Here is a 115,343-nt window from a genome sequence, read left to right as displayed (position 1 = left end):
ACCTCTTAACACTTTGCGTTGAAAAAGGCATATTGCAATTTTGAGAACCAGAAGGGAATCGTCTTTTCAATCAATAAGCAGTGTCTTTAGTCTGAATATAAGGACTCGGCGGCCAAAGGCCGCCGAGTCTGTTTATCAATTATTTGTATTTAAATGTCCTTAAAAAAGCTTCATTCAAATGTATTTGAACCTTAAATTCCCTTAAAATCTTAATACGATTTAATGGTTTAAAAATTAAATCAGAAATTCTTAACCAATCCTATTCCTACTGTTTTATTCTGATAGAAAGGCATAACCATTGTAGAACTCGATAAGTTTTTATTTTTATTCTTTCCACGAAGCATCGCATCGATTCTTGGGAAAAGCCAATAGGCTAATTCTGTAGACAGAATTCCAAAACCTGCACCTGCAACAACATCGCCCAACCAATGTTTATCATTCAGCATTCGGTATACTCCAGTAAAAATTGCAAACGGATACCCGGAAAGACTGAGCCAGAAATTGGTATCCTTATATTCCCTGAACATAAATTGTGCAGAGGAAAAAGCTGTAGCAGAATGTCCTGAAGGAAATGAAAGTGTATTAGACTTATCGGGTCTCTCTTCTTTGACAAGATACTTTAAAGGCATAGTAAATGCTGCAGAAATCAATTGTGATGAAGCATAAATAATGGTACGGTCTCTCAGGTTATGTTTTCCTTTTATTCCTATGGCATTCAGACCGTATACCATTACTGCAGGAACGTATTGGGTGTAATTATCCAGATTCATCTGTGCGGGTTGATGCTCATTGATTTCTGTGCGGGTAGAAAAATTCAGTTGTTTAAGTTTATCTGTTGTTAAACCTGCTACTCCATAGGTAATGAATGCTGCAGGAATAATCAAACTTTTATAATTCAGTTTACTTGTTTGAATAGCAGACAAACTATCTTGTTTAGATTCATTGACAGTAATGCTATCATTATTCTGAGCGTTAATTTTGCTGATAGCTGAAATGAAAACCAGTAGATAGATCAGTGATTTTTGACAAGATCTTTTCATTGCACATAGTCGGTTTTATATTAAAATTTATAATTATAACCCAGCCTTACTACCTGAGTTTCATAATAATCATTGCTGGTATAAGCAAATCCCATCCCTTGAATATTTTTCTTAATAACCATAGTATTGAGAAGATCAGAGGCATTTAAGAATAGTTCTCCCTTCCCTTTCTGAATTGCTTTTTTCAATCCAACATCCATGCTAAATCTTGCCTTTATTTTTCCTTGAGGAATAACATCCGGAGCCAGATAAACTGCGGTAAGTTGAACATTAAGTCCTTTTGAAAAACGAAGGATATTATTCAGCTTTATATTTCCGGAAACAGCAGTCTGCTTGTCTGCAGAAAATGTATTGGGTTGAGGATATAAATTCTGAACGGTAAATGCATCAATTTGATTGCGATAAATATTCCCATTGATATTGAATGAATATACATCCGAAACCTTTTGATTCCAAATCGTTTCCAGTCCTGTATTATAACTTTTTCCTGCATTTTGAAAAATGGCATAAATCAGATTACTGCCCGGTACAATACTCGAGATACGGGTAATTGTACCATTGGAAAAACGATGATAGAGAGCTGAATACAAATAGCCGTTATCCCAGTTATATTTATATCCCAACTCAATAGAATTGGTAAATTGTGGTCTTAATGCAGGATTTCCTACTTTAATGATTTCAGCATCATCATATTTTGGAAATATTCTGATATCTACCTCATTTGGACGGTCTACCCTTCTGTTATAAAATACGGAAAACTTGTTATGATCATCAAGTTTATATGCTAATCTAAAATTGGGAAATGGCTGAGTATAATTATATCCGTCACTTTTATAAGTAGGATGATTAGGGTTTACATCGTATTCAATTCTTACGTATTCCAGTCTTAGTCCAAGCTCTGCTTCCCATTTTTCATTCTCAAAAATATAGTTTCCATATACGGCAGGGATAAATTCTTTATAGTCTGCTTTACCACCGGCAGATACATCGAGTACAGAATTGGCTCCCGGAATAAAGTTCATATTGGTAGGAATACTTCTGCTTCTAAGTTTAATACCCGTTTCAATTCTACCATATTTTAAAGGCTTTATATAATCTACATTGAAATCATAAACCTGCTCATCTGATAAGAGTTTAAAAGCATCAGTTCCTGTAGAAGCCGGTAAATAATTATCATAGAAGTATTTTTCATCCTCCCTGTGAAAAGTATAATTGAATCCAACATTTAATAAATGGCCTGCTTCTTTAAATTTATGCTGATAAGAGGCACTTCCCATTATGGTGGTTTTCAGCTCATCTTCCAGAAATTGCCATAGACGAAGACGCTGAGATTGATCTCCATTAAAGAATGGCTGATCTCCACGGTCGATAATTTTTTCACTTCCATACATTCCTGAAACCGTCAACGTATTTTGTGCATCAATATTCCAGTCTAACCCTGCTTTTGTGGTAAAGAAATTGGTATTTCTATTTCTTTTCAGTTGAGAATTGATAATTGTTCCGTTATCGTAAGTACGGGTTACAAATTCATTTTTATTGAGCGTTTCCGTGTATAAATTATCAGCCTGTAAAAAAAGGTTGACCTTATTTTTTCTGTAATTGAGAGAAAGAGACGGATTAATTTTTGGAGTCAGTGTATATTGAGGTCTGATGGTTGGCAAGTTTTGTTTTCTCACCCATAATGAACCCAAACCTGTTGTAAAGCCTAGTTTCCCGTTCCACCCGTTTTGCTTATTTTTCTTCATGATGATATTGATGATTCCGGCATTCCCGTTGGCATCATACTTTGAAGAAGGATTGTTGATAATCTCAATTTTCTCGATGGCTGAAGACGGAATATTATCAAGTCCTGTCTGACTTCCAAATCCGGTAAGAGCGGTTTGTTTGCCATCAATAAGAACGGTTACTTTATCATTTCCTCTTAATTGTACTTTTCCGTCCTGTACTGTAATTCCGGGAAGATTCTGCATGCTTTGCAATACTGATCCTCCGCTCTGGCTTATATTATCTGCTACAGAATACGTTTTTTTATCAAGTTTGTTATCGATTTCATTTTTTTTAGAAGCAGATACAACCACTTCTTCGATTTTCGTTTCCTGTTCCTGTTTTCGGTTTAATTCAATAGGTGGGATTTCTAAAAATTCAGAAAGACTTCCGATAAAAACAGATTGTTTATAGATATGATATCCTGGGATAGAGGCCTCCAATAGGTAGTGATCCGGCTTAATTTCACTCATAGAAAACCTTCCTTCTTCATTGGTAATTGTTCCGGCAACAAATGCTGTATCTTTTTCCTTTTTTAAAATAATATTGGAATAAGGAAGTGCTTCTTTATCCTTGGTAGTGACTCTTCCGGAAAGAGTTACTGAAGTTAATTGCGCTGTCATCATAGAAGAAATAGCAACAGTTGGAAAAAGTAAAAATTTTGATCTTTTCATATAGTGTGGACTTTAATTACTTATTATTTATCGTTAGGAATTCAATGTTGAAGAGTTGTTTTGCTATTGTGTTTTCGTTGTGAAATAAGAATCATCACGATCATTAAAGCCAGAGATACCAATGATGCATTGATTGTCCCCAGATCAAGGCCCCCTTTTGCTAAAGGTTTTGTGAGCAGATCTCCAAAAGTAGCCCCGAATGGTCGGGTAAATACAAATGCGATCCAAAACAGAAGAACATGGTTGATCTTTGTGAAATAATGAAGCAGTACAACGATCAGAATAATAAGCCCGGTAATAAGAGCTCCAGTCATATAACCCAGCCCCATATTGTCACTCAGAAAATCTCCAAATGCAGTTCCAAGGCTGTTGGAAAATAAAATAGCAGTCCAGTAATAGAACTCTTTATTTCTTTCAAAAATAGGATAGACTTCAAGATTTCCATATTTTTTGTACCACAAGAAAAGTGAAATTAATAGTCCGGAAAGAAGTACTAAACTCCCTACTAGATATCCTGCTTTTAATGTTCTGTCAATAAAATCCGAAATTTCTGTTCCTAAAGTGGTGGTGCCAATAATAACCAGCCAATAAACTGCCGGAATATACTTTTTGACTCCAAGCTGTATGGAGAGAATAAGAATGAAAAAGAATAAGGTAATGAGAATCCCTTTGGTATATCCCAAATTCAGGGTCATGGAAATAAAATCTCCAAGAGTTTCTCCTAAGGTGGTCGCTACAATTTTCATAAACCAGAAAAGTATAGTGACTGCTGCTACTTTGTTTACTGTTCTCATTATATTTTTTTTATTGGATTAAACTTTAAAAGACTAAGTCTGCACCATCGGCAAAATCTATGAAAGACTCTCTTGTATTCCGAATGATAAAATCCTGCGTCATTCTATTCTATAATGGCTAAGCTTTAAATTTTGTCAGTACATTATCTTTATAGCAATAAAACTCATGAGAGGTTCTTTTTCCTAATACATATACTTTTTCAATACGAACGTCATCGTAATGTTCCAAGAGTATATGATACTTTTCTTTCAGATTTCCAGATAACTCATCAGGGTGTATACTCTTTTCTATTTCTATTCCTTCATTTGCTTTATATTCCACAACCAAGCGGGAATCTCTCCAGGACATGGTATATACATTTTTATGGGCAGTGGATGTAGAATTAATTACAATCTGATCCTGCTGAATGATCTTACCAGAAGTACTTGTCATTAAAGTAATTCCCGAAATAACCATAGCACCATACCCTATTTTTTTAAACAGATTCTCACTTAAATGGGGAAGAATATATTTTACCGTATAAGAAGAGACAATAGTAGCCACTGCAATTGCTATTCCCAGCCAAAGAGCAGTCTTGGAGTATAATCCTAATGAGATATAAATAATAAGCTTAATAAGGTGAAGAAACACTTCATTAGCAGCTCGGGTGGCAACAATCTCTTCTTTTTTAAGCCCGAATTTTAAATAAAAACGGTTAAAAAGAAGACCAACAGCACCAGTGATTCCTGAAATAAAACCTGCTGAGAATCCAATAAGAGCCAAAGCTGATTTTGGATATTCTTTTTCCGTTTCTTCAATTTTATTTTTGGAAGTAAAAAGCTGCGGAAGATTGGCAATCAGAAAGAAAGCAACGATCAACTGTAGGTAATTCGGATTTACATATTTAATCAGATAAGCACCCAACAAAACAGCAGGAATAGAAAATGGTACAAACCATAAAAATATTTTCCAATTGATATGTTTCTTAAATACGGCAATTCGGGAAGCTGAACTTGTAAAGGTTCCGATCGTTAAGGAAAAAGGAACCAATGAAGTAGGAAGCAAAAGATTCAGGATCGGAATCAAAATAAGACTTGCACCGCCTCCACAAATAGCGCTGATCCAGAATGCAAGAATGGTTCCTGCGAATAAAAGGGCAATTTTTAAAATCATTTCTAAATAAAATTTACACTTCAGTATCTTATATTTTCAGTACAAAGGTGCAATCCGATTTAGAATAAATTTTGAATTTTTAGATCTTAAATGTTAAGAAAATGATAAACCTACAGAAAAAATATGATGTCCGTTTTCAAATCTATAACTGATTGTCCAGTGATGGAACTTGCAGATTTCCTGTATAATAGATAGCCCTAAGCCACTTCCGTTGGTATCTGCAGATAGTTTTGAAAATCTTTTAAAGAGTAAGTCTTTATTCAGTTGGTGTGTTCCAGAATTGAAAACTTCAAAAGCAGATTGAGTTAACTGAAGAGAAATTTTGCCACCGGGAGCTGTATGACGAATCGCATTAATAATGAGGTTATTAATCATAATTTCTGTCAAACTGCTATTACCATTTACTTTAATGTTAGGCATTATATCTTTCTCTACGGTAATATTTTTCTGTTCAAAATGTTCATCCAGAATATCTATGCTTTGAAGCAACATCTGATCAAAGGAAATTGTTTCAGAATTATCAAACTGATGATTATCTATTTTGGCAAGGAGTAATAAGTTTTTATTGATTCTTGAACTTCTCGTAAGCGCTTTGTTCATGTCTTCAGCAATGCGGTATTGCCTTTCCGTAAGATCCCGATCCTGTAATAAAAGATCCAGTTTGTTTTTAATGATGGCAAGCGGAGTCTGTAACTCGTGAGAGGCATTTTCTGTAAATTCTTTCTGGGTTTTATAGACAGAGACATTGCGTTCAATCAATTTATCAAGAGACTGATTAAGTTCTTCAAACTCTAAAGTATCAGAGGTAGGAAAAACGATTTTCGTCTGACTATTAAGGTTGAAAGTCTTTAATTGGTTCAAAGTATCTCTAAATGGCTTCCAGATAGATGCAGAGAGCCTTCTGTTTAAATACAAAAGCCCAATTACAATCACTGCAAAGAAGAAAACGGTGATCATAGCAATAACAGCGATGGTTTCATGAGATTCCTCAATATTGGTTTCTACGGTAAACAAGTAAGGTTTCCCCTGAATATAAACCACTTTTTTGAGACATCGGTATCGCTCTTTCTTCTGATCAGAAATAAACGGAAGCGGTTTTTCAGTAATATAAACGCTGTCACTTTTTATCTGATCAGAAGAAATCCTTTCAATATCCGTTTCTGGCTGAATATGGTTCCAAAGATCGATACTCTGCTCCAGTTTTTCTTCGGGAAGCTTTAAATGATTGAATTTATAGGCTGTTTTCTCTACAATGATCTGATTATGTTCATCCAACTCATCCTGCCATATATTGTCCACTACAAAATAATATACGGGAATACTGATCATCAGAACGATAAGAACATAGATGATAAAGGGTTTGGTGGTTTTATTTAAAAGTGGATTCAAATTAATGATTGAGGTTTAAAGTTGGTATACTTTGAAAATGATTTATTTTTACTTTTTTGCAATTTAGTATTTATTTAATTGTCATTTTTATAATTAAATATAGAGACAATTTCTCTGTTTTTATTTTTCGACTGAAGTAAGAAATTGTTTTTTTAAATATCCAAACCTATCATCTGACAATCTCGCACCCCGTACCTCGCACCCCGTAATCAGTCTAAGCCTCCCACTTGTACCCTGTTCCATAGACTGTTTTAAGATAGTGTTCACAACCTGCATCATACAACTTCTTTTTAAGGTTTTTAACATGGGCGTATACAAAGTCGTGATTGTCAAGCATATCTGCGAAATCTCCAGAAAGGTGTTCTGCCAGAGTACTTTTAGAAATAACCTTGTTTTTGTTTCCTATAAAGTAAATCAGGAGATCAAATTCTTTTTTGGTAAGTGCTATTACTTCATTATTTACGGCTACTGTTTTAGCCAAAAGATCAATCTGAAGTTCGTTTTGCTTAACTACATTGGAACTGCTGAACTGTTTTCTTCTAATAATAGAATACACCCTTGCCATAAGTTCAGAAAGGTGAAAAGGTTTGGTAAGGTAATCATCCGCTCCCAGCTTCAGACCTTCAATCTTATCATCCAAAGCATTTTTGGCAGAAATAATGATGACACCATCCTGTTTATTCTGTTTTTTCAGTTCCTCCAGGATCCTGAGACCATTTCCGTCTGGAAGCATGATATCCAATAGAATACAATCATAATCAAACATTTCTATTTTACTCATGGCTTCACTGAAGGTGGCCGCATTTTCACAGAGATAGCTTTCCTCAGATAAATATTCGGAGATGCTTTTAGCAAGTTCTGCTTCGTCTTCAACAATTAGAATTTTCATGGGATAAATCTATCATTAAATTTTGAAGAAATTTTGAACTTCAAAATAAATAATCCTAAGAATAAATGTACCAAAAAAGAATTGAATCTATTTCCAAAAAACTTTAAAAGCATATTTTGGGGAAGTTTTTATCAGATATTTCATAAATTTACACAGCAGTTTCAAATTGAGGCCTGCATTAAAATTCTTCTCAGGTGAAAATTCACAACAAAAAAAAGTACCTAAGTTTTCTAAAATTTAAAAGAGATTTCCAAAAATATGGATTGGAAAAAGCCCGCAGCTATGAACTTATTCTGCATTGGCTGAATAACAGACTGAGCCGGAATCAGTTTCTTGTGCTTTCCGGAATTCTGGTAGGATGTACAGCCGGATTAGCAGGAGTAATTCTGAAAACTTTGGTACATAACATTCACTATTTCATTACCAATAAGGTTCATTTTGAATATCAGATCTTATTCTATATCGTTTTTCCTTTTCTAGGAATTGTCCTGACTACTTTGATTGTTCTGACATTGTTTAAAGGACAAGATCGAAAAGGAATTGGGGCTATTCTCTATGAAATTGCTCAAAACTCAAGTATTGTAGCTTCTGTAAAAATGTATTCTCAGGTGATCCAAAGTGCAGTTACTGTCGGATTAGGAGGTTCCGCCGGATTAGAAAGTCCCATTGCGGTTACCGGAGCTGCTATAGGATCCAATTTTGCACAGACCTATAGGCTTAATTATAAAGAACGTACATTATTACTGGCTGCCGGAGCTACAGCCGGAATTGCATCTGCATTTAATGCACCTATTGCCGGAATTATGTTTGCTTTTGAGATTCTACTGACTGGTGTGGTTTTTACAGACTTTATTCCATTGGTGGTTGCGGCAGTCTGTGGGAGTCTTTTGTCCAGAATATTACTTCAGGAGGATGTGCTTTTCAGATTTTACACAAGAGATGCCTTTAATTATAAAAACTTACCCTATTATTTAATTTTAGGTCTTGTCACTGGATTATATGCCCGATATTTTGTCATTATCTCTCAAAAAGTAGAACATTTTATAAAAGGACTTCAGCTTTCAAAAATGCGTAAGGCTATGTTTGGAGGAGCTGTTCTTTCTTTGCTTTGTGTACTTTTTCCTCCATTATTCGGAGAGGGATATGATACCGTGAAAGCTTTCACTAACGGAAATACCCATTCCATTATTGAAAACAGTTTTTTCAGATATTTTGAAATTGGTGATTGGACGATCATTGTCTTTTTAGTACTGGTATTATTATTAAAAGCTTTTGCGACTTCATTTACCATATTCAGTGGTGGAAACGGAGGAAATTTTGCACCCTCTCTTTTTGCTGGTGGGACATTAGGATATTTGTTTGCTCTGGTTTGTCAGCATATAGGATTCACGGATGTTCCGGTAACGAATCTTGTACTGGTAGGAATGGCCGGAGCGATGAGTGGTGTTATGTATGCGCCGCTTACAGCTATATTTCTGATTGCAGAATCCAGTTTTGGATATGATTTATTTATTCCTCTGATGATTGTGTCTATTATATCTTATCTTATTGCCAAGTGGTTCTCTCCTATTTCTCCCGAACTGAAATCTCTTGCAGACGAAGGAAAGATATTCACCAATAAGCATGATAAAAACCTTCTTTTTGCTTTAAGAACTGATGATTTCATAGATAAATATTCTCAAACGATTCAGGAAAGTGCTTCTATTGCAGCGTTTTTTGAACTGGTGAAAAACGGGAATAAAAATATTTTTGCCATAGTAGATGATTCGAGAAAACTAAAAGGAGTCTTAACCCTGGATGACGTAAGACCTTACCTTTTTAACAAGGAATTTGATACTTCACAAGCGGTTGCCCAGATTATGAAAACTCCGCCAGCCATAGTTCATCCAGAAAATAAACCTTTGGAAATTCTTCAAACTTTTGATGATACCGGAGTATGGAATCTTCCGGTTGTGAGTACAGGTAATGATTTTATAGGGTTTATTTCCAAATCTTCTATTTTGATGAGTTATAGAAAGTTGTTGAAGGAGTATTCTGATTAATAGCTGTTGAATTACCTGTCAAATCCATGATTCGACACTCCTCAGAAGGAGAGGAATATCACGTATTCAAGTGATATTTGGTGGAAATTGGCAATCAAAGATTTTCAAAAACTTTTGTGCCTTTTGTGGTTAAATAATAAATCCGTTCAGTATTTGAACGGATTTTTTTAATCTAAATAATGATGATTGAAAATTAATTGCTCACTTTATTAAGCAAATCAATATCTTCCTGATCCAAAATAAGTTTTGGAGCATTGAATAATGTTTCAAGCTGTGAAGAGCTTGTAGCACTTACAATTGGAGCCGTCACCAATGGATTGGATAATAACCACGCCAATGCTACAGTTCCCTGATTGCTGTGATGCTTTTCACTTACCTGATCCAAAGCTTTTAATACTTCAAGACCTTTAGGATTTAAATATTTTCTTACACCTTCTCCTCTAGCGCTTTTGGCAAGATCTGCTTCATCACGATATTTTCCTGTTAAGAACCCTGCTGCCAATGACCAATATGAAAATACACTCAGGTCGAACTGTTCAACCAAAGGAGCATAGTTTTTCTCAAAACCTTCTCTCTCCAATAAGTTATAATGGGGTTGTAATGCTACATATTTAGGAAGATTGTTCTTTTCAGAAGCCTCAAAAGATGCCTTTAAACGTTCAGGAGAAAGATTAGAAGCTGCAATATAACGTACTTTTCCAGCTTTAATGATTTCGTCATACGCTGAGAGTGTTTCTTCTACAGGAGTTGTATGGTCATCAAAATGAGTGTAATAAAGATCAATATGATCAGTCTGAAGCCTTTGCAAAGATTCGTCTACTGATTTCAGAATATGCTTTTTACTGATATCAAACCCATGTTCTTTGGTTTCAGAACCTACTTTGGTTGCCAGAACAATATCCTTGCGGTTATTACGGCTTTTCATCCATTTTCCGATGATCTCCTCAGATTGACCTCCTTTTCCGTTTACCCACCATGAATAGGTGTCTGCGGTATCTACAAAATTGAATCCAGCCTCTGTAAACTGGTTCAGGATATCAAAGGATTGCTTTTCGTCTAGTGTCCATCCAAAAACGTTTCCTCCAAAGTTAATAGGAGCTACTTCTAAATCAGTGTTTTTGATCTTTCTTTTTTCCATAAAAATAATTTTACTAAGTGAACTCTAAGGTAAGGAATATTATACTGTATCTCTATTTAAAATAGCCATACGATCTATAGTTATTATAAATGGAAAAGCCGATGTTTACTCGTCTATTTTACTGAATGATATAATAAAAAACAGTCTTTATGAAAGACTGTTTCTATCGGAATTGTTGGATTAATGTAAAGTCATAAATGTGACCTGCATTGTGTAATGTTTTACACAAGAATGGTTCAATTTTGTTTCAACAAGATAATTTCTATATTCTTTTCTTCCTAACTCTATATACCCTTTAGTTTATAAACTTATTTCTTTTCGGCCTGAGGAATTTCAAGTACTACAAGCATCTGTTTATATTCTTGAAGTTGATGATTAATTGTCTGTAATCCCTGCTTGAAAAATGCTGATGTATTGAATAGATTTTGATAATATTCTACCCCTTCCAACATATTCTTTTTAAATGCGTTCCATTTCTTTGTCTGAGATTGGCTGATTTGGATTGAAGTATTTTCAATTTCCTTTTTTAAATAATCAACATACATTTTCAATTCATTAATGAACATATTCGGACGGTTGTTATCAGGTAAGATATTAGTATTACCATAAATATGCTTTACCATTTCCGAAAGCGATACTTCTTTATCAAAGAAGGCGATATTAGGCCCCGGACAGATCACTACGCCCTGTTTTTCACCTTTAATCTCCATTCCTTGTTCCATATAGGCGGCATTCACAAGTCCAACGCAAAGACAGGCTTTATCTGTAATTTCAGTCTTTTTCTTATGGAACTCTTCTGCAGATAGGGTACTCTTTTGAGCATTAAGTTCATTAAGCTTTATATCCTGATATTTTCTGGAAGCAGTACATGTTCCTTCAGGAGAATATTCCTTGCTGAGAGCCAGCAACTTTTTGGGGCAAGAGCTGCCATACTTTCCTTGTGCCTCTTTTTGGTATTTTAATATTTCGTTAGAAGTTCCTTTTATAGTATTGAAAGGGACACCCAGCGGCGAAATCTGACTCAGGTAAAAATCTTTTTCCTTAGCTTTCAAGAGTAGATTCCGGGTTTCTGTATCTACGGAAGTTGCTTCAGGTACTAATAAAAACGGAGATCCCCATCCTACACTGTCTACATGATAAGTATTCAATAGAAACTCATGTTCTTCAGAAGTTCCTACACCACCTTGTACGGTAATTTTCATTTCTAAAGGCTTCGAAACAGCAGGTTTTCCTTTTTGTTCTAAAGCATTGATCATTAAGGCATGGGCAGACTGTATAAGATCATTCTTTTTCTGCCTGAATTCTTCCATAATAGGCCCTAAAAGCATTCCTTCTGTAGCAAATGCATGACCTCCACAGTTCAATCCGGATTCTATTCTGTACTCAGAAACCCATAATCCCTTTTTGGCTAAAAAGTTTCCTTGAACCATAGCAGAACGGAAATCACTTACTTTTAGAATGATTTTCTTTTTCAGATATCCGTTTTTATCAGGGTAAAAGTCATCGAATTCTTCCATATAGCTATACAGACGAGGATTCATTCCTGCAGAAAGAACCATGGAAGAAGATAATTTACTCTTTGCAAATCCGCGGAGTGAAGCGTGGGCATCATTATACATCACAGGAAGCTGTTCATTCTTTTTATAATTGTCTTTATCAACTTTTGTCATGATATTGACATCAATACTTCCGGGTAGCAGATTGGTTTCTATGAAATTTTTAAGACCTTCACTCCAGTTTTCTTTTTGGGTAATAAGGTTTTGAAGGCTGTTTTTCAGGTCTGAAGTGTTGGGCAGCATGGCCACAAAATCTTTCAGAGCCTCTTTATTCTTACTGATTTCCTGTTTGAAAGATGCGAATTTTTCATTCACGATATCATCTACCATGTCCAGATAAGCAGTAATTCTTTTGGCTCTGTAATCTTCTGTTTTTGTTGAAATTCCTGAATAATTAAGATTAAACTTCTGATTATAAAAGTTTTTCATTTTTTCCAGAATTTCATCATCAATGATGGAAATCACAGAAGAAATTCCATATTGGGCAACACGGATCGGGCTGTCTATGGTATAAGCCAATCCCATCACAGGAATATGGAAATTGTGTAACGGTTTAGTTGTCATTATGTTTCAATAAAAGTTCTTTACTTAATGCAACTAAAAATTCTTTCAACTAATTCACTGCTTAAAAGTATTGCTTTTTAAATTAATTATGCATTAAATAGTATTCAGAATATTGAAAATATGTTAAAAGTCATTTTATTGATGTGTTGGAAATATGCGAAGGCGCAAAGCTTTTTAAATAATAGATTGTTTTAAGGCGCAAGAAAATCGAAGATTTTCATTAAGCGTACACTTTATTTTTTGCCACGAATACACGAATGTTTTTGAAATGATTTATAAGCTATGTGCATGTTACAATATTCTATGATTACTGTTGATACACCGGCTAATTGCATAATAATGTTTGGTATAAGACATTTCATAATTAAAAACCACCGCCCAAAGGCAGTGGTTTTTTCTTTATCTAGGTTATTGTCTAGCGACTTATTATACTGGACACGAGCAAGATGCTCGCGCCAGCGAGGGGGAAATTAGGAAGTTGACACTAACATAAAATCTTCTATTTCCCAATAATTATCATGCAATCTTAGTTTAAATACAGCATTTCTACCGTAATAATCTTTTTTTATATGATGGTCAACAAAAACTAATGCTCTTTTTTTTGAAGTATCGAATACAATCTCTGAAAAATAGACAACACCTATCTCACATTCATTTGTATGTTTATCATACTCTGCCAGATCCAGCACTTTTGCGGTACACAAATTAAATTGATTTGCTTTTATAGAACTTCGTATGCTTAAATTTTTAATAATATCTGGACTATTGGAAAAGTCTTTAAAAAAATCCTTCTTTCTTTGTATGTATTTTATATTATCTTCGGTACTACCTGTAGCAAAATCAGTATTCTTATTTTTAATAGAATCTATATACAAATTGCAAAATTTTTCAGGATGATTAAAAATTTCGTTGTGCGCTTTTGTCTTCTCTTCGATATATAAATCATCATCATGAACTCTTAAACTATCAAAATATCTTTTTTCACCTAAATAATCTTCTCTAAAAAAATAAGGTATCAACTGATCTGTTAAATCATTATATAGTTTTACATTAGTATCGGTTGATTGACTTACACATTTTTTCATTTCCTCCTTACAATTCGTAAGTAATAAAGAGGATAATAAAATCATAACTATTTTAGTTTTGAAATTCATACTATTTGGAAATTTTAGATTAATAACATCCCCCCTGCTAGCGCGAGCATCTTGCTCGTGCTGATCAAATATCTTTATAAATTTACATCTATTTTTAATATCTCCTGATAGTCATCACTTTAATTTCTGACTAAATCTCTTATTAATTTAGAAGGTTCACTTTTCTCTGATCGAAAAAGCAAATGATACTACTTTTTCATTGATGGAAGTACCTCTATTTCTATAAGGTATAATCAACCATGCACTGGTAAATAATCCTATATATTTGTGCATTCGTGGCGATACAAACAGCTTTAAGTATTCCATAAACATCTGCGTAATCCACAAAATCTGTGAGAGCCAATGCCTCTTCAAAATAGAAAAGGTTTCATTTACCACTAGTAAACAAAACCTTTCTTATATAATCTATTGTTAGAAAGCGATTATTCCGCTTTATTCTTTAACATCATCAGTAAGCTATATGCTCCTTTCTGTACAATCTTTTTATCTTTTAAAAAATCAGCTTTCAGAACTTCTGTAAACTGATCATCAGCAATTCCGGTTACTACAGGAATCATTTTATATTTTGATTGTCCTAAGTCTTCAAAAACATAACTTTTACCTTCAAAAGAAACAACTGCATCATTTGGAAGCCCCTGAGTATATCGATTGCTGATATTAACTTCGGCATTGATATACATTCCTTTTACAAATTCAGTATTCACAGATGATAGTTTGGCTACAGCCGTTGCAGAACCTCCGGTTTCAATACTGGGAACTACACTTACAATGTTAGCATTGGATTTCACATCAGGATTTTGATTATTATAGACCAAAATTTCCTGGCCGACTTTGATATCGTTAACATCGTTTTCAAAAACTTTTAATTCTAAAAGTAATCCTGCCGGATTGATCAATTCAAATAAAGTATCTGCCGGGTTAATGTACTGCCCGTTATTGACCAGGATTTTACTTACAAAGCCTGTGAAGGGAGCATAAATATTGATTTTACTTCTGATATTTCCCGTATTGAGACCTTTCGCGTTGATTCCGACGATTCTTAATTTTTCTTCAAGCCCTCTGAGTGTTGCATTTAAGGTTGAATAATCTGCCTGAGCTGTTTGCAGGGTTTTATCACTGCTTGCTTTGCTGGTGTTAAGATCTTTCTGGCGATTAAAGTTTAGCCTTGCTGCTTCGAGCTGTGCTTTTGTGACCAGATAATCCTGCTGAAGCTGAATGAATTGAGGATCTTCTACAACAGCGAGTACCTGACCTTTATTAAAGTGGCTTCCATTAATCACATTGATGGATTTGATGTGTCCACCCATAATACTTGAAACAGAACTGATATGAGAGGGAGCAATTTCTGCTTTTCCATTCAGACGAACCAGCTTTTCCATGTTTCTGTCCTGAAGAGAAGTTGTCGTAATTCCTACAGACTGAATTTGCTGATTGGTAAGATGAACGGTATTCTCGGTATCTTTAGCAAACTTTGTGTTTTCATAGACTGTTTTTTCTTCTTCTTTCTTGCCTGAGCATGATGATAAAGCAAATGCTAAAGCCAGACTGTATATTGATATTATTTTGAATTGCATGATGCTGTTATTTTGAAATTAGGAAATTAAGTTCTGCTCCAATTTGATTTAATCTTTCCAGGCTGTCAATATAATCGGCCTTGGTTTTTACGGCTTGATTGACTAGTATTACCCAGTTCAGGTAATCAATTTCTCCCACATCCATCTGTTTTTGGGCAGTTTTTAAGATCGTTTCAGATTTTGGAAGCTGTTTCTGCTCATAATTCTCAATGATTCTCTGTTGATTCATATAATTGCTCAACTGCTGCCCCAGCCTGTTTTTAAGTTCAATTTCTTTTCTTTGATATTGATTCTCAGAGATCGCAATTTTTGCCTGTGCTGCTTTTGCTAATGCTCTTTGTCCTTTGGTAAACAAAGGGATTCCTACTCCAACCTGAACCGAATTAAAACGGTTGTTGTTAATATTCTTCATGCTCTGATTGGTGTAGCCTATAAGAAGTTCGGGAAGCAACCTGCTTTTCTCAAGTTGTACTTCAGCCTCTCCCACTTTGATCTGCTGTTGCAGGTACTGAAGCTCAGGATGTTGTTTTACCATTTCTTCTGATATCTGAAGCCCTACGCTCATGGTTGGTTTATCGGCAATAGGTTGATAAGGCGTATTAGACTGAAGGAGTAATTGTAGCTGTAATTTTGCGATATTCATATCATTTTCAAGCGAATTCAGCTGTACTTTTACTTGTTCTTTTTGTATTTCAGCAGTTGATTCCTCCAGAATATTAGATTCCCCTTTCTTTAGTCTTAAACTGGCTTTATCTGCAAAACTAGTGTACATCTGACTAATATATTCCAATACTTTTTTCTTCTCCTGAAGGACTAAAATTCTGTAAAAAACATCTGTAACCTCTTTGGTGATCTGTGTTTTAGTAAGGTTCTGATTAATGACACTTGCCGTCCATTCTGCATCCAGCATCTGCTTCCTCTTTGAATACACGGTTGGAAAACTGAATCTTTGAGAGATCCCGAATGAATTATCGGTTTCTTCCCCCTGAATTTGCCCGAAGCCTCCAGTAACTTCCAATTGTGGAAGATCAAGATAGCTGGCTTTTAGTTTCTCCTGATAATCAGAGATTAATTTTGAATTTTTAAGGATTCCGTTTTGCTGGTATGCTTTTTCGAGTGCTTGCTCAAAAGTAATATTTTCCTGGGCTTGAATGCTTCCGAAAGAAATCAGCAACAAGAAAACAGATAGTTTTTTATAGTTTATTTTTTTTGAGAATTTCATTTTATCTTTATTAATATGTTCAAATAAGACGTACAGAATAGGTAGTACAAATAAGGTTAGAAGAGTTGCCAGCATAAGCCCGCCGATTACGACTGTTGCCAAAGGTCTTTGTACTTCGGCTCCTGCTCCGTTACTTATTGCCATAGGAAGGAACCCTAATGAAGCTACAAAAGCAGTCATCAGAACCGGACGAAGCCTTATTTTTGTACCCATCAAAACAATTCTGCTAGTGTTGGTTATTCCGTTGTTTTTCAATCTGTTAAATTCTGATATTAAAACAATTCCGTTAAGTACAGCTACTCCGAATAAAGCAATGAATCCTACTCCTGCACTGATACTGAAAGGCATCCCTCTTAATGCAAGAAAATAAACTCCTCCAATAGCAGATAACGGAATGGCAGTGTAAATTAGCAAACTGTGTTTTACAGAGCCGAAAGCGAAAAATAGCAGCAAGAAAATCATTACTAAAGATATTGGAACAGCAATCCCCAGTCTTGCTTTGGCTTCATTCAGGTTTTCAAAAGTTCCTCCATAAGCAATGGTATATCCTGGTGAGAATTTCAGGTTTTTACCCACTTTCTGCTGAAGCTCTTCCACAAGACTCTGCACATCTCTGTCTCTTGCATTAAATCCTACAATAATTCTTCTTTTGGTATCTTCTCTCTGAATTTGATTTGGACTTTCTTTAAGTTCTACTTTTGCCAGTTGAGATAAAGGAATCTGTTCTCCGGTTGCAGTAGGCACCAATAGATTTTGAATGCTGGTAATATCTTTTTTGTGCTCATTATCCATACGGACAACGATATCAAACTTTTTCTCCCCTTCATATAAAGCTCCTGCGGTTTGTCCTGCAAAAGCCATATTAATCACACGGTTGATCTCTGCAACAGAAATATTGTATCTTGATAATTCTGAACGATTATAATCAATAACAACTTGCGGTGCTCCTTCAACAGGTTCTATATAAAGATCCTGTGCTCCTTTAACGGTATTGATGATACTTCCCAGTTTCTTAGCATATGTAGTAAGGCTATCCAGATCCTCACCATAGATTTTACATACGATATCCTGTCTGGCTCCTGTCATTAATTCGTTAAAACGCATTTGTACAGGAAACTGAAAACTAGTCGTTAGTCCTGGAATAACCTTTAGTGCCTTATTCATTTTTGCAGATAGTTCCGGAAATGAGTGAGCGGAAGTCCATTCTTTTTTAGGTTTTAAAACAATAATCATATCTCCGGCATCCATTGGCATAGGCTCCGTAGGGATTTCTGCACTTCCGATCTTTACAACGATCTTTTGTATTTCAGGGAACTGCTTTAAAAGAATATTTGACGCTTGTGTGGTGACCTTTTTGGTCTCATTGATATTACTTCCCTGAAGAATCCTCATTTCGACAGCAAAATCCCCTTCTTCCAATGAGGGAATAAACTCCCCTCCCATTCTTGACAATGTGAAAACGGCACCCACAAAAAGAACAAGAACTCCCAAGATGATTGTTTTTCTATATTTTAAGGCTTTCATCAGGAACTTTTGATGTCCTGCTTCTACTTTAGCCATAACACGGTCAGAAATATTGTCTTTTTCCTTTTTCTTTCTGCTTAATACCAGTGAACTCATCATGGGAATATAAGTAAGAGAAAGAATAAACGCTCCAATCAATGCAAAGGCAACGGTTTGTGCCATTGGTTTGAACATTTTCCCTTCAATTCCTTGTAAGGTAAAGATCGGAAGGTATACGATAAGGATAATAATCTGTCCGAAAACGGCACTGTTTACCATTTTGGTCGCAGAATTTGAAACCTGGTCATCCATTTCCTTTTTACTGAGCATATTGTCTTTACCAAAATGCTTTTTATGGGCTAGTTGATGTAAAACTGCTTCTACAATGATTACAGCTCCATCTACAATAAGACCAAAATCTAAGGCTCCAAGACTCATCAGATTTCCACCCACGCCGAAAATATTCATCATGATAATGGCAAATAGCATAGCCAAAGGAATGACGGAGGCTACTAATAATCCGGCTCTGAAGTTTCCAAGGAATAAAACCAGGATGAATACTACAATTAATGCTCCTTCCATTAGATTGGTTTTTACAGTACTAATGGTATTATTCACCATCTTAGCACGATCTAGGAAAGGTTCAATAACAACGCCTTCGGGTAAAGATTCCTGGATCTTTTCAAGTCTTTGCTTAATATTACCGATCACCTCATTGGCATTTTCTCCTTTAAGCATCAATACAATAGCTCCTGATACTTCTCCGGTGTCATTATAGGTCATAGCGCCATATCGTGTCGCATATCCGATTTTTACAGAAGCTACATCTTTAATGTGAACCGGAATACCTTCTTTAGTTTCTGCGACCTGAGTATTTCCTATATCTTCTTTTGTTCCCAAAAGACCTTCACTTCGGATAAAAAGAACGGTTTCTTTCTTTTCGATATAAGCTCCGCCGGTATTCTGATTATTCTTTTCCAATGCTGCAAAAACATCGTTGATATTGATATTAAAAGCTTGAAGTTTATTAGGATTAATAGCTATTTCATATTGTTTCAGCTTTCCGCCAAAACTGCTGACATCTGCTACACCCTTGGTTCCCAGTAATTGTCGTCTCACGACCCAATCCTGAATGGTTCTCAGTTCTGTTTCATCATATACGTTTTCATAGCCTTTCTTGGCTCTTACAACATATTGAAAGATTTCTCCTAATCCGGTTGAAATAGGCCCTAGTTCTGGCTTTCCAATCCCGGAAGGAATGTTATCCTGAACGAGTTGTAAACGTTCCTGAACCTGCTGGCGCGCCCAATATACATCCGTTTTATCATCGAAAACTACCGTTACCAATGACAATCCAAATCTGGAGAGGCTTCTGAGTTCCGTAATTCCGCTGATATTGCTGGTAGCCTGCTCGATAGGAAATGTGACAAGACGTTCAATATCTGCTGCTCCATAAGATGGAGCTGTGGTAATAATCTGTACCTGATTGTTGGTGATATCAGGTTGAGCATCAATGGGAAGTCTGGTGGTTTCATATACCCCGAAAAGAACCAAACCTATGGTGAACAGAGCAATGATGAGTTTATTCTTTACAGAAAACTCAATAATTTTGTTTAACATGAAAAAATTATTTATTGATAACCCATAGCATTTGTAGGTATCTGATTATTCCGGAAGGAGAAGAAAATTCTCAGCTTTTATCGGTCATGTTTTGAAAATATGAAAATCTTCATCCTGCTTGAAATTATTGACTTGTTGACGATGTCAATAGTTCAAGTATTTTACAACATAAGCGATGCAGAAAAAGAAACGAACAAAATGTTATAGGTTAATTGATAGGCAATAAGAATCGATTACTTTAAGTAAATTTTAAAGTATTAATTTTTAATTTAAATCAATTAAGAAAGCCGTGGAGGCTGGAAAATATTGGAAAGGTAAAGATTTGAGAAGTCTTTTTCCTGGTAAATACTGTTTTTTTGAGGTATTTTAATTTCCTTAGGTTTCTTGATTTCAAAAGTATAATCAGGAAGCTGAGCATGTACAGTGAGTACAATTGGTGGATTGATGAATGGTAACTTTTGATCCAGATCCCAGTCTGAATCTTTTTTATGGTTGTCATAGTGTTCCATGACAAATTCCGAAAGGTTTCCCTGATATTCCATAAAGTGTTCCACAAACATAGGCACCTTCAGTACTTCCCCCGCATTGGTGGTAGCCAGCACATACATCATTGAACATATTATGGAGAACCATTTTAACATCCTTGCAAATATAGGGCTTAAATTTTTCCTGAGAAAAAAGAGAAAGATTAATTTTTGTTTAATAAAGAGGTTTTCTTTGTTTCTTAATGATATGAAAAGTCCTCAATCATTAAAACTGAGGACTTTTATTTTGGCGTATTTGCTACATTTTTATTTTTTGGTGGCTTCCAGCATAAAAAGACCTTCTGTTTCTTCAGGCAGTCCTAAAATGTGATTTTGTGCATTCATATCAACATTGATCGAATTGAATCCAATGGCACGAAGCACTTCTACATCTTTTGAGGGACGTTCATGTTTGCTGATTTCCAATTCAGATTTAATATCATTCACCTCTTGGATGGCTCCGGATGGGCATTCGTCGTGACGGTCTGTGCTAAAAACTGTTTTTCCGAAATCGGCATCAAAGTTTAGCAATGTTCCTCCCGGTTTCAGAACACGCTCCATTTCCAGATAGCACTTTTCTAAATCTGGAACCGTCCATGTCATAAGTCGTGTAAATACTATGTCAAAGGTATTGTCTTCCAATTGCAGGGAGTGAGCATCCATTACAGCATATTCTACAGGTATTTGTAGTACTTCACTGACTTGTTTGGCAGCTTCAATCATTTGTGGTGAAAGATCCACAGCAGTTACTTCAAAACCTGCTAAGGTCATAATATGGGCAAAATATCCTGTGGCTGTACCCACTTCAAGGACTTTATTCCCTTTTGTACGGTTTTTCACCGATTTAAAAAAATCTAACCATTTTTCCGTTTCAGGACGAGACCAGGCTTCATCTTTTTCCTTGCGCCATGATTCACTTCTATCATCCCAATAGGTTGCTATTCTTTCAATCATTACAATAGATTTAATGACTGCAAATTTACATTTTATCCTGAACGTTGAAAAAACATAGCTGCTTTTTTATCATATAATAATTCACCATTTAAAACCTAAAAAGGATACGCCCTGATAGGAGAATAGCTTTACTAATGATTCATGCGAGGCTGATAAGAATTTCTTCGAGGTTATAAATATGTTACAGAATTAACAATTAAAAAATATTCATTTTTTAATCCATTATTTTTTTTTACTAACTTAGAAATCATTAAGTAGTGAATAATAATCACCAATAAACATTTATTAATATAAAAATAGAAATATGGCGCTAACAAACAATCCAATGGCTGAACCCTACAAAATTAAAATGGTAGAGCCTGTAAAAATTACTACAAAAGAGTATAGAGAAAAAGTGGCTAAAGAAGCTGGGTATAATACTTTTTTGCTTCGAAGCGAAGATGTTTATATTGATTTGTTGACAGATTCCGGGACAAATGCAATGAGCGAATATCAATGGGCAGGAATGATGCTTGGGGATGAAGCGTATGCGGGCAGCAAAAATTATTATTTCCTTGAAAATGCAATGTACGAATGTTTTGGCTACAAACATTTAGTACCAACACACCAAGGACGTGGTGCAGAAAATCTGGTTTCGCAGACGTTAATCAAGCCTGGTCAATATGTTCCCGGTAATATGTATTTCACAACAACAAGAGCCCATCAAGAATTGCAAGGTGGAAATTTTGTGGATGTGATTGTTGATGCTGCACATGATCCTTATAATACTGATCCTTTCAAAGGGAACGTAGATTTGCAAAAGTTCGAAGATCTGATTAAAAAAGTTGGTGCTGAAAATATTGCGTATATCACGGTAGGTGTTACTGTAAATCTTGCAGGTGGACAACCCGTTTCAATGGCGAATCTCAAAGCAACAGGCGAACTCGCACGCAAGCATGGGATTAAAGTAATTCTTGATGCGACTCGTGCAATGGAAAATGCTTATTACATCAAGGTTCGCGAAAATGGATATGAAAACAAGTCTGTAAAAGAAATTTTGAAAGAAATGTGTTCGCATACTGATGGTGCAACTTGTTCTGGCAAGAAGGATTTTCATACCAATATTGGTGGTTTTGCGGCTTGTAATGACGATGAGATGGCATTAAAAATGCGTAATATGGTTGTTCTTTATGAGGGACTGCAAACTTATGGTGGAATGGCAGGGCGTGATATGGAAGCGATGGCACGAGGCATGTTGGAGTCATGCCAAGACCATGTAATGGCTCATAGAATTGCGCAATCTGAATATCTTGGAAATAAATTAATAGCTGCGGGAATCCCGATCGTTCTGCCAATTGGTGGGCATGGAGTATTTATTGATGCTCTTAAATTCTATCCTCATATTCCGCAAGAACAATATACTGCTCAGTCGTTAGCCAATGATTTATATGTTCATGCAGGGGTTCGTTCTGTGGAGCGCGGAACTGTATCTGCGGGGCGCAACAAAGATACTGGTGAAGAAATTCGTCCTAAATTAGAGACTGTTCGTTTAGCAATTCCTCGTCGTGTTTATACACAATCCCATTTTGATGTTGTTGCTGAGGCTGTTATAGATTTGTATAAAAACAGAGATCAGGCAAGAGGTTTGAAGATGGTTTATGAACCAAAATATTTACGTTTCTTTCAAGCGAGATTTGAAAAATTATAATTTTTATAATAATGATTTATTTTATACTAATATCTAAGCAAGTTTAAAGAACTTGCTTTTTTGTGCCTTTAACTACGGTTGAAAATTAAGATAAAGGAATCAGGAATTACTTTAAACCATTAAAGTAGATTAAGTTTCTAAGAGCTTTCAGAATAATGACCTAAAGTCTAGATTTGAGCCTGCTTAGTGTTTCCTGAGAAATATTAAGATAAGAAGCTACCATTTTGTTGGAAAGTCTGCGTACTATGATTGGATTTTCAGCCAATAACTGGCGATATTTTTCTAATGCATCCTGTACGAGAAAAGACATCAGTCGCTTGGTATTCGTTACATAGGCAATTTCAAGATAGATTCTGTAGAATTTTTCCCATTGTGGAATGATTTCCAGTAAATGATAAAAGTCTTTATGAGTGATATAATAGACCTGAGTCTCTTCTACTGCCTGAATAAATTCTTCGGAAGGTTCTGCAGTAATAAAACTCACTAAGGCTGTAGCAAATTGATTTTCAAAAGCAAAATAACGGGTAGAATCCTGTCCTTCTTCATTGATGAAAAAAATTCTAAGGCATCCATTCACCACAAAGAATGTTCTTTGGCTGGATTGTCCGTTCATAAGAAGCAGTTCATTCTTTTTTAGTTGAATGGGTTTAAAATAAGACAGAATAGTATCCATCTCCTGCTCTGTTACCGATATTTTATTTTTAATATATGAAACTAATTGTTCCTCCATGTATGTCAATAAATCATTACAAATGTAGTGATAAATGCTTTATTTGCTTATGTTTTGTTGGCTTAGTGCTCTAATATCACTTCGAAAGCAGCCCTCTTATTTTAATCAAAGTCAAGAAACCCGTCTGCCAGTTTCTTCCATTGAATTTTGGCAATCCCTGCCATCCCTCCTACCGCTACAGCTATGTTTCTGAGGATATCAACAAAGCCAGCATTATAATTTGGAGATTCATTTCGTCCATATACAGCCGCTTTTAAATGAGAAGGATATCTTTTAATCATAAAGGTAAAAGTAGCTTTTGAACTGTAAAAATGAGCAATATGATGGTTTTTCTCCAGAGGGTTTATGGATGGGCTACAGGTCATTGTAATACTTTCTGAAGTGGCATTTTCATAATAACAAATGTCTGTTACTTTTACCCAATCATAGCCTTTGGCTTCTATTTCTCCCGGACCGGGAATATTAATGCGGATATAGTCTCCTTTTTGATGTTCCCGCTGTACGGGATTTCCTGAATAATCATAGAGCTTAAAGTCCGCAAATGCTTCTCCACAGTAGCTTTTCCATTTATTAATTGAAAAAAATCTTTCTTTTAATACCTCAAATTTAAGCGGGATCATCACTTTGGCAAACTGCCTCTCACTTTCGGTATCATGGAATCCGCCTGAATTTTGTCGGGGAACTCCCTTAATCTCTTTTGGTTTCATGCCTCTTTTTATTCAAATTAAAGGAATTAATGTCTCTTATTTTATGAGCAGCATCACAATGAGAGGTATTTCATTGAATAAAATTACTCCGTTATACGGACTATTTATTCCGTTTTAAGGATCTTGATTTACTGTCGGGGCTAGTAAGTTTGTCTAAAATTTTAATATCAGCATCCTTAATGCTAAAGTGAGTGTTCATGGGAAGCCGGCAAAAAGCAGCTGGAAATTTATTTTTGTGGTAATGTGTAATGTAGATTTAATGAATCATTAGGATTCTTATAATTTCTTTCTTCTTAGTCCGGCCTCCTTTATGACTCCTCTATTCAAAAATTTACGATATACAATGGAAAAACAAAGAGAGCTTATTTTAAATGGGAATCTGCGAAATGTAATGTGGCAGATGTCCTGGCCGGCAGTAATAGCCATGGTATTATATGGGCTGAATAATTTTCTGGATGGGATTTTTGTAGGTCATCTTATCAGTAATACGGCGTTAGCTGCAGTGGGTGTAGCCTATCCTTTAGCACAGTTTGCACAGGGATTTGGAACGTTAATAGGAACAGGTGTGGGATCTGCAGTGAGTATTTGGATTGGTGCAGGAGATAAAGATAAACTCAACAGCGCTATGGGAACAGTTAATTTCCTTACATTACTATTTTCTCTAGCCATTACCATTCCCTGTTATGTCTTTGCTAAGGAACTGGTTTATATGATGGGTGGACGAGGGGAAATTCTGACTTTAGGAGTAGAATATTTCCGATCAACGATTTTGGGGAGTTTCTTTTGGATTCATGGGCTGGCACTGAACATGTTGATTCGTGCTGAAGGGCGTATGAAAACTGCGGCTTGGATGATTGCTGTAGGATTGATTGTAGATGTAGCATTAAAACCTTTGTTTATTGATTCTTTTGGTGGTGGAGTAAGCGGAGCAGCTTGGGCTACTAATATTTCCATGATCATTTATATGGTGTTGGGAATTTGGTATTATGCATCCGGAAAATCTTCCTTTAAAACTCATTTTTGGTCGTTAAAGTATGATAAAGCTATTATTAAAGAGGCTATTTCATTGGGAATGCCCGGTTTTATCATGATGGTGATGATTGTGGTTCAAAATATTGTTGTTTTTAATGTGATTGCTAAATATGGAAAAGAAACGGATGTTACCTTTTTTACTGCAGTCAATAGGTTTTATATTTTATTAAATACTCCTTTGTGGGGACTTATGAGGGCATTGCAGCCTGTATCGGGAATGAATTTCGGAGCAGAGAAATACGAACGAAGCATGAAAGCTTATCGGCTTTTTTCTCTTACAGGATTGGTTATTTTACTTCCTTTCTGGTTCTTTGTAATGTATTTTCCTGCAGAAGTACTTTCTGTAATGATCCCCAATGTCTCTTTTCAGGCTAGTCAGCTTACTGATTTCAGGATTTATATGAGTGTTTTACCTGCTTTACCTTTTATTTTTATGGCAATGGTTTGGTTTCCTTCTGTGGAAAATGCCCGGCCTGCTACTGTGATCAGTATATTAAGACAGCTGGTATTATATATTCCTGCCCTTCTTATCGTTCCTATGTTGTATGGAATCCGAAGTATTTATGTGGTAAGTGCCATTATAGAATGGGTTGTGTTTGGTGGAGTAATTTACATGATACGGTTAAATTTCAAAATGTTAAGAAAAATCCCAATATTTTAATAAAAGATAATTTTTAATTAAAATAAATAATTTTTAAAGAAATTACGTGTATAATGCGATGCATAATATAAATTTTGCTTATATTTGTGAATCGAAATAATTTTTTTTCATCATTTGTGTTTTTTTAAGGTCTCCTCTCTGGAGGCCTTTTTGCTTTAATTGGTTTTATATTTGGTAATTTGCTATAAATATAATAAATGATCAAAATGGGAATTATTTACTTAGTAATGAATTTGTAATAACTTGCTATAGCTGGATACAGTGATTTTTCAATGTTAATAAATCCCTTTTTCTAGACCTAGATTAATGTTTTTAATAAAATCCGTGGGCCTGAACTGCATCACAGCCTGAAAACTTCGGGTATAAGCCTGTACACTTTTGTAACCGATTTTATAAGCAGTTTCTGATATTGTTAAATTTCCGGAGCTCAAAAATTCCAGACTTTTAATAATACGAAGCATTTGCTGGTATTTACTTAATGTAAGACCGGTTTCTTTTTTAAAGATTCTCTCCAGGCTTCGGGAAGAAAGCAGAGCCAATTCACCAAGATCGTCTATTTTGATTTCTGTATTGTAATAATCATGAAGGTGTTCAATGACTTTTTCCAATCGTTTATCTTTGGGAAGGCAGAGGTGAAGCTTCAAAGAATGTTCTACAAAATGAGGAAGTTCATTAAAAAGAGCTTTTAAAAATAGGGTTTCATCAGAATCCTTTTTCATGAGCTTAGACCATTTTTCAGCATATTTTATCATTTCTCTCAATACAGGAGGAACAGAAAACACTGTCACCTCATCATAAAAGGAATTTTTCTGATCTGTATCCGCAAACATAATCATCAGTTTGATCTTTTCAGAATGAGAATTGGTTTTATGAATCACATTCGATGGAATCCAGGCGGCATAATTCTGAGGAAGAAGATAAATCCTTTCTTCAATGGTAATATATTGGAACCCGCTTTCTACATACACCAATTGTCCCTTTTGGTGCTTGTGGAGAACATCATCATGGATCCAGTTTTCTTCAAACCAGACAAAATAAGGCTTATTAAGCGCATCTATTTTTATACTGTCGTTGGCATTCATGTCGTTTTAGGTTAAAACTTTGGCAAAATTAAACAAAATTACTACACTAATTTTGTGTAAAAGTTTTTACTATGATGAAGAACGAAGTGAAAAAGAATGCTTCTTATGTTTTAATGATTTTAAATGTACTGGTGGTTATTCTGATATCCAGTAATCTCCGCTCTCCAATTGTTGCGGTATCTCCGGTGCTAGGCGATGTGAGGGATGCTTTACACCTAGATAATTTTCAGGTAAGTCTCCTTACCTCTATTCCACTCTTTATGTTTGCTGTCTGTTCGGTTTTGGTAAGTCGGTTTTCTAATACACTTGGAATCAGTAAACTGTTGATGTATTCATTAATTATTCTAAGTTTTGGATTATTTCTAAGGATTACAGGCTCTCTATGGTTACTGTTTATCGGTTCAGTATTTATTGGCTTAGGTATCTGCATCGGAAATGTAGTGACACCGGGATATGTGAAAAATAATTTTCCGAAACAGATTGGTCTGATGACGGGTATTTTTGCTGTTTCTATGAACCTTACTGCGGCTCTGGCTTCTGGTTTCAGTGTGAGTATCGGAGAATGGACAGGTTTTGGATGGCGTGGCTCTTTGGGAATCTGGCTGGTGATTGCAGCTTTGGGATTCCTGGTGCTGATTCTTGAAATGATATTTAATAAAAAGAATTCCGATCAGCCTAAGCCTGCTTTAGGAACTTCTGATTTTAATATGTTTAAATCCTCTCAGGCATGGAATATCAGTGTTTTTATGGGATTACAATCTCTATTTTACTATTGCATGGTGGCTTGGCTGCCTTCTTTCCTGACGGATTATCATATGCCTGGCGAAAGTTCAGGTTGGGTACTTTTTGTTATTCAGATTACTATGATTCCTATCACCTTCTGCTGCCCGATTATTGCCAGCAAAATGAAAGATCAAAGAATTATGATCCTTTTTATATGTGCCTTGATGTTTGGAAGTACAATGATGTTTGTTTTCCTGAAATCTCAATGGATCTATGTAAATGCTGTTATTATTGGAATTTCTAACGGTCTTTCTTTCAGTTTGTCGATCCTGTTTTTCTCTACGAGAACGAAAAGCAGTATTAATGCAGTGAAGATTTCCGGAATGGCACAGTCTGTAGGGTATTTGATTGCTGCATTTGGGCCTCCTGTATTTGGAAAATTACATGATTGGGATGTTTCGTGGAATACTTCATTTTATTTTCTGAGTATTGCTGTATTGATCATGCTTTTCTTTGGATTAAGAGCTGCAAGAAATAAATATGTAGAAGATTAATGCTACTGAGTTTTATTTTAAAATATAATGAGGTCTTTTCTGTTTGAAAGGCCTCATTTTTTTGGAATGTGATATATTGTGCTAATGTATAAACCTTATAGATTTTCGAAAGCTATAAGGTTTAAGAGATGGAAAAATTTTGAATGAACTCCTTGATATTTTAGTCAAAAGACAGATTTATCGTTTCCCCATCTTTAGGAATTAAGCATTGATTGGAATATCCTTTTTGATCAATTTTTTTCTGAGTATATTGTCTGTCTTCTTTGCAATGGCTTACAGTCTCCAGATGAGTTATTATAATGTTAGATTTCGGAGCATATTCACAGACTTTGATAATATCTTCACTCGTCATAATAATAGGGTCTCCTACAGAAAATGTAGCGGCTCCGCCTGCTACAACAATGTATTGTGGCTGATGGCGATCTATTTCTTTAGCAATATCATCATTCCAAATGCTGTCTCCCACAATATAAATAGACTGTTTTTCTTTTTTAAAAACAAATCCATTGACTGTTCCCATTTTATCGCCAATTTCTCCGGTGCCATGTTGTCCTTTTGTAGTAGAGATTTCAATATCATTCCAAACAATGTGCTCTCCTATCACAATAACGTTATGAAATCCTTGTTCTCTAATTTGCTCTGAAATAGCTTGCGGACATAAAATTGTTGTTTTCTTATCAATAAACTCTATGGCAGTAGAATCCCAATGATCTGGATGTAAATGAGTAATAGCTACTGCATCTATCATCCTCAGTTTTTCTGTTAAACTTTCCCGATTAAAAGGTAAATCAACTAAAGGGTTTAGTAATTCATTATCAGTCATGGGGAATTTTCCTAAAGATCCTTTTTCTCCAAGCATAGGATCAATTAAAATAGAGATATCATCAATATTTAATAGCAATGTTGCATTGCGCCATAATTGTAATTTCATTTGATTAAGTTTGTAGAACAAATCTATTGGTTCCCTTTTAAACAACAATCGAAGGTTACCAAAAGGTTATCCATTTACATTAAAGTAACCTATGAATTTTGAAGAATTTAAAAACTGTGGTTTGAGGAAAAGTCTGGACATTCTTTCAGGAAAATGGAAACCCTTAATTCTGCATAATCTTTTTGAAGAAGATGAGATACGTTTTGTGGAATTATGGCGGAATATGCCAAAGGTATCAAAAAAAGTTCTTTCAGAGCAGCTTAAACAACTGGAGGAAGATCATATTATCCAACGGATTGAAGTCTATAATTTTCCTCCGGAAGTTTATTATAAGCTTACTGAAAAAGGAAAAAAGCTGGGGCCTATCCTTTCGAAGCTGCATGTATGGGGAAATGAACTAAGTTCTTAGATTATTGTACTGCATTTAGTTTTTAAACTGATCCAAGATCTCCAAAATATTCTGGTATACTATATCCAGTTCTTCAGAAGAAATACAATATGGCGGAACCAGGTAAAGGACATTTCCTAATGGGCGCATGATAATTCCACGCTCTAAAAATTCATTATACAATTTCTTTCCGATTTCATTGAAATAAGAAGTGCCATGTCCGGTTTTAAAATCAAAAGCCAGAATGGTTCCGATCTGACGAGGATTTTCGACCTGAGGATGTTGTGATAAAGCTTTTAAAAACTCTGAGTGCTGTTGAGAAATACGTTTGATATTCATTTGAGTGTCTTTTTTAAGTAGTAATTCCATACTTGCTAGTGCTGCAACACAGGCTAAGGGATTGGCTGTAAAAGAATGTCCGTGAAATAAAGTTTTATGCTTATCATCAGACCAAAATGCTTCATAAATTTCTTTGGAGCATGTAGTAACTCCCATTGGCATTGTTCCGCCAGTTAAACCTTTTGAAAAGCACATAATATCTGGCTGTTCGGTAAGGTAATGGGCTGCAAAGAGCTTTCCGGTTCTTCCAAATCCTGTAAAGACTTCATCCTGAATCATCAAAATTCCCTGCTGTCTGCAGAATGTCATCAGATTATTTAGGTCTTCGGCTTTGTACATTAACATGCCTGCTGCTCCCTGAACTAATGGCTCATAAATGAAGCAAGCTACCTCATCTGTCATCTCATTAATCTGCAGCTGTAAGCTTTCCAGATTTTCAGCGTTAGGAGTATCAATGAAAATAACTTCAAATAACCTGCTTTCAAAAGGCTTAGTCCAATAGCTTTTTCCACTTACAGACATTGCTCCAAATGTATCACCATGGTATGCATTTTTAAAGGCAAGAATTTTTGTTTTTTCTTTTCCTTGATTGTGTGCATATTGAATACACATTTTCAATGCTACCTCCACTGCTGTAGAACCGTTATCAGAATAAAAAACCTTGTTCTGATTATGGGGTAAAAGTTTCAATAGGTTTTCAGAAAGCTGTGTAGCTGGCTCATGGGTGAATCCTGCAAAGATGACTTGTTCTAAGGTGTTGAGCTGCTCAAATATACGTTGAGCGATATAGGGATGAGAATGCCCATGAAGTGTTACCCACCAGGAAGATACAACATCCATGTATTGTTTTCCTTCCGTATCATAAAGATAAAGTCCTTTGCCTTTTACAATAGGAATAATGTTGTCTGCAGTTTTCATCTGGGTATAAGGATGCCAGTTGACTGCCTTGTCCCTTTCTTGGAGGTTGATTGGTGTTATTGTATTCATGTATTGATATAAAAGTATTTGACTTTTGAAGTCAGGTGAAAGTTTTTGTTTTTAACGAAATGTTCGCTAGGACTTTATAATCTGACAATATGATTTTTAAGATCGCAAAGGCGTTTCACTCAGCTAAGGCTAATTAATGTGCTTTTCTCTACTGAATGCAATGCCCTTGCGAACGAAAAAATCTGCAATTTTATATGCTTCTTTAGCGATCTTGGCGATTAAATTATTTTAGTCTTCAGACCTGGATTAAGAACTAAACAACCAGACAAGCAATTCTTAAATACAAGTCAAAATGCCTAATATTAAAATCCAGAAACTCATATTATATATAATTTTTTAGCAGCAGCTTTCTTTTTTCATCATTGGCTTTAATCCAAGGGTTTGCAGCATTTGCATATCTTCAGAAACTCCGGGGTTAGGAGTTACCAATAATGTTTCTCTTTCTCCGGTGAAAATAGAATTAGCTCCTGCCATAAAACACCAAGCTTGTTCGGTTTCTGTCATCTCTATTCGTCCGGCACTTAGTCTTACCATAGAAGAAGGCATAACAATTCTTGCTGTAGCGATCATTCTTACCATTTCCCAGGTGTCCACTTTTTCATTATCTTCTAATGGAGTTCCTTCTACCCTTGCTAATGCATTGATAGGAACAGATTCTGGATGTTTAGGCATTGTAGCTAATGTTAACAACATAGATATTCTGTCTCTGTGAGTTTCTCCAAGTCCAATAATTCCACCAGAACAAACTGTAATTCCTGCTTTTCGGACATTGTTGATGGTGTTGATTCTATTATCAAAAGTTCTTGTTGAGATGATCTCTTCATAATACTGTTCGGAAGTGTCAAGGTTATGATTATAAGCATATAAGCCTGCTTCCTGTAATCGTACAGCCTGTTCTTCGGTAAGCATTCCTAAAGTACAGCATACTTCCAGTCCAAGTTCATTAACTCCCTTTACCATGTCGATCACTCTGTCGAAATCGCGATTGTTACGAACCTCACGCCATGCTGCAGCCATACAGAAACGGGATGAACCGCTGTCTTTCGCTTTTTGTGCATGGGCAATAACTGTTTCAGTAGGCAATAAAGCCTGTACTTTAATATTGGTATGATATCGTGCTGCCTGTCCACAGTATGAGCAGTCTTCCGGACAGCCTCCGGTTTTAATGGATAATAAAGTAGAGATTTGTACCTCTGAAGGATCATGCCATTCACGGTGTACAGTTGCTGCTTTGTAGATAAGCTCCATAAGAGGTAAATGATAGATCTCTTCTATTTCTTCCTTAGTCCAGTTGTTTCTGATTGTTGTTGTATCCATTATCATAGTTTTGTTATTATTAATTGTTTGGCAATAGTTGTGATGTGTTCTTTATCCGTACTTTGTATTTCCGGAATTTTGATAATTTTTGTATCTTTTGTAATATAATTGGAGATTACTCTTTCTGTATCTTCGGGAAATTCTCCATTAAGAATTAGGTATTCCAAGGGAATGTTTTTTTGCTGCAGAGCCATGATTGAGAGTAAGGTATGGTTGATGCATCCTAAATAATTTCGTACCACAAGAGCAGCAGGAAGTTTGAGTCTTTCAATCAGGTCGATCATAAAAGTATCATCTGAAAGAGGGACCATAAGCCCTCCGGCTCCTTCTATGATTAATGTATTTTGTGTTTCCGGGAGTTGAAAATCATCAAGATTGATCTGTATATTTTCTGCTCTTGCGGATTGATGTGGAGATGCTGCCAATTGTAGGCGGTATGTTTCAGGATGACAGATCGTATGATCAGTCCAGTTTGCAATTTTATGACTATCTGTAAAATGAAGATCTCCTGATTGTACGGGCTTCCAATAATCGGCTCTAAAATATTGTACTAAAATGGCAGAACATACGGTTTTTCCAATTTCTGTTCCTATGCCTGTTATAAATAATTTCATTCGAAGTATTGAGTTATGTGATGCGTGGTGTTTTTACTTATATAAAATCTTTAATAATTTTTGTAAGCCTGATAATCTCTTCTTTTGTATTAAAGCTGTGAAGACAGATTCTAAGTCTTTCGGTTTCCTGTTTTACTGTAGGACTGTATATCGCATAGGTCAAAAGCTCTGCTTCTGATAAGACATTTTGTAAAGACTTTAACTTTAGGTTATCAGGAATGATAATGGCCTGAACTGGGCTAGTTTCGGAAGATGGAGATGGAATGCCTTCACTTCTGAATGTTTTTATATTCTCCTGAAGCTGTTTGGATAATTCCGAGTGATCTTCCAAAAAGTGATACCCCGTTTTTATGCTCATCCATTGAAAATCCTGGGCAGAAGTAGAATAAATAAAAGGAGAAGCAAAATTGACCAAATAAGACTTTATCATTTCATTACAAAGGATGGCAGCACCATGAGCTCCTAATGCTTTTCCATAGGTGATTACATTCGCGAAAACCAAATCCTGTAAACTATACTCATCAACTAAACCTTTTCCAAAAACACCAAATGCATGGGCTTCATCAACAATTAAATCAGCGTTGTATTGCTTTGCCAGTTCAGCGATTTTTCTGATTGGAGCAAAATCTCCTTCCATGGAGTAAAGGCTTTCTATAGCAATATAGCAATGTCCTTCCTGTCTTTTTAAAATGCTTTCCAGATGTTCAGTGTCGTTATGCTTACATTTTAATTTTTTAGCATTTGACATTTTACATGCATCATGTACAGAACGATGAATTTGCTCATCTACAATAATGGTATCATGACGGTTGGGAAGTGTTGAAAATAAAGCTAAGTTGGCATTATAACCGGAAGGGAAAAGCAAAGCGGAGGGAAACCGATGTCTTTCTGCAATAAAGTCTTCCACAGATGTTGCTACTCTGCTGTTTCCGCTGATCAGCCTGGAACCTGTACTTCCTGAAATTAATTGAGGATTTGCATTGATCTCCTTCAATAGCCTATTTTGAAGATCTTTGTTCTTGGCAAGTCCCAAGTAATCGTTGGAGTAAAAATCAATTCCTTCGGTTTTTGGTTTTAAGGTTCTGAGCGTACCGTCTTGCTTTCTTTTTTGGAGGGCTTCCTGAAAATAGTTCATCCTTTTAAGCATAGTTCAGCTGTGCTACTTCTTCTGCAATGACATTGATCCATTGTTCGTGAAGTTCTTTTTCTATTTGCAGAATATGATCTGCATGGAGCTGCCAATCTTTAGAGAATTCATTAAGCTGATTAATCATTTCTTCCAGATGGCCTTCTTCTTCCAGGATAATAGATTTTACCATGATTTTTGAAGATTCTTCTGTAAGGATCTGCTGATAAACAGGGTAAAGTTCATCAGCACGAACTTCAATAGCATAGGTAACAAATAGATAAGCGGCATACTTGAGATCTTCTTTTGTTAATTGAAATACATCCTGGAGATACCTGCAAGCTTTAATATCTAATGAATGAAGATATTGTCGGGTTGCTATAGGAGCCAGTAATTCCTGACTTTCGTAAGTTTTACAAAGCTCAGGATCTATTTTTCCAATCTGTTTTTTCAGATAATAAGCATGACGGTGTTCTTCGGCAGCATGTTTAAGCTGAATTTGAGTAACCAAAACCGGATGTTCACACTTTGATATTTTTCTTGCACCGGCATTTTCCATAAAAGAAAGGGTGTTCAGCCATTTGGCATGAGTGCTGCCATCTTTTACTATTCTTTCGAGCAGATGATGAAATTCCATAGATTTTTATTTTGATGTCAAAAGTAGTATATTGCCGGATGGTTATATGGTGCCAGTTTTTATATTATGGATAGTCCGGTTAAGATTCCTTATGAAAGTTTTATTAAAATAGATAGAAAATCAGAGACTTCTATCTATTTACAAATTGCTAATCAATTGGTGAACGCTATTCAAAGGGGATTTTTACCTTTTGGAACAAAGCTTCCGGGAACGAGAGCCTTTAGTGAGATACTGGAAGTTCATAGAAATACGGCAGTAGCAGTTTATGATGAATTATCTGCTCAGGGTTGGGTAGAAAGCTTTCCGAATAAAGGGACTTTTGTTATTGGAAAAGATCAGGAAAAGCCTGTTCAGGTGAGAGATTTTAAGAATAATAACCTTCAAAACTATCCTAAAACAACAGGCTTTACTTTTAAAACCTCTAATATTCTGGATAATCCATTTGAGCATTCGGATTGTGAATATGTCTTTAATGATGGAGTTCCGGATATCAGATTGACACAAATTGGGCAGCACTCAAGATTTTACAGTTCTATTCTTAAGCGTAAATCTAATCAGAAAGGGCTCGGTCATTATAATCAGGATGGAAGTGAGTTTTTCAAAGAGCATTTGTCTCAGTATCTTAATTTATCCCGGGGTCTCCCAATTTCCAAGAGCAATCTTCTGATTACCAGAAGTACGGAAATGAGTATTTATGTTGTTTCCGAAATCCTTTTATCCCCAGGAGATACGGTTTTGGTAGGTGATCTGAGTTATTTTTCTGTAAATATGATTTTCCAGAAAGCAGGGGTCAATATTGTTACTCTTCCCATTGATGAAGATGGAATTATTGTGGAAAATGTCCGAGAAGCTTGTAAGAAACAGAGAATAAGGATGCTTTATCTTACACCACATCATCATTATCCTACAACAGTAGCGCTGAGTGCCCAACGGAGATTGGAATTACTGGAGTTAGCGAATGAATATGGGTTTGTTATTCTGGAAGATGACTATGATTATGAATTTCATTATGATAAAAGTCCGATTCTTCCTTTGGCCAGTGCTGATACCAATGGAATGGTGATTTATATCGGATCTTTTGGAAAATCACTAGCTCCGGGATTCAGAACCGGATTTATTGTTGCCCCTGAGAATTTGATGGTGGAAATGCGAAAACACCTTGGGATCATTGATAGGCAAGGTGACATTTTGATGGAAAGAACATTGGGAGAAATGATTGAAGAAGGTGAAATCAATCGATATTTGAAAAAATCTTTAAAGGTTTATCAGGAAAGAAGAGATCTGTTCAATATTTTGCTTAGGGAGAACCTTGGAGATATTATTACTTTTGAGAAACCTTCAGGAGGCCTTGCCATCTGGATGGAATGGGAAATTCCTATTAATCTGATGCAACTGAGTAGAAAATGCGCTCAGGATAATTTATTTATCCCCAAAACCCTGCTCTATCAGAATAAGGGTCTTACTGCAATGAGGCTGGGTTTTGGGGATTTAAATGTTGATGAAATGGAAAAAAGCATTGAGATCCTTTCTAAAAATGTAAGATCTTTCGTGTAAAGAAACTATTTTTTGAAAAACTTATCAAACAAAGTCAGTTGATTGGATAAAGATTGGCTCCAATAGGCAGTATCATGAAGCCCCAGAGATTCCGTATACCAATGTTCTATTTTCATTTCAGTAAGTTTGGTGTGAAATTTCCTGTTTTGCCCGATCATTTGAACATCTTCTGTTCCACAATCGAAGATATAGTGTTGTCCGGCTGTTGCCATTACCTTAATCTTGCTGTCTGTAAGAAAATTAGGGTTTATGGAGTCTAGAGGCCCCAATACTTTATTTACCATATATTTATTATACCCTTCTCCAAATGAATTAAAGTCTAAAGCTCCACAAGAGCTTCCTACAATTCCAAATGTTTTATTATAGGTTACCCCAATATTTGTTGCTCCATAGCCTCCCATACTCCATCCCAGGATTCCTCTGAACTTCTTTTCAGCTTTTACAGGATAGTTTTTATCCATAAAATCAACAAGTTCTTTTCCAATAAATGTCTGGTACTGGGAATCTTTAGCTACCGGACTATCCACATACCATGAACTGTAATTTCCATCAGGTAATACATAGATGGTTTTATACTCCTGGGCCTTTTTAACGATATCCGGAATATCTTCTTTAATGATCCTGTCCGGATTACCACTGAAACCGTGAAGAATATATACCGATGGATACTTTGTATTGGGCTCTACATTGGGAGTGATGATAATCGTTTTGATCTTTTTATTCATCTTAGGACTGAAAACTTCCTGATGAATGATCTTCTGTGCTGAAAACTGTGCAAAGGCAGTCAGAACAACAACGATGTTGATTAGCTTTTTCATGCTTTAAAAATGTTTAATTAATACTAGAGATCATCAGTACCTGTTGTATAAATGTAAGGTCTTTTATTCAAATAATCTAAGAATACCGATGATCTTATGACAAAGCAAAATTGCACTGAAAAAAAAGGAAAAGCCTCAACAAATGTTGAAGCTTTTGTTCATTTATTTTTTTATACATTTCTATGATTAATATTTCCATAGCATCAATCCTGCCTGATATCCCGCGCCGAGTGTCCATATCAGGATGTGTTCTCCTTGTTGAAGTTTCCTTACATTCTTTTGATACTGATGTAATGCAAGAAATGGACTTGATGAACCCGTATATCCGACTTCTCTTGAATAGAATGGAACTTTTTCAGGAGGCAAATTAAAATGTTCACTGATGATATTGATATTTTTGATGGATAATTGAGAGAATAAGAACAGATCGATATTATCAAGGCTCAAATGATTACGTTCTAAAAACTGAGCCATATCATTTAAAGCAAAATCTACACTGCCGCTTCCGTCAAAAGAGGTATCCCAGAGGGTTACATCATTTTCCTGACGACAGGAATGTCCTTGTGGCGGAAATAAAACAGAATTATGGAAATTGCTGTCTGTATGATACATTACATCCATTAATCCGGATTCAGAAGACTCTTTTTCTACGATGAAAGCAAATGAAGAATCAGAAAAACAAAATGCTGTAACCGGATTTTTTGGATCCAGAATACTTGAAAGCCTTTCTGAACAAACTACTAATGCTTTTTGTGCTGTAGCAGATCCTTCCAGATATTTTGCAACCTGATCTAAAGCCACAAATGCCCCAATACAATTGACATTGATATCATAGCATAAAGTAGCAAGTTTCCCGCCTAATGCCTGATGTATTTTAATAGCATCACAAGGAATATGATGTTCCGGTGTGGAAGTTACAAATACAATCACATCAATATCCTGAATAGAAATATGACTTTCTCTAAGCACTCCTTTTGCAGCTTCTATTCCCATAGAAAGTGTGTTTTCTTCTGCATCTTCGGTTAAGATAAACCGATTATTTCGTCCCAGTGCATTCTGGATCTTTTGCATGGACACGTTTTGCAATTCAAATTGTTCAATTACAAATTCATTGGTTTCCGCATTGTCCGGATGATAAAAATAAGTGTGATGAAGTTTCATAGTGATTTTGTATAATTTGTTTTATTATTTCTCTAATTAGAGATTTATTTGTAAATTTAGAAAATTATACAATACAAAATCTTAATTTCATGAAAAAAATTCTCACTTCAATTCTTCTCTTAGGAACATTCTCAATGCAACCTCAATAACAAGAACTTATAATGTGAAATCAAGGATTAACTATGCCGGAGGAACAACTACCAATGATATCCGGGCTATAAATGATCCTTACGGTCGTGGGGATTATTCCCAATTAAGGGTTTCCATTCTTTCTTTTTAAAGTGTTTTTATTAGTAGAGGTCATCCGGATAGGGTAATCTCTACTAATAAAAAAAGCTTCAGTTTGCTCAATAATATTATCCTGTAATTTCTTTTCTTATTCTGCTGAGCTGAGTGGGGGTAATTCCTAAATAAGAGGCAATATGATGCTGTTTTAATCTGACATACAGAGATTTGTTTTCAAGCAATAATAGATACCTTTGTTTTGCAGTTTCAAATTTTAAAGAAACTTCAAGAGGTTCCTTTTTTACGACCCAGTTTTTTTCCAGATACCGAAGATGAAACAGAGCAAGATCGTGGTGTTTTTCCAACAGTTCACGAAAGGCTTTCACCGGATATTTAATGACTGAGCAATCTTCAAGAGCAATGATACTAAAATCACTGGGTTCGTTCTTAATAATGGCTGCTGTAGAGGCTACAAAGCTATTTTCTTCAAAGAAGATTTTATAGATATTATTTCCTTCTTCATCCGTTGTATAATATCCTATAAGTCCGGATTTTATGAAATAATAGAACCTTGCCATATTCCCCGCTTCCAGTAACAATTCATTTTTTTTGTACCGTTCTTCACTGCATATATCCATTAAAGCTTCAGAGGTTTCTTCTGATAGTGGGTAATAGCTGTTGATTTGCTTTAGAAATTCGGAATTATTCATTGCTAGGATTGTTTGTGGATCATATAATGTTTTTTCTATGTATAATTATACTTATTTGTGGCCATTAAAAATATGTCAAAAATATATAGCAATCTTTACTCCAATATTTTCTTCATCATCAGATCCGTCTGCTCTTCATCGCCAAGTCTGAAAATATGCTTATCAAATTCAACGAAGCCATTTTTTCTATAGAAATGTAAGGCTCTCAGATTTTCTTCCCAAACACCCAACCATAAATATGATTTTTTGAAGTGTTGAGCGGTTTTCAAAGCCTGATCATAGAGAAGCTGACCGACTTTCTGACCGTGATGACTTTTCTTGACATAAATTCTTTCAATTTCAAGACTGGTATCATCTTGTAGCTCAGTCTGTGCATTTCCACTATTAACTTTCAGATAACCCACCGGATTGTCTTCTTCCCAGGCAATATAAAAGTGCGAATCCGGATTATTGAGTTCAGATTTTACTTTTTCGGAATTAAAACTTTCCTTCAGGTACTTTTCCATGGCTTCTTCAGTATTGTCTTTTGCAAATGTCTCAGAAAAAGTCTGAATACCCAGTTTCTGTATAATATCCGTATCTTCAACAGATGCTTTGTTGATAATAATTGATGCCATTTTTATTATGTTTTATGAAAATAATATCTTTTTGAATGCTTCAGAAGCTAAATGTACCTGTACACTCCAGTCATCGGCAGCATCACTTCCGGCATCATCAGAGATGTATTTTAAACATAGAAACGGGATGTTTTCTTTTTGTGCAATCAGAGCTAGAGGATAAGCTTCCATATCTACAATATTGTAATCGGTTTCTGAATGATTCATCTCAAAACTATCACCACTTCCGCAGATCCCTTCTTTCAATGTGTCCATTTTTAAGCCGTATTCCAGAACAGGTGGTACTCCGGATAATGGAGTTTCATACATTTTAAACCCTAAACCTCTTACATCCATATCTCTCTGGATAAACTTTGTACAACAAACCACTTCTCCTTTATGGAATCCTTTGCTTCCTGCAGACCCAAGATTGACAATCAATTTCGGTTTTCTGGTGTGAATTTCTTTAGTAAGCTCTATGGCTGCATTCACCTTTCCGATTCCCGTGATCAATTTATTTTTACCGTCAAATACCGTTCCTGCTTCAGAATCCAGCGCAAAAACAAAGAGTGTATCTGCTATAGGATAATGAAGTTCATTATTAATTTTTATCATTGAAAAATATAGATTTATTCTGTTTTACAAAGATACAAGAGTTTTGTTTTATTTCAGAAAGATTATAAAACTTGTGATTTTCTATTTCTGGCATTAAGTACAATGAATACAAGGTATCCTGTTATAAAAATAAATAAAGGAACTTTAAATGCTGCGTAATTAAACATTGCCAGAGGAATTTGAATCATTCTGCTAAATAATGGTGAAAGTATTAGAAGAAAACTTAAAATGGTTATTAAATCTTTGTTTCTCCATTTGGTAAAGTTCAGTGCTATACCTAAAAGCCCAAGAACGGCAAAAGACTGTTCTGTATTTCCGAAATCAAAAGTTGTAAATAACAACCAACCAATAAAAGGAATACCAATCATTTGTCCTGCTAAAATAATCAGTGTATAAGAAAGGATTGAAAAATATCTTAGAAAGTTAATGCTTTTCATATTCATCTTTTACGTCGTACCATGAATTTTCATTAATGGACTGGCTTTAATAATTTGACATTTAAATATAAAACGATTTCCATTATTTTTAAAAAAAATTAAACTATTAAAAAACCCCAAACTAAAAAGCTTGGGGTTAAGATTTATTAGATGCTGCATCCATCTGCATCGCAGGAAGCTCCGTTGTTTCCTGAGAGATCTTTAAAAGGACTCACTGTTTCTTTATAAGTCTGTTGCAGTGCATTTTCAAAAACTTCTACCGGTTGGGCTCCTGAAACGGCATATTTTCCATTCAAAACGAAGAAAGGAACTCCGGAAACGCCATTGTTTCTTGCTTCCATAATATCCTGGTTCACTTCATAATCCAATTGTTCAGAGGTTACCGCTTCTTTGGCTTCCTCTTTATCAATCCCTAAGTTTTCAGCAATAGATATTAATACTTCAGCATCACCTACATTTTTACCATCAATGAAATGAGCAATAAATAATGCTTCTTCCATTTCATTTGATTTATTGTATTTCTTAGCTAAATGAAGCAGTCTATGAGCACTGAATGTATTGGTAATTAATGCTTTTTCAAAGTTGAAATCAATCCCAGCACCCTTTCCCATTTGAGTAACTTGGGTAAGCATCTGTGAAGCCTGAGCTTCCTGTACCCCTTTTTTCTCTCTGAAGTACTGAATGGTATTCTGAGTTTTATTCGGATCTAAGGTAGGATCCAACTGGAAACTCTTCCACTCTACCTCTACCTCATCTTTAAATGGCAATTTTTCAAGTGCTTGTTCAAAGTTATTTTTTCCAATATAGCAAAACGGACACATTACATCCGACCAGATTTCTATTTTCATTTTATTTATTTTTAATACGAATTTAGTTCTGCAAAGATACGAATTTATTTTAATGTAATAAAATTTGTTACAGTTGTTCTGGACAGCTTGCTAATACCTGTTTCTTTCTTTCGATTAGATTTCTCAATATCATCATTATAAAGGCTAGAATCCCAAATATAAAACCTATCCAGGGTGTATATTCTACCCCTTTAGTGACGATGATCCAGCCTCCGATGGTTGTTCCTAACGTAACTCCTAAATTTCCAAATGAAGTAGCCAGACTGTTGGCAAACTCTAAAGCATTTGGAGCGGCAGAGATCATATAGGTAGATGCATTCAGAAAGCTTGGTGAATAAAGAAATCCCCAAACTCCTATAACGATGATAGTCGCGAGCAGGTTACCATCCGAAAGGGATAATAATACCGGAATCAAAACCGTTCCGGAAAGAAAAAATGCAAGGGTTGCTGTTACATTCTTATTGAGCATTTTACCTGCAATCCTGTTGGCCATAATCCCAATGATTCCAAATAAAAATAACATATAACTTATCATTGAAGTATTCATTCCTTTTGCTTTACCAAGATAATCTGCAAAATAACTGTAGGTAGAAAACCAGGCTGTAATCATAAAAAAATTGGTAAGTGTACTCAATATAAATGACGGCTGTTTCAGTATTTTAACCTGGCTTCCAAATGATTTTTTCTCATTTACAGGCATTGCTGGAAGAAGAAAATGAATAATCATCAGAGCTATTAAACTTATTATCGCTTGTATCATAAATGAATATTCCCAGGAATAAAGCCCTGAAATCCACGTGGCAAAAGGTACTGTAGTTACCATTGCAATGGCTACCCCACTGAAAACAATACTCATCAATTCATTTTTCTTAGTATTATCTGCCCCGTTTACGGCTACAGAAAGAGCGGTCGCAATATATACAGGTTGTAAAAATGCAGGAAGAATCCGTACGATCATCAACAGCCAGAAAGGAGGTGAAAATGAAGAGATAATTCCTGTAATCAGAAACATAATAATGGCGGCAGTCATTATTTTTTTACGGTCTATTCCCGAAGTAAGCAATGTCATAAAAGGCCCTGTAAGAGCAATAACCAAAGCAAAAGCACTTAAAAGATATCCTGCTTTATCTATACTGATCTTATAATATTCTGCTATTTGCGGTAAAATTCCAATGATTCCGAATTCTGTAGTAATTACAGCAATAAAACCTAAAGATCCAATGTAAGCATACTTTTTCATTGTTTCCTTTGGATTATTTATTTAAAATGCTGTTGGGCAAAATCTGCCATTTCATTTACCGCCAGTTGAGTTTCTTCCAGAATTTCTCCCATATGCATAAAACCATGAACGGTATCTTTATAAAAGCTTGTGATAAGAGACACTCCGGCAGTTTTCATATTTTCAGCAAGGTTTCTCGCATCATCAGCTAAAGGATCATGTTCGGCAATGAGGATTAAAGTAGAAGGGGTATTTTTAAAATCCTTTATTAAAATAGGAATAGCCAGTGGATTATGAGCTTCTTCTTTGGGAAGGTACCCGTTCCATGCTTCTACTCCGCCTTGTTTATTCAATACGGGGCCGTTTTCATATATTTCCCAGGTTTTTGTATTAAGCTGATTATCTACTGCCGGATAAATCAAAACCTGAAACTTAAAGTGCTCTCCAATTTGAGTAGAAACAGCGGTTGATAAAGCTCCTCCGGCACTATCTCCTATGATTCCAATTTGATCTTTGTCAATTCCTAACGCTTCAGCATTTTCTAATACCCATTGTACAGCATCAAGACAATCATTCAATCCGGCAGGAAAAGGATGTTCAGGAGCAAGACGATAATCGATGAAAATTACAATAGCCTTTGTTTTATTGGCTAGTTTACGAACAACAGCATCATGAGTTTCATAGCCACCGGCAATGAACCATCCACCATGGATATAGATAATAGCTGGTGATTTTTTGTCTGTTTTTCCTTTGGGGCGATAGATCCTTGCTGGAATCTGGTGATTTTCAGCGGGAATATTCAGTTCTTCAATCATCGCAACAGTTTCCTTTTTTCCACTGAGTTGGAATGACATCACTTCAAGGTATTTACGGGTATCGTCTAACGGGTTTTGTGGATTAAAAGACTGTATTTTTTCTAAATGGTTTAAAATCTGATTGATTTTTGGAGTCAACTGCATTTTGTTGTATTTTAAATTAATATTGTTTTGCAGTGAACAGTAGCGCTATTGTTATTTTATCTGCTTTTATACTGGCAAATTTAGTTAGCATCCCTTACATTTGCACTATACACAGTTCAATGTATGGTACTAACAAATTTGTAAGTAATGGGGAAGATAAAAGAAAACTCAACCAATAATATCAATAAACAATATATCCACGAATGTGATTTGAGCTATGCCGTATGTAAAATTGGCGGAAGGTGGAAGTTGTTTATTTTGAGTAAATTAAAGGAGGAGAAGTTACGTTTCAGTGAACTCAAAAGATCGATTTCAGGAATTACAGAAAGGATGCTTACGCTTCAGTTAAGAGAACTTGAAAAAGAAGGATTGATAAAAAGGACAGTATATGCGGAAGTTCCGCCAAGAGTAGATTATGAGCTTACAGAAATTGCTAGAGAATTGATTCCTATATGGGATGCACTGAATGAATGGGGCGGAAAACACCGAAAATTTATTGAAGAGCAGGAAAATTGCGGTGAATAGCCGGATTTTTTATTACCAGAAATATCTTATATATACCCAAAAAACGATGTGTCTATGCGGTTTAAAAGATTTTTACAACATAGACACATAGAAATATATTATGTGAAAATAGTTTGTTGTTCAGTAAATATCTGAATTTAACTATTGAATTGAATTTTAATGGGCTATCAACAGTCTGAAAAAGAAAGCTCACGTCCTTGCGCTTGCCAACAGAATTTACGGCTTATTGACTTTATTACAAAACAAAACATGAGCAATTAAAGCTAATACTCCAAAGGCGGTTCCTACAGCACAAACTCCTGTCCATTGTGCTTTTTGCCATGCTAAAGAAGCCAGCCAGGTTCCCAGTGAACCTCCAATAAAATAGGAAACCATATACACGGTATTCAATCTGTTTACTGCATTGGATTTGATTAAAAAATAATTGGTCTGATTCATGATGTGGCTTGATTGTACTCCAAGATCCACAAGAATTACGCCCACAATCAAACCCCAATAGGTTTCTCCTGCAAAATAAGTAAATCCCCAACTCCCGATCAGGATCAGTAATGAGTATAATATAATGCGGTTGATATCCAGGTATTTTTGAAACTTTCCTACTTTTGCAGCAGCCAGCGCTCCTACAGCTCCTGCTAATCCAAAACTTCCCACAACGGATGAGCCAGCATTAAAAGGTGGCTTTTCCATGTGAAAAACCAATGTTGTGAATAATGCACACATAGATCCAAAAGCCATTGCTCCACGGAATGATGCCAGCTGAAGAATAGGTTGCGTTTTGGCAAGATGAGCTACAGAGCGCATCAATTCTTTGTAAGTACCTTTAAAATTTGGATGTAGCTCCGGAAGCATTTTGTAAACAGCCAGCCAGACTAAGATCATTAATCCTGCTGCAATTCCAAACATGGCTCTCCATCCCCATACTTCTCCTACAATTCCTCCAATAAAACGAGAAAGTAGAATTCCCAATAAAAGACCTGACATCACCAGACCGATATTAGCCGATTTTTCTTTATCTGATGAAAGTTCTGCGGCAATGGGAACAAACAGCTGCGGAATTACAGAAGTAGCTCCAATCAATAAACTGGCAGCATAGAGCATCCATAATTGATTGGCAAAAGTCATCCAAAGCAGCGAACCAAAAACCAGAAATAGATCGATCAGGATTAGTTTTTTACGATAAAATTTATCACCAAGTGGTACAATCAGTAATAATCCGAGTGCATAACCAATTTGGGTAAGCACAGAAATTTTGCTGGCTGCGGCTTCAGAAACGTGAAGATCCTCCGATATTAATGCCAACAAAGGCTGGTTATAATAATTATTAGCCACTACAAGCCCTGAAATAATAGCCATTAGCCAGACTACTGTTCTGGAAATACCGTTGGTAGAATTCACCTGCATCTTAAAATTTTTTTGAATGGTAATATATCCTGATGATTACCTGTTTTGGATATATTTTTAACGTTTTCAAAGGTAAGGAATTTCATAAAAAAGACCGATTGTTATCATTGATTTCACCTTTAGGTGTTATAGATGATTTACTTGTAGCCTGCTCTGATAAAGAGTTTTTTTTAAGGATTATCCGATTTTATTTTTACATTTGTAATTGCACACATTTTATTTTATGGATTCTAAGGAACAGATCTTACAGAAATCGGCAGAAGCAAAGGAACTTTATCTTCCTCATATTTCAGTGGATCCGGTTGTTTTCGGTTTTGATCAAAACGAACTGAAGGTATTGCTGGTAAGGATGAAGTACAGAAATAAATGGCTGTTGCCCGGAGGTTATGTAAGAAGAGATGAAGATTTGGATGAAGCTGTGGTAAGGGTTTTGGGAGATCGGGCGGGCGTTCATAATGTATTTCTGGAAGAATTTGCTGTTTTTGGAAGAAAAAACAGAAGTCAGCTCTATTTTGAGGAGTTTGACGAAACTCTTTTTCAAAAGCAAAGATTTATTTCCGTAGGATACTATGCGCTTTATAATTCTTCTGAGATCAATCCTGTAGCTGATGATGTGAGTGAAGCATGCGAATGGGTGTATGTGCGCCAGCTGCCTGAAATTGATTTTGCTATGGATCATCGTGAAATCATTGAAAAAGCCCTCCTTACTTTACGGGAAAAGATTTCTTCCAAACCCATCGGTTCCAATCTTATGCCTGAAAAATTCACACTTCCCGAACTGCAGAAACTCTATGAAGCGATATTGGATAAATCGCTCAACCGCGGAAACTTCTATAGAAAAATTAAAAACCTGAATGTTTTAAAAAAGCTTGATGAACAGAGATATGTGGGAGCTCACAGGTCGCCGGATCTTTATTCGTTTGACATGGAAAACTATGAGAAAGCGTTGAATGAGAGTCAAAACGGCTGGTAGAAACATTTCCATTGTTTTTGCCGATCATGGATATTGATGAAAAACCTTTCGGATGTTGGAAATATTCAGGAAATTTGCAACATGAAAATCATTCCACTCAAAGAAGGCAATTTCTCAACAAGCAAAACCAAAGATTTTACGCTTTTAACAGAAGAAAACTTTGATACTGTTTCCGGGATCAAAATGTCTGTTCAGCCTTTTCTTATCATTACTGAAAATGATTATATTCTTTTAGATGCTGGAATTGGCTGGGAAAATGAGGCGGGTAAAACTGTTATCTCAACAATTCTTGAGAAAGAAAATATACGTCCTGAGCAGATCACCAAACTCCTTCTCTCCCATCTTCATAAAGATCATATTGATGGAGCTCTACAGCTTACAGATCAAGGGTATGAAGCAACATTTCCTAATGCACAGATCTATATTCAAAAACGAGAGTTGGATTTTGCCCTGGAAAATAAAGGAAACCCTTCTTTTGATTTTGATATTCTTGACCAATTGATCCAATTACCCAATATTATTTGGATGAATGAAGACAAAGGGCAGATTACTGATGAAATCTCGTATGAAGTGGTAGGCGGTCATACTCCATTTATGCAGGTATTCTGGATTAGAGAAAATGGAGAGACCGTTTTCTACGGAGCGGATGATCTTCCACAGGCTTCCTATTTGAAATACCATCTTGCCTACAAAAGTGATTTCGATGGCAGAAAAGCAATGGAACTAAGACTTTTATGGGAAAAGGAAGCCAGGGAGAATGATTGGAAAATACTTCTTTATCATGATCTGGATAAGGCCGTGATTAAAGCTTAAAAAATGGCTTAAATTTCATTAAACCATTTGTAGATATCAAACTCAGAAGGAATATTAAGTTTCTTTCTGATTCGGTTTTTCCGGTTTTGTATAGCTTTTGGGGTAACAAAGATACAGGTTGCTATTTCTTTGGTTGTCATATTAAGCTTTAGGTAAATACAGAAGATCAGTTCAGAATTTTTAAGGCCAGGCTGTATAGCAGATAACTTTTCGAAAAAATCCGGATAGACCAATCTGAATTTATTAAGCAGGCGGGGTGAATTTGCTTTGGCTAATGCCATTATTTCATCTTGTACAAGAATCTTTTGATTCAAATCCTCTAAGTTCAGTTCAGTTTTTTTATTTTTCATAATACTTTTTCATCTCTACTTGTTTCTGATGGGCATCTTTTGCCTACCAGTACAAAATCTTTTTCTCTTATCAATCTTGTGCTTGATCGTTTTATTGGAATAGAATTAATTTTATATATTCAAAATATATTTAATTTTATTTAATAATATTTAACCAATTTGGGTTTGTATATTATATTTGGCAAATGATTGAATTAAAAAATTCATACCTCTTAATTTTTATTCATTTTTGTATAGGACAAAGAAATAAAAAATGATTAAAATTTTATTAAAACAGAGTACCACATACATACCACGTTATGTTTTTCAATAAAATATCTTAACAGCTTTTATCACACCGTTTACCATCTTTTTTTGCTAGGCTTAAATGTAAGAGGTTCGTCTCTTCACTTTTTATGATTGTAGTCAATAGTTTTTAAAAGAATTGACTATATAATGTAATATTTTGTGGTATGTGAATGGTACCCTATTCCATGGTCAGTGATTGAAATAATTGTTTCTTTATTCTTTTAGAGTTTTGAAACAACTTGATATGAAATGATGAAAAAGATTGTATTAAGATTTGTAAGATGATAACGAAGTCACAGATATGATCACTGAAGATTTATTACTTTCATTTAATGCAGAAATAAAGCATTATAAAGCAGGCGAAACCATTTTTTGGGAAGAAGATATTCCTTTATACTATTACCAGATAGAAAAAGGGAAAATTAAACTCAATAATTATACTGAGGATGGAAAAGAGTTTATTCAAAATATATTTTCCGATGGCCACAGTTTTGGAGAGTCTCTTTTGTTCGTAGAACGCCCTTATCCTATGAATGCAGTAACGATAGCAGATTCTTCTGTTTTCAGATTGCCTAAAGCCAGCTTTCTAAATCTGATACAAAGTAATCCGGAAATTTCTTTGAACATCTATCAATGCCTGGCAGAAAGGATGTATTATAAATATATTATGTTTTATAATCTTTCGTTTCAAAATCCGGTATCCAAGCTCAAATTACTGCTTGATTACCTGAAAAGTTATCATGATAATAATAAAGCACCTTATTCTTTCCTTATCCCACTTACCAGACAACAGCTGGCTTCATTGATTGGTCTTCGTGTGGAAACTGTAATACGAACTATCAAACAGATGGAAAAAGATAAAATTGTAAAACTTGAGAAAAGAAAGATTTACTATTAAAGTATTAAATTCCGGATATTTAGATAAATATCCGGAATATTTTTAAGGGAGTTGTTCCAGCTGATTTTCTACGAATTTTAACTGCTGGAGATAAGTGTAGCAGCCTTCAAAATCAAAATATTTTTCTTTTAATAGTGCCACTTTGTATTGGATAGGCAGATATTTTCCCCATTTTGAAAAATCTATCATTTCAGGAGTGTTCTCTAGTAAATTGGTAAGTATTGAATCAATATCCTGATCTCTGTTAACCCCATTTAAAATAGCTGTCAGCTCACTACTGTTACAATTCTCTATTTCAAATAGGCTTTCATTATCGTGGAGAATACTTTTAACGTCCAATGTTTTCAGAATAAACTGCAAGGTTCTGTTGATTTTAGAACTGCTAAAGGAATAAAAAGAAAGATGTTCATTACTGGTTAATAAAGGCCTGTCCGTTTTACAATCGTGAATCATAAATACAGAAAACTCTTTTCTTAAAGCATGAATGGCTTCAATACTCATTTCATCCAAAAAGTCATACGTTTCTTTTGAGATAAGTATTTCAAGCATTTTTTCCCGAATACGGTAAGCAGTATCAGCTGAGTTACCAAAGAATGTAGGTTTTTTACCATCGTTGGCGGGTATTACTTCTATTTTTTTTGTTTTAAAATCAATATCAATAATGCTCCAGATCTTTGCTGACAGGTAAATATTTTCATTTTCTCTTATTTGTGGTGATAATGGCAACTCTCCAATTTTAACAGCATTACTGGAAACTTTAAAGAAAACCTGAGTCTCAAAAAGGCTGTAAAAATCCCTGCTATTCACAACTTCTTCTCCTTCTATTCCGATGATCAGCTCATTCCCCAGCTTTTCTAAAAACTCAAGGGTAATAAGATGAGTGATAATCTCTTCTACCTCTTCTTTTTTAAGGGGTGCGAAAACAGAATTGGTCATTATTTCCTCCAAAAGTTTGGATAAAGAGATTCCTGATGTGCCTTTAACAATAGATAAAATTTGATGGACTAAAACATCATAAGGCTTTTCATTGATAGAAATAGGTTCTATATACTGCTCTTGATATAGTAGCCAGCATGCTAAGGATTGTAATAAACTCCATTCATCCGTAGCATATAAAAACAGGTTACTTGCTCTGCCTTCACGTCTTCCGCTCCTTCCTACCCTTTGAATCAGAGAGGCAATACTATGAGTGGCATCAATCTGTACGACTTCATCTACATTACCGATATCAATTCCCAGTTCCAGGGTTGAAGTACAGGAAATACAAAAATTTTGAAGAGTGGAATTTTTAGCAAAAAATTCTACATATTCGCGAACTTCCTTATCTACAGAGGAATGATGGGAAAAATAGTTTGAATGGCCGCCTACTCTTTCTGAAATTTGTTTTAATTTCACTGCAACTTCTTCTACCCGACCTCTTGCATTGGGAAAAATAAGAACTTTACTTTCTCGTGTTCTTACATATAAATCCTTTAATAAGGGTAATGGGAGTTCATTGGCAGAACCTGCAAAGTATTTGAAAACTGCATTAATCGGTTTAGGCGTTGTATCTCTGATGATTTTGGTACGTTCAGGATCTCCAAGAAAGTTTTTAAGCTCCATATATTGGTTGGCATCACTTACAGTGGCAGAAAGTCCTACAATACTGAATCTTCTTGTATTTACTTTTTGAAGACGATTCAGTAGAGATTGTAAATGAGTACCACGATCTGATCCCAGAAACGAATGAATTTCATCAATCACAATATAATCCAATGTTGAAAACAAGTGTTTAATATCGTAAGGTTTATTCACAAACATGGCCTCCAAAGATTCCGGAGTAATAAGAACGATCCCTTCCGGATTTTTTAACACCCTGTCTTTGGCTCCTTTAGCGGCTTCTCCGTGCCATTTGGTGACCGGAACATCCATATATTCACAAAGGCTTTCAACACGAACAAACTGATCATTAATTAAGGCAATTAAAGGAGAAATATACAGTACCTTTACACCGGGTTCTTTAAAATTCACCTTCGATAAAATAGGCAGAAAAGCAGCCTCAGTTTTACCTGAAGCTGTTCTGGATATTAAAACATAATTGTTATCCGTGGTCATAATCCTTTGAATGGCAGCTTCCTGAATATTCCTCAGGCTCTCCCATTTCTTATCCCGGATATATTTTCTGATCGGCTCAGAAAGCAGGTCGAATGCTGTCATAGTTCCTCAATACTATCTAAAATAATCAGATCATTGGGTCTTTCATCGGAAATTTCAATATCTCCGAAAAGTCTGTTTTTATCAACATCGGGATTTTGTCTGATAATATTCAGGATATTCAGGAAATCTCTGATTACTTCTCTTGGAGTAAGAAACTCTGCAGCTCCGGGTTTATTGAACATCTCTTCCATAAAAGCAGAAATCTCTTCATCAGTAATATTCAGTTCAGTTTTGTAATTGAAATCGAAGATCAGCTTTAGCTTTTTAAGCAATACAAAGACTTCATTATGATTCAATGGCATCAGTTTGATAACCGGTTGTGCAAAATCACGGAATTCAGAAGTTTCAAATTTATTCCCTTCTAGCCTCGATTTTAAAGCCTGATAACTGAAAAGTCCTCTTCGTTCATTTTCCAAGAACTCTTTTGTTCCGGCAAAATTGATGAAAAGATTAGACACTTTTCCCTGGAAACAGTCATTATAAATGGATAAGATCTTCTCATAATTTTTTTCACGGGAAGCTGAAACGGATATTTTGTAAAGGTTGATTGCTTCATCCAGATTAATCATAAACCCGCTATAGCCCATGCTTACAAAAAGCTTACAGAAATTCTTCAGCATATCATAATAATTGGAATCATTGATGATTTCCCTTATTCCCAGATCCTGTCGGGCTTCTGTTTTGGTAGTATATTCTCCTTTCAGCCATTTTAAAGCATTTCGGCGCAGTAATTCATCGCCTTTGATATAGCCTTCGTAGTATTTTACAATCGCAGAGCCAAAATCGAAACCGCCCACCTCGGTAATTTCATTCACCGTTTTCATGATAGAATTCTGAATCAGGTTTAAATACTGATCATTTCTTATTTCTATTAAAGAAATTTGGTTTTCCTCTGCTGTTTTTGAGATCACCTGCTCAATCCATTTTTCCAACAGTGTTTGCAAAGCGCCTCCTTCCGGTTTGGTCTGGATAGCAATATTATCCATAATAGCAGAATAGAGAATAACACTCTTCCCATCATTGGCATACAATCTGTTATCCGGAGTAAAATCGGCATTGGCTACGACAAACTTTTGCTTTAAAGCTACCGTATTTAAAAGATGAAGCATAAAAGATTTTCCGCTTCCAAAATCTCCAATCCAGAATTTTACAAGACTAAGTCCGTTTTTAATGTCTTCAAGAGAACCGATGAATGCATTCACTTCATCAGATCTTCCTACTGTAATATGTTGTACTCCAATTTTAGGAACCACACCGCTTATCAGTGAATTGATAATGGAGGTTGCTTCTTTGGGTTTAATATTGTCAATCATTATTTAAAAGTTTTTTATAGTAATCGGTGTTTATAATAAAGTAATCGTCTTCTTCTTCAATGAGAATATCATCAAGGGCTTCATAGCAGCATTCGTTGATAGTATCTATGGTAGACCCCATAAATAAGCCTTTGGCTTTGATAAAATCTCCAAGATCGGTTTGAAGCATATTAAAACTTTGCTTCTCAAACAGATCCAGAATTTCTTTTTGAATAGGTGATAAACTTAATTCTGTAAGATATTTTATAGTTTGATTTTCCTGAACTTGAGGAATCGTAATGGTTTCCTGCTGTTCATAGGAAATATCCTCTGTTTTTACAGGAATATCTTCATCTTCTTCATTGAGAATTTGCCCTAAAATATCGGCTGTTTCAGAATCTAAAGCCTGAATGCTTTTAATCGCTTCAGGATCAATGGTAATTCTTTTTCTTTTAGGAGCATAAAGCATATTCGCCTTTTCAATAGCTTGTTCCAGATCTCTGTCTGTCATAAACTCACTAAGGATCTTTTCAAAATCAGACAGCTGTTCTTTTGTAGAAAATAAGCTTTTTTGAACGGTCTTATTCAGCTGCCTCTGATCGAACTTTGGTGAATTCAGATCTTTATCAAGATAATGAATATAAAGTCTTAATGCACAGGTTTTATCATACCCCGCGACAAACTTTGAAGCTTCGAAAAAGATGGCATCAACAGATGGGTTTTTACTATTTACTTCTGTAAGTCTGAAAATTTCTCTTTCAAAAGCCAAGGGATTGGAATAATCTTCTTTGATTTCATCGAATTTGGTTTTCCAACGGTTTGTATTATTCTCATTGAGGATAATATTTGTTTTATAGTCGGCATCCAGAACCTGATGTTGATTTTCAGCCAGAAAAGCCTCCAACTTAGAAACGACTTTTCGATTATACTGATGAAGAATATCCGGATGGTTGTAATTGAAATCGACATTGATTTTTCTTTTGATACCATATATCTCACGAACATTATTCTCACATAATTTCAGAATATGATTGAAAATCTCGGTCTGTACAGAATCATAGGTATAACTATAGTTAAGACTATCTTTCCTATAGTTGTAACGAAGGCATACAATGATTTCTGAAAGTTCATCAATGACTGTAGCATAAGATTTATTGATAGGAATACAGTACTGATAGAGGTATTCAACAGCCCTTAGGAACTGTTTTAATATCTGGATTTTACAATATTCTATTTCGTTGAAAACATTGCCGGAAAAAGACATTTTATCCAGCATTTTGACCTGATCCTCGTTAAGAGATAATTTGCGGACATATTTTTGTCCTATTTTCCATGAACCGGGATCATAAGTCATAGTTGGCTCATTCGGAACAGAAGATATACTTCCAAAATTAATCGGAGTTTCTGTATTTCCCGAAACATCTATTATGGAATCATCAATAGTGTTATCATTCAGCATGATGGTGTCTTAGTAAAATTGAGTTATCGAGTAATTAGCTTTCTTGATTATGAAATCAATGTTCTAATATAGCAATATAATATCTCAAATTTACTTAAGTTTTGAAAATATTCTTTACGGTTTTCCGTAATACGAGAGCATTTTCACCTTAACATACTCCGACTCTCAACCTTATAAATCAAGCTGTCTTTGAAACTCTTCCAAATATTTAGCAATGTGGATACCATCTGCCAATCCATGATGAGCTTCAATAGAAACAGGAAGGTATTTTTTTCCATCACGGATATTGAACTTGCCAAAGGAAATCTTTGGAATCGATTCTCCTGTATTAAAATCCGTAGGATGAACAAGAGCACTGAAAGAAATCCATGGAATGGTAGTATGTCTTATATGATCTTTTCCCAGTCTATCATTGCTCAGTCTAAGTCCTGTAGACTCGTGTACACCTTTAATTTCTTCCTGTAATGCGGCATTAAAGGTTTCAAAATCTTCTGAAAAATGCGTGAATGAAAAGCCAAAGGTTCCATCCGGTCGGCCAATTGTACTTCCGGCATGAACTGTATCAAATAAAATCACCTGACCATCAATGATTCTGAGCTTTAATTCATCAATTTTATTCACAGCAACCATAGACTTGTGATAATAATAGGCAAAAAAAGAATATCCTTTCTCTTTGGCAGTATCAAATGCTTTTGTACAATCTACCTCTGTTGTAAATCCAAAATATGGGTTTGCCATTTTAGAGAAAAATTCAAAATGCTCCTTTCTATTCCATTGCTCAAGGTCTATAATTTTCATTGATTTTAATTTACTGCAAATTTCTATAAATTTTCCCGGTTTTAAACAGTAAATAGGATATTAATTTTTTCTGAATAACATTTTATATACTATAATTTTAGATGTCAATCCGGTTTAAAATACCTTTCATGTACGTACATAATTTTTTTGTATAAATATTTTATTCGTGTATTGGCAGTAAAAAAACAATTGATACACTTGCTATAAATTTTCTTATGACTTTAAAACATTCTCATTCCAAATAAATTAAGGATATAGAAACCGGAATTAACTTCTATGATTTTGAAAAATAAGGTTTCAGTTCTTATTGAAAACAGTATTTTTGATGAAATATTTGTCGGATGTTTGAGGTGTTACTTTCCCATATTCAGAATAAGGTTGATATCAATGATGAGCAGAAAAGTCTGATTCAGAAATTTTTTACAATAAAAAAGCTGAAGAAGAAACAGTATCTGTTGCAAGAAGGAGATATCTGTAAATGCCTTTCATTTGTCAGCAATGGATTGCTAAAGTCTTATTATCCTGACGAAAAAGGAAATGAACACATCAATATGTTTGCCTTTGAAGGCTGGTGGATTTCCGATTTTAATAGCTTTATACATCAGGAAAAAGCAGTGTTAAATATTGATGCTGTAGAAGATACCGAAGTATTGATGATTACTTTGGACGATTATGAAAAAATGATGCTGGAAATTCCTGTAATGGATCGTTATTTCAGAATTCTCTATCAAAACAGCCTTGTTACCAAAGACTACAGGCTTATTGTTTCCAATGGATATACTGCTGAAGAAAAATACCTGCAGCTGGCACAGAAAAACCCTGAAATGATTAAGCGGGTTCCTCATAATCTTATAGCCTCTTATCTGGGGCTGGCTCCTGAAACCATAAGTAGGATTCGTAAAAAGAATTTACTCAATAATACTTGATCCAGATCAATTCAAACGTATGATCTACATCAAGCGTCTGTGCCTGTAAATCACCATAATTTTGCTAAAGAAATTTTACAATATTTATGGAAAATACGAAAAAAATTGCGCTGGTAGTTGGAGCTACCGGAATTACAGGAAGTAATCTTGCCGAAGAACTTATTGCACAAGGCTGGACAACTTATGGACTATCAAGAAACCCCAATCATAACATTGTTGGCCTACATTCCGTGAAAGCAAATTTATTGGATGAACAGAATCTTATAGAAGCATTGGCAGACCTCTCTCCCACTCATGTTTATTTTACAACCTGGATGCGTAATGATACTGAAGAGGAAAATATTCGGGTTAACAGTATGCTCGTAAAAAATCTGTTAAACGTTTTATCTCCTAAAAAATCGGTTCAGCATGTAGCTCTAGTGACTGGGTTGAAGCATTATTTGGGGCCATTTGAAACCTATGCTAAAGAAGGAAAACTTCCTGAAACACCAGTTCGTGAAGAGCATCCAAGACTCTCACTTCCCAATTTCTATTATGCACAAGAAGATGAAGTTTATAAAGCCTCAGAAAGAGATGGCTTTACATGGAGTATTCACCGTCCTCATACTGTTGTAGGATATGCTGTTGGAAATTTAATGAATATTGCGGCTACTTTAGCCGTTTATGCCAGTATTTGTAAAGAAACAGGAAGAAAATTTATCTGGCCTGGATCAGAAGCACAATGGAATGGCATTTCCGACATCACTGATGCAGGAATACTGGCCAAGCAATTGGTATGGGCATCTACCACAGAATTCGCAAAAAATCAGGCTTTCAACATTACAAATGGAGATGTCTTCCGATGGAAATGGCTTTGGGAAAGGTTGGCCAACTGGTTTGAAATAGAAGCAGAAGGCTTCAACGGAACCATAAGACCACTGGAAAAGGAAATGGAAAACGATCTGGAAACTTGGAGTGCTATTGCAGAAAAATATTCATTGAAAGAAAACAATTTAACTCGTTTATCATCAGCATGGCACACGGATCTGGATCTTGGAAGACCCCTGGAAGTGATGTGCGACATGTCAAAGAGCAGAAATCTTGGATTTACGTCTTATAAAAGCACAGAAACCTCTTTCACAGAAGTATTTGAAAGATTAAGGACTGAAAATATAATTCCATAATAAATAATTACCACGAGTGCACGAATAATTTTATAAAGTTTTAAATTATTCGTGCACTCGTGGCAAAAAATAAGAAACCTGTTTCCAGTAAATCCTGGATTTTAAAAACCTATGTGCCTAATTTGCTACCATAGACACATAGATTTAAAACTGTTTTAATGCTAATGATTATTCTCACTGCATATTCATTGTGTTTTTACCTTATACTTCTGTCGTTGTAACGCCGAATTTCTGTTTAAATGAAAAATAAAAATGAGACAGATTTTCAAATCCCAGATCCAAATAAATATCAGAAGGACGTTTATCCTTATTCTTAATTAGATAGTATGCTTCCTTTAATCTCCTTTCTTTCAGCCATTGCTTCGGGCTCATATTAAAAACCTTATTAAAATCACGCTTAAAGCCTGAAAGACTACGTCCTGTAAGTCTGGCAAAAGCTTCTATGGATACATTAAACATAAAATTTTTATTCATAAACTCTTTCAAATCAATTTTATGAGGCTCTGAAAAGTCAAACAAAAGATTTTTAATATCTGGATGGCTTTGAAGAAGAAGTTCTATAGCCTCCTTTACTTTTAAGGCAGCCAGTCGCGGCGGAATATCTTTTGTCTTGTTAACGTAAGGAATAAGGGAGCTGAAATAAGTTTTTAAAAAATCATCCGGTTCAAAAAAAAGTTTTTGGTCATCAGGAAATGGGCGATCCGTAGTCATTTTATTTTCGGCAGCATATTGTCTGAGAGTTTCATCATCCAGTGTAATGGAAAGAAACTGATATTTTTCTTGTTTTGAAGGATATTTCATCGTTCTGATCAATTGATTTTTTCTGACCACAACCACTGTGTTTTCTTTAATAATTGTTTTCCCCTGTTCATGAAAAGCATGTGTTTCCCCAGATAGCTGAAATCCTAAAAAATGATCAGGAATAAACTCTTCATGTCCTTTATACGATTCAAAAGCACATGAATACACTAATTTATCAAATATGATATCAGAAGTATTTTCCATGACACAAATATCTGAAATTTAAACAATAACAGAAGCTCCTGTTTCTGCAATTTCTTTATCTTGTTCAGGTGTTCCGCCGGAGGAAGCAATAGCCCCCATAATCTTGCCTTCAGCATCTTTAATCACTACACCTCCTGCAATTGTTAGCAGTCCCTCATTTGAATTGAGCATACCATATCCATGCATTTCCGCTCCTGAAATGATAGTCCCCATGACCTCACTATCAACACCAAACATTACAGCTGTCCGTGCTTTTTTGACTGCGAATTCGATCACTCCATATACACTCTCAAGCCTTGCGAAAGAAAGCAGGTGCCCTCCCGAATCTACAATGGCAATACTTACAGGAATATTCAATGACTTTGCTTTTTGTATAGCTGCCTGTAGTGCTTTTTCAGCTATATGATAACTTAATTCCATACGATTAACTTTTTGCAGTCCAGGCTTCTGCCTGTAATTGTTTTACAAAATCTTCCGTTTCCTTTGGGTGTACATTTCTGAAGTTGGAATTGTCATCCAGAATTACATCTACAATACAATCAGCCATTGACTGAGGATCAAGCTGATGAGCTAATGACTCTGATGCCCCATCAAATGCAGACAAAGGGGTAAAATTGTTATCCGGATTATACCAGCGGAAAATAGAATCTACTCCACGATCATTGAACCCTGTCCCAAATATCCCCGGATTGCAGGTCGCTATTTTGATATTGAAGGGAGCCAATTCAGTTCTTAAACCTTCAGCAATAGATCCCATAGCGTGTTTTGAAGCACAATAAGCCGCAACATAAGGAACTGTCCATAGCTCACCCATGGATGTTGTAAATACAATCTTTCCTGGTTTCTTTTGATTGATAAACTTTTTAATAAATCCTTGTGCTAACTCAAGTCCGCCAAATACATTCACATCAAACATTGATCGAATAAGATCAACAGGCTGCTCTGCAATAGGCCCACCTTCCATTATTCCTGCATTGCTCACCAGAATATCAATATCATATTTTTGGTGTATATAGGCCAGATCTCTGGCGTTGGTGACATCCAGTTTATCAACAGTTAAATCTATTCCCTGTTCTTTTGCTTCACGAATCAAATCACTCATTTGAGGATAAACCTGTGTAGTAGCGATTACATGATGTCCTTTTCTAGCAAGATCGAATGCGGCAATCTTTCCAAATCCACTTGCTGCTCCTGTAATTAAAATTGTTTTACTCATTGTATTTTCTTTTTTAATGATGATACAAATTTCAAAGATTTTCAGCAGGTTGATATTGGTGTGCAGTTCATTGTTTTATTGCTCAGAAGTTCAGTTGTTGAAGATAATAATCAAATTAGGATACAGTCTTTCAAAGAGTTTCCGTATTCCGGATATGGCTATCGATGGAAAAGGAATTCAACCGGATTATTTTATAGACCAAACCATTCCTGATCATCAATGGATTGATTACGTAAACGAAGTATTGAATACAAAATAATAGAATAAGCTGTTTCTCAACCGAAGCAGCTTATTTTTATCTCTCTTTTACGAATTAGACCTTCGTAAATATTAAAAAAATCAATAGAAATGGATTTAATTCGTTTGTTTTTGCAATTTCCAACAACAAAATGCAGAGCAGTCTAATTTATCCCTCATCAACTACAAAAAATCAACACTTTATTGTAATTTGGTTAAGTTTTTGAAGCATTTTACACAAACGAATCACACCATTGAAATTAATAACATTTACAAAAAAAGGAATTTACTGTCCTCAGGGCAAATTTTATATAGATCCCTGGAGACCTGTAGATATGGCGGTCATTACTCATGGGCACGCCGATCATGCCCGTTGGGGAATGAAGAAATACCTTTGCCATCATTTTACCAAACCTATTTTATACCAAAGAATTGGCACTGATATAGAATGCCAGAGTGTGGAATATGGTGAGAAAATTAATATCAATGGAGTAAATGTTTCGCTTCATCCTGCAGGTCATATTATTGGTTCTGCCCAGATAAGATTGGAATATAAAGGATTTGTTACGGTTGTCTCCGGAGATTATAAAGTTCAGAATGACGGTCTTAGTACACCTTTTGAATTGGTAAGATGCAATGAGTTTGTTACGGAAAGTACCTTTGGATTGCCCATTTACAATTGGCTCGAAGTGGATGATTTAAACAGAAAACTTCAGAATTGGGTGCTAAAAAATCAGGAAAATAGTAAGACATCTGTGTTTATTGGATATTCTTTAGGCAAAGCTCAGCGTATTATGAAAGCTGTGGAAGGAATTGGTAAAATATATGTTCACTACTCTATCGGAAAGCTTAATGAAGCCTTTGAAGCTGTTGGAATTGCGCTCCCGGAATACACGATTGGAGATTTCAGAGAACATCCGAAAGAAATGGAACATGAAATTGTGATTGTTCCTCCGGCTTTACTCGATAGCAATATCATTAAAAAGATTCCTGATCCGGCTACAGCTATATGTTCAGGCTGGATGCAGGTGCGTGGAGCCAGAAGATGGCGAAGCGCAGATGCAGGATTTGCCATGAGCGATCATGCAGACTGGAAAGGCTTACTGCAAACGGTAAAAGCAACGGAAGCAGAGCTGGTACATGTTACCCATGGGCAGACTGAGATTTTTTCAAAATATCTGAATGAAATTGGTATTAAAGCAGATGTCATAGAAACCTTATTCGGTGAAGATGAAGAAGTGTCGGAACAGGAAACCATTGAAAATCCGGAATCATGAGATATTTTGCAGATCTTATCAACGCATTGGAAACCACCAATAAAACCAATGCTAAAATTGATGCCATTATCGATTATCTGGAACGTACTCCGGATGAAGATAAAGTATGGTTTATTGCTTTATTTACAGGGAAAAGACCCAAAAGAAATGTCAATACCAATCTGATGAAAGATTGGGCTTTAGAAATTACAGGACTTCCTGTATGGCTTTTTCAGGAAAGCTACTCTTCCGTGGGAGATCTTGGAGAAACTCTTTCATTGATTCTCCCGCCACCAGAGGAAAAGATTGAACAAAGTCTTTCTCAATGGATGAGGGATATCGTTCATTTAAAAGATAAAAATGAAACCGAAAAGAAAAATTTTGTTCTTCATACTTGGAATGGCCTAGATTATACAGAACGTTTGATTTTCAATAAATTAATCGGTGGTAGTTTTAGAATTGGAGTATCAGATAAAACTTTGATTAATGCACTTACCAAATTCTCCGGTGAAGAATCCAGTACATTAACACATAGCCTTATGGGAAAATGGTTACCGGATGAAGTCTCTTTTAAAGAATTAATTTCAGCAGAACATATCAATCCGGATAACTCCAAACCGTATCCGTTTTGTCTGGCTTATCCTTTAGAAAAAGATCTTGAAAATTTGGGAAAACCCAATGAATGGCTGATTGAATACAAATGGGATGGCATCCGTGGACAGATTATCCGAAGAAATGATGAAGTATTTATTTGGTCGAGAGGTGAAGAACTTGTTACAGAACAATTTCCTGAAATTACAGAAGCTGTAAAAGCGATGAAAGGAAACTTTGTTTTAGATGGAGAAATACTTGCAGTGAAAGAGGGTAAGGTTTTAAATTTTAACGAATTACAGAAAAGATTAAACAGAAAAACTTTAACCAGAAAAATGCTCTTGGAAATTCCAATTGAAGTATTTGCTTATGACTTATTGGAACTTGAAGAAAATGATCTAAGGGATAAACCTATTTCGTCAAGAAGAGCCATGCTGCAGGAATTATTACTGAATGAAGCCCCGGAAAATATAAGGCTTTCCCAAAGTATAGATTTTGAAAAATGGGAAGAGTTGAATGAAATTCGAGAAAACTCCAGAAATATAAATAGCGAAGGGCTGATGTTAAAACAAAAAAGCTCACCTTACCATGCCGGAAGAAAAAAAGGCGACTGGTGGAAATGGAAAATCAATCCATTTACCATTGATGCTGTTCTTATTTATGCTCAAAAAGGAAGCGGCAGACGAAGTGCTTACTATACCGACTATACCTTTGCTGTAAAAAATGAAGACAAATTGGTCACCATTGCCAAAGCCTATTCAGGGTTAACGGATAAAGAAATTATGGAGGTCAGTAAATTCGTAACGAAAAACGCTATTGAAAAGTTTGGCCCTGTGCGAACAGTAAAAGCAGAACTGGTCTTTGAAATTGCTTTTGAAGGTATTGGCTTCAGTAACCGTCATAAAAGTGGTGTAGCTCTTCGCTTTCCAAGAATTGTAAGATGGCGGAAAGATAAAACAGTAGATGAAATTGACAACCTGGAAGAAATTAAAAAATTAATACAATAATATGACTGCCTTTGAAGATACCCACGGATTTACCCTTATTCAGCAATGGATGAAGGATAAAGGTATATCTCCTTTTAAATTTCAGATCGATACCTGGCGGAAATTTGGAAGCGGATATAGTGGTATGGTAGTCGCTCCTACTGGATTTGGGAAAACTTTTTCTGTTTTTTTAGCATTGATTTCAGACTTTTTAAACCATCCTGAAAGCTATAAAAAAGGATTAAAAATGATCTGGATAACTCCTCTTAGATCCTTGTCAAAAGATATTGCTAAAGCGATGCAGGAAGCCATGGATGAAATCGGATTAGATTGGGTGGTAGGAGTAAGAAATGGCGATACAGATCCTAAAGTAAGACAGCAGCAGGTAAAAAAGATGCCTGAAATTCTTGTGGTAACTCCAGAGAGTCTTCACCTTCTTCTGGCTCAGAAAAATCATGAATCCTTTTTCCGGGATTTGAAATGTGTGGTTGTGGATGAATGGCATGAATTATTAGGTTCAAAACGTGGGGTCATGGTAGAACTGGGCATCTCGCAACTTAGAAAATATGTTCCAATACTAAAAATTTGGGGAATTACCGCAACCATAGGAAATCTGGAAGAAGCCATGGACGTTTTGATTCCTTATACTATTAAAAAAACAAAAATCACAGCCAAAGAACATAAAAAGATTGATATCATCCCTGTTTTTCCTGATGAAGTTGAAATACTGCCCTGGGCAGGTCATCTTGGACATAAGCTTGCCGATAAAGTGGTTCCTATTATTCTCAATTCAAAATCCACGATTGTTTTTACCAATACACGCAGTCAAAGTGAAATGTGGTATCAGCTGCTGCTGGATGCTTATCCTGATTTTGCAGGGCAAATTGCTATTCATCACAGTTCCATTGATGCCCATTTAAGAATCTGGATTGAAGAAAATCTAAGTTCCGGTAAATTGAAAGCAGTTGTTTCCACATCATCGCTAGATCTTGGAATAGATTTCAAACCAGTTGATACAGTTATTCAGATTGGTTCTGCAAAAGGAGTTGCAAGATTTCTTCAAAGAGCTGGCCGTAGCGGACACTCCCCTTTTGAGGTTTCAAAAATTTATTGCGTTCCGACTCATTCTCTGGAATTAATAGAAGTTGCGGCCTTAAAAGAAGCTGTAAAACAAAAAGTTGTAGAACCCAGAGAACCGCAAGTCTTATGTTTTGATGTCTTGGTTCAGTTTTTAATGACTTTAGCTGTGGGTAATGGATTTTATCCTGAAGAAACTTACGAAAGAATTAAGAAAACGTATGCTTTCCGGGAAATGATGAAAGAAGAATGGAAAAGTATTCTTGAATTTCTTACGATTGGCGGTAGTGTCTTAAAAAACTACGAAGAATTTCATAAAATTGTCATTATGAAAGATGGCTTGTACAAAGTAACTTCCCGGAAAATAGCGATGCTGCATCGGATGAATATGGGAGTGATCGTTAGTGATGCCATGCTGAAAGTCAAGTTTATTTCCGGCGGTTATGTAGGAATGATTGAAGAATACTTTATTTCCAAACTAAAAAAAGAAGAAAAATTTATTCTGGCAGGCCGAACGCTTGAAGTTGCTATGATTAAAGATATGACGGTCTATGTACGGTCAGCAAAGGGAAAAGCTTTGGTTCCAAGTTATCTTGGTGGCAGACTTCCTTTAAGTTCTAATTTGGGACATTTTCTAAGAGAAAAGCTTTCACATGCTTTAAATCCTAAAGCTTCAGAAAAAGAACTGAAATTCCTTCATCCACTTCTGGTGAATCAGGAAGAAAACTCACATATTCCGAAAGAAAATGAATTTCTGGTGGAAATGATTAAAAATCGTGAAGGATATCATCTATTTATGTATCCTTTTGAAGGCCGTTTGGTACACGAAGTAATGGCTGCATTGGTTGCCTATCGTATTTCAAAGCTAGCACCCATCTCCTTTTCAATGGCAATGAACGATTACGGATTCGAATTATTCAGTGATAAAGAAATACCTTTGAACGATAATAATCTTCATCAAATATTGACAAGAGATAATCTGATGAATGATGTGATTGCCAGCATCAATTCTGCTGAAATGGCCAGAAGGAAGTTCAGAGATATTGCCGTAATTTCCGGAATGGTTATTCAAAATTATGCAGGCCAGCAACGTTCCAATAAATCATTACAGAGCTCGGCAGGACTTATTTTTAAAGTATTGGAAGATTATGATTCCAACCATTTTTTAATCAGACAGTCCTATACTGAAGTCTTTAATATGCAGCTTCAGGAACAACGCCTGATAGAAGCTTTTAAAAGGATCGAAAAGTCCAGCATTATTCTTAAATCCGCCAACTCCTTTACTCCACTCAGTTTTCCTATCAAAGTGGATAGTCTGAGACAATCTCTTTCCAGTGAAGGATTGGATGCGAGAATCAAAAGAATGCTGAAACTTTGAATATAATGAAAGCTATAAATGATTTTCATTCAAATCATAAAAAATATCACTTTTTATAGCGAAAGATTTTTAACAAGTTCGTAACTTAGATTATCTTCTTTGAAGATTAAATAACACTCAAATAATGGCAAAACTATTTTTAGTCCGTCACGGACAGTCACTCTGGAACTTGGAAAATAGGTTTACAGGATGGCAAGATATCGATATTACAGAGGCAGGAATTGAAGAAGCAAAAAATGCAGGAATAGCCTTAAAAAAAGAAAAAATAGACATTGCCTTTACTTCAGTCCTAATCAGAGCTAAACATACCCTCTCTATTATTCTTGATGAAATAGGAAAACCCAATATCCCTATCATTATGGATAAAGCTTTGAATGAACGTTCTTATGGGAATCTTGAAGGACTTAATAAAGCAGAAACGGCATTGAAATATGGTGAAGAACAGGTTCATACCTGGCGTAGATCTTATGATGTGGTTCCTCCTGGTGGTGAAAGCCTTAAAGATACTTATAATAGGGTGATTCCTTATTTTGAAAAAGAGATAGCTCCTCTGCTGAAGAAAGGTGAAAATGTATTGATTGTTGCCCATGGAAATAGCCTCCGTGCGCTCATCATGTACCTGGAACACTTATCTCCAGAAGAAATTCTGGAAAGAGAAATTGCTACCGGAGTACCTATTACTTATATTTTTGATGAACATTTTCACGTAAGCAGAAGAGAAGAATAATGATCGTGAAATGTTTTAAAAATCTAGTATACAGTATCTTTAACCCAAAATCCTGAATTTTCACTTGTGTTGATAGCCACTAAAGAAATTACCATTCAAAATGAAACTTTTACGTTGACTAATCAGCGTGCTCTATTTCTGGAAAAGGAAAAAGCTTTAATCCTTTCTGATCTGCATGTTGGAAAAACAGCTCATTTTCGTAAGAATGGGATTGCATTGGCCAACCATATTATGAAAAGCGATCTGGAAAGACTATCAGCACTCATCGAATATTTTCAGCCGGAAAAATGTATGGTGGTGGGCGATCTGCTTCATGCCGGTGACAATTCTGATGTAGATGAGTTCTGCCAATGGAGAAATCAATATCCCGATTTGAAGTTTTACCTTATTGAGGGAAATCACGACCGCATTTCAGAGCATTTGGAAAAAAAACTTTGCCTGGATTTTAAAGAATCCTTATTGGAAATAGGCTCATTTACATTTATTCATGATTTTGATAAAGAAAGACAAGGTTTCCAAATTACGGGGCATATTCATCCTGGAATCGTTTTGAATTCTGCCGTAAAAAGTATCAGACTTCCCTGTTTTGCATTAAGTGAAAACCAATTATTGTTACCTGCTTTTAGTGAGTTTACAGGATTGGATACTAAAAACCTTCCTAAGAAAAGTAAGTTTTTTGTGTTTACGGATGAGGGGATTTATGAGGTTTGAGGTTTTTGATATCAAGAACTCAATTACAACACCTTTTCTTTTCTTCGCACTTAAAGGAAAAGAATTAACAATAAAAAGTTAGTTTTATGACCATCCGTAATTTTTCTGTTCGATATCTTACTTTCTTTGGTCAAATTTTATGAAATGAAAAAAATAATATTGTTCTTAGGATTTACTTGCTACTCCTGCGGAGATAAATATGAAGGTGAAATTATGTATAGAACAACAATGCTTTCATATATGATTAATAGTATTAAAACAACACATGTTGATATTGAGGCAACATCAGATCAACAGGTAAAGATTAAGTTTCTTACGCAAGCCACTATTTACAATAACATTTCCCCTTATACCCAAACCCAATTTATTAAAGGAACTTTATTTAAAAACAAAAAGAGGATTGATTATTCTTTGGATCAATACACAATTGACGGAATTAACCAATCAATAAAGAGAATTACAGGATACAGGAATGGATACTTTAATCCATATATACAAAAGAAAAGCCCCAATTAAGGGGCTGTTTTATTTAATTAGATCCAAATGCCTTCTCTGCGTAAAAACTAGTTATATGCGCACTTAGTAGCTGCTTAGGATTTAAATTATTTAATAGTGCATAGTCTTCCACTAAAGGTTTAAATTTCTTTTCACCATTCGCATGTAAACAATTATAAAATAGCAATACTTGTTCTGCATTAGATAGTTGAGATCTCGCAATTGATGCATATTGCTGCTTATCCTTAATATCTGAGGAATCTATTAATTTTATAATATGATAAAAAGTCCTGAAATAATGCCCTAAAATATCGTTATATTCCTCATACTTTTTTTGATATATTTCTTGCAAGTCTTCTAATTCTAGATGTTTAAACTTTGTTTTGGCCGAATCGTAACTATTGACTTTATGCTTTGAGCAATATTGTGTCGTTGAACAATGTTGTGTTGCTTTGTATTCAAGTTCAGACAAAATTTGATTTATGGCAGATTTTCCTTCATCGTAATGATCCCTACCGGAGTCAACGCGTATACTGCCTGTTATTGTATTAAAAAGCGATAGCATTTGGAAGAATGTATTTTCAAACCTTTGAACCCTGCTTGTTTCATTCTGAGCTATAAATTCTTCTCTCGTCAATTCCATTTCATTTCTTGTCAACTCAAGTTCTTTTCGTTGCAATTTCAATTCTTGCCTTTGTAGTAAAATCGCAATAATAACACCAACAAAAGAAAGCCCGGTAAACAGCGCATTTGATGCTCCAAACATATCACCAAATAACCCCTGTCTTTCAGTTCCTAAATCTACTGCATATTTGTAGTTAAAGTATAATGTAACTCCCATAAAAATAACAGAACCTAATCCAAAAGTCCAAAATACCCAATTGCCATTTTTCATATTTTATTAGTTTTCCGGCAAATATAACAAAAAAGCCCTCTCAAAGAGAAGGCTGTTAATTATAATCCTGGTAAATTTGATGGCTTTCCATACTCTTCGCCAAGTACTAATTTTTCAAGTTTGGCGATATTTGAGGCATTTCTACTTATGTGTGTTTCCAATCTTGCCGTTTGAAATCCTTGAGAATTTAATAATCTTACTAATTCATTGAAAATAGTCTGATTCTGTTTTGCTACTTTAAGAACCTCATGTGTAATTTCTTTTTCGTTACTCATCATATTAGTTATATTAATCAATTATCTCTAATATAATGAATTAATCCTAATCTTCAAATAGTTAGACATTTTTTTTACAATTTCTTTTGGTGGAGTTGGCATTTCTTTCTTAATCTCCTCTTGCATCTTATCTACCTCTTTGATTCCTGCTTTTTCCATTATTGCCTTTTGGCTGAATAATCGTTGATTTCCGTTTACTGACATTAGCATTTCATAGAATTTAGTTTCGGTGTTTTAATGAAAGGAGCAATTTTTGTTTCTTTACCCACTTTTTAGATCCTACAAAACTTGATAAATTACACATTATTATACCATCCGCTTATTGTTGATTTCTTCTTACCCTCTTAAAACAGAGCAGCATAATCATAAAAACTTTGTGTCAAATTAAAATAGAAAAGAGCAGATCATTGATCTACCCTTTTCATAAAGCCTTACTTCAATCTAACATTCTGGCTTTATATATTCTTGCTATTCTCCTAAGAGAGGAAAATGTTCACTCCTCCAATTGAGATATTGAATAAAGTTGAATATTAGTTTGCTTTTTTGCTTAAACGAATGCTGATGATGGTTATCAGAACCGTAACCACTAAGAACAATGCACCAATCCATGGGGTACTTCCTAATCCTAAAGATGATGTTACAATAAGTCCGCCCGCATAAGATCCAATTGCAATCCCAATATTAAAAGCTGCAATATTAATTCCAGAGGCTACATCTTCAGTTCCGGGAAGTTCCTTTTCAGCAATCTGTACCACCAACAGCTGAAGACCGGGAACTGTTGCAAAAGAAAGTGCGCCTAAAAAGAACAACGTAATAATACTCAGAACCGGGCTACTTACGGTAAAATAAAATGCCAATAAGGTTAATCCCTGAGCCGTAAACATCCATAAAAGAGCCTTCAAAGGGTTTTTATTCGCTACTTTTCCACCAATCAGGTTTCCTAGTGCAATCGCAATACCATATACCAACAGGATAAAAGTAACCGTAGATTCCTGAAATCCTGTTATTTTCTGTAAAATTGGAGATAGATAAGTGAATACAACAAATGTTCCTCCGTATCCCATAGCGGTCATTAAAAAGGCAAAAATTAACCGTTTATTACCCAATACTTTGAACTGGCTTTTGATGGATGCCGTTTTTCCGTTTTTTAAATTATTGGGAACCAATAATAAACTGGCCAACAAGCCTATCATTCCAAGAATAGAAACTCCGATGAAAGTAGCTCTCCATCCAAAATGCTGTCCTATAAAAGTTCCCAATGGTACTCCTGTGACAATAGCCAGCGTAAGTCCGGCAAACATAATGGAAATAGCAGTTGCTCTTTTCTCCTCAGGAACCAATGATGCTGCAATAGTGGATCCAATGGAAAAATAAACCCCATGAGCAAATCCTGTTAATATTCTGGCCAGAACCAGCGTGATAAATCCTGGAGCAATGGAAGCCAGTCCGTTTCCAATCACAAATAGTAACATAATGGAAACCAAAAGCATTTTACGGGGAACTTTCCCTGTTAATGCTGTTAAAATAGGAGCTCCTATAGCAACTCCTATTGCATAAAGGCTTACCAGTAAACCTGCCGACGGAATAGTGATCCCAAGATCTCCGGCCACAGTAGGAAGAAGACCTACAATAACAAATTCTGTAGTTCCGATTCCAAAAGCACTGATCGTAAGTGCCCATAAAGCTGCAGGAAGCCCTTTGCTTTTTACACTTCCTGATACAGCATTGATTTGTATTTCTTTTTGATAATTCATTGCATTGTAATTTTGTTGATGTTGACAATGCAAATTTCCAACGAATAATTGTATTATAAAAATTATTTAAATTGCATTAAATTATCAGAATAATAATAGATTAGTTTTCTTTCTCATTCAGCCACACTACTTTCTGAACAGATGAATGACTTTGGCCTATAATATCTCTGTAAAGTTCCGGTCTTCTTGCTTGTAAATATCGATATCCACCAGCCTGAGTGAGCTTTTCCGGAGTTAAAACAGCCGATTCAAAACTATCCTCGAACGAGTTACACTCTGCAATAACATCTCCAAAAGGATCAATAATCATGGAACATCCATTTTTAAGCTGATCATCATCCATTCCAATGGGATTGGAAAAGACAATATAAGCACCATTATCATAAGCCCTCGCCGGAAGCCACTTCATCAGCCAGTCTCTTCCTTTCATTCCCTTAAATTCCAGGCGTAAAGAAGTAGGATCTGCAACTCTGTTTTCCCAAAGTTTTGGGTCTACAAAACCAGCTCCTGGTCTTGTGGAAGGCGTACACATAGTAACATGAGGCATGAAAATAATATCAGCTCCCAAAAGCTTAGTGGCTCTCACATTTTCAATAATATTGTTATCATAACAGATCAGAATACCACATTTCCATCCCAAAATTTCAAATACACAGTATTCATTACCTGGCAGAAGATGGGGATTGATAAAAGGATGCAGCTTTCTGTATTTCGCTTTTAAACCTGTATGGTCTACACATACATAAGCCTTGAATAAATTATTATTATCATCTTTTTCAAAAAGGCCAGCCAGAATCACAATATTATTTTGTTTTGCAATACTCTGGAGCCTTTTGATACTTTCTCCATCGGGAATACGCTCTGCAATATCCAGAAGTTCATCCTTGGAAAGATTTCGGGCAAAAGTATATCCTGTAATGGAGCATTCGTGAAAAACAATAACATCGGAGCCTTGTGCAGAAGCCTGTTGAGCCAGTCTTTCTATGACAGATAGATTATAATCCTTATCTCCACTTCTGTTTTCAAATTGTGCGGTTGAAATTTTAATATTCATTATTTTTTTTCAGCAAATCTATGGCAGCCTGCTAAAGAAAAATTGTATAAATCCGACATCAAAATTACAGTTCAATAAAGTTAACGGCCATTTTATTTTCCGTATTGGCATATTGTCTGGGAGTAAGTCCTACATTCTTTTTGAACTCCCTGATCAGATGCGATTGATCGGAATATCCGGCATGATAAGAAAGTATAGTCATATTTTCATCTATAATTCCTTTATTAATAAGGCTTAAAAAATAATGAAGTCGGATAATATTGCTGTATTTTTTAGGAGAAATTCCCATATAATCTTCGAACTTCCTTTCCAGGTGTCTTTCAGAATATCCGGTAAACTTTTCCAGATCTTTTGAAAGAACTGTTCCTCTATTTTGAAGGATATATTGCTGAACCGCTGCTATCAATTGATAATCATGCCCAATTTCTTCGGCAAGGAACTTAGTGAAAAAGAGATTCAAATCATTAATGATAATCTTCGGATCCGATTGATAAAAAAGCTTGTCCTGGAATGGGACAAGTTTCTCTTTTAAGATGTCTTCAGCAGAAATAATCTGATTTTTAATTTCTTTAGCCGATGTTTTTAAAACAATATTTAAAAAGTAAGGTTGAAAAACCACCGCTATAAAAGAAAATTTCCCCTTTGTATAAAAGTCTTTATAACTATTCAGGGTACCGTAAAAAAAAGAAGTTGGCATATTTGCCTCAGAAAGATGAGAATGAAGGCCCATCGTTGCAGATAAAATCAATCCGGTACTGCCATCAGTAAATAACCTGACACTCTTGATCTCTTCTGTATTGTTTTCCAAAAAGATATAATGCCGGATAAAAGGTGCCAGATGTTTAGGAGGTGAAATCTGCATTTTCAAATGTACATAAAATTTTACCTCAGATTACTCATTTTTTAATGATAATATCACTTAAAATATTATAAAATTTTAATAATATACCACACTTTTTCTCCAGTTGGTCAGGTATTTGAATATTTTATTCCATACTATTGATTCTATAATTTTCTGTAGAATTTCTTATCATTCAACCATCACTTAAATATAATATTATGTCTACACAAAATCTTACCCACCTGGAAGCGATCAAAAAGATCAAAGAACTATCTGAAAATGCCAAAATATGTATGTTCTGTACAGAATTGGAAACGGTTCCTGTGAATTCAAGACCAATGACTTTACAGGAAACTGATGACAGCGGAAATTTATGGTTCATCAGCAGTGGAAACAGCAACAAGAATTTTGAAATCAAAGAAGATCGAAGAGTACAGTTGTTTTTTATGAACAATAAAGAGGCACAATATCTTTCAGTATATGGAAAGGCTTCTGTCTATAAAGATAAAGCCACTATAGAAGAAAAATGGTCTCCCCTTGCAAAGGCCTGGTTCGACGGAAAAGATGATCCCAATGTTACAATTATCCGTGTAGAACCAAAAGAAACGTATTACTGGGATACCCAAGCCGGAAAACTAGTCAGTCTCTTTAGTTTTGTTGCATCAGCGATAACAGGTCATAAAACTAATAATGCTGACGGTGTAGAAGGAAATGCTATCATCTAAAAATTAAAAAACGGCTCAAGAAATTGAGCCGTTGATACAAGAATACTAATTTTTCACATCTTCTATAGATGCTCCAAAGTTAATATGAAGAACGTTCCCGCTAGGCGTGACTAGAGCAGGTACAGATATTACTCCTACCTTTTCAGCATCTTCAATTTTATCTTTTTCATTACCCAGATGGATGATTTCAACATTTTCCAACCCTATAAGGCTGACAATATCATGTTCTGCACTGATGCATACAGGACATCCTGCATGATAAAAAACGGATTTTTTCATAAGAAGGTATTAATTAATAAGAGCTTGAATAATATTTTTTAATTCTTCAGCTTCTTTTTCATGCAAAGGTTTTAAAGGGCTTCTTAGATTTCCGCCATCTTCGCCCAGAATATTCAGACCTGATTTCACTGCTCTAGGCAATCCTTTGTTAACAATGAATTTTAAAAGATCAAACTGCTGATAGAAAATAGTTTTTGCTTTCTCTAAATTCCCTTCTTCAACCGCATTGTAAAGACTGATTGTAAGTTCAGGAATAAGATTAGGTGCAGCAGTACACCAGCCTCTTGCTCCAGCAGAAAATGCAGCTAGAGCCAAAGGATTTGAACCATTATAAAAAGCTACCTCTTCTCCCAGTTCTCTTCTCAGATAATGCATTCTCTGAATATCTCCTGTACTTTCTTTAATCATGGTTACATTAGGAATTTCAAGCAGTCTTTTCAAGAGAGATGGTGACATATCTACTCCACTCGTTGCCGGATTATTGTAAGCCATAATCGGAATAGCAATTTTATTTGCTACAGCATCATAATGCGCTACAATTTCGTCATCTGTAAGTTTCCAGTAGCTCATCGGAATGATCATCACCGCATCTGCCCCTGCTTTCTCTGCAAATTGAGCATGATGAATTGTTTTCTCTGTGGTAAGATTAGAAACTCCTACAAGAGTTGGGATTCTTCCTTTTACTTGTTGTAATGTAGCTTCGGTAACCTCTTCTTTTTCTTCATCAGACAGATAAGGCATTACTCCTGTACTTCCCAAAGGAGCAATACCATGACTTCCAGAAGAGATCAACCTTTCTACCAAGTGTTTGAAAAGAGGAATATCTACTTTTTCATTTTCATCAAAAGGTGTTATGGGATAGGATATAATCCCTTTAAATGGTATATTTTTCATGTATTGTTGGTTTAAATTATTGGAATTAAAGATCTCTACCCTCTTCTTCTCTTAGAGCAACTCCTAAATTTTGTAACTGAGGAGCATTTTCACAGGCTATATATTTGGCGGGTTCCGTATCGCTGAGATTTTGGTGTTTATGCCATGCCCATGATGGAATATAAACGGCATCTCCAGCTTCCCAATGTACTTTTTCTCCTTCTACTTCCGTCCATCCTTTTCCTTCAATGACGAATAAAACCGTTTCATAGGTATGGCGGTGTTTGTTGGTTTGTTGGGATGGCAATAGTCCGCCAATTGTCATACTTACATTTTTGCTGGGAAGATCAACAAAGAAAACCGGATGCTTCCTTTCTGTTGAGAATTGATTGTGCTCGCCCGCATTTTCCACATTTTTATGAAGCAAATGGCTTGGTCTTACATACTTTGGTCTTGCATAAGTTTCGTGGAAGTCTTTTGAACTGAATTGTTTTTTGTCCATGATTTTTAAAATTTAATGGTTCTGTGCTTAATTGCATGGCAAAATTATTTTATATTTGGACTGTTTAAATGATTCAGTTTTTATATAAATAGATAGTCCAGATGTTGAGACCTTGGAAATTAGAATTCGAAATTGATAAAAAGCTTGATAAAGCAGTGTATTTACAAATAGCGGATACCATTATTACAGATATCCGTTCAGGAAGATTGAAGTCTGGTGATGCACTTCCCGGAAGTCGAAACTTGGCAACCATGTTGAAAATCAATAGAAATACGGTAGTAGAAGCCTATCAAGTACTGCTTAATGAAGAATGGGTAATTTCTAAGGAAAGAAAAGGGATTTTTGTATCAGATCAGCTTCCCTCTTTACATGAAAACAGAATGGATAAGATCGCAGATACGTTGAATCTTCCTATGACGAATCGGGGTTCCATAATTAATTTTGATGATGGGCATCCGGATAGTAAAATAGCACCTGTCACTGAACTGGCAAGAGCCTATCGACAGATTTTCGGGATAAAAGCAAAGTGGCAGATGATGGGATACGGAGATGAGCATGGAGATATAGAATTCCGAAAAATGATCTCTCAGATGCTGAATCATCAAAGAGGCATGCAGGTTCATGAACATGAAATATCCATTACAAGGGGAAGTCAGATGGCTATGTTTTTAACAGCGCAGAATCTTTTAACCTCAGGGGACTGTGTCATTGTTGAAGATCCGGGATACCAGCCGGCATGGCAGGCCATTGAGTACTCAGGAGCTCAGCTTCTCCCTGTTTCTGTGGATGAAGAAGGCATCAATGTACAGGTTGTAGAAGAGCTTTTATCAGCACATAAAAATATCAAAGCGATCTATATTACTCCTCACAGACAGTATCCCACCATGGTTACATTAAGCTTATCAAGGCGTTTAAGATTAATTGAGCTTGCCAATCAACATAATATCACAATTATTGAGGATGATTATGATAATGAATTTCATTTTGGTTATCGTCCTATTCTGCCTATTTCCAGCTTTCCTGAGCTTAATAACTACGTTTATATCGGAACATTAAGTAAGGTAGTTGCACCTGCATTAAGGATTGGATATCTGGCCACTAAAAATCGGGATTTATTACAAAAGATCGGCAGTTTAAGAAAAATAATAGATGTACATGGCGATGTAATCATGGAACAGGCTGTGTTGCAGCTTATCAAGGAAGGAGCCGTGAAAAAACATATCAGAAAAGCGACTGCACATTATAAAAACAAAAGAGATTTTGTCTACAATCTTTTGAATCAGTACATCAAAGAATTTGCTCATTTTACCTTGCCTGAAGGAGGATTAGCTTTTTGGATCGTTCCAAAAGTAACATTAGATTGGGATCAGGTAACTTCTGCTTTATTGGAGAAAAACATTAAGATCATTCATCCCAAACAATACAGTAGAAATAAGGTTAATGGTTTCAGGCTAAGTTATGGATCAGTCTCAGAAGAACAACTGGAACAAAGTATACCGATTATTGCGGAAATTTTTAATCAGTATTTGTAATAAGGTTCTCGCAGATTTCGCAAATAACGCAGATTTATATAGTTATTATCAGTCAGACCTGCTCAATCCGCAAAATCTGCGAGATATTAAAATAAAAATAGCGCAAATGGTAAATGATTTGCGCTATAAATTATCTATATTTCCCAGTCTCTTTCGTGAGAGCCATAGAAAAAACTATTCTACTTCAAAAACAGCCTGAATTTCAACCGAAGAATTTACAGGAATAGAAGATGCTCCAAATGTAGCTCTTGCATGTTTTCCTTTATCTCCAAAAACCTCAGCCGTAAGATCAGAAGCTACATTCATCAAGGCTGCATGTTGGATATAATCATCTTTTGTATTGAATATTCCGGTAAGCTGCACACATTGCTTCACTTTGCTCAAATCACCGCCAACAGCTTCATTAAGTACTGATAAAACATTCAGCATGGTAACTTTGGTAGCATCCTTCACTTGCTGTTCATTTACATCTATTCCTAATTTTCCGGGATTAAATATCTTTCCATCCTTTAAAGCAACCTGATTGATGAAAACAAGACTTCCGGAACGTACAAAAGGCTGATAATTTCCCGCCGGTTTAGGAACTTGAGGAAGAACAATATTTTTTTGTTTTAAAATTTCATTAAAATTCTGGTGATTTTCAACAATAGCAGTTGTTTTTTTAGGACGTGTATCTTTCAGAGCTAATGATACTTTTGCAAAATTTCTCCCTTGAAGCTCAGCCAGAGATCTTTCCCCTTTTGTAGGCCGTTCTACATCTTTTAAAGAAGCCATCGTAGTGATTCCCAGTACTGAATTTCCTTGTGGGATGGCTTTGTTAAGTTCTTCAGTTCCACGAATACCATTGGATACCAGAATCATTCCATGTACAGCAAGACTATTCCAGAATGCCTGAAGAGCCAATTCCTTTCCTGCACCACTTCCTGCAGACATAAAAACGGTTGCCGGAACTCCTTCCAAGCCATGGTTTGTCCAAAGCTGAACGGTTTTTGATAAAAATTCACTCATTCCGGTGCTGATATTCCCGAAATAAACAGGCGATCCGAAAGCAATTCCGTCATAACTCGTAAGCTCATCTACTGTCGCAACAGGAAGGCTTTTCAGATTAGGATTCTGTGAAGGCTTCACCAACTTAATATAAGAAGTAGCATTGTTTTCACTCTCAATGCCTTTCGCAATTTCTTTGGCCAGCTCATAGGTTCCTCCATTATCTGAATGGATAAGAACCAATATTTTAGCCTTATTCTGTGCCATTATCTGTGTGGTGTTAAATAGTAAAATTAAAATAAGAAAAGAACATATTTTTTTCATTCTGAACAGGATATAAATTAATCGTACAAAATTAATGTTGGTGTTTTTATTAAATTTGCCAAAAAACATATCCAAAACGACAGTGCAAAATGTGGACTGATTGAAAAAACACAAAGCCAATTTGTAGATGTCATTGAAAAAGTAGCCTATATCTGGTGTGAAAAAAACTGGAAACATGATGATTATGAACATGTTCATAACCGGGCTCAATTAACCTTTGCAGAAGAGGGATATCAGTATTTTCATATTGATCAGAAAATTTACCTTGTCCCCCAGCATCACGTCATTTGGATTCCTTTCGGGAAAGCCCATAAAATTACTTCTGAAGCCAAGACAGTCAATCTGAGGGTATTTCTATTTAAAATGGTTTTCGAAGAAGAATTTTATCAGAATATTCATGTATTTGCTGTTCCTCCATTCTAAAATAAAACATAAAGTGAATAGAAACTAAAGAATTGGTATAATAATTTTATCGCTTTTGAAAAGGAAAAATTTTAGGCAAGTCTTGCGTAGAGGGCCCTGTAAGCCGTTTACCATTGACATTGAATCTTGATCCATGACACGGACAATCCCAACTCAATTCCGCACTATTCCATCTTACCTCACAGGAAGCGTGTGGACATGTACTTCTCAGAAGATGGAAGGTGCCGTTAATTTCTTTATACAAAGCATAGGTTTCAGATTCATAGCGGAAAACTTTTGCTTCACCGGGTTTGATTTCTGAGAGAGAATCAATTCTTTCAACAAAGATTTTATCTTTTACATAATCAAAAGCGACTGTCGCATTTTCCTTTACAAAATCAGCGAATCCGGCTATAGGTTTTATTCTCGCCGGGCTAAAAAGATGTTCATACTTGTTTTTTCCTGTCATAATGAGATCATGAAAAATCTGCGAAGAAAGAGTCCCAAAGATCATCCCATTTCCTCTGAATCCAGTAGCAACATATATTCTATTTTGACTTCCAGGTAGTTTTCCTATGTAAGGAAAACCATCTATAGGCTCATAATATTGACTGGACCAGCTGTAATAAGCTGTTTCTACATTGAAATGTTTCCGAACATAGTTTTCAAGCCTTGAAAAACATGCTCCTGTATCATCAGAATGCCCTGTTTTATGATCTTCACCACCCGCGATCAATAGGTTTTCGCCTTCAAATTCCTGAATCCGGTAATAATGATAGGGATCACAAAGATCATATCCCAATTCTCTAGGATAATCATCATCTTTTAAACTAAATGCCATCGCATAACTTCGATAGGGAGCATTGGTAAAATGAAGAAGATTAATTCCAGGAGGAATATGGGTGGCATATATTACATTCCTTGCCTTTATTTCTCCTTTCGATGTGGTAAGGATAATATCATCATCATGTTCTTTATGGTCTTCACAGATGCAGTTTTCTTCGATAGAACCACCTAATTGAATAAAGGCCTCACAAAGTGCTTTAATGTATTTTATAGGATGGAAATATCCTTGTGCAGGAATAAGTACAGCTTCTCTAAAAGGGATTGGAAATGATATTTCATTTACATAAAGCATTTCGTGTCCTACCTGAGCTGCTCCTGTTACAATATCTTTCAGTCGCTTTTCCTGATCTTCATCTAAAGCAAAGAGATAAGCTGACCTTCTAATAAAATCACAGCTAATATTATACTTTTTAATGTTGCTATCAATAATATGAATAGCATCTTTACCAGATTCTGCGTACAATTTAGCATTTTCTAGTCCAAAATCCCGGATGGCTTGGGCATAAGTAGTATCAAAGAAGTCATTTAAGTGAGCTGTTGTCCCTCCTGTTGTTCCAAATCCGATATTTGCAGCTTCAATAATAATACATTTCTGTCCGGATTCTTGTAATTTCAAAGCGGTAGAAATTCCGGTAATTCCACCGCCAATTATAGCGGTATCAAACCATTGATGAAGATCATTTTCTGTTGAAAATCTTTTTATCTCATCTTGCCATATACTTTTTCGCGCTCCATCTCTGTACATAACCAATTATTTTTCGGGTTAATTTATTTCTTATCCGTTGACAATGATTCCTCCATTGGGATGAATAACCTGTCCTGTGATCTGTGTAGCATCATTGCTGGCAAGGAATAGAAAACTATAAGCAACTTCTTCAGGAGTTGCATTCCTTTCTAATGGTGGTTTATCTGTATTTTCTTTCTTCTCATCAAAAGTTTCTTGGGTAAGAGGTGTCGCAACAGGCCCAGGTGCTACAGCATTGATGCGGATTCCTTTAGGTTTAGCCTGCAATGCCAACGAACGGGTAAATGATACAATAGCACCCTTTGTTGCAGAATAATCCAATAATTCGGGGTGGCCTTCATATGCTGAAACAGAGGTTGTATTGATGATAGAGCTTCCTTCTTCCAGATACGGAAATACTACTTTCGTTAGCAGTATCATTCCAACAATATTAGCATTAAAGGTATGTCTGATATTTTTTTCTTCAAGCTCTTCAATACGATCGGCAGGAAATTGTACACCTGCATTATTGATGAGAATATCAATTTTTCCAAAAGCTTCAATTACCTTTTGGGCAGTCTCTTCACAGAATTCATAATCATTAATGTCTCCCTGAAAAATGATGCATTTTTTACTCAGATTTTCAATTTCAGCTTTTGTCTTTTCAGCATCATGATTACTCGAATGGTAAATGATTCCGATATCTGCTCCTTCCAAAGCAAAAAGAAGCGCTATTGCCCTACCAATCCCGCTGTCAGCTCCTGTAATAAGAACAGATTTGTTTTCCAGCTTTCCCATGGCTTTTATTTTTTGTTATTGATTTTTTTCTTATTTCAAAATTAAAAGCCTGTTGAGTTCACTTTTAAAGCATCCCAAAATGAACTCTGTATAATATAGTTGGGCATTCAGAGCTTGTGTTTTGGGATGTAGTTCCAGTTTTTTAGTAAGGATAATTTCGCCTTTATATGAAAATGAGAAATAGGCAAAAATCTTATAGGAAGAATTACGGATGGGAGTACAATACCCTGTAGTAGAAATAGACCAATCGGATTCAAAGAGATCTGCAACTTGTAATGCCATGGCTTCTGCAATATTCTCCGAAACACAGTCACATTCCTCTGCTTCTTTTTTATTTACATTTAATAATCTTACTTTCTCTGGTAAAGTATAAGCCGTTATTCCGCCTTTATATAGTAAAGAAGCATTTGGCATTTGCGAAAAAGCCAGTTGTAAACATCCTGAAGTTACACTTTCAGCGATAGAGATGGTTTCATCTGTGGTAATCAAACAATGGCTTATATATTCAAGGAGATTTTTTTGAAATTCCATAACATTATTATTTAAGAAATTTTGATTAATATGGGTAATAACACATTGATAGCTGATGAGATCATTGGCTATCCTTGCACACTTATCATTATTGAAGATCTCTTTTTACAGATAAATGCGTATATATAGTTTTAAGCTCAGAAATTCCGGGATCTTTAACAGTTCGGAAAAACGGTTGCTTTCATAATAGTATATTCGTGTGATTGGTGTGAAGGCATTTTATTGTTAGTTATGATTGAGCGTTTCTCTCCATTTCGAGATCCCAAACTCTATGTTGGGCTATGGCTTTAATGAATTGAGATGTAGCTTCATAAGTTTCCCATATAATGATGCCAGGATCCTCATGCTTTTTTGAAGCTACATTACTGTTTTCGTATAGAGGTTCTGTATCTGCTCCAAAATAGATAGCTTTACAATGCTTATATGCTTCATTGATAAAATGTAATACCAAATGTCTGTTTTCAGGGATCATAAGTTCTCTTACCGAGTTTTCTCCGGAACATAAGACAAGAGCATCAAAACAGACACTGCTTGTACTGGTCAAAGAATGTTTTGGTGTGAGCTCTGACCCTTCATCAGTTCTTACTTTAGCCAGACTTGGAGCGATGATCTCAACATGTGCTCCTTCTATTTCCAGTTTTGCTTTAAGATCATTAACATCTTTGGCTTTTGTTCCACTGGCCATCATAAATCCTATTTTTCTGCTTTTAATCGTATTTTTTATAGTGTTTTTCATACTAAGCGCCTCAGAAACTTTTGTTTCAGGCTCTTTTTCCTCACTTTGTAATTCTACGATATTATTGTCAGCAGGTAAACTTTGATTCGGCCAATCGAGTTTTTTAACTTCTACACCCAGCTTTTCTGCTACACGCCACGCCAAGAAAGTATCAATATAAGCCAGCTGTCCTACCAACCTTTCTCTTACAGAAGGAAGTGTTACTTTTGACAATTCAAAAATCAAAGCATTTTGAAGATGTTCTTTTTCCGGTATAGACTGGCTATTATAGAAGAGTTTAGCCTGCGAATAATGGTCTACAAAACTTTTACTTCTTTCACGGATTTTGGTTCCCGAAACTCTTTCCTGTTGAGATGCAAATCCTTCTTCAGACATCATAGCCTGGAAAGGACATCCACCACCTATAGTATTGGGGTCATAACTGCTTTTTCCTTTTACGATCTGTTGTCTCATATGCCCATCCCGTTGATTATTATGAACGGGATTGATCGAACGGTTAATCGGGATCTCATGGAAGTTGGGAGATCCTAATCTTGATAATTGGGTATCGGTATATGAAAACAGTCTTCCTTGCAGTAATGGATCATTAGTAAAGTCGATTCCAGGAATAATGTGCCCCGGATGAAAGGCAACCTGTTCCGTTTCTGCAAAGAAATTATCAGGATTTTTGTTTAATGTTAATATGCCTACGATTTCCACAGGGACTTCTTCTTCAGGAACAAGCTTAGTAGGATCAAGAAGATCAAAATCAAAGCGGTCTTCATCTTCTTCAGGAATCAACTGTACTCCAAAATCCCATTCAGGGTAATCGCCGTTTTCAATGGCTTCCCAAAGATCTCTTTTATGAAAATCAGAATCCACTCCCGAGATAACCTGAGCTTCATTCCAGGCTACAGAATGTACCCCAAGTTTGGGTTTAAAATGAAACTTTACAAAATGAGCTTTCCCTTGTTCATTAATGAATTTAAAAGAATGCACTCCAAATCCTTCCATCATCCTGAGGCTTCTGGGAATAGCTCTGTCACTCATGAGCCACATAATCATATGCATACTTTCCGGCATTAAGGAAATAAAATCCCAAAAAGTATCGTGGGCTGAAGCGGCCTGCGGAATTTCGTTATCTGGTTCCGGCTTTACTGCGTGGATGAGATCCGGAAATTTAATAGCATCCTGAATAAAAAATACAGGCATATTATTCGCTACCAGATCATAGTTCCCTTCTTCAGTATAAAATTTAATCGCAAAACCTCGCACATCTCTGGCCAGATCAGTACTTCCCTTACTTCCAGCTACGGTAGAAAACCTTACAAAAACAGGAGTTTCTTTTCCCAATTCGGTTAAGAATTTTGCCTTTGTATATGCTGCAAGACTTTTGGTAAGTTTAAAAACGCCATGAGCACCGGATCCACGGGCATGAACCACTCTTTCAGGGATTCTTTCATGATCGAAATGAGTAATTTTTTCCCTCAGAATAAAGTCTTCAAGCAATGAAGGTCCTCTTTCTCCAGCCTTTAATGAATCTTGATTATTATTAATCTTCAATCCCTGATTTGTAGTAAGCTTCTCATTTTCATTAGAAGTGCTGTGTTGCTTCAGTTGGTCTACTTTTTCATTATAATCTTCAGATTTCATATTGTATTCATTTTGTGGTGTTGGTGTATATTTTAAAGCAGTCGGATAAGGAAATAGGTTCTAATCTTTATCGTTTTCTAGTATATTGAGCAGTTTGCTAATACATTCCTCTTCTTTTAATACTTTATAATAAGCGGTTTTCGCATACAATATGAAAGAAGGGGTATCAATTCTTATTTCCGTATTCATTTCAGAATAATCTATTACGGTTTTGGTATGAAATTCACGGATATGAAGGATATATTCTTCAATATAACTGTCTATAACCTTTTTAAAGGTTTCACATTGTGCATTACTTTTGATCTTTTCCAATGATTTGATCAGAAAGGCAGTTACTCCATACGAATTGATGATACCAGGAAATAAGGATTCATTTTCAATGGCATTATTTTTATCATTTAACCCAGACTGTTGTAAAGTGTCGTTTTCAAATACCATATATAAAAAGTTATTAGTTGTTGGAAGCTTTTAAATACTGCTCAAAATAATGGAGGTCATCTTTATCTTTGATGGACAAATAGAACATAATCTGTTCCGGTTCTTTTAATCCTATGCTGTTGAAACAGTCAAAATGAGCAATTAATGCCTGAATGTTTTCAATATCAATATCTTTCAGAATGACGAATAAGAGAAAAATATTGTCCTTTATTTCTTTGGCATAAACAGCCGCTCCATCTTCAAAGCATTGGCCATTGTTGCTGACTTTTATGAAGTTCTTATACTTCAGAGTCTTTATTATTTTCTGACAGTCCATATACATTTTGAGTTCATGATTTAAAATAAGCCATATAGGATAAAATAAGCTATATGGCTTACTATGTAGGTGGGTTTAGTCTTCCTGTTCAGCATCAAAATTGATGGCTGTTTCTGCTATTTCAGTAAGATCCGCATCAGTATCTTCTTCTTCCTGCAAGGTTCTTTCCAAAAGATCTGCTGCTTTATCATGTCCCATGGTGATGGCAAGCTGAGCCAAACCTCCATAGGTAGCAATTTCGTAGTGCTCTACTTTTTGGGCTGCAATGATAAGGGCAGCATCTCTTGTTGAGGATCCGTCTTCTGTAGATTTAATGATTTCTTCACCTTCTTCAATGATTCCTTTTATCGCTTTACATTCTTTCTTTTCAGGGGTTTCATCTATAAGTTTAAATACTTTCTCCAAACGTTTTACATGTTTCTGGGTCTGTAGATGATGATCTTCAAAAGCATCTTTTAAGTCCTCACTGGTAGCTGCTTCCTGCATTTTTTCCAACGCTTCAAGAATCGCATTTTCAGCGTAATAAATATCTTTAAGAGCGCTTACGAAAAATTTATGAAGTGGTGCGTTTTTCATTTCATCTTTATTGATGGTTGTCTTGTCTGTCATTCCTTTTTTGGTGGCAGAAACCGAAGTATCTGTTTCTAAAATTTTATTTGGCATGGTGTGAAGTGGTGTTTTAAAGTTGAAAAGATTGCCTCCTTATCATCAGATAAAGAGGCAATCTGGAAAAAGAATTATGAATTACGTCTGCCTCCGAATCCGGATCTTCCAGAAGATCGTCCGCCTCCGTGAGATGCCTGTCCGCCCATTCTGGCTATTCTGGTACGGTCAGCTTTGCTCATTGCAGCAAAACCTCTTCTTGATGTCCCTGAACCTGAGTTTGAATTCGAGCTACGGCTTGAAGAATTATTGCTGCCCGAACTGTAAGATTCTCTTGAACTTCCAGAAGATCTTCCAGCACCATGAGATGCCTGTCCGCCCATTCTGGCTATTCTTGTTCTGTCTGCCTTACTCATAGAAGCAAAACCTCTTCTTGAGGATCCATCTTTATTATCTGATCTAGAGCCTGATCGTCCTCGGGAACTGTTACTACGGGAAGAGCTTCCTCTTTCCGTAGTAAATCTTCCCATGTTGTCTCTTTGTTGGTTACTATTTCCTTGTCTACCTCTGGAATTTCTTCCGTTATGGCCTCTCTGATCATAGTTATTGTTGTCTTCATCCTCATCCTCGTCGTCATCGTAATCATTATCATAATCATCATCATAATCGTCATTGTCTTCATCAAAGTAATTTTCATACTCTGAAAAATCATCGTCATAATCTTCATCTCTCGATGCATCGTTAAAACCATGATCATATCCTAATTGATAGACCTCTTCCAGATTTTCCGGTGAGTGTGAATGTCCTCTTGAGCTACGATTTCTTGAATTTTTAGTGTTCATAACTGAATTTTTTATATTAATATTTAGTGATGCGCTACCACCCGTGACTAGTATAAGACGGCAACGAATTGGAGTCGGTGATTGTAATTTGAATATAAATAGCCTAATGATTTTTATGGCTACATGAAGGGCTTAATAGATTGTATTGTAATTTGGTATATCAAATGTACGCTCAAATAATTCACTTTTTTATGACCTGGATCATGTTCGGGAATATTAATATAAAATTTTTCTGTCTTTAAAGGTGATATCTCCTTCTTTCTCCATTTTTTTTAAAGTTCGAATCACCGTTTCTACACGTAATCCGGTGAGATTGGCAAGTTGTTGCCTTGTGAATTCTACAGTAAAGCAGTGATTGCAATCACCATCATGATAGCTTTTCAGATAATTCAGAAGTCCTTTCAGTCGCAGTATGGGGTTTTGAGCAGATAAGCTTTGCATCATGATTAGTTTATAATATACCTGTTGAGAAAAGCAGGCATTCATTTCCAGAGAAAGATTGGGATGCTTCTTAATCATTTCTATAAAATTACCTTTGGGTAGTCTTATAATTTCAGAAACTTCCAGACATACTGCATTCATGGGATAAGGATAGGTATGATCTAAAAAAAGAAGAGGGTCTCCAAAACTTTGATTTTTACCTAAAATATTATGAATAAATTCTTTTCCACTTTCATCATAATTGTTAAGTTTTACTTTTCCTTTAGATATTTGAAAATAATATTGTGCATGATCACCTTCTTTAAAAACTATTTCGCGTTTTTTATAGGTTCTGGCTTCTGCTCCAAATGAATGCAGAAGTTCCTCGTCAATATTCATACAGCTTATTGTTTTCATATCAATCTGATTTTAATAGAAAAAAATCGTAAAACTTAGTATCGTAAATGTTTTTTTAATACAAAATTTTACGATTTTCAATTTTTAAGATTTTATCTCTTTCCATATGTTTAATGGTACGTATGGCAGTTTCTACACAAAGCCCTGTAAGGCTTGCCATCTGCTGCCTCGTCAACGGAATCATAAAAGAATATGGACTTTCATCATCCTGAAAACTTTTAAGATAGTCCATCAATCCTTTTAATCTGATTGATGGATTTTGAGACGATATATTCAGCATCATAACGAATTTATAATAAAGACGTTGAGATAAAAAACTGCTTACTTCCATGCATAACTTGGGAGACTGATGTAATAATTTGAAAAAAGCTGACTTATGAAGTCGCAGAATACTACAATCTGTAATAGCTTCTGCATTCATGGGGTATGGTTTGTCTATAAAAAGAATAGATTCTCCACAGCTCTGCCCTTCTGATAAAAAGTTCTGTATAAACTCTTTTCCCTCTTCATTATAATTATTCAGCTTTACCTCTCCTGTAATAATCTGGTAATAATAATGAGGTGTATCACCCTCAGAAAAAATATTTTCTGTAGGCTTATAATTTCTTATTTCCGCTCCCGCTGAAAATAGAATGTTTTCGTCAATAACCATAATAGTTGTTTTTTGGTGTTGTTTTCTTCTTCTTTCTAATCTTAGTAAAAATATCAGTGGAATTGACAATAAATACATGCAAATATTGAGCCTTACAAATTGAATAAAACGTTAAAAAAGGTTAAAAATATTATTTGTTTTATAAAATCAAACTCTTATTATTTAATATTTTATACTTAAACGAATGTATTGTTAATTCTTTAAAAAAATAAAAATTAATATACATAGACTTAAAAACCCGTTTTCATAAAATTGAAAACGGGTTTTTAAGTCTATGGTGGTAATTATTATTTTTGGATAGCCTTCTTTTTTATAGCTTTGGCAGTATCCATTCGTTTTTGTTGAGCAATACTGTCTGCAACACGAATGGAGTCTGGTGTCCTGACAGAACCCGCTGTATCCGCTTTTATAGTATCAGTAATGATACTGTCCGCAGTAAGAGGTCTTTCTGTACGGGGTTCTTTTTTACAACTCATTACCATGAGCCCTGTAAGTATGAATAAGGTAAGTTTCATAATATTATATTTTGTGGAGTGGTCATTCAAAAGTAGACTATTATGAAACCAATTGTTTATGACTCAAGTCATAATGCTTTATTTTTAATTATTTTGCAAATTTCTTAGTTCCTACAACACACAGAATAACGCCAACAGTAATCCCCAACATGCCTATACTTACCTGCTCATGAAGAAGGTATGCTGCCAGAGCAAGTCCGAAGAATGGCTGTAACAGCTGAAGTTGTCCTACTGTGGTAATTCCGCCCTGTGCCAATCCTTTATACCAGAAAATAAATCCTATAAACATACTGAACAGGGAAATATACCCTAGCCCAAACCAGCCTTTAAAACTTATCGTTTCCAGATTGGATGGAAAATAAACGAAAAATAATGGCAGCATAACTGGCAAAGATAAAACAAGTGCCCATGAGATTACCTGCCAGCCGCCTAATGTTTTAGAAAGTTTGGCACCCTCCGCATATCCCATTCCACATAATATAATCGCTACAAGCATCAGAATGTCGCCAATAGGAGATGCTGAAATTCCCTGAGAAAAAGCATAACCAATTACTAAAAGGCTTCCAATCACTGAAAATATCCAAAATACAGGATGTGGCCTTTCTCCCCCGCGAAATACACCAAAAATAGCGGTAGCTAAAGGAAGCATTCCCAAAAATACGATGGAATGAGCAGAAGTAATATATTGTAATGCTATTGATGAAAGCAAAGGAAATCCTATGACACAGCCGATAGCAACAAGTGCTAATGGAAATATCTGATTCTTAGCAGGACGTTTTTCTTTATATATTAATAGAACTGAAAGTGCAAGAATTCCGGCAATCACAGCACGGGCAATCGTTGCAAATATAGGATTCATTTCCATAACGGCAAGTTTAGTAGCAGGCATAGAACCGCTAAAAAGCAATACTCCTATGAAACCGTTGATCCAGCCATTTAGAGCCTGATCTTTAGATATTGTTTCTGTCATCATTTTGATAAGCTTTAATTATTATAGCAAATTTAAAAAGGATAATTTGACAAACACAGTATCAGTTTTGTATATTTGCATGAGCACAGTTTAAGAAAATGAGTAAGGAATTTTTATATACAGAAATTGCAGACGGTATTGCTGCCCAGATTAAAAATGGAGTTCTAAAGGCGGGAGATAAACTGCCTTCCGTAAGAATGTTATGTAGTGAACATCAGGTGAGCATGAACACGGCAAAGCGTGTTTTTCTTGAGTTAGAATCACAATCCCTTGTAGAATCGAAACCACAGTCCGGATATTTTGTAAGTCAGTTGTTATCTGTAAAACTTCCGTTGCCTGAAGTGAGCCGCCCTTCTTTGATTGCCAATAATGATGAACCCGATGAGTTGATCAGTAAGGTATATGAAAATATGGGAAAGAAAGATATTACGTTCTTCTCGATTGGAATTCCATCCGGAGATCTTCTTCCACAGGCTAAACTGAAAAAAGAAATTGTAAACGCCATCAGAGAACTTAAGGAAGGAGGAACAGAATATGAAGAGCTGCAGGGAAACCTCAAGTTGAGAAGAATGATCGCAGTTCGTTCATTACAATGGGGCGGAAACCTTCATGAAAATGATATCATCACAACCAATGGCGGGATGAACGCTCTGTCATTCTGTTTAATGGCTTTGGGAAAGCCGGGAGATACCATTGCCATTGAAAGCCCTTGCTATCCGGGAATTCTTCAGCTTGCTAACGGATTAGGATTAAAAGTATTGGAACTTCCTACCCATCCTACTACCGGAATAGAAATTGATGCCCTCAAAAAATTAATTCCAAAGATCGATATATGCCTGTTGATCCCTAATTTTAATTCTCCTTTGGGAAGCTGTATGCCTGATGAGAATAAGAAAGAAATTGTACGAATCCTTTCGGAAAATAATATCCCTTTGATTGAAGATGATGTGTATGGAGACCTTTATTTTGGCTCTGTTCGCCCAAAGTGCTGCAAATCTTTTGATAAGGATGGAAGTGTACTTTATTGCAATTCTATTTCAAAAACACTCGCACCTGGATATCGTGTAGGTTGGATTGCGCCCGGAAAATATAAAGATAAAATATTAAAACTTAAATTGTTGCACTCAACGTCTTCTATTTCGATTGTGAATGAGGCTGTTGCCAATTTTCTAAAATCAGGAAGGTACGAAAAACATCTTCAGCAGCTTAGAAAAACATTACAAAGCAATTATCAGAATTATGTACAAACTATCGCCGAATATTTTCCGGAAGGAACTAAAACCAGCCGGCCACAGGGAGGATTATCACTATGGGTAGAGTTTGATAAGAAAATCCGGACAACAGAACTTTATGATCTTGCGATTAAACAGAATATAAGTATTGCTCCGGGAAGAATGTTTACTTTTCAGGATCAGTTCGAAAACTGTATGAGGCTTTGTTTCGGGCTTCCATGGTCTGAAGAAACGCAGGCAAAACTCAGACAGGTAGGACAAATGGCTAAAAGAATTTATATAAAGTAAGGAAGTTGGAAGATGGAAGATGGAAGTTATTGTGATTTTTAAGAATAACTTATGTCAATTTTTATTGATAAATATTTTTAAACAATAGCAGAGAAAGTTCCTTTGTGTTCAATAGAACTTCCATCTTCCAGCCTTTTATTTATTATCTGGAACAAAGTTCTTTCTTGCTAATTCTTTTCTTACACGGCTTAAGCTTTCAGGAGTAATGCCAAGATAAGACGCAATCATCCATTGGGGAACCCTCAGAAGCAAATCCGGATACATTTTAATAAACTTCATATATCTTTCCTCAGCAGTCTCACCAAGCAAAGAATTGATCCTGTTTTGAAGGCTTCTGATGTGTTTCTGAAGAAGGAAATCACTACGCTCAATACTATTAGGAAATTGTTCCACCAACTTATTGAAAAAATCAGGATGTAGAAATAGTACTTCAGAATCTTCTACAGCTTCTATATAATAATTGGATTTTTCATTGAAATAAAGGCTGCTTCGGTCGGAAATCAGCCAACTTTCAGGAGCAAACTGTATAATATGCTCTTTTCCGTTCTTATCAATGGAATACATTTTTAAAAGTCCTTTCTCTACAAAAAATATATGTCTGCATATCTCTCCATATTGAAGAAGAAACTGGTTTTTGGGAATCTTTTTTACTTCATAATGCAGGCTGCAGGTATTTACACTTTGAAGGGGAACGTTTAAAACTTTGGCTAAATAATTATTAATATTCTTCATTATACGATCTGGCTTAAAGAAATGTCTTGGTGCGAAGCGCTGTTAACGGGCTTTCCGTTTTCTAAAACAATCAGCTGCGGACTTTCATGTCTTATTCCAAAATCCTCCGCAATTTTATTTGAAAGAGGACGGTGAGCCAACAGGTCCAGGTAATATACTTCCACCTCTTTTTCTGAGCCTTCCACTTCCTTTTCAAAGTTTCTTATTACAGTCTTGCTGATAAAACAGCTCGTTGAATGTTTGAATATTGCTATTCTCTGCTGATAAGAAGCCTCAATGGCTTTTGCCAGGTCTTCCTCAGATTCAATTTTTTTCCAGAAAGGTTTTTGATCAGAGGATTGATTACTTCCACCGAATATTTTTTCAAAAAAACTCATACATTAAATTGTTTTAAATGATGATCAAGATGTTTGTATTCTAAAAATGTCCAATCTTTTTCAGCCATATTCCCGAATAATCTGTGGCTGTCCGGAAGCTTTTTATTTGTACAAGCTTCGCGGAATTTCCCCAAAGTTTTCAGAAGATTGGCTTTTGATTCATCAAAATCACACTCAAAATTAACGATTAGTTTTTGAAAAGTAGGCATGTTTCTGGGAATTCCGTTATTGAAAACATACATTTCTACTTTTGTAACGATTCCAATGGTCTTAAAAATAATATTAATGGAGGGAAGTTCTATTTTTTGCAAGGCAACCTGAAGAACTAGATCACAATGCGTTAGCATCTGACAAACATCCATTTTCCCCCATTTCCCTTGGCTGTCTGCAGATAATTTGGAAATTCTGTCTGTAATTTCCTTATAATATATTGAATTGTTAAGGTGCTTTTTTACCAACCTTTTTCTTTCTTCAGATTTTCAATATGGGCAAAATGGTGATTACAATGCCATACATACAAGGCAAGACTATCTCTTAAATTATAATTTCTGTTATGCTCAGGATGATGAAAAGTCCTTTCAAACTGCTTATTTGTAAGACTTTTCAGAAGTGTTGTCCAGCGTTGGTGCGTTCCTTTTATCATTCTCATCGCTGGTTTTACAGGCATATGAATGCTATCCTGAAGCTCAGCCCATTTGGCTTCATCATAAGGTTTAATCGTTGGATTATCTTCAGTAAGCGCTAGTTTAAAACGGATAAAACTGTTGGCATGGCTGTCTGCAAGATGATTAACCACCTGTCTCACCGTCCATCCTCCATCTCTGTAAGGGGTATCAAGCTGTTCATCAGTAAGATGCTCAATGAGGTTCTTTAGCCTGCCAGGAAAGTCTTTAATCACTTTAATATAGGTATCTAAGGTCGTATCACAGATATTCTCCGGTACTTCAAACTGTCCTATCGGAAATTTTTTATTCTCAAGATCGCTCATTGTTCAGGTTTTTAACTTTTAATTATGGTTGGTTTGCATGGTTCATTGTATTTTGGCAAACCTTTCTCCAATCCTGTAAATTTATCAAAAATCAAGAAATATAAATATGAAAAAAATGTTAATTGTAAGAATTATGATTGCGATATGGAAAATAAAAACGCTTCACGTTGAATTGAAGCGTTTTTATGTAAAATTTATAGGCTAGTAACCGTGGAGATTAATTCCTTCAGTTCTTTCTAAAGTCACTTTTTTACCCATTTTCTTTTGAATCACTCTGAAATGCTGCAGTTCATCATCTGTCAGAATGTTAATAGCAATCCCTTTTTCGTTGGCACGGCCTGTTCTACCAATACGGTGAATGTAATCTAAAGGAGAACGTGGCAATTCGTAATTGATCACACAAGGTAAATAGTCGATATGGATTCCACGCCCAATTAAGTCTGTAGCCACTAGAATTTGAGCTCCATTGGATTTAAACTCTTCTAAATTATTTCTTCGGGCACCTTGGGATTTCTGACTGTGAATAGCGACCGCTTTAATTTTATTCTTTTTAAGTTTTTCTACCAAGTTATCTGCAGATCTCGTAGATGAAACAAATATCAATGCTTTTTCAACTTTCTTTTCCTTAATCAGATATCGTAAAAAAGGTCCTTTATTTTCGGGAGAGACATGATAAGCAAATTGCTCAATATTATCAATCTCAACTTCCTCTTTTTTTATTTCAATAATCGTTGGATTGATCGATAGACGTTCTTTCATTTCAGCGACTTTGTCATTTAAAGTAGCTGAGAATAAAGTAGTTTGCTTCACTACAGGCATTAAAGCGAAAAGCTTATTCATTTCTTCACCAAAACCTAGCTGAAACATCTTATCTGCTTCATCAATCACCAAATGTTGAATTTCTGAAATACTCAATGCATTATGATCAATCAAATCTAACAAACGCCCGGGAGTTGCTATAAGAACTTCCACTCCAAATAGTCCTTTCATCTGAGGATTAATAGAAACCCCTCCATAAACTGCCATTGTACGGATTTCACGCTTCAGATTTTCAGTGAAGGCTCTAAAAACCTCATCAATCTGAATAGCTAATTCACGGGTAGGAACCAATATTAAAACCTGAATATTACGACCTTTCTTAGCTTCTGTATTTTGTAATTTTTCTAAAATCGGCATTACAAAACAAGCCGTTTTTCCGGAACCTGTCTGTGCAATTCCCATAAGATCTTTTCCCTGTAAAATAACAGGTACAGCCTGTTCCTGAATGGGAAAAGGTTTTAAGTATCCTAACTTTTTAACAGAACGAATAATATTGTGTGATAATCCTAGCGATTCAAATGACATAAAAACTATTTATTTACTGCAAAGATACGCTAAAAGGAAGTAATGATGCTCCTCTTAAAGATGACAGTTGGTAGTTATAAAACTAAAAGTAACTTCTCTCCTCCTTCTTCCCGCTTCCCTCCTTTAACTTTTTATTGCCGATTTGTCCGATAATTTAGTTTTGGAAAAGTTTTTGCCAATTAGTTTTTATAAATTTATCAAAAATTCGAGAAATCAAAATATGAAAAAAGCGTTAATAATAGTCGATGTACAGAATGATTTTTGTGAAGGCGGAGCACTTGCAGTACCGGGAGCTAATGAAATCATTCCTTATATCAACCTCCTGATGGAAGAAAATGAATATGATCAGATCGTTTTGACACAAGACTGGCATCCGGTAGGACATAAAAGCTTTGCAAGCAGCAATGGACGTGAAGTGGGAGAAAGTATTATTCTAAATGGAGTTCCTCAATTCATGTGGCCAGATCACTGTGTACAAGGAACATTCGGTGCTGAATTCCATAAAGATTTAAACCAAAGCAAAGTTACCCATATCATACAAAAAGGTAAAAATATTGAAATTGACAGCTATAGCGGTTTCCAAGACAACAACCATTTTATGAAAACCGGTTTAGATGATTTCTTAAAATATCATGATATTCAATTGGTAGAAATTGTAGGCTTGGCAATGGATTATTGTGTGAAATTTACCGCTCAGGATGCGGTAGCCAATGGATATATTACCTGCCTTCATTTCAATGGTACTCGTGCTGTAAACGTAAAACCGAATAATGGAAAAGATGCCATCTATGAAATGCTTGAAAAAGGCGTGACTATTCTTGGATAAAATAATAGTATATACTAGCATTTATTAAAATAAAACAGCATCATTATTGGTGCTGTTTTATTTTGATATGTTAATTTCCATTCAGGATAGCTAATTTCGATAGAAAATCTTGAGGTTCAATATTTCCAACTGCAAATTGATGTTCCAACAGTTTGATTTTTTCTGTTTTGGTATAAGGACGATTATAGATTGTTGCTAATATACTTTCCTCATCATAATAAGGACCAATAACATGTTTTAAATCACGGAAAGCTCCATAATATCTGACACCAAATAATCTTTGTGATAATGCATTGAAATGAATACTGTCAGCATTAGCTGTAAGCCCTTTGGCCGTAACAAAATAACAGTTTGCATGAGTGTTGGCAAAATCTTCCAATGCTTGATTAATTAAAAGATATGAAGTAAAATATTGTCCGAAGATTCCATTCGGGAGAAAATCTCCTAAACCACCAATAATAAGAGGGATTTCCGGAACATCTAATTCATGACGTAATGTCTCAATAATTACAGCAAATTTTTCCCCATATTGTTCAGCTTTTTCAGGAGAGCAGTCGTTTTCACCCTGATGCCATAGAATACCTGAGAGCTGGCTCGTTCGCTGTGCAAGTTTAGCTTGTGATACAGCATTTTCAAATAAAGCACCGCCTACAGCCCAATCATCAAGGCTTGTTCCTCCATCAGCACACGGAATTAATCCTATTTCTTTCTGTTGATTGTCAAGTCTCCAGGACGCTGCAAAAGAAGCAGCAAGTCCTACTCCTGCACTGGGCCGATCAAAATTAATAGGTTCAGACATAATTTGCCATAGTCCGTTTCTTTGCATTTTAATATGTTCATTATAGATTGACGGAACTTCGCTAGCGTAGCCACGACCAGCCATATTTGACTGTCCTATCATTAAAAAGGAATGTATCATTTTTTATTTATTTGTATACCAATACTTCTTCTGAATGAAGACCAGGCCAGTTTTTTTACTTCATTTTGAGCAATGTCACCTGATCTGAATGCCATAATTGTTGCCGTAATCGCACTGGTAAAAAGAATTCTTATCCAAGGTAGCGGAAACTGGTCATCAACTACTTTCTGTTTTTGTAATTCATGAATAGCATCAAATAATTGATCTCTTTTTTGAAAATATGCTGAACTTAGCTTGTTTTCGTAAGCTATTGAAGAAAATTTATTATTCTCATTCAGTTTTATGAGAAAAGCGTACTTGGTTCCACTGTCAATTCCTGCATATAATAAATATTCAAGTTGTACTAAAGGATTTTCTGAGCTATTACAAGCTTTAATCGTTGCGAGCTCCCATGCCTCCAACATATTCTGATTGCATGCTTCCAATAGTTCATTTCGATTTTTAAAATATCTATGAAGTGTTCTTCTACTAATACCACAACTCACAGCAATATCCTCAAATGTTGCTGAAAAATTTTCATTTAAAACTGATATCGCTGCATCAATAATCCTTTGCTGAGTATTCATAATTTTTAATTGACGCTAAATTACGACAAATGTCTCATTTTTGAGACATTTATTTATTTGGTAATACAAAAAAAGCGCAGAAAATAAATTCTGCGCTTTTTTATTTGCATTAACCTTAAACTTCTTTTAAAGCATTTTAAGGTTGTTTACTTCCAGTTCTGAAAGGATTCTCCAGTGTCCTCTCTTAATGTTTTTCTTCGTTAATCCGGCAAACATTACTCTGTCTAAAGACTCTACTTCGTACCCTAATCTTTGGAAAATTCTTCTGATAACACGGTTCCAACCGATGTGAATCTCAATTCCGATTTCATTTTTAGGCTTACCTTCAATGTATGAAATTTGATCAACCACTGCTACTCCTTCATCAAGACGGATTCCTTCTGCAATAAGACGTAAATCTTCACCTGTTAATTTTTTGTCTAATGTTACATGATAGATTTTCTTAGCATCAAAAGATGGATGCGTCAGTTTTTTGGTCATGTGTCCGTCATTAGTCAATAAGATAACTCCTGTAGTGGAGCGGTCTAATCTTCCAACCGGGAACAATCTGTAAGGCGAAGCGTTGGCTACAAGATCCATTACTGTTTTTCTTGCTTTATCATCCTTCGTTGTAGAGATATACCCTTTTGGTTTGTTCAGAAGTACATATACAGGTTTTTCCGGCGTAATGCTTTGTCCATCAAAAACAACTCTGTCGGTTTTCTGTACCTGATAACCCATTTCAGTTACAGCTTTTCCGTTTACCTCTACAAGCCCCTGAGTGATAAGCTCATCAGCTTCTCTCCTGCTGCAGATTCCAGAGTTAGCAATATACTTATTAAGACGGATGCTGTCTTTATGAATGTCTTTATCAATCTTGTTCAGCCTTCTTTTCTGTACAAAAGATCTTGTTTTATCATCTTTTCTCTCCTCTCCATTAGCAGAAGGTCTTCTACCATATTTCAGGCTGCCTCTTTCGTACTTATCTCTTGTGTCAAAGTTTTTGCCACCTCTCTTAGGTTTTCCAAAAGATTTTCTTTCGTAGCTTTCACTTTTATTCGTGATATAAGCTCTACTTTCAGATTTTGATTCAGAATCATCACTTGAGCTGTTAAAACTCCCAGTATTTTTCTTAAACGGTTTCTTTTCAAATCTTGAGTTGGATCCTGAATGTTCGGGGCCTTTTCTTGCTCCGTCTTTAGAGAACGGCTTTTTAAAAGGTTTTGATCCTGAAGAATTTCCAGATCTGGAAGCACGAGAATCATCAGAACTTTTCTTGGTTGAAATTCTTGGTCTCTTTGATCTGTCTGAATTATTATTATCTCTGCTCATTCTAAAAATTTTTGCAAAGATAGTAATTTAGTTACGAGTTAAAAATTAAGAATCATAACTTTGCAGAATAGTTTACATTTTAACCTTACATATTTTCGAAGATGATAACAATATTAAACGATAATTTTTCGCAACTCAACGACTTTCTTCATGAGAAAACATTCAGTAAAATTTTTATTTTGGTGGATGAAAACACTCATGAATACTGCCTTCCTGTTCTGTTAGGTAATATGGAAACAGATCTTGGGTTTGAAATTCTGGAGATTGAAGCAGGAGAAGAAATGAAGAATATCCAGACTGCGAATCAGCTTTGGGAAATTCTTACCGAAATGCAGGCAGACCGAAAAGCATTGGTCATTAACCTTGGTGGCGGTGTTATAACAGATATGGGAGGTTTTGTGGCTTCTACTTATAAAAGAGGAATCCAGTTCATCAATATTCCTACTACCCTTTTATCTATGTGTGATGCCTCGATTGGTGGGAAAACAGGGATAGATTTAATGCATTATAAGAATATGGTTGGAACATTTGCATTCCCGGAACAGATTTTTATTTACCCTCAATTTTTAGAAACATTACCTTTTAAAGAATTAAGAAGTGGTTTTGCTGAAATGCTAAAACACGGATTAATCGCTGACAAAGCACACTGGAATCAATTGATTCAGATTCATAAGCTTAATGTAGAATCAGTAACTCCTTATATCCAGAATTCTATGGATATCAAGCAAGATGTTGTAGAAAAAGATTTCCATGAAAGCAATATCAGAAAAACCCTGAACTTCGGACATACCATAGGACATGCTGTTGAAAGTCTTTGTTTACAACAGGGAAATCCTATTCTTCACGGAGAAGCTGTTGCGATGGGAATGATTAGTGAAGCTCACCTGGCATTTCTTGAAAACCTTATTTCAGAAGAAGATTCAAGAATCATTATTGAAAATATCCAACGATATTATCCTTATTTAGATATCAGCGATTTTAAAGATGAAGATATTACAGCTTTATTATTGAATGATAAAAAGAATGTGGACAGTAAAATTAATTTTTCTTTACTTACAGGAATCGGAGCATGTAATTATGACCACCAATGCAGCCAGAAAAATATCCTGGAAGCAATTCATTTCTATAGAAAATTGAATGATCTTTAAATCATCTTTTCTTTGTTTTAAAGAATGATAATGGAATATTCTAATTTGTAAAATAGACCTTAAAATAGATAAAGCCTGATTATTTACAATCAGGCTTATTTTATTTCGAAAAAGAAGATTCCAGCTGTTTTAAACGGTCTTCAAAAATAGACTGCTTATGCTGCATTTCAATATTCGATTTTTTTAAAGCTTCATTTTCATTTTCTAAGATTTCTATCCTTCTTGCTAATTCTTGAGTGGCAGAGATATTCAGCATCGACAAAGCATCATAGTCTACCGTTCTCATATCAGATACTTCAGTTCCATAAACAAACAATTTTCCTTTAAGTTTTTTATCTGCTACATTAGCTGTGATACTATTAGGGGTGCTGTCCTGTATTTCCAAAATAATTTCTCCTGTTTCATCATATACTTTAAGAAATTTATCCCTTTTAGCAATATCAATAGGCTTTTCAAAAATAAAAACATCTCCATTTTGTTTTGCCAACTGATAAATATTAGGAATAAAAGTTTTTACACCACTTCTACTGACTGCTTGCGGATATACAGTCTCTACCTCCTGAGCGATTATCTTTTTAAATTTCTGCTTACCATACACAGATTCATCTTTCATAAGATAATTGGTAATACTGAGCTTTTTTAAGAGTTCCAAATCCTTTGAGCTATCTGATTTTCCTATGATATTTTTGATTCTTTTATCTGAAAAGAGAGAGGTTTGTGCTACACTCAATTTCCCTACTGAGATAATATTTCCATCCGCATAAATAGAAGTGTTGGTATTGAAAGTACCTATATCATTGGTATAATTAGAATAAGTAGTTGATGTTCCGTCAAAAGAGCCCGAATCAGGACTTATTCCATAATAAGTAAGGCTTGATGCAGCCAGAGGCCATACCGTAGTTTTTAGCCTGATGTCCAGTGGAAACTTTGGGGTATTTGTTCCAATACCAATATTTCCGTTCTGATCAATATTAATTCTTCTGTTTCCGTCACCATCAGCAATGATGATATTATTTGAAAGCGAAGCCGGTAAACTACTTACATTAGCTCCAATAATCGTATTTGATTTTCCGGAAACAAGCCCGGCTCCTGCCCGGAAGCCAATAAACGTATTATAATTATTTACAGTATTTAAATTATATCCTGCAGATCCGCCAATTGCAGTATTTCCTCTTCCACCAGGAATCATTCGAAAAGAGTCACCTCCAATTCCTATATTGTCATCTCCTGAAATCAGCTCACGAAGAGAACTGGCACCGATACCAACATTTCCTATTGTACTTTTAGCTGAAAAAAGTGAAAAATAACCATTTGCAACATTATTATTCCCGTCCAGATTCGAATATAAAGCCCGATATCCATAGCCAGTATTTTGTATCCCCGATTTGTTATTGCTCAACACCTCTGATCCTATTGCCGTATTCATGCTTCCTATGGTATTGGAAATTAAATTATTTACCCCTACCGCAGTATTGTTAAGTCCTGTTGTATTAGCAGTCAAGCTATTAACGCCAAAGATGGTATTGGTGGTGTTTAAAACTCCGGATACAATATTATTTCTTTTAAAAATAACATCTACATTATCAGATGTCCCGATAAAATTGACCCCGTTTACCATACCCGAGTTCCCAGTCAGACTCCATCCCGTCATCACAATGGGAGTTAAATCATCCAATACTTTTGTCCATCGTCCAGCACCTGTACTCCAATAATAATATCCGGGATGAACATCGTTTACAGAAGCTATATTATAAATCATTAAAGAATTGGCAGCTAAAGGTACTGTAGTCGTATCAGAACTTCCAGTTAATGCCACTCTGGGAATTAAGATCCCTTTATTAGAACCCGCAACTTCTAATGCTGAGGATGGATTAGGTGTTGTTGTATTGATCCCGATCTGAGCTTGTATGTTGTTTTCAAAAAAAAGAAGCAGCAGCATCAATGTGCATTTTTTCATGTTGTAAAGATTAATGAATTCTTACAAATTTCAATGAGCCATTTTGTAAGAGCATCAGGTTATCATCATATAAGAAACACAAAATTAATAAAGCAAAATGGTTTGGTAATGATCTTTTGTCGAAACTTAGGCTTATATAAAGGTTCTCTCATGAGTTGGTAATTTGATAGTAAGGGTCGTTTTATCAAATAATTTTAATGGGGAGTATGATGGAAAGATATCCTTGAGCTTATTTTCAACTCTATTTTTGACAAAACCGTCAATTTAGCCTCATTCTAAACAAATGTTTATTTAATTACTCATGACACTGAAGACCAATTAATTAAATTGAAAATAAATACAGAAAAGCCTATTTTTTTATTGATTTTAACCCGTTAAAATATTTTTTGGCAAGCAATTTGAAAGATCTCCAGCGTTCTACAGAAATGAGAACAAGTAGTAAAATTTAAAATTAAGAAAGAGTAAAAATTTAAAATTTAAAGTTATGAAAAAGTTAATTTTAGGATTAGCAGTAACTGCAAGCACGTTGGCGTTCGCTCAAACAACTTCTTCTAGTCCGGTAGCATTTGGTGTAAAAGGAGGAATGAACGTTTCTTCACTTTCAAAAAATAACGGTCTGGATGATCAAAAATCTAAAATAGGATTTAATGCAGGTGTATTTGCCAACATTCCAGTGGCTACTTCATTAAGCATTCAGCCAGAGGTATTATATTCACAATATGGTAATAAATCAGATTATACTTTAGCAGGAACTAAATATTCTGCTTCTACTAAACTAGATTATATTACGGTACCGGTAATGTTCCAGTACAATGCCCTACCTAACCTTTATTTAGAAGCAGGTCCGGAATTCGGATTCATGGTAAGTGCTAAGAATAAATTCAAAAATGAATCTTCAGGGCAATCTTCTACAACAGATAACTTCAAAGATAATTTGAATACATTCAACTTTGGTATCGGTTTAGGAGCTGGATATTACTTCACGCCTAATTTGGGAATTACAGCAAGATATGTAGCTGGTTTAACAGACATTGCTAAAGACAGACCTAGTGGATCTGATGCAGTAAGAAATAATGTATTCCAAGTAGGATTAGCTTATAAATTTAGATAAGCTTCTTAAACATTCAGTAACAAATTTTATATTCAATAAAAGATCAGATTATTTTATAGTCTGGTCTTTTTTTATTTAGAATCTTAAATTATGTTAACTAAATATATGCTTTTTTAGTAGATTTTTTATATAAATTTAGCTGCAATGACCTGTTAGAAAGACAAATAAACTTATTTTGATTTTTTGGCATACAATTTGATAATAAAGAAAGTGTTAAACAAAACTTAAAAACTATTAAATAAATACTTATGAAAAAGATTTTTTTAGGCCTAGCATTAGTAGTAGGTACTTTCTCTTTCGCACAAAAAACTTCAAGCAATACAGCTTCATCTCCAGTTAGATTTGGATTAAAAGCTGGTCTTAACATTTCTAGCCTTTCAGGTAATGATACTAAATCTAAAGCAGGATTCTATGGTGGTGTATTCGCTAACATTCCTGTAGCTCAAGATTTCAGCGTTCAACCGGAAGTTCTATATAGCGGTATGGGAGCAAAAGATAAAAATAACAGTGATGTTAAACTTAACTTAGATTACCTAGCTGTACCGGTAATGTTCCAGTACAATGCTCTTCCTAACCTTTATGTAGAAGCAGGTCCTCAATTCAGTTTCCTTTTAAGCTCAAAAGTGAAAACTAACAATGGATCTTACGATGCAAAAGACGGAATGAAAACTTTCGATTTCGGTCTAGGACTTGGTGCTGGATATTACTTTACTCCAAACATTGGTGTTAATGTAAGATATGTAGCTGGTTTATCTGATATCTTTAAAGATAGACCTAGTGGTTCTGATTCTACTAAGAACGGAGCGTTCCAAGTTGGTTTAGCTTATAAATTCTAAGCCTACCCTTAGGTTTAATAACAAATTAGAAACCGGATTATGTATTTAATCCGGTTTTTTTATATCTAAATCTCTTTTTCATTTTTTTGGCAAGGAATTTGCGTATAGAGTATTAATTGTATCTGTTTTGAAAGTATCTTTACATTACAGTTTTTACTTTATGATTTTAAATTCAAAAATTAGTTTAAAAATCAAATAAAAAATTCTGTTACATATTGATTAAAGTTTGAAAAATAGATAACGGAAATATAGGTTTATATTTCCATAATAGATAGAATACATTTTGATTTCAATAGAAAAAGTCAGGTTTACTTGTTTAAACCTGACTTTTTCGCCTTATATGACTTTTGTCACTTTTCTTCACTTTGGCGGGAATTTTGCTGCCGTCTGGGAGTTAATTTAAAATTATAATCATGAAGAAATTATTCGTAGGATTGGCTTTCGCAGGAAGCCTTTTTATCAATGCACAGGAAAAAGCAAAGTCATCTTCCCCAATTAAATTTGGAGTTAAAGCGGGAATCAATGCAACTACTATGTCAAGAAGTGACTATAGCTTTTCTAATGGTTATCAGAATAATGATGAGAAGCTAAAAGTAGGTTTTAATGCCGGAGTATTCGTAAATATACCAGTAGCAGAAAAATTCAGTGTTCAGCCGGAACTTCTTTTTAGCCAATTAGGTTCGAAATCTGAAATAAGAAATAAGACATCTTATGGAAATCAAACCTCTACAATGGAAGCCAATTACAAAACAAACTTAAATTATATTGTTCTACCTCTTATGGTACAGTATAATATCCTTCCTCAGCTTTATGTAGAGGCAGGTCCTGAATTTGGATTATTATTGGGAGGTAAAGTAAAAGGAGATATGACCATTACTGAAAGAAGTGGAAATTATACATTCTCTGAGAGTGGAAATTTTTCAGAAAAAATAGATATGGATCAATTTAACAGATTCAATTTTGGTATTGGTATTGGTGCAGGATATTATTTTACGCCACAATTTGGGGTAACTGCTAGATTTGTTGCCGGACTTACAGATGTAATAAAGAACAGCAATAGTGATTATAAATCAAGAAACAACGCTTTTCAGGTGGGAGTAGCTTATAAATTCAAATAGAAATTTATTATTTTTCGATGTACTGGCCAGATGTTTTTATCATCTGGCTTTTTATTTTTGCTTATTTACATCTGTGTTATTTTTTTAAGCAAATTTTAATAATTAGCAGATCCTTTTATATGTGATAAAATTAACATAAAATTTATCATAAATATTCCATATATGTTGAAATATTTTATACAAAACGTGACTTCATGGATCTTTTTTTTAATCAAAAACCCTTTAAAAAAGTCCTGTACGTCTGGTTTTTTTGAGTTTGGCAAGCATTTTGCAAAATAAATCGCGAATGGTTGAAAGACCATCACAAGTAGTAAAAATTAAAAAATAAAAATTATGAAGAAGTTATTTTTAGGACTTGCATTAACTGCGGGTACATTAGCATTTGCTCAGGAATCAACAACTGTAAATACATCACCTCTAAAAAAAGACGCTCAACCTATTAGATTTGGTATTAAAGCCGGAGGAAACTCAGCGTATTTCAGCGCTCAGAAATTCGGAATGAACAGCCAGAAATTAGGATTCCATGCTGGTGCTTTTGTGAACATTCCAATCTCTAAGCAATTCAGCTTACAACCTGAGGTTTTATATAATCAAATGGGAGCAAGAGATGTCATCTCTTCTGAAACGGTTTATGACAAAACTACAACAGTTCAGGATAAAGTAACCTTGAACTATATTTCAGTTCCTTTGATGATTCAGATGAGACCTATGGATAATTTTTATGTAGAAGCAGGTCCTGAATTCAGTTATTTCATCAATGGAAAAATGAAAGGTGACATAACTACTAAAAATACTGTAGGAGGTGTTACCACTACTGTAAGCCAATCTCACTCTGAAGACATTAACAAAGATGAGATCAATAAATTTAACTTTGGTTTAGCCCTTGGTGTAGGATATGATATCACTAATAATATCGGAATCAGTGCAAGATATACTAATAGCTTAACGAAGATCGATAAAATGAGTACTGCTGCTGAAAATAACAACAGAGTATTCCAATTAGGTCTGAACTATAAGTTCTAATACATACTAACCAATTTTTTAACTCCAGATGCATGCAAGTGCATTGTATAAAATAGCCGGAAGAATTTCTTCCGGCTATTTATATTTTGGTGAAGTAGCTTTTATAATATGATATATCATTTTGAATGAAACAGAATGAAATGAAGAATCTCATTCAACCTTTTGAAAATACTTATTCAAATATTCTCGGATCATCACTGAATACAGGAATATTAAGATTGTACTGCATTTCATCATATTAAAGCTAGGAGCCTATTCAATAACAAAAAAAAGAGCCAGATATTTACTATCTGACTCCCTATCTTTAAGGAAGAAATATTAATTAAATAGTTCTACCTCCTCTCCTTTTCCTACCGGATATTCTTCTGTAAAGCATCCGAAACAATGGTTAGAAGATCCTAAAATATCTTTCAGATTGTCTATGCTTAAAAACTCTAAAGAATCTACTCCTAAATAGTTTTTAAGTTCTTCTGTAGTCATATTGGCTGAGATCAAATCATCTTTTGATGGAGTATCAATTCCTAAATAACATGGAGCAATGATTGGTGGAGAAACACTTCTGAAATGAATCTCTTTTACGCCTGCATCTTTTAGAATTTTAACCAGTCTCTTTGAGGTTGTTCCACGAACGATAGAGTCATCAATGATTACTACTCTTTTGTCTTTCATTTCTGAAATAATAGGATTCAGTTTAAGGTTTACTACCCTTTCTCTCATTTCTTGTGTAGGAACGATGAAACTTCTTCCGATGTATCTGTTTTTAATCAAAACAGGGCGGAAAGGTATTCCTGAAGCTTTTGAGAATCCAATGGCAGCAGGAACTCCTGAATCCGGAACTCCAATAACTAAGTCTGCATCTACAGGTGCCTGTTCCCAGATCTTTTCTCCTGATTTTTCTCTGATCTCATACACATTGATGTTTTCTAAGGTGGAGTCAGGTCTTGCGAAATAGATATATTCAAAAGAACAGATTCTTTGTTTTCCTTTGGCTTCATCCATCATATAAGAATGAAGTTTTCCAGGTTCGTTTTCATTGGTGTAAATGATTTCTCCAGGAAGAATATCACGTACATACTGAGCTCCTACAGCATCTAATGCTACCGATTCGGAAGCTACTACATAAGAGTTCTCATTAATAGCTCCTAAAACCAGCGGACGGATTCCGTTGAAGTCTCTGAAAGCAAAGAATTTATTTCTTGTCATTCCTACTACGGAATAAGCGCCTTCAATTTTCTCCATGGTAGCTTTGATCGCTCCGCGAAGTCCAAGGTCAAGATTTTTTTGGATCAATCTCAAGATCACCTCAGAATCGGAAGTTGCTCTGAAAACTACACCTTCAGCTTCCAGCTCCGCTTTTAATTCTTTCGCATTGGTAAGATTACCGTTGTGCGCTATAGAAAGTATAATCTGGTCATATTCGTTTTTGGCGAAAAATGGCTGGAAGTTATATTTCTTTTTATCTCCTGCAGTGGTATAACGGGTATGACCGATTGCAGAATTTCCCATAAAAGTTTCAGGTTCCTGAATGTCTTTATAAACGTCTAAAACCAATCCTTCATCTTTCATATTGGTAATTTTACCGTCTTTTAAAACGGAAATACCACAAGCTTCCTGACCTCTGTGCTGTAATGCAAAAAGCCCGAACTGTGAAAGAGAAAACGTATCCAGATCATTATCTGAATAGAGTCCGAAGATTCCACATTCCTCATTAGGAGCGTCTAATCTTTCCTCCTCCTGAGTTCTGAAAAGGTTTCTTCCGTAAACCTGGTTTTCAAACTGTTTTAAATATTCACTTTTATGAATGTCTAAACTTTTCATTTCTATTTTTTCTAAATTAAAAGATTAAAAAATTTAATGATTAAAAGATTACTGACAGTTTAATTTTTAAATGATTCAATCTTTAAATAAATTAAATCTTATTTTACCAAAAGGTTTTTAAGACGGTTGTAGATTTCAACATACGCCTCCGTTACTTCTCCTAAGTCTCTTCTGAATCTGTCTTTGTCTAGTTTCTTCATTGTATCTTTATCCCAAAGTCTGCAAGTATCAGGAGAAATTTCGTCTGCAAGGATGATCTCCCCTGAAGAAGTTTTCCCTAATTCGATTTTGAAATCTACAAGGATGATGTTAATTTTATCAAACAGTTCAATAAGGATGTCATTGATGTCTGAAGATAATTCATACATTTCATCAAGCTCTTCGTAAGTAGCAGCTCCTAAGAATACTGCGTGGTGATCGTTGATAAGCGGATCTCCTAACTCGTCTTTTTTATAGCAGATATCGAAGATGGTTACAGGAGATTTAATTCCTTCTTCAACACCTAATCTTTGTGCCATACTTCCTGCAGAGTAGTTTCTTACGACCATTTCTAAAGGAATGATAGAAACTTTTTTTACCAATTGCTCTCTTTCGTCTAATTTTTTAATGAAATGAGTTTTAATCCCTTTTTCATTTAAATATTCAAAAATAAGAGTAGTGATGGCGTTGTTCATTTCCCCTTTCAGGTCAACCTGCCCTTTCTTTTGAGCGTTAAATGCTGTAGCATCGTCTTTGAAACGTACTACTACTTCATCTGGATTATCGGTAGCAAATACTTGTTTCGCTTTCCCCTCGTACAACATTTCTTTCTTTTGACTCATAATTTTACTTTCTAAATTGTAGTTAGATTTATTTATTTTATTATTATTCCTGTTAAGACAGCCAGTCCAAAACTTAGCAGTGTACCAATTAATACATATTCTGTAAGTTTTCTCTGTTTTGCCTGTGCAAGGTCGCTGAACCTGAAAACAGATTTGGCAGCCACCATGAAACCTACGCCTTCCCAGTGGTTCACCATAATAAAGGTAAACACCAGCAGGCGTTCTAAAATTCCGATATATTTTCCGGCACTTGATAAAGATTCGGTTTGAATAGAGTTAGCACCCTCCGGAGCAGGTGTCCAGGATGATAGAAGGATTTTGATAAAAATAGAAGCTGGTGTTGTTAGAAACAAAGCAGCCATAATGATCTTTAAAAATTCCTGATTTTGTAAAAAACTGAATTGAAATTCACCAAAATAAAAAGATACTCCTGCAATCACTATAATATGCAGCAGTTGATCGATGAAAAACCATGCTTTTTTTGTTTTTATAGTCTGGAAACTCAGTTTAGCAGCATCAATAAAGAAATGGGTAATTCCCACCAAAACAGAGACCCACCAAAGCCGTAAATCCCAAAGAAAAATAAGACTTAAAGCGGTATGAATCAGAATATGAAAGTATAAATACTTACTTTTTAGTTTATAGTTCTCCTTATCAGCAACCCATGAATTTGGCTGAAGTATAAAATCTCCGAGTAGATGTGCCAATATGAGTTTGATAAAGATCATGCCTATAGTTCTGAGATTTTCTTTCTGAAATACTGATTGGTTTCCACGATGAGCTCATAGTTGGCTCGTTTCAGTCTCTGGCTGATAGAAGACTGTGATATAGCAAATCTTTTCGCAAGATCCTCCTGAGTAATATCCTGATTCATGATCATCTCATGAATAATTTCTGAGGTTGCCATCGTCCAGTTATCAAAATCTTTGGACGACCATTTCAATAAAATATTAAGATCCCTGTCTACTGAATCGCTGGACGTTTTAATTGCAACAGTGTGCCCATCATTCTTCAGATCATTCAGAAGTCTTCCGGAATGTACATAAGCCGTACCATTGGATTCGGTGATCTTTTCAGAAGAAAAGCTTTCTTCACCAATGCCTATAGCCATTCTTACATCCAGGTTTTCCTGGCTTTTAATAAGGGATTTTATGGCTAGAAAATGCCAAAAAACAGAGTCTATACTACATTTAAACTGAAACTCATCTCCCCTGTAGATTTCCCATGTGCCGGGAGCGCTTCCCCAGGTTTCGAGAAGATTTTTAAGCTTGGTAATCCAAACTTCAGTGTCCGCATGCTGTGAATTTATAATATCACCAGTAATGACCGCTATCATACTGCAAATATAAGCATAATTACTTATAAATAAAAAATATAAGCACAAACACTTATAGATATTGATTATTAGCGAATCTGCTTATATCGATTATATAGTAACCATAAGGTTTTTAACGCTTTAAGCAAAATTAAAAAATTAGAAAAAGACAAAATAAATTGAAAATTTTCATGAGAATTTGAATATTAACTCAACTTTTTTACTGTTTTTTATTTCAGAAGCTGTTTCCTGCTATCCGCTCATACTCCTCGCCCCTTCCGATCCCGCTGCTTGCTGTGGGGTAACCGCTCCTATCAGGGCTAATACCCTTAAACCCTATTAGGTTAAAGACGATGATCTCTAAAAAAATAAACCTAACAGGTTTTTGAAACCTGTTAGGTTGGCTATCATTAAAATATGAGTTATGTCCTTTTTTACTATTTTTTTATAAACTGTTGAGTATACTCATCCAGTCTTAAAATATAAGTTCCCGTAGGAATTCCCTGTACAGAAATATCTTTCTTGTTTCTGAACGGATCTTTCTCTGTGAGGATCACTTTTCCTGAGAAATCAATGATCTGTGCTGTTTTGATCTTTTCAATTTCCCCATTTACAAAAAGACGATCATATACAGGATTTGGATAGATCCCTAATTTTTTATCCTTGGCTGCAATAAGCTCATTTGTAGATAACGTTCCTAAGTTTTGACAATAGTTAGATGGATAAGAATCCCATTCCCCGATACTAAATGTGCTATTGGGCTGATAGATTGAGCTCTTTCTATATAAAGAAACATTCCCATTGGTGTTAGCTACGTATTTTGTTCCGATAGCATCCACGGTAACAAATTGGTTATAGGCAAGTTCCACATAATTATCTCCTTGAAAAGTCATAGGATCTGAAGCCGTTACAAATTTTGCCTGGCTGTTGCTGTAACATGATAATGTTGATTTAGGATTCAAAATAACGAAAGTTTCGTTATTACTTACTTTTCCTTCCAGTTCATAAGTATCAGCACGATAATAGTTACCTTGGGAATTCTTAAGCAGAATATTGATTCTATAACTATTAAGATTCACCTCATGTCCCGTTCTATTGGTAATTTCGAGAGCATTATTACTTACAATCAGATTATTGGTTCCTGAAATATACTTTGTAATGATAAGATCCTTAGCATAGGAGTCTGAAGCAACAGTAGAAGCTGTTACTGTATTGCTGAATGGAGACTCAAGATAACCTTTATCATAAGCTTTTACCGTAAAAGTATAGGTAGTAGACGGATCTAAGTGATCTATACTTATAGATGTGCCTTTAGTCGTTGCAATAGGAGTAGCTCCACCATTCATATAAATTCTGTAACCTAAAACATCTGATTCCGGTGAAGCTGTCCAGTTCAAATTAACAAAATAGGCATTCTGTTGAGTTGAAGTTAATGATCCCGGTGCCGAAGGTGCTATAGCGTCTGGAGTTTCTGACCAGATCATATTCACCCACTCCGGGTGATCAATAAATGGGTTCCTATTATTTTGTATTGCATATATTGCATTATTCCTGTCAATTTCCCTTTGTGAAACCGGATCTGCAGTACTCCATTGTTTCAGCATTTCAACATAAGGAAGATCAATCGCTCTTTCTTCCGTTCCGTCAAGCGGACACTGATCTGTTGTAGGGTTTATATTTGCAGATGTACTGTATGCCGTATTAAACGAACCTAATTTACCTTCATATCTTACAACAAAATACAATAAAGATCTCGCAACATCTCCTTTAAATTCATCAATAGGTTCATACACTCTTCCTACATAAGGGTAATTAGGAATGGCCGCCTTAGATATTTTCGAAGTATTAGTAAAAGTATAATAATTAGTAGTACCTGCTATACCGTAAGGATAATTGTTTCTTAATTGATTGATTCTGGCATCAGCAGGTATAATGAAATTCAAATCTGAAAACATAGGATAATCACTAATAGTCTTCTTCTTATTTGCTTCGTACCAAATAGTGGTAAATGTACTCTGCGGCATCATATGTTCCTTATTATATCCGGAACCTTCAGCACTTCCTCCGCCTAACTGAGTGATGACATATTCATAAGCATCGGCTCCGGTAGGAATTTCGGAATAAATATCCAGCAAATATTCTGTATTACTGGCATCATGATCATAATATTTATCCAGATCGGTTTGTTTATAGAAGAGTTGAAGCCCATCATAATTCCAGCTGATATTTTTCTGAGAAATAATATCATGAATCTTAGTTTTCAGGGCATAGCCTGTGAGTCCCTCTGTTCCGTCATAATATCCTGCAGGAATTTGTGCAGAAATATATGTGGAAATCAAAATAATAGGAAGTAGAATTTTTTTCATGCCTTAAAAATTGGGCGACTAAATTAGTAAAATAAAATATGTAAAACTTTGAATATTTTATTAAGAATACATTAATTCTTAAAATATAAAAAATTGGAAATTAAAATATTGACATGATATATATTATGGATGTGATAATTTTTTTTAGCATTCCGTCAATTTGGTTATCTTTGGGAACTAACTATTATCAATATGAATACAGAGACAATTGACAACATCAAAATGATAGCGGAGACAGCTAGAGAATTTGCAGAGAAGAATATCCGACCGAATATTATGGAGTGGGATGAGAGCCAGACTTTTCCAAAAGACTTATTCCACCAATTAGGAGAAATGGGCTTTATGGGAATTGTAGTTCCTGAGCAATACGGAGGTTCCGGTTTAGGCTATCACGAATATGTTACTATCCTTGATGAAATTTCTCAGGTAGACCCGTCTATTGGTCTTTCTGTAGCAGCACATAATTCTCTTTGTACCAATCATATTTACGAGTTTGGAAATGAAGAACAGAGACATAAATGGCTGCCTCAGTTAGCTTCCGGAAAAGTAATCGGAGCTTGGGGATTAACTGAACACAACACGGGTTCGGATTCAGGAGGGATGTCTACTACTGCTGTAAAAGACGGTGATGAGTGGATCATTAGCGGAGCTAAAAACTTTATTACTCACGCTATTTCAGGGGACATTGCAGTAGTAATGACCAGAACAGGTGAAAAAGGTGCTAAAAATAACTCAACAGCTTTTGTTTTAGAAAAAGGAATGCCTGGATTTACTTCAGGTAAAAAGGAAAATAAATTAGGAATGCGTGCTTCTGAAACTGCAGAATTGATTTTCGATAATGTACGTGTACCGGATTCTCACCGTTTAGGAGAAGTAGGTGAAGGCTTCAAACAAGCGATGAAAATCCTTGACGGAGGTAGAATTTCTATTGCTGCATTAAGTCTAGGAACAGCAAGAGGTGCTTACAAGGCTGCTTTAAAATATGCTAAAGAAAGACATCAGTTTGGAAAATCAATCTCTGAATTCCAGGCGATCAACTTCATGCTTGCTGATATGGCTACTGAAATTGATGCTGCAGAATTATTGATTCAAAGAGCTGCAACATTGAAAAATGCTAAGCAAAAAATGACCAAAGAAGGAGCAATGGCAAAATTATATGCTTCTGAAGCTTGTGTAAGAATTGCCAACAATGCGGTTCAGATCTTCGGAGGATACGGATATACAAAGGACTTCCCTGCTGAGAAATTCTACAGAGATTCTAAACTTTGTACTATTGGTGAAGGAACTTCTGAAATCCAGAGACTGGTGATCGGAAGAGATATTACAAAATAACTTTAACCCTCATACAAATGATTAAACAGGCTCTTTTAGGTGAGTTTTTGCATGAAGCAGAAAACACCAGAAAAATCTTAAAAGCAATTCCTGATAGCGCTTTAGACTGGAAACCATCTGAAAAAAACTGGACAACCGGTCAGCTAGCCTCTCATATTGCTGAAGTGTATAATTGGTACGATCCTACCTTTAATCAGGATGTCTTTGACATGGGAAAATACCAGTACGATAAAGGTGATATTTCTAGAGCCGAAAATATTGTAGCGAAATTTGAAGAAAATGTAGCGAGAGCACAAAAAGTTTTGGAAGAGTCTGATGAAAATACTTATTTCAATGAATGGAAAATGGAAATCAATGGCCATGCTATTTTTCCTGCTTCCCCAAGAGTTCAGGTAGTAAGAGGTTTTCTTTATAATCATTTATACCATCACAGAGGTGAACTGGTGGTTTATTTAAGATCAACCGGAAATAAAGTTCCAGGACTTTATGGTCCAACTGCTGATGACATGAGATAATCGATAATTATTTTAATAAAAATGAATGACATACGTGGTTTGCGTATGTCATTTTTTCATTTTGAGACATTGTCATTTAAGATATATCTAATGTATTACATAATATATTAAATGGATATTCTAAAATTTTCTTAAAAATTTTTGTTTTTCGTAATATAATTTTTATTAATTTCGATTTACCATAATAAAAACAAATATTTAATATGAAAAGACAATTAACCCTACTTGGGATGCTTCTTATTACTGGAGTTTCCTTTGCACAGACTGACCGCCTTTGGTCTCAAGAGTTTTCAAAATCATCTTCAGAACCTTTTGAAAACAAATCTGGGATCCGAAATCCAAAATTATTCAGCCTGAATATTAATGGTTTGAAAAATGCTCTGGCTAAGGCCCCAAAGAGATTGGCAGCTGGCGAAAAATCAGAAATCATCATTTCCTTCCCGAATTCTGATGGCAAAATGGAAAACTTTAAAGTAAAAGAAAATTCCAACTTCACTCCTGAACTGGCAGCAAAATATCCGGATATCAAATCCTATATTGGCCAGGGACTTGAAGACCCTAATTCAACGGTGTACTTCAGTGTTTCTCCTCTAGGATTATCGTCCATGGAAATTTACGGTGACAAGTCTGCAGTATTCATTGAACCTTATGCTAAAGATCTTTCTACATATGTTGTTTACAAAAAATCTGACAAAAAAGATGATCTTAATAAGTTTGAATGTACAGTAATTGATGTTGCTAAAAAAGGAACATCCAACGCAGGCCTCGCAGCAAGACCTAATGCTGATGATGCCAAACTAAGAACATTCAGATTAGCATTATCTTGTACAGGAGAATACACTGCTTATTTTGGCGGAACAAAAGCTCAGGCTTTGGCAGCCATGAACAATACAATGACTCGTGTAAACGGTGTTTTTGAAAAAGATTTTGCAGCGAGAATGGTACTAATCCCTAACAATGATGCCGTTATTTACACCAACGCTTCTACAGATCCATATTCTGCAGCATCCGGAATGAGCAGCTGGAATTCCCAATTACAGAGCACACTGACTTCTATTATTGGAGAAGCTAATTACGATATCGGTCACTTATTCGGAGCTACCGGTGGTGGTGGAAACGCAGGCTGTATTGGCTGTATCTGTACCAATGGCTCAAAAGGAAGCGGTTATACTTCTCCTGCAGATGCCATTCCGTCGGGAGATAATTTCGACATCGATTATGTAGCTCATGAAATGGGACATCAGTTCGGAGGAAACCATACTTTCTCTATGAATAACGAAGGTACCGGAGCTAACATGGAACCAGGTTCAGGATCAACAATTATGGGATATGCCGGAATTACCAGCCAGGATGTTCAGCCTCATTCTGATGCGTTTTTCCATGCCATAAGCATTCAACAGATTACCAATAATATTAAAGCTAAAACCTGTTCGGTAAATACCAACACAGGAAATACTATTCCAACAGCTAACGCAGGTTTAGATTATACAATTCCAAAAGGAACTCCATTTGTACTTACCGGAAGTGGTACTGATGCAGATGGTGATTCTTTAACTTACATCTGGGAACAAATGGATAATGCTTCTTCTTCACAAACAGGAGCAAGTTCTGCGGCAAGTGCTACAAAAGCTTCAGGGCCTAATTTCAGATCATGGACACCTACAACCATACCTACAAGATACTTCCCTAGAATGGCTTCTATTCTAGCTGGAGCTACCACTACTGCAGGTTCCGAAATTACAGTAGAAGCACTTTCTTCTGTAGCAAGAACATTAAACTTCAGATTTACTGTTCGTGATAACAGAGCCGGAGGTTCAGGGAACAATTCGGACGACGCGGTTATTACAGTAAATAGTACTGCAGGGCCATTTGCTGTCACTTCTCAGAATTCAGCAACTACTTATACAGGCGGAAGCTCACAAACTGTAACCTGGGATGTAGCAGGAACTACTGCCAATGGAGTAAATACGGCAAATGTAGATATTCTTTGGTCTACAGACAGCGGAAATACCTGGACTATTCTATTATCAGCAACACCTAATGATGGTTCACAAGCAGTAACAATTCCTAATGTTTCTACAACTACAGGAAGAATTATGGTAAAAGGTTCCAATCATATTTTCTTTGATGTAAACAATGCTAACATTTCTGTAAATGCAGGATCCGGAACACCTGATACAGTTGCACCTACTGCACCTACCCTTGCTGCTTCAGGAACTACTTCTACGAGCACCAATCTTTCATGGTCTGGCGCTACAGATAACGTAGGAGTTACAGGATATGATTTATATATGGGAGCTTCATTAATTGGCTCAACAGCATCTACTACTTACACAGTAACAGGTTTAACGCCATCTACTACTTACAGCTTATCTGTAAAAGCAAAAGATGCTGCCGGTAATGCTTCACCATCAAGTAATACAGTGAATGTAACTACCCTTGCAGGAGGTGGAAATGTTACTTACTGTTCTTCTTCTGCATCTAATACTGCTGATGAGAGAATTGGCAATGTATCATTTGGAACAATTAATAACACTTCAACAGGAACAGCTGGTTATGAAGACTTTACTTCTGTTTCTACTAATGTAACAAAAGGAAGTACTTATACCCTTTCTATTACTCCTACCTGGACTTCTACGAAGTACAATGAGGCTTACGCTGTGTATATTGACTATAACGGAAACGGAAGCTTTGCAGACAGTGGTGAGCTAGTTTGGTCTAAGGCAGGCTCTACAACAAGCCCGGTTACAGGATCCGTTACTATCCCATCAACAGCAGCTGCTGGTTCTACAAGAATGAGAGTAATGATGAAATATAGCACAATTCCTACTTCATCTTGTGAAGCGTACACTTATGGACAAGTTGAAGACTATACCGTAAACATAGTTTCTTCAGGAAGAGGGGACCTTTCTAATACGAAAGATCTTATTACAGATATTAAGTTATACCCTAACCCGGTAAAAGATATCATGTATATCTCCAATACAACATCTGAAGACTATAAAATCTTCGATATGAGTGGAAAAGTTGTTGACGCAGGAAAGATCCAAAGAGGCTCAGTTAATGTAAGTAACCTTATCAAAGGAGCTTATATGATCCAAATTGGAGAAATCTCAAAACGATTTGTTAAAAACTAATCACCAAAAAATTTAAACGATGTGAAACTGCCCTGTAAATGGGCAGTTTTTTTATTTATTTATATTCAGAGGGTTATATATTTTTAAATCTTTATTTTTAATTATTCTAAAAAAGAATAATTAATTGCTGATATTTTTCATTAATTTTGATCCAGACAAAAAAATTCACGGCAACATGAAAAAACAATTATTAATGATGGGGATGCTGGTATTATCTGGCGTTTCTTCTGCGCAAACAGATCGTTTATGGTCAAGAAGATCTCAGGAGAACTCTACTTCACTTCATGAGAATATGAAAAATATCAAGAATCCAAGAATTTTTCATTTGGATCTTAATGGTTTAAAAAATGCGTTGGCAAGAACCCCCAAAAGAGCAACAGAAAAATCTCAGGTTATCATTTCCTTACC

109 protein-coding genes (1 of these 109 only partly in view) are annotated in these 115,343 nt (G+C 35.4%); 33 read left to right on the top strand and 76 right to left on the bottom strand.

What is annotated here, in order from left to right; all coding sequences use genetic code 11:
• Window positions 1-239: 239 nt before the first annotated feature.
• The 6 genes from GTR01_RS10675 to GTR01_RS10650 all read right to left on the bottom strand — a co-directional run bounded on the left by GTR01_RS10675 (window position 240) and on the right by GTR01_RS10650 (window position 7,703).
• Window positions 240-1,040, bottom strand: coding sequence for a phosphatase PAP2 family protein (locus GTR01_RS10675; protein ID WP_160137825.1), 801 nt, complete (start codon window positions 1,038-1,040; stop codon window positions 240-242).
• Between the two features lie 20 nt (window positions 1,041-1,060).
• A complete protein-coding gene (locus tag GTR01_RS10670; protein WP_160137824.1) occupies window positions 1,061-3,478 on the bottom strand; it encodes a TonB-dependent receptor in 2,418 nt (805 codons plus the stop codon).
• Window positions 3,479-3,519: 41 nt separating this feature from the next.
• On the bottom strand, window positions 3,520-4,272 hold the full coding sequence (locus tag GTR01_RS10665; protein WP_160137823.1) for a hypothetical protein: 753 nt from the start codon (window positions 4,270-4,272) through the stop codon (window positions 3,520-3,522).
• Between the two features lie 118 nt (window positions 4,273-4,390).
• The gene (locus tag GTR01_RS10660; RefSeq protein WP_160137822.1) at window positions 4,391-5,425 is read right to left on the bottom strand and encodes a sulfite exporter TauE/SafE family protein; all 1,035 of its coding nucleotides are present in this window, start codon (window positions 5,423-5,425) and stop codon (window positions 4,391-4,393) included.
• Between the two features lie 93 nt (window positions 5,426-5,518).
• Window positions 5,519-6,814: a sensor histidine kinase gene (locus GTR01_RS10655; protein ID WP_160137821.1), complete on the bottom strand. Its 1,296-nt coding sequence runs from the start codon at window positions 6,812-6,814 to the stop codon at window positions 5,519-5,521.
• A gap of 214 nt (window positions 6,815-7,028) precedes the next feature.
• On the bottom strand, window positions 7,029-7,703 hold the full coding sequence (locus GTR01_RS10650) for a response regulator transcription factor (protein WP_160137820.1): 675 nt from the start codon (window positions 7,701-7,703) through the stop codon (window positions 7,029-7,031).
• A 194-nt stretch (window positions 7,704-7,897) separates the two neighbouring features.
• On the opposite strand from GTR01_RS10650, the gene GTR01_RS10645 reads away from it, so the two are divergent.
• The gene (locus GTR01_RS10645) at window positions 7,898-9,745 is read left to right on the top strand and encodes a chloride channel protein (protein WP_160137819.1); all 1,848 of its coding nucleotides are present in this window, start codon (window positions 7,898-7,900) and stop codon (window positions 9,743-9,745) included.
• 193 nt (window positions 9,746-9,938) lie between these two features.
• On the opposite strand, the gene GTR01_RS10640 is transcribed toward GTR01_RS10645, so the two are convergent.
• From GTR01_RS10640 to GTR01_RS10610, 7 genes are all read right to left on the bottom strand, one after another.
• Window positions 9,939-10,883: an aldo/keto reductase gene (locus GTR01_RS10640; protein WP_160137818.1), complete on the bottom strand. Its 945-nt coding sequence runs from the start codon at window positions 10,881-10,883 to the stop codon at window positions 9,939-9,941.
• A 308-nt stretch (window positions 10,884-11,191) separates the two neighbouring features.
• A complete protein-coding gene (locus GTR01_RS10635; RefSeq protein WP_160137817.1) occupies window positions 11,192-13,003 on the bottom strand; it encodes a hypothetical protein in 1,812 nt (603 codons plus the stop codon).
• A gap of 470 nt (window positions 13,004-13,473) precedes the next feature.
• Entirely contained in the window at window positions 13,474-14,157 is a 684-nt protein-coding gene (locus tag GTR01_RS10630) for a hypothetical protein (RefSeq protein WP_160137816.1), read from the bottom strand.
• 422 nt (window positions 14,158-14,579) lie between these two features.
• Window positions 14,580-15,731, bottom strand: a complete 1,152-nt coding sequence (locus GTR01_RS10625) for an efflux RND transporter periplasmic adaptor subunit (protein WP_160137815.1) — start codon at window positions 15,729-15,731, stop codon at window positions 14,580-14,582.
• A 7-nt stretch (window positions 15,732-15,738) separates the two neighbouring features.
• A complete protein-coding gene (locus GTR01_RS10620) occupies window positions 15,739-20,076 on the bottom strand; it encodes a CusA/CzcA family heavy metal efflux RND transporter (RefSeq protein WP_160137814.1) in 4,338 nt (1,445 codons plus the stop codon).
• A gap of 278 nt (window positions 20,077-20,354) precedes the next feature.
• The gene (locus GTR01_RS10615) at window positions 20,355-20,687 is read right to left on the bottom strand and encodes a hypothetical protein (protein WP_160137813.1); all 333 of its coding nucleotides are present in this window, start codon (window positions 20,685-20,687) and stop codon (window positions 20,355-20,357) included.
• Between the two features lie 180 nt (window positions 20,688-20,867).
• Entirely contained in the window at window positions 20,868-21,554 is a 687-nt protein-coding gene (locus GTR01_RS10610; protein ID WP_160137812.1) for a class I SAM-dependent methyltransferase, read from the bottom strand.
• 304 nt (window positions 21,555-21,858) lie between these two features.
• Between GTR01_RS10610 and GTR01_RS10605 the strand changes: the two genes are divergently transcribed.
• Window positions 21,859-23,241, top strand: a complete 1,383-nt coding sequence (locus GTR01_RS10605; protein ID WP_160137811.1) for a tyrosine phenol-lyase — start codon at window positions 21,859-21,861, stop codon at window positions 23,239-23,241.
• A gap of 160 nt (window positions 23,242-23,401) precedes the next feature.
• Here the strand turns inward: GTR01_RS10605 and GTR01_RS10600 are convergent, their stop codons facing one another.
• Entirely contained in the window at window positions 23,402-23,971 is a 570-nt protein-coding gene (locus tag GTR01_RS10600; RefSeq protein ID WP_160137810.1) for a Crp/Fnr family transcriptional regulator, read from the bottom strand.
• A gap of 101 nt (window positions 23,972-24,072) precedes the next feature.
• A complete protein-coding gene (locus tag GTR01_RS10595) occupies window positions 24,073-24,678 on the bottom strand; it encodes a hypothetical protein (RefSeq protein WP_160137809.1) in 606 nt (201 codons plus the stop codon).
• 343 nt (window positions 24,679-25,021) lie between these two features.
• On the opposite strand from GTR01_RS10595, the gene GTR01_RS10590 reads away from it, so the two are divergent.
• Complete coding sequence (locus GTR01_RS10590) at window positions 25,022-26,371, top strand: MATE family efflux transporter (protein ID WP_160137808.1); 1,350 nt, start codon at window positions 25,022-25,024, stop codon at window positions 26,369-26,371.
• 275 nt (window positions 26,372-26,646) lie between these two features.
• Here GTR01_RS10590 and GTR01_RS10585 read toward each other — a convergent pair whose 3' ends face one another.
• Window positions 26,647-27,453 carry an AraC family transcriptional regulator gene (locus tag GTR01_RS10585; protein ID WP_160137807.1) on the bottom strand — a complete coding sequence of 269 codons (807 nt, stop codon included), beginning with the start codon at window positions 27,451-27,453 and terminating at the stop codon, window positions 26,647-26,649.
• Between the two features lie 71 nt (window positions 27,454-27,524).
• On the opposite strand from GTR01_RS10585, the gene GTR01_RS10580 reads away from it, so the two are divergent.
• Window positions 27,525-28,730, top strand: coding sequence for a CynX/NimT family MFS transporter (locus GTR01_RS10580; protein ID WP_228452211.1), 1,206 nt, complete (start codon window positions 27,525-27,527; stop codon window positions 28,728-28,730).
• Between the two features lie 160 nt (window positions 28,731-28,890).
• On the opposite strand, the gene GTR01_RS10575 is transcribed toward GTR01_RS10580, so the two are convergent.
• A complete protein-coding gene (locus GTR01_RS10575) occupies window positions 28,891-29,661 on the bottom strand; it encodes an MBL fold metallo-hydrolase (protein ID WP_160137806.1) in 771 nt (256 codons plus the stop codon).
• 91 nt (window positions 29,662-29,752) lie between these two features.
• On the opposite strand from GTR01_RS10575, the gene GTR01_RS10570 reads away from it, so the two are divergent.
• Entirely contained in the window at window positions 29,753-30,070 is a 318-nt protein-coding gene (locus GTR01_RS10570) for a winged helix-turn-helix transcriptional regulator (RefSeq protein ID WP_160137805.1), read from the top strand.
• 15 nt (window positions 30,071-30,085) lie between these two features.
• On the opposite strand, the gene bioA is transcribed toward GTR01_RS10570, so the two are convergent.
• The 5 genes from bioA to GTR01_RS10545 all read right to left on the bottom strand — a co-directional run bounded on the left by bioA (window position 30,086) and on the right by GTR01_RS10545 (window position 35,069).
• Entirely contained in the window at window positions 30,086-31,375 is a 1,290-nt protein-coding gene (gene bioA / locus GTR01_RS10565; protein WP_160137804.1) for an adenosylmethionine--8-amino-7-oxononanoate transaminase, read from the bottom strand.
• Window positions 31,376-31,711: 336 nt separating this feature from the next.
• Window positions 31,712-32,692, bottom strand: coding sequence for a biotin synthase BioB (gene bioB / locus GTR01_RS10560; RefSeq protein WP_410492576.1), 981 nt, complete (start codon window positions 32,690-32,692; stop codon window positions 31,712-31,714).
• 2 nt (window positions 32,693-32,694) lie between these two features.
• Window positions 32,695-33,306 (bottom strand): dethiobiotin synthase, encoded by a 612-nt coding sequence (bioD, locus tag GTR01_RS10555; protein WP_160137802.1) that lies wholly within the window; start codon window positions 33,304-33,306, stop codon window positions 32,695-32,697.
• Between the two features lie 37 nt (window positions 33,307-33,343).
• Window positions 33,344-34,441: an aminotransferase class I/II-fold pyridoxal phosphate-dependent enzyme gene (locus GTR01_RS10550; protein ID WP_228452210.1), complete on the bottom strand. Its 1,098-nt coding sequence runs from the start codon at window positions 34,439-34,441 to the stop codon at window positions 33,344-33,346.
• A 4-nt stretch (window positions 34,442-34,445) separates the two neighbouring features.
• Window positions 34,446-35,069, bottom strand: coding sequence for a hypothetical protein (locus tag GTR01_RS10545; protein ID WP_160137800.1), 624 nt, complete (start codon window positions 35,067-35,069; stop codon window positions 34,446-34,448).
• 66 nt (window positions 35,070-35,135) lie between these two features.
• On the opposite strand from GTR01_RS10545, the gene GTR01_RS10540 reads away from it, so the two are divergent.
• Window positions 35,136-36,623, top strand: a complete 1,488-nt coding sequence (locus GTR01_RS10540) for a PLP-dependent aminotransferase family protein (protein WP_160137799.1) — start codon at window positions 35,136-35,138, stop codon at window positions 36,621-36,623.
• Window positions 36,624-36,628: 5 nt separating this feature from the next.
• Here the strand turns inward: GTR01_RS10540 and GTR01_RS10535 are convergent, their stop codons facing one another.
• The 9 genes from GTR01_RS10535 to GTR01_RS10495 form a co-directional block, all read right to left on the bottom strand.
• Window positions 36,629-37,441 carry an alpha/beta hydrolase gene (locus GTR01_RS10535; protein ID WP_160137798.1) on the bottom strand — a complete coding sequence of 271 codons (813 nt, stop codon included), beginning with the start codon at window positions 37,439-37,441 and terminating at the stop codon, window positions 36,629-36,631.
• A 186-nt stretch (window positions 37,442-37,627) separates the two neighbouring features.
• Window positions 37,628-38,602 carry a 3-oxoacyl-[acyl-carrier-protein] synthase III C-terminal domain-containing protein gene (locus GTR01_RS10530; RefSeq protein WP_160137797.1) on the bottom strand — a complete coding sequence of 325 codons (975 nt, stop codon included), beginning with the start codon at window positions 38,600-38,602 and terminating at the stop codon, window positions 37,628-37,630.
• Window positions 38,603-38,958: 356 nt separating this feature from the next.
• Window positions 38,959-39,537 (bottom strand): Crp/Fnr family transcriptional regulator, encoded by a 579-nt coding sequence (locus GTR01_RS10525; RefSeq protein ID WP_160137796.1) that lies wholly within the window; start codon window positions 39,535-39,537, stop codon window positions 38,959-38,961.
• Window positions 39,538-39,632: 95 nt separating this feature from the next.
• Window positions 39,633-40,154 (bottom strand): GNAT family N-acetyltransferase, encoded by a 522-nt coding sequence (locus GTR01_RS10520; RefSeq protein WP_160137795.1) that lies wholly within the window; start codon window positions 40,152-40,154, stop codon window positions 39,633-39,635.
• 12 nt (window positions 40,155-40,166) lie between these two features.
• Window positions 40,167-40,748 carry a nucleosidase gene (locus tag GTR01_RS10515; RefSeq protein WP_160137794.1) on the bottom strand — a complete coding sequence of 194 codons (582 nt, stop codon included), beginning with the start codon at window positions 40,746-40,748 and terminating at the stop codon, window positions 40,167-40,169.
• A 62-nt stretch (window positions 40,749-40,810) separates the two neighbouring features.
• On the bottom strand, window positions 40,811-41,185 hold the full coding sequence (locus GTR01_RS10510; RefSeq protein ID WP_160137793.1) for a hypothetical protein: 375 nt from the start codon (window positions 41,183-41,185) through the stop codon (window positions 40,811-40,813).
• A gap of 146 nt (window positions 41,186-41,331) precedes the next feature.
• Window positions 41,332-42,033, bottom strand: a complete 702-nt coding sequence (locus GTR01_RS10505) for a DsbA family protein (RefSeq protein WP_160137792.1) — start codon at window positions 42,031-42,033, stop codon at window positions 41,332-41,334.
• A 67-nt stretch (window positions 42,034-42,100) separates the two neighbouring features.
• The gene (locus GTR01_RS10500) at window positions 42,101-43,273 is read right to left on the bottom strand and encodes an MFS transporter (RefSeq protein ID WP_160137791.1); all 1,173 of its coding nucleotides are present in this window, start codon (window positions 43,271-43,273) and stop codon (window positions 42,101-42,103) included.
• Between the two features lie 17 nt (window positions 43,274-43,290).
• Window positions 43,291-44,211 carry an alpha/beta hydrolase gene (locus GTR01_RS10495; RefSeq protein WP_160137790.1) on the bottom strand — a complete coding sequence of 307 codons (921 nt, stop codon included), beginning with the start codon at window positions 44,209-44,211 and terminating at the stop codon, window positions 43,291-43,293.
• A gap of 147 nt (window positions 44,212-44,358) precedes the next feature.
• Here GTR01_RS10495 and GTR01_RS10490 point away from each other — a divergent pair, with 147 nt between their 5' ends.
• Window positions 44,359-44,736, top strand: a complete 378-nt coding sequence (locus GTR01_RS10490) for a winged helix-turn-helix transcriptional regulator (protein ID WP_160137789.1) — start codon at window positions 44,359-44,361, stop codon at window positions 44,734-44,736.
• A gap of 216 nt (window positions 44,737-44,952) precedes the next feature.
• Here GTR01_RS10490 and GTR01_RS10485 read toward each other — a convergent pair whose 3' ends face one another.
• Entirely contained in the window at window positions 44,953-46,137 is a 1,185-nt protein-coding gene (locus tag GTR01_RS10485) for an MFS transporter (RefSeq protein WP_160137788.1), read from the bottom strand.
• 223 nt (window positions 46,138-46,360) lie between these two features.
• Between GTR01_RS10485 and GTR01_RS10480 the strand changes: the two genes are divergently transcribed.
• Window positions 46,361-47,110: an NUDIX hydrolase gene (locus GTR01_RS10480; RefSeq protein ID WP_160137787.1), complete on the top strand. Its 750-nt coding sequence runs from the start codon at window positions 46,361-46,363 to the stop codon at window positions 47,108-47,110.
• Between the two features lie 36 nt (window positions 47,111-47,146).
• A complete protein-coding gene (locus GTR01_RS10475; RefSeq protein ID WP_228452209.1) occupies window positions 47,147-47,923 on the top strand; it encodes an MBL fold metallo-hydrolase in 777 nt (258 codons plus the stop codon).
• Window positions 47,924-47,931: 8 nt separating this feature from the next.
• Here GTR01_RS10475 and GTR01_RS10470 read toward each other — a convergent pair whose 3' ends face one another.
• Window positions 47,932-48,273, bottom strand: coding sequence for a helix-turn-helix transcriptional regulator (locus GTR01_RS10470; protein ID WP_160137786.1), 342 nt, complete (start codon window positions 48,271-48,273; stop codon window positions 47,932-47,934).
• Between the two features lie 589 nt (window positions 48,274-48,862).
• On the opposite strand from GTR01_RS10470, the gene GTR01_RS10465 reads away from it, so the two are divergent.
• Window positions 48,863-49,459 carry a Crp/Fnr family transcriptional regulator gene (locus GTR01_RS10465; protein ID WP_160137785.1) on the top strand — a complete coding sequence of 199 codons (597 nt, stop codon included), beginning with the start codon at window positions 48,863-48,865 and terminating at the stop codon, window positions 49,457-49,459.
• A 42-nt stretch (window positions 49,460-49,501) separates the two neighbouring features.
• On the opposite strand, the gene GTR01_RS10460 is transcribed toward GTR01_RS10465, so the two are convergent.
• The 4 genes from GTR01_RS10460 to GTR01_RS10445 all read right to left on the bottom strand — a co-directional run bounded on the left by GTR01_RS10460 (window position 49,502) and on the right by GTR01_RS10445 (window position 55,204).
• A complete protein-coding gene (locus tag GTR01_RS10460) occupies window positions 49,502-51,655 on the bottom strand; it encodes a DEAD/DEAH box helicase (protein ID WP_160137784.1) in 2,154 nt (717 codons plus the stop codon).
• A complete protein-coding gene (locus tag GTR01_RS10455; protein ID WP_160137783.1) occupies window positions 51,652-52,968 on the bottom strand; it encodes an ATP-binding protein in 1,317 nt (438 codons plus the stop codon). The genes GTR01_RS10460 and GTR01_RS10455 overlap by 4 nt, the downstream gene beginning before the upstream one ends.
• Window positions 52,961-54,406, bottom strand: a complete 1,446-nt coding sequence (locus tag GTR01_RS10450; RefSeq protein WP_160137782.1) for a tellurite resistance TerB C-terminal domain-containing protein — start codon at window positions 54,404-54,406, stop codon at window positions 52,961-52,963. The genes GTR01_RS10455 and GTR01_RS10450 overlap by 8 nt, the downstream gene beginning before the upstream one ends.
• A 171-nt stretch (window positions 54,407-54,577) precedes the next feature.
• A complete protein-coding gene (locus GTR01_RS10445; protein WP_160137781.1) occupies window positions 54,578-55,204 on the bottom strand; it encodes a chloramphenicol acetyltransferase in 627 nt (208 codons plus the stop codon).
• A 341-nt stretch (window positions 55,205-55,545) separates the two neighbouring features.
• Between GTR01_RS10445 and GTR01_RS10440 the strand changes: the two genes are divergently transcribed.
• Together GTR01_RS10440 and GTR01_RS10435 are read left to right on the top strand one after the other, a co-directional pair.
• On the top strand, window positions 55,546-56,130 hold the full coding sequence (locus GTR01_RS10440) for a Crp/Fnr family transcriptional regulator (RefSeq protein WP_160137780.1): 585 nt from the start codon (window positions 55,546-55,548) through the stop codon (window positions 56,128-56,130).
• An 86-nt stretch (window positions 56,131-56,216) separates the two neighbouring features.
• Complete coding sequence (locus tag GTR01_RS10435; protein ID WP_160137779.1) at window positions 56,217-57,293, top strand: SDR family oxidoreductase; 1,077 nt, start codon at window positions 56,217-56,219, stop codon at window positions 57,291-57,293.
• Window positions 57,294-57,494: 201 nt separating this feature from the next.
• Here the strand turns inward: GTR01_RS10435 and GTR01_RS10430 are convergent, their stop codons facing one another.
• From GTR01_RS10430 to GTR01_RS10420, 3 genes are read right to left on the bottom strand one after another with little or no spacing between them, the layout of a single operon-like run.
• Window positions 57,495-58,298, bottom strand: a complete 804-nt coding sequence (locus tag GTR01_RS10430; protein ID WP_160137778.1) for a helix-turn-helix domain-containing protein — start codon at window positions 58,296-58,298, stop codon at window positions 57,495-57,497.
• 18 nt (window positions 58,299-58,316) lie between these two features.
• The gene (locus GTR01_RS10425; RefSeq protein WP_160137777.1) at window positions 58,317-58,718 is read right to left on the bottom strand and encodes a GlcG/HbpS family heme-binding protein; all 402 of its coding nucleotides are present in this window, start codon (window positions 58,716-58,718) and stop codon (window positions 58,317-58,319) included.
• A 4-nt stretch (window positions 58,719-58,722) separates the two neighbouring features.
• A complete protein-coding gene (locus GTR01_RS10420; protein WP_160137776.1) occupies window positions 58,723-59,514 on the bottom strand; it encodes an SDR family oxidoreductase in 792 nt (263 codons plus the stop codon).
• Between the two features lie 97 nt (window positions 59,515-59,611).
• On the opposite strand from GTR01_RS10420, the gene GTR01_RS10415 reads away from it, so the two are divergent.
• The 7 genes from GTR01_RS10415 (at window position 59,612) to GTR01_RS10385 (ending at window position 66,993) form a co-directional block, all read left to right on the top strand.
• Complete coding sequence (locus tag GTR01_RS10415) at window positions 59,612-59,773, top strand: hypothetical protein (RefSeq protein WP_160137775.1); 162 nt, start codon at window positions 59,612-59,614, stop codon at window positions 59,771-59,773.
• Between the two features lie 232 nt (window positions 59,774-60,005).
• A complete protein-coding gene (locus GTR01_RS10410) occupies window positions 60,006-61,028 on the top strand; it encodes a ligase-associated DNA damage response exonuclease (protein ID WP_160137774.1) in 1,023 nt (340 codons plus the stop codon).
• Window positions 61,025-62,605 carry an ATP-dependent DNA ligase gene (locus GTR01_RS10405; RefSeq protein ID WP_160137773.1) on the top strand — a complete coding sequence of 527 codons (1,581 nt, stop codon included), beginning with the start codon at window positions 61,025-61,027 and terminating at the stop codon, window positions 62,603-62,605. Before GTR01_RS10410 ends, GTR01_RS10405 begins: the two co-directional genes overlap by 4 nt.
• 1 nt (window position 62,606) lies before the next feature.
• Window positions 62,607-65,039, top strand: coding sequence for a ligase-associated DNA damage response DEXH box helicase (locus GTR01_RS10400; RefSeq protein ID WP_160137772.1), 2,433 nt, complete (start codon window positions 62,607-62,609; stop codon window positions 65,037-65,039).
• Window positions 65,040-65,163: 124 nt separating this feature from the next.
• The gene (locus GTR01_RS10395; protein ID WP_160137771.1) at window positions 65,164-65,766 is read left to right on the top strand and encodes a 2,3-bisphosphoglycerate-dependent phosphoglycerate mutase; all 603 of its coding nucleotides are present in this window, start codon (window positions 65,164-65,166) and stop codon (window positions 65,764-65,766) included.
• Window positions 65,767-65,832: 66 nt separating this feature from the next.
• Window positions 65,833-66,477 carry a ligase-associated DNA damage response endonuclease PdeM gene (pdeM, locus tag GTR01_RS10390; RefSeq protein WP_160137770.1) on the top strand — a complete coding sequence of 215 codons (645 nt, stop codon included), beginning with the start codon at window positions 65,833-65,835 and terminating at the stop codon, window positions 66,475-66,477.
• Window positions 66,478-66,621: 144 nt separating this feature from the next.
• The gene (locus GTR01_RS10385) at window positions 66,622-66,993 is read left to right on the top strand and encodes a hypothetical protein (RefSeq protein ID WP_160137769.1); all 372 of its coding nucleotides are present in this window, start codon (window positions 66,622-66,624) and stop codon (window positions 66,991-66,993) included.
• Window positions 66,994-67,006: 13 nt separating this feature from the next.
• Here GTR01_RS10385 and GTR01_RS10380 read toward each other — a convergent pair whose 3' ends face one another.
• From GTR01_RS10380 to GTR01_RS10360, 6 genes are all read right to left on the bottom strand, one after another.
• Complete coding sequence (locus tag GTR01_RS10380; RefSeq protein WP_160137768.1) at window positions 67,007-67,867, bottom strand: putative phage abortive infection protein; 861 nt, start codon at window positions 67,865-67,867, stop codon at window positions 67,007-67,009.
• A 59-nt stretch (window positions 67,868-67,926) separates the two neighbouring features.
• Window positions 67,927-68,145 (bottom strand): hypothetical protein, encoded by a 219-nt coding sequence (locus GTR01_RS10375; protein WP_160137767.1) that lies wholly within the window; start codon window positions 68,143-68,145, stop codon window positions 67,927-67,929.
• Window positions 68,146-68,169: 24 nt separating this feature from the next.
• Window positions 68,170-68,301, bottom strand: a complete 132-nt coding sequence (locus GTR01_RS24770) for a hypothetical protein (protein ID WP_262885749.1) — start codon at window positions 68,299-68,301, stop codon at window positions 68,170-68,172.
• Between the two features lie 371 nt (window positions 68,302-68,672).
• The gene (locus GTR01_RS10370; protein ID WP_160137766.1) at window positions 68,673-69,896 is read right to left on the bottom strand and encodes an MFS transporter; all 1,224 of its coding nucleotides are present in this window, start codon (window positions 69,894-69,896) and stop codon (window positions 68,673-68,675) included.
• 100 nt (window positions 69,897-69,996) lie between these two features.
• The gene (locus tag GTR01_RS10365; RefSeq protein ID WP_185155117.1) at window positions 69,997-70,950 is read right to left on the bottom strand and encodes a nitrilase family protein; all 954 of its coding nucleotides are present in this window, start codon (window positions 70,948-70,950) and stop codon (window positions 69,997-69,999) included.
• A 64-nt stretch (window positions 70,951-71,014) separates the two neighbouring features.
• Entirely contained in the window at window positions 71,015-71,812 is a 798-nt protein-coding gene (locus GTR01_RS10360; protein ID WP_160137765.1) for a helix-turn-helix domain-containing protein, read from the bottom strand.
• A gap of 197 nt (window positions 71,813-72,009) precedes the next feature.
• Here GTR01_RS10360 and GTR01_RS10355 point away from each other — a divergent pair, with 197 nt between their 5' ends.
• Window positions 72,010-72,516, top strand: coding sequence for a pyridoxamine 5'-phosphate oxidase family protein (locus GTR01_RS10355; RefSeq protein WP_160137764.1), 507 nt, complete (start codon window positions 72,010-72,012; stop codon window positions 72,514-72,516).
• A gap of 45 nt (window positions 72,517-72,561) precedes the next feature.
• Here GTR01_RS10355 and GTR01_RS10350 read toward each other — a convergent pair whose 3' ends face one another.
• From GTR01_RS10350 to GTR01_RS10340, 3 genes are read right to left on the bottom strand one after another with little or no spacing between them, the layout of a single operon-like run.
• Window positions 72,562-72,795, bottom strand: coding sequence for a thioredoxin family protein (locus GTR01_RS10350; RefSeq protein ID WP_160137763.1), 234 nt, complete (start codon window positions 72,793-72,795; stop codon window positions 72,562-72,564).
• A gap of 9 nt (window positions 72,796-72,804) precedes the next feature.
• Window positions 72,805-73,689 carry a dihydrodipicolinate synthase family protein gene (locus GTR01_RS10345; RefSeq protein ID WP_160137762.1) on the bottom strand — a complete coding sequence of 295 codons (885 nt, stop codon included), beginning with the start codon at window positions 73,687-73,689 and terminating at the stop codon, window positions 72,805-72,807.
• Window positions 73,690-73,714: 25 nt separating this feature from the next.
• On the bottom strand, window positions 73,715-74,170 hold the full coding sequence (locus GTR01_RS10340; RefSeq protein WP_160137761.1) for a cupin domain-containing protein: 456 nt from the start codon (window positions 74,168-74,170) through the stop codon (window positions 73,715-73,717).
• 101 nt (window positions 74,171-74,271) lie between these two features.
• Between GTR01_RS10340 and GTR01_RS10335 the strand changes: the two genes are divergently transcribed.
• Window positions 74,272-75,702 carry a PLP-dependent aminotransferase family protein gene (locus GTR01_RS10335; RefSeq protein ID WP_160137760.1) on the top strand — a complete coding sequence of 477 codons (1,431 nt, stop codon included), beginning with the start codon at window positions 74,272-74,274 and terminating at the stop codon, window positions 75,700-75,702.
• A 174-nt stretch (window positions 75,703-75,876) separates the two neighbouring features.
• Here GTR01_RS10335 and GTR01_RS10330 read toward each other — a convergent pair whose 3' ends face one another.
• Window positions 75,877-77,013: an Atu1372/SO_1960 family protein gene (locus GTR01_RS10330; protein ID WP_160137759.1), complete on the bottom strand. Its 1,137-nt coding sequence runs from the start codon at window positions 77,011-77,013 to the stop codon at window positions 75,877-75,879.
• 30 nt (window positions 77,014-77,043) lie between these two features.
• On the opposite strand from GTR01_RS10330, the gene GTR01_RS10325 reads away from it, so the two are divergent.
• Window positions 77,044-77,436 carry an AraC family ligand binding domain-containing protein gene (locus GTR01_RS10325; protein ID WP_317167594.1) on the top strand — a complete coding sequence of 131 codons (393 nt, stop codon included), beginning with the start codon at window positions 77,044-77,046 and terminating at the stop codon, window positions 77,434-77,436.
• 46 nt (window positions 77,437-77,482) lie between these two features.
• Here GTR01_RS10325 and GTR01_RS10320 read toward each other — a convergent pair whose 3' ends face one another.
• From GTR01_RS10320 to GTR01_RS10265, 12 genes are all read right to left on the bottom strand, one after another.
• Window positions 77,483-79,006, bottom strand: coding sequence for an FAD-dependent oxidoreductase (locus tag GTR01_RS10320; protein ID WP_160137758.1), 1,524 nt, complete (start codon window positions 79,004-79,006; stop codon window positions 77,483-77,485).
• 30 nt (window positions 79,007-79,036) lie between these two features.
• Window positions 79,037-79,783, bottom strand: a complete 747-nt coding sequence (locus GTR01_RS10315) for an SDR family oxidoreductase (RefSeq protein WP_160137757.1) — start codon at window positions 79,781-79,783, stop codon at window positions 79,037-79,039.
• A 30-nt stretch (window positions 79,784-79,813) separates the two neighbouring features.
• Complete coding sequence (locus GTR01_RS10310; protein ID WP_160137756.1) at window positions 79,814-80,314, bottom strand: CinA family protein; 501 nt, start codon at window positions 80,312-80,314, stop codon at window positions 79,814-79,816.
• 229 nt (window positions 80,315-80,543) lie between these two features.
• Window positions 80,544-82,682, bottom strand: a complete 2,139-nt coding sequence (locus GTR01_RS10305; RefSeq protein WP_160137755.1) for a catalase — start codon at window positions 82,680-82,682, stop codon at window positions 80,544-80,546.
• Between the two features lie 60 nt (window positions 82,683-82,742).
• On the bottom strand, window positions 82,743-83,120 hold the full coding sequence (locus GTR01_RS10300; RefSeq protein WP_160137754.1) for a hypothetical protein: 378 nt from the start codon (window positions 83,118-83,120) through the stop codon (window positions 82,743-82,745).
• A gap of 13 nt (window positions 83,121-83,133) precedes the next feature.
• Window positions 83,134-83,436 carry a hypothetical protein gene (locus tag GTR01_RS10295; RefSeq protein WP_160137753.1) on the bottom strand — a complete coding sequence of 101 codons (303 nt, stop codon included), beginning with the start codon at window positions 83,434-83,436 and terminating at the stop codon, window positions 83,134-83,136.
• A 75-nt stretch (window positions 83,437-83,511) separates the two neighbouring features.
• A complete protein-coding gene (locus GTR01_RS10290) occupies window positions 83,512-84,099 on the bottom strand; it encodes a ferritin-like domain-containing protein (protein WP_160137752.1) in 588 nt (195 codons plus the stop codon).
• A gap of 74 nt (window positions 84,100-84,173) precedes the next feature.
• Window positions 84,174-84,881, bottom strand: coding sequence for a KGG domain-containing protein (locus GTR01_RS10285; protein WP_160137751.1), 708 nt, complete (start codon window positions 84,879-84,881; stop codon window positions 84,174-84,176).
• Between the two features lie 216 nt (window positions 84,882-85,097).
• The gene (locus tag GTR01_RS10280; RefSeq protein ID WP_228452208.1) at window positions 85,098-85,718 is read right to left on the bottom strand and encodes a Crp/Fnr family transcriptional regulator; all 621 of its coding nucleotides are present in this window, start codon (window positions 85,716-85,718) and stop codon (window positions 85,098-85,100) included.
• A 55-nt stretch (window positions 85,719-85,773) separates the two neighbouring features.
• Window positions 85,774-86,370: a Crp/Fnr family transcriptional regulator gene (locus GTR01_RS10275; protein WP_185155116.1), complete on the bottom strand. Its 597-nt coding sequence runs from the start codon at window positions 86,368-86,370 to the stop codon at window positions 85,774-85,776.
• Window positions 86,371-86,657: 287 nt separating this feature from the next.
• On the bottom strand, window positions 86,658-86,885 hold the full coding sequence (locus GTR01_RS10270; RefSeq protein WP_160137750.1) for a hypothetical protein: 228 nt from the start codon (window positions 86,883-86,885) through the stop codon (window positions 86,658-86,660).
• 88 nt (window positions 86,886-86,973) lie between these two features.
• The gene (locus GTR01_RS10265) at window positions 86,974-87,858 is read right to left on the bottom strand and encodes a DMT family transporter (RefSeq protein ID WP_160137749.1); all 885 of its coding nucleotides are present in this window, start codon (window positions 87,856-87,858) and stop codon (window positions 86,974-86,976) included.
• A 95-nt stretch (window positions 87,859-87,953) separates the two neighbouring features.
• On the opposite strand from GTR01_RS10265, the gene GTR01_RS10260 reads away from it, so the two are divergent.
• Entirely contained in the window at window positions 87,954-89,375 is a 1,422-nt protein-coding gene (locus tag GTR01_RS10260) for a PLP-dependent aminotransferase family protein (protein ID WP_160137748.1), read from the top strand.
• A 135-nt stretch (window positions 89,376-89,510) separates the two neighbouring features.
• Here GTR01_RS10260 and GTR01_RS10255 read toward each other — a convergent pair whose 3' ends face one another.
• The 5 genes from GTR01_RS10255 to GTR01_RS10235 form a co-directional block, all read right to left on the bottom strand.
• The gene (locus tag GTR01_RS10255) at window positions 89,511-90,107 is read right to left on the bottom strand and encodes a Crp/Fnr family transcriptional regulator (RefSeq protein ID WP_066693650.1); all 597 of its coding nucleotides are present in this window, start codon (window positions 90,105-90,107) and stop codon (window positions 89,511-89,513) included.
• Window positions 90,107-90,484, bottom strand: a complete 378-nt coding sequence (ytxJ, locus tag GTR01_RS10250; RefSeq protein ID WP_160137747.1) for a bacillithiol system redox-active protein YtxJ — start codon at window positions 90,482-90,484, stop codon at window positions 90,107-90,109. Before ytxJ ends, GTR01_RS10255 begins: the two co-directional genes overlap by 1 nt.
• Complete coding sequence (locus GTR01_RS10245) at window positions 90,481-90,942, bottom strand: DUF1569 domain-containing protein (protein ID WP_228452207.1); 462 nt, start codon at window positions 90,940-90,942, stop codon at window positions 90,481-90,483. The genes ytxJ and GTR01_RS10245 overlap by 4 nt, the downstream gene beginning before the upstream one ends.
• Window positions 90,936-91,472 carry a YfiT family bacillithiol transferase gene (locus GTR01_RS10240; protein WP_160137746.1) on the bottom strand — a complete coding sequence of 179 codons (537 nt, stop codon included), beginning with the start codon at window positions 91,470-91,472 and terminating at the stop codon, window positions 90,936-90,938. Before GTR01_RS10240 ends, GTR01_RS10245 begins: the two co-directional genes overlap by 7 nt.
• 201 nt (window positions 91,473-91,673) lie before the next feature.
• Window positions 91,674-92,816, bottom strand: a complete 1,143-nt coding sequence (locus GTR01_RS10235; protein WP_160137745.1) for a DEAD/DEAH box helicase — start codon at window positions 92,814-92,816, stop codon at window positions 91,674-91,676.
• A gap of 220 nt (window positions 92,817-93,036) precedes the next feature.
• Here GTR01_RS10235 and pncA point away from each other — a divergent pair, with 220 nt between their 5' ends.
• Window positions 93,037-93,642 (top strand): bifunctional nicotinamidase/pyrazinamidase, encoded by a 606-nt coding sequence (gene pncA, locus GTR01_RS10230; protein WP_160137744.1) that lies wholly within the window; start codon window positions 93,037-93,039, stop codon window positions 93,640-93,642.
• 70 nt (window positions 93,643-93,712) lie between these two features.
• Here pncA and GTR01_RS10225 read toward each other — a convergent pair whose 3' ends face one another.
• The 3 genes from GTR01_RS10225 to GTR01_RS10215 all read right to left on the bottom strand — a co-directional run bounded on the left by GTR01_RS10225 (window position 93,713) and on the right by GTR01_RS10215 (window position 96,438).
• Window positions 93,713-94,561, bottom strand: a complete 849-nt coding sequence (locus GTR01_RS10225) for a sialate O-acetylesterase (protein WP_160137743.1) — start codon at window positions 94,559-94,561, stop codon at window positions 93,713-93,715.
• Entirely contained in the window at window positions 94,558-95,127 is a 570-nt protein-coding gene (locus GTR01_RS10220; RefSeq protein ID WP_160137742.1) for a TetR/AcrR family transcriptional regulator, read from the bottom strand. Before GTR01_RS10220 ends, GTR01_RS10225 begins: the two co-directional genes overlap by 4 nt.
• 126 nt (window positions 95,128-95,253) lie before the next feature.
• Window positions 95,254-96,438: a pseudouridine synthase gene (locus GTR01_RS10215; RefSeq protein ID WP_160137741.1), complete on the bottom strand. Its 1,185-nt coding sequence runs from the start codon at window positions 96,436-96,438 to the stop codon at window positions 95,254-95,256.
• Between the two features lie 101 nt (window positions 96,439-96,539).
• On the opposite strand from GTR01_RS10215, the gene aroB reads away from it, so the two are divergent.
• Entirely contained in the window at window positions 96,540-97,586 is a 1,047-nt protein-coding gene (gene aroB, locus GTR01_RS10210; RefSeq protein ID WP_160137740.1) for a 3-dehydroquinate synthase, read from the top strand.
• A 100-nt stretch (window positions 97,587-97,686) separates the two neighbouring features.
• Here the strand turns inward: aroB and GTR01_RS10205 are convergent, their stop codons facing one another.
• Complete coding sequence (locus tag GTR01_RS10205; RefSeq protein ID WP_160137739.1) at window positions 97,687-99,543, bottom strand: tail fiber domain-containing protein; 1,857 nt, start codon at window positions 99,541-99,543, stop codon at window positions 97,687-97,689.
• A gap of 484 nt (window positions 99,544-100,027) precedes the next feature.
• Between GTR01_RS10205 and GTR01_RS10200 the strand changes: the two genes are divergently transcribed.
• The 4 genes from GTR01_RS10200 to GTR01_RS10185 all read left to right on the top strand — a co-directional run bounded on the left by GTR01_RS10200 (window position 100,028) and on the right by GTR01_RS10185 (window position 103,631).
• Window positions 100,028-100,654 carry a porin family protein gene (locus GTR01_RS10200; RefSeq protein WP_160137738.1) on the top strand — a complete coding sequence of 209 codons (627 nt, stop codon included), beginning with the start codon at window positions 100,028-100,030 and terminating at the stop codon, window positions 100,652-100,654.
• A gap of 248 nt (window positions 100,655-100,902) precedes the next feature.
• Window positions 100,903-101,490, top strand: a complete 588-nt coding sequence (locus GTR01_RS10195) for a porin family protein (RefSeq protein WP_160137737.1) — start codon at window positions 100,903-100,905, stop codon at window positions 101,488-101,490.
• A gap of 413 nt (window positions 101,491-101,903) precedes the next feature.
• Entirely contained in the window at window positions 101,904-102,608 is a 705-nt protein-coding gene (locus GTR01_RS10190; protein WP_160137736.1) for a porin family protein, read from the top strand.
• A 333-nt stretch (window positions 102,609-102,941) separates the two neighbouring features.
• Window positions 102,942-103,631, top strand: coding sequence for a porin family protein (locus GTR01_RS10185; protein WP_160137735.1), 690 nt, complete (start codon window positions 102,942-102,944; stop codon window positions 103,629-103,631).
• Window positions 103,632-103,949: 318 nt separating this feature from the next.
• Here the strand turns inward: GTR01_RS10185 and purF are convergent, their stop codons facing one another.
• The 5 genes from purF to GTR01_RS10160 all read right to left on the bottom strand — a co-directional run bounded on the left by purF (window position 103,950) and on the right by GTR01_RS10160 (window position 109,951).
• Entirely contained in the window at window positions 103,950-105,449 is a 1,500-nt protein-coding gene (purF, locus tag GTR01_RS10180; RefSeq protein ID WP_160137734.1) for an amidophosphoribosyltransferase, read from the bottom strand.
• A 98-nt stretch (window positions 105,450-105,547) separates the two neighbouring features.
• Complete coding sequence (gene purC, locus GTR01_RS10175; RefSeq protein WP_160137733.1) at window positions 105,548-106,270, bottom strand: phosphoribosylaminoimidazolesuccinocarboxamide synthase; 723 nt, start codon at window positions 106,268-106,270, stop codon at window positions 105,548-105,550.
• Window positions 106,271-106,302: 32 nt separating this feature from the next.
• Complete coding sequence (locus GTR01_RS10170) at window positions 106,303-106,998, bottom strand: DUF3307 domain-containing protein (protein WP_160137732.1); 696 nt, start codon at window positions 106,996-106,998, stop codon at window positions 106,303-106,305.
• Window positions 106,999-107,000: 2 nt separating this feature from the next.
• Window positions 107,001-107,606, bottom strand: a complete 606-nt coding sequence (locus tag GTR01_RS10165) for a SatD family protein (RefSeq protein WP_160137731.1) — start codon at window positions 107,604-107,606, stop codon at window positions 107,001-107,003.
• Between the two features lie 416 nt (window positions 107,607-108,022).
• Window positions 108,023-109,951: an endonuclease gene (locus tag GTR01_RS10160; RefSeq protein ID WP_160137730.1), complete on the bottom strand. Its 1,929-nt coding sequence runs from the start codon at window positions 109,949-109,951 to the stop codon at window positions 108,023-108,025.
• 192 nt (window positions 109,952-110,143) lie between these two features.
• Between GTR01_RS10160 and GTR01_RS10155 the strand changes: the two genes are divergently transcribed.
• From GTR01_RS10155 to GTR01_RS10140, 4 genes are all read left to right on the top strand, one after another.
• Window positions 110,144-111,283, top strand: a complete 1,140-nt coding sequence (locus GTR01_RS10155) for an acyl-CoA dehydrogenase family protein (RefSeq protein ID WP_160137729.1) — start codon at window positions 110,144-110,146, stop codon at window positions 111,281-111,283.
• A 17-nt stretch (window positions 111,284-111,300) separates the two neighbouring features.
• On the top strand, window positions 111,301-111,798 hold the full coding sequence (locus GTR01_RS10150; RefSeq protein ID WP_160137728.1) for a DinB family protein: 498 nt from the start codon (window positions 111,301-111,303) through the stop codon (window positions 111,796-111,798).
• A gap of 203 nt (window positions 111,799-112,001) precedes the next feature.
• Complete coding sequence (locus GTR01_RS10145; protein ID WP_160137727.1) at window positions 112,002-114,935, top strand: reprolysin-like metallopeptidase; 2,934 nt, start codon at window positions 112,002-112,004, stop codon at window positions 114,933-114,935.
• Between the two features lie 175 nt (window positions 114,936-115,110).
• Window positions 115,111-115,343, top strand: partial view of a reprolysin-like metallopeptidase gene (locus GTR01_RS10140; RefSeq protein WP_160137726.1) — the beginning only. It continues 1,996 nt past the right edge of the window; 233 of the gene's 2,229 nt are visible here — the first part of the coding sequence; it begins with the start codon at window positions 115,111-115,113; its stop codon lies off the right edge, out of view.

Source organism: Chryseobacterium sp. c4a (assembly GCF_009900745.1).
Taxonomy (GTDB): domain Bacteria; phylum Bacteroidota; class Bacteroidia; order Flavobacteriales; family Weeksellaceae; genus Chryseobacterium.
The sequence above is the reverse complement of the archived record's forward strand: the minus strand, read 5'-3'. Positions and strand labels throughout refer to the sequence as shown.

Bases quoted from the DNA above. Each gene is read 5' to 3' on its own strand.
- GTR01_RS10515 (WP_160137794.1), bottom strand. From the start codon at position 40,748: ATGATAAAAATTAATAATGAACTTCATTATCCTATAGCAGATACACTC.
- GTR01_RS10205 (WP_160137739.1), bottom strand. From the start codon at position 99,543: ATGAAAAAATGCACATTGATGCTGCTGCTTCTTTTTTTTGAAAACAAC.
- GTR01_RS10420 (WP_160137776.1), bottom strand. From the start codon at position 59,514: ATGAGTAAAACAATTTTAATTACAGGAGCAGCAAGTGGATTTGGAAAG.
- GTR01_RS10155 (WP_160137729.1), top strand. From the start codon at position 110,144: ATGAATACAGAGACAATTGACAACATCAAAATGATAGCGGAGACAGCT.
- GTR01_RS10385 (WP_160137769.1), top strand. From the start codon at position 66,622: ATGAAAAAAATAATATTGTTCTTAGGATTTACTTGCTACTCCTGCGGA.
- GTR01_RS10465 (WP_160137785.1), top strand. From the start codon at position 48,863: ATGATCACTGAAGATTTATTACTTTCATTTAATGCAGAAATAAAGCAT.
- GTR01_RS10490 (WP_160137789.1), top strand. From the start codon at position 44,359: ATGGGGAAGATAAAAGAAAACTCAACCAATAATATCAATAAACAATAT.
- GTR01_RS10500 (WP_160137791.1), bottom strand. From the start codon at position 43,273: ATGAAAAAGTATGCTTACATTGGATCTTTAGGTTTTATTGCTGTAATT.
- GTR01_RS10495 (WP_160137790.1), bottom strand. From the start codon at position 44,211: ATGCAGTTGACTCCAAAAATCAATCAGATTTTAAACCATTTAGAAAAA.
- GTR01_RS10670 (WP_160137824.1), bottom strand. From the start codon at position 3,478: ATGAAAAGATCAAAATTTTTACTTTTTCCAACTGTTGCTATTTCTTCT.
- GTR01_RS10400 (WP_160137772.1), top strand. From the start codon at position 62,607: ATGACTGCCTTTGAAGATACCCACGGATTTACCCTTATTCAGCAATGG.
- GTR01_RS10315 (WP_160137757.1), bottom strand. From the start codon at position 79,783: ATGGGAAAGCTGGAAAACAAATCTGTTCTTATTACAGGAGCTGACAGC.
- GTR01_RS10530 (WP_160137797.1), bottom strand. From the start codon at position 38,602: ATGAAACTTCATCACACTTATTTTTATCATCCGGACAATGCGGAAACC.
- GTR01_RS10405 (WP_160137773.1), top strand. From the start codon at position 61,025: ATGAGATATTTTGCAGATCTTATCAACGCATTGGAAACCACCAATAAA.
- GTR01_RS10260 (WP_160137748.1), top strand. From the start codon at position 87,954: ATGAGTAAGGAATTTTTATATACAGAAATTGCAGACGGTATTGCTGCC.
- GTR01_RS10455 (WP_160137783.1), bottom strand. From the start codon at position 52,968: ATGATTGACAATATTAAACCCAAAGAAGCAACCTCCATTATCAATTCA.
- GTR01_RS10150 (WP_160137728.1), top strand. From the start codon at position 111,301: ATGATTAAACAGGCTCTTTTAGGTGAGTTTTTGCATGAAGCAGAAAAC.
- GTR01_RS10550 (WP_228452210.1), bottom strand. From the start codon at position 34,441: ATGAACTATTTTCAGGAAGCCCTCCAAAAAAGAAAGCAAGACGGTACG.
- GTR01_RS10575 (WP_160137806.1), bottom strand. From the start codon at position 29,661: ATGAAATTACAATTATGGCGCAATGCAACATTGCTATTAAATATTGAT.
- GTR01_RS10450 (WP_160137782.1), bottom strand. From the start codon at position 54,406: ATGCTGAATGATAACACTATTGATGATTCCATAATAGATGTTTCGGGA.
- GTR01_RS10590 (WP_160137808.1), top strand. From the start codon at position 25,022: ATGGAAAAACAAAGAGAGCTTATTTTAAATGGGAATCTGCGAAATGTA.
- GTR01_RS10675 (WP_160137825.1), bottom strand. From the start codon at position 1,040: ATGAAAAGATCTTGTCAAAAATCACTGATCTATCTACTGGTTTTCATT.
- GTR01_RS10395 (WP_160137771.1), top strand. From the start codon at position 65,164: ATGGCAAAACTATTTTTAGTCCGTCACGGACAGTCACTCTGGAACTTG.
- bioA (WP_160137804.1), bottom strand. From the start codon at position 31,375: ATGAATACAATAACACCAATCAACCTCCAAGAAAGGGACAAGGCAGTC.
- GTR01_RS10350 (WP_160137763.1), bottom strand. From the start codon at position 72,795: ATGAAAAAATCCGTTTTTTATCATGCAGGATGTCCTGTATGCATCAGT.
- GTR01_RS10295 (WP_160137753.1), bottom strand. From the start codon at position 83,436: ATGGACTGTCAGAAAATAATAAAGACTCTGAAGTATAAGAACTTCATA.
- GTR01_RS10165 (WP_160137731.1), bottom strand. From the start codon at position 107,606: ATGATAGCGGTCATTACTGGTGATATTATAAATTCACAGCATGCGGAC.
- GTR01_RS10625 (WP_160137815.1), bottom strand. From the start codon at position 15,731: ATGCAATTCAAAATAATATCAATATACAGTCTGGCTTTAGCATTTGCT.
- GTR01_RS10185 (WP_160137735.1), top strand. From the start codon at position 102,942: ATGAAGAAGTTATTTTTAGGACTTGCATTAACTGCGGGTACATTAGCA.
- GTR01_RS10340 (WP_160137761.1), bottom strand. From the start codon at position 74,170: ATGGACAAAAAACAATTCAGTTCAAAAGACTTCCACGAAACTTATGCA.
- GTR01_RS10535 (WP_160137798.1), bottom strand. From the start codon at position 37,441: ATGAAAAAGCTAATCAACATCGTTGTTGTTCTGACTGCCTTTGCACAG.
- GTR01_RS10595 (WP_160137809.1), bottom strand. From the start codon at position 24,678: ATGAAACCAAAAGAGATTAAGGGAGTTCCCCGACAAAATTCAGGCGGA.
- bioD (WP_160137802.1), bottom strand. From the start codon at position 33,306: ATGAAATTATTTATAACAGGCATAGGAACAGAAATTGGAAAAACCGTA.
- ytxJ (WP_160137747.1), bottom strand. From the start codon at position 90,484: ATGAGTTTTTTTGAAAAAATATTCGGTGGAAGTAATCAATCCTCTGAT.
- aroB (WP_160137740.1), top strand. From the start codon at position 96,540: ATGATAACAATATTAAACGATAATTTTTCGCAACTCAACGACTTTCTT.
- GTR01_RS10355 (WP_160137764.1), top strand. From the start codon at position 72,010: ATGTCTACACAAAATCTTACCCACCTGGAAGCGATCAAAAAGATCAAA.
- GTR01_RS10275 (WP_185155116.1), bottom strand. From the start codon at position 86,370: ATGGTTATTGACGAAAACATTCTATTTTCAGCGGGAGCGGAAATAAGA.
- GTR01_RS10195 (WP_160137737.1), top strand. From the start codon at position 100,903: ATGAAAAAGATTTTTTTAGGCCTAGCATTAGTAGTAGGTACTTTCTCT.
- GTR01_RS10320 (WP_160137758.1), bottom strand. From the start codon at position 79,006: ATGTACAGAGATGGAGCGCGAAAAAGTATATGGCAAGATGAGATAAAA.
- GTR01_RS10160 (WP_160137730.1), bottom strand. From the start codon at position 109,951: ATGAAAAAAATTCTACTTCCTATTATTTTGATTTCCACATATATTTCT.
- GTR01_RS10220 (WP_160137742.1), bottom strand. From the start codon at position 95,127: ATGAATACTCAGCAAAGGATTATTGATGCAGCGATATCAGTTTTAAAT.
- GTR01_RS10510 (WP_160137793.1), bottom strand. From the start codon at position 41,185: ATGAAAAGCATTAACTTTCTAAGATATTTTTCAATCCTTTCTTATACA.
- GTR01_RS10660 (WP_160137822.1), bottom strand. From the start codon at position 5,425: ATGATTTTAAAAATTGCCCTTTTATTCGCAGGAACCATTCTTGCATTC.
- pncA (WP_160137744.1), top strand. From the start codon at position 93,037: ATGAAAAAAGCGTTAATAATAGTCGATGTACAGAATGATTTTTGTGAA.
- GTR01_RS10170 (WP_160137732.1), bottom strand. From the start codon at position 106,998: ATGATCTTTATCAAACTCATATTGGCACATCTACTCGGAGATTTTATA.
- GTR01_RS10305 (WP_160137755.1), bottom strand. From the start codon at position 82,682: ATGAAATCTGAAGATTATAATGAAAAAGTAGACCAACTGAAGCAACAC.
- GTR01_RS10265 (WP_160137749.1), bottom strand. From the start codon at position 87,858: ATGATGACAGAAACAATATCTAAAGATCAGGCTCTAAATGGCTGGATC.
- bioB (WP_410492576.1), bottom strand. From the start codon at position 32,692: ATGGATACAACAACAATCAGAAACAACTGGACTAAGGAAGAAATAGAA.
- GTR01_RS10270 (WP_160137750.1), bottom strand. From the start codon at position 86,885: ATGAAACTTACCTTATTCATACTTACAGGGCTCATGGTAATGAGTTGT.
- GTR01_RS10460 (WP_160137784.1), bottom strand. From the start codon at position 51,655: ATGACAGCATTCGACCTGCTTTCTGAGCCGATCAGAAAATATATCCGG.
- GTR01_RS10580 (WP_228452211.1), top strand. From the start codon at position 27,525: ATGATGAAGAACGAAGTGAAAAAGAATGCTTCTTATGTTTTAATGATT.
- GTR01_RS10525 (WP_160137796.1), bottom strand. From the start codon at position 39,537: ATGAATAATTCCGAATTTCTAAAGCAAATCAACAGCTATTACCCACTA.
- purC (WP_160137733.1), bottom strand. From the start codon at position 106,270: ATGAGTCAAAAGAAAGAAATGTTGTACGAGGGGAAAGCGAAACAAGTA.
- GTR01_RS10190 (WP_160137736.1), top strand. From the start codon at position 101,904: ATGAAGAAATTATTCGTAGGATTGGCTTTCGCAGGAAGCCTTTTTATC.
- GTR01_RS10610 (WP_160137812.1), bottom strand. From the start codon at position 21,554: ATGATTGAAAGAATAGCAACCTATTGGGATGATAGAAGTGAATCATGG.
- GTR01_RS10235 (WP_160137745.1), bottom strand. From the start codon at position 92,816: ATGTCATTTGAATCGCTAGGATTATCACACAATATTATTCGTTCTGTT.
- GTR01_RS10620 (WP_160137814.1), bottom strand. From the start codon at position 20,076: ATGTTAAACAAAATTATTGAGTTTTCTGTAAAGAATAAACTCATCATT.
- GTR01_RS10440 (WP_160137780.1), top strand. From the start codon at position 55,546: ATGTTTGAGGTGTTACTTTCCCATATTCAGAATAAGGTTGATATCAAT.
- GTR01_RS10520 (WP_160137795.1), bottom strand. From the start codon at position 40,154: ATGGCATCAATTATTATCAACAAAGCATCTGTTGAAGATACGGATATT.
- GTR01_RS10430 (WP_160137778.1), bottom strand. From the start codon at position 58,298: ATGGAAAATACTTCTGATATCATATTTGATAAATTAGTGTATTCATGT.
- GTR01_RS10375 (WP_160137767.1), bottom strand. From the start codon at position 68,145: ATGATGAGTAACGAAAAAGAAATTACACATGAGGTTCTTAAAGTAGCA.
- GTR01_RS10650 (WP_160137820.1), bottom strand. From the start codon at position 7,703: ATGAAAATTCTAATTGTTGAAGACGAAGCAGAACTTGCTAAAAGCATC.
- GTR01_RS10240 (WP_160137746.1), bottom strand. From the start codon at position 91,472: ATGAGCGATCTTGAGAATAAAAAATTTCCGATAGGACAGTTTGAAGTA.
- GTR01_RS10545 (WP_160137800.1), bottom strand. From the start codon at position 35,069: ATGGAATTTCATCATCTGCTCGAAAGAATAGTAAAAGATGGCAGCACT.
- GTR01_RS10475 (WP_228452209.1), top strand. From the start codon at position 47,147: ATGAAAAACCTTTCGGATGTTGGAAATATTCAGGAAATTTGCAACATG.
- GTR01_RS10425 (WP_160137777.1), bottom strand. From the start codon at position 58,718: ATGGAATTAAGTTATCATATAGCTGAAAAAGCACTACAGGCAGCTATA.
- GTR01_RS10255 (WP_066693650.1), bottom strand. From the start codon at position 90,107: ATGAAGAATATTAATAATTATTTAGCCAAAGTTTTAAACGTTCCCCTT.
- GTR01_RS10615 (WP_160137813.1), bottom strand. From the start codon at position 20,687: ATGATGTATGTGCTGGCTACCACCAATGCGGGGGAAGTACTGAAGGTG.
- GTR01_RS10585 (WP_160137807.1), bottom strand. From the start codon at position 27,453: ATGAATGCCAACGACAGTATAAAAATAGATGCGCTTAATAAGCCTTAT.
- GTR01_RS10330 (WP_160137759.1), bottom strand. From the start codon at position 77,013: ATGAAAAAAATATGTTCTTTTCTTATTTTAATTTTACTATTTAACACC.
- GTR01_RS10290 (WP_160137752.1), bottom strand. From the start codon at position 84,099: ATGCCAAATAAAATTTTAGAAACAGATACTTCGGTTTCTGCCACCAAA.
- GTR01_RS10485 (WP_160137788.1), bottom strand. From the start codon at position 46,137: ATGCAGGTGAATTCTACCAACGGTATTTCCAGAACAGTAGTCTGGCTA.
- GTR01_RS10280 (WP_228452208.1), bottom strand. From the start codon at position 85,718: ATGAAAACAATAAGCTGTATGAATATTGACGAGGAACTTCTGCATTCA.
- GTR01_RS10365 (WP_185155117.1), bottom strand. From the start codon at position 70,950: ATGAATATTAAAATTTCAACCGCACAATTTGAAAACAGAAGTGGAGAT.
- GTR01_RS10570 (WP_160137805.1), top strand. From the start codon at position 29,753: ATGAATTTTGAAGAATTTAAAAACTGTGGTTTGAGGAAAAGTCTGGAC.
- GTR01_RS10360 (WP_160137765.1), bottom strand. From the start codon at position 71,812: ATGCAGATTTCACCTCCTAAACATCTGGCACCTTTTATCCGGCATTAT.
- GTR01_RS10540 (WP_160137799.1), top strand. From the start codon at position 35,136: ATGGATAGTCCGGTTAAGATTCCTTATGAAAGTTTTATTAAAATAGAT.
- GTR01_RS10505 (WP_160137792.1), bottom strand. From the start codon at position 42,033: ATGAAAATAGAAATCTGGTCGGATGTAATGTGTCCGTTTTGCTATATT.
- GTR01_RS10380 (WP_160137768.1), bottom strand. From the start codon at position 67,867: ATGAAAAATGGCAATTGGGTATTTTGGACTTTTGGATTAGGTTCTGTT.
- GTR01_RS10435 (WP_160137779.1), top strand. From the start codon at position 56,217: ATGGAAAATACGAAAAAAATTGCGCTGGTAGTTGGAGCTACCGGAATT.
- GTR01_RS10225 (WP_160137743.1), bottom strand. From the start codon at position 94,561: ATGATACATTCCTTTTTAATGATAGGACAGTCAAATATGGCTGGTCGT.
- GTR01_RS10635 (WP_160137817.1), bottom strand. From the start codon at position 13,003: ATGACAACTAAACCGTTACACAATTTCCATATTCCTGTGATGGGATTG.
- GTR01_RS10600 (WP_160137810.1), bottom strand. From the start codon at position 23,971: ATGGAGGAACAATTAGTTTCATATATTAAAAATAAAATATCGGTAACA.
- GTR01_RS10480 (WP_160137787.1), top strand. From the start codon at position 46,361: ATGGATTCTAAGGAACAGATCTTACAGAAATCGGCAGAAGCAAAGGAA.
- GTR01_RS10630 (WP_160137816.1), bottom strand. From the start codon at position 14,157: ATGAATTTCAAAACTAAAATAGTTATGATTTTATTATCCTCTTTATTA.
- GTR01_RS10285 (WP_160137751.1), bottom strand. From the start codon at position 84,881: ATGAACACTAAAAATTCAAGAAATCGTAGCTCAAGAGGACATTCACAC.
- GTR01_RS10310 (WP_160137756.1), bottom strand. From the start codon at position 80,314: ATGGAATTTCAAAAAAATCTCCTTGAATATATAAGCCATTGTTTGATT.
- GTR01_RS10145 (WP_160137727.1), top strand. From the start codon at position 112,002: ATGAAAAGACAATTAACCCTACTTGGGATGCTTCTTATTACTGGAGTT.
- GTR01_RS10665 (WP_160137823.1), bottom strand. From the start codon at position 4,272: ATGAGAACAGTAAACAAAGTAGCAGCAGTCACTATACTTTTCTGGTTT.
- GTR01_RS24770 (WP_262885749.1), bottom strand. From the start codon at position 68,301: ATGGAAAAAGCAGGAATCAAAGAGGTAGATAAGATGCAAGAGGAGATT.
- purF (WP_160137734.1), bottom strand. From the start codon at position 105,449: ATGAAAAGTTTAGACATTCATAAAAGTGAATATTTAAAACAGTTTGAA.
- GTR01_RS10470 (WP_160137786.1), bottom strand. From the start codon at position 48,273: ATGAAAAATAAAAAAACTGAACTGAACTTAGAGGATTTGAATCAAAAG.
- GTR01_RS10335 (WP_160137760.1), top strand. From the start codon at position 74,272: ATGTTGAGACCTTGGAAATTAGAATTCGAAATTGATAAAAAGCTTGAT.
- GTR01_RS10215 (WP_160137741.1), bottom strand. From the start codon at position 96,438: ATGAGCAGAGATAATAATAATTCAGACAGATCAAAGAGACCAAGAATT.
- GTR01_RS10300 (WP_160137754.1), bottom strand. From the start codon at position 83,120: ATGGTATTTGAAAACGACACTTTACAACAGTCTGGGTTAAATGATAAA.
- GTR01_RS10640 (WP_160137818.1), bottom strand. From the start codon at position 10,883: ATGGAAAAAAGAAAGATCAAAAACACTGATTTAGAAGTAGCTCCTATT.
- GTR01_RS10605 (WP_160137811.1), top strand. From the start codon at position 21,859: ATGGCGCTAACAAACAATCCAATGGCTGAACCCTACAAAATTAAAATG.
- GTR01_RS10200 (WP_160137738.1), top strand. From the start codon at position 100,028: ATGAAAAAGTTAATTTTAGGATTAGCAGTAACTGCAAGCACGTTGGCG.
- GTR01_RS10445 (WP_160137781.1), bottom strand. From the start codon at position 55,204: ATGAAAATTATAGACCTTGAGCAATGGAATAGAAAGGAGCATTTTGAA.
- GTR01_RS10345 (WP_160137762.1), bottom strand. From the start codon at position 73,689: ATGAAAAATATACCATTTAAAGGGATTATATCCTATCCCATAACACCT.
- GTR01_RS10370 (WP_160137766.1), bottom strand. From the start codon at position 69,896: ATGAATTATCAAAAAGAAATACAAATCAATGCTGTATCAGGAAGTGTA.